At 70.1% G+C, this 112,825-nt stretch carries 101 protein-coding genes, 4 tRNA genes and 1 pseudogene (1 of these 106 cut by a window edge); 49 read left to right on the top strand and 57 right to left on the bottom strand.

Annotated elements, in window-relative coordinates:
• Positions 1–741: the start of a CTP synthase gene (locus tag SLW55_RS13175; protein ID WP_017912623.1), read on the bottom strand. 924 nt of this gene lie to the left of the window's left edge; only the first 741 of its 1,665 coding nucleotides appear in the window; it begins with the start codon at positions 739–741; its stop codon lies off the left edge, out of view.
• Positions 742–878: 137 nt separating this feature from the next.
• Complete coding sequence (locus SLW55_RS13170) at positions 879–1,133, bottom strand: hypothetical protein (protein ID WP_010343426.1); 255 nt, start codon at positions 1,131–1,133, stop codon at positions 879–881.
• A 165-nt stretch (positions 1,134–1,298) separates the two neighbouring features.
• On the opposite strand from SLW55_RS13170, the gene parE reads away from it, so the two are divergent.
• Positions 1,299–3,188: a DNA topoisomerase IV subunit B gene (gene parE / locus SLW55_RS13165; protein ID WP_017911072.1), complete on the top strand. Its 1,890-nt coding sequence runs from the start codon at positions 1,299–1,301 to the stop codon at positions 3,186–3,188.
• Between the two features lie 284 nt (positions 3,189–3,472).
• Here parE and SLW55_RS13160 read toward each other — a convergent pair whose 3' ends face one another.
• Positions 3,473–4,291: a CDP-diacylglycerol diphosphatase gene (locus tag SLW55_RS13160; protein ID WP_295911460.1), complete on the bottom strand. Its 819-nt coding sequence runs from the start codon at positions 4,289–4,291 to the stop codon at positions 3,473–3,475.
• A gap of 475 nt (positions 4,292–4,766) precedes the next feature.
• On the opposite strand from SLW55_RS13160, the gene SLW55_RS13155 reads away from it, so the two are divergent.
• Positions 4,767–6,218: a S10 family peptidase gene (locus SLW55_RS13155; RefSeq protein ID WP_267094161.1), complete on the top strand. Its 1,452-nt coding sequence runs from the start codon at positions 4,767–4,769 to the stop codon at positions 6,216–6,218.
• Positions 6,219–6,450: 232 nt separating this feature from the next.
• Here SLW55_RS13155 and SLW55_RS13150 read toward each other — a convergent pair whose 3' ends face one another.
• Entirely contained in the window at positions 6,451–7,572 is a 1,122-nt protein-coding gene (locus SLW55_RS13150) for an inorganic phosphate transporter (protein ID WP_267093980.1), read from the bottom strand.
• 85 nt (positions 7,573–7,657) lie between these two features.
• A complete protein-coding gene (locus tag SLW55_RS13145) occupies positions 7,658–8,284 on the bottom strand; it encodes a DUF47 family protein (protein ID WP_017911076.1) in 627 nt (208 codons plus the stop codon).
• Positions 8,285–8,542: 258 nt separating this feature from the next.
• On the opposite strand from SLW55_RS13145, the gene SLW55_RS13140 reads away from it, so the two are divergent.
• Together SLW55_RS13140 and SLW55_RS13135 are read left to right on the top strand one after the other, a co-directional pair.
• Complete coding sequence (locus tag SLW55_RS13140; protein WP_017915384.1) at positions 8,543–9,886, top strand: hemolysin family protein; 1,344 nt, start codon at positions 8,543–8,545, stop codon at positions 9,884–9,886.
• Entirely contained in the window at positions 9,870–10,532 is a 663-nt protein-coding gene (locus SLW55_RS13135; protein WP_152238038.1) for an exopolysaccharide biosynthesis protein, read from the top strand. The genes SLW55_RS13140 and SLW55_RS13135 overlap by 17 nt, the downstream gene beginning before the upstream one ends.
• Before the next feature lie 32 nt (positions 10,533–10,564).
• Here the strand turns inward: SLW55_RS13135 and SLW55_RS13130 are convergent, their stop codons facing one another.
• On the bottom strand, positions 10,565–10,753 hold the full coding sequence (locus SLW55_RS13130) for a hypothetical protein (RefSeq protein WP_148829894.1): 189 nt from the start codon (positions 10,751–10,753) through the stop codon (positions 10,565–10,567).
• Positions 10,754–10,954: 201 nt separating this feature from the next.
• The gene (locus tag SLW55_RS13125) at positions 10,955–11,953 is read right to left on the bottom strand and encodes an LLM class flavin-dependent oxidoreductase (protein WP_295943778.1); all 999 of its coding nucleotides are present in this window, start codon (positions 11,951–11,953) and stop codon (positions 10,955–10,957) included.
• 688 nt (positions 11,954–12,641) lie between these two features.
• Here SLW55_RS13125 and SLW55_RS13120 point away from each other — a divergent pair.
• Positions 12,642–13,448 carry a glucose 1-dehydrogenase gene (locus SLW55_RS13120; protein WP_152181119.1) on the top strand — a complete coding sequence of 269 codons (807 nt, stop codon included), beginning with the start codon at positions 12,642–12,644 and terminating at the stop codon, positions 13,446–13,448.
• A gap of 133 nt (positions 13,449–13,581) precedes the next feature.
• Here the strand turns inward: SLW55_RS13120 and SLW55_RS13115 are convergent, their stop codons facing one another.
• Positions 13,582–14,319, bottom strand: a complete 738-nt coding sequence (locus tag SLW55_RS13115) for a sulfurtransferase (RefSeq protein ID WP_152238034.1) — start codon at positions 14,317–14,319, stop codon at positions 13,582–13,584.
• A gap of 116 nt (positions 14,320–14,435) precedes the next feature.
• Positions 14,436–14,801, bottom strand: coding sequence for a DUF6164 family protein (locus SLW55_RS13110; RefSeq protein WP_150408955.1), 366 nt, complete (start codon positions 14,799–14,801; stop codon positions 14,436–14,438).
• 67 nt (positions 14,802–14,868) lie between these two features.
• Between SLW55_RS13110 and SLW55_RS13105 the strand changes: the two genes are divergently transcribed.
• The 3 genes from SLW55_RS13105 (at position 14,869) to SLW55_RS13095 (ending at position 18,183) form a co-directional block, all read left to right on the top strand.
• Entirely contained in the window at positions 14,869–15,312 is a 444-nt protein-coding gene (locus SLW55_RS13105; protein ID WP_152238032.1) for an FKBP-type peptidyl-prolyl cis-trans isomerase, read from the top strand.
• Positions 15,313–15,325: 13 nt separating this feature from the next.
• Entirely contained in the window at positions 15,326–16,585 is a 1,260-nt protein-coding gene (locus tag SLW55_RS13100) for a TIGR03862 family flavoprotein (RefSeq protein WP_320745249.1), read from the top strand.
• A gap of 140 nt (positions 16,586–16,725) precedes the next feature.
• The gene (locus SLW55_RS13095) at positions 16,726–18,183 is read left to right on the top strand and encodes a serine hydrolase domain-containing protein (RefSeq protein ID WP_267093973.1); all 1,458 of its coding nucleotides are present in this window, start codon (positions 16,726–16,728) and stop codon (positions 18,181–18,183) included.
• 31 nt (positions 18,184–18,214) lie between these two features.
• Here SLW55_RS13095 and SLW55_RS13090 read toward each other — a convergent pair whose 3' ends face one another.
• From SLW55_RS13090 to SLW55_RS13075, 4 genes and pseudogenes are all read right to left on the bottom strand, one after another.
• Entirely contained in the window at positions 18,215–20,401 is a 2,187-nt protein-coding gene (locus SLW55_RS13090; protein WP_320745248.1) for a diguanylate cyclase, read from the bottom strand.
• A 139-nt stretch (positions 20,402–20,540) separates the two neighbouring features.
• Positions 20,541–20,741 (bottom strand): annotated as a pseudogene (locus tag SLW55_RS13085) (GNAT family N-acetyltransferase); the annotation flags it as partial.
• Between the two features lie 21 nt (positions 20,742–20,762).
• Positions 20,763–22,385 carry an FMN-binding glutamate synthase family protein gene (locus SLW55_RS13080; RefSeq protein WP_267093971.1) on the bottom strand — a complete coding sequence of 541 codons (1,623 nt, stop codon included), beginning with the start codon at positions 22,383–22,385 and terminating at the stop codon, positions 20,763–20,765.
• Positions 22,386–22,535: 150 nt separating this feature from the next.
• Positions 22,536–23,825: a nucleotide sugar dehydrogenase gene (locus SLW55_RS13075; RefSeq protein WP_320745247.1), complete on the bottom strand. Its 1,290-nt coding sequence runs from the start codon at positions 23,823–23,825 to the stop codon at positions 22,536–22,538.
• Positions 23,826–24,189: 364 nt separating this feature from the next.
• On the opposite strand from SLW55_RS13075, the gene SLW55_RS13070 reads away from it, so the two are divergent.
• Both SLW55_RS13070 and SLW55_RS13065 read left to right on the top strand, forming a co-directional pair.
• Positions 24,190–24,513 (top strand): hypothetical protein, encoded by a 324-nt coding sequence (locus tag SLW55_RS13070; protein WP_017911090.1) that lies wholly within the window; start codon positions 24,190–24,192, stop codon positions 24,511–24,513.
• A gap of 15 nt (positions 24,514–24,528) precedes the next feature.
• Positions 24,529–24,705, top strand: coding sequence for a hypothetical protein (locus SLW55_RS13065; protein ID WP_267084269.1), 177 nt, complete (start codon positions 24,529–24,531; stop codon positions 24,703–24,705).
• A 76-nt stretch (positions 24,706–24,781) separates the two neighbouring features.
• Here the strand turns inward: SLW55_RS13065 and SLW55_RS13060 are convergent, their stop codons facing one another.
• On the bottom strand, positions 24,782–25,762 hold the full coding sequence (locus SLW55_RS13060; protein ID WP_017911092.1) for a LacI family DNA-binding transcriptional regulator: 981 nt from the start codon (positions 25,760–25,762) through the stop codon (positions 24,782–24,784).
• 161 nt (positions 25,763–25,923) lie between these two features.
• Between SLW55_RS13060 and ptsP the strand changes: the two genes are divergently transcribed.
• The 14 genes from ptsP to SLW55_RS12990 all read left to right on the top strand — a co-directional run bounded on the left by ptsP (position 25,924) and on the right by SLW55_RS12990 (position 42,385).
• Positions 25,924–28,434 carry a phosphoenolpyruvate--protein phosphotransferase gene (ptsP, locus tag SLW55_RS13055; RefSeq protein WP_320745246.1) on the top strand — a complete coding sequence of 837 codons (2,511 nt, stop codon included), beginning with the start codon at positions 25,924–25,926 and terminating at the stop codon, positions 28,432–28,434.
• The gene (gene pfkB / locus SLW55_RS13050; RefSeq protein ID WP_267099405.1) at positions 28,431–29,384 is read left to right on the top strand and encodes a 1-phosphofructokinase; all 954 of its coding nucleotides are present in this window, start codon (positions 28,431–28,433) and stop codon (positions 29,382–29,384) included. Before ptsP ends, pfkB begins: the two co-directional genes overlap by 4 nt.
• Positions 29,385–29,439: 55 nt before the next feature.
• The gene (locus SLW55_RS13045) at positions 29,440–31,164 is read left to right on the top strand and encodes a fructose-specific PTS transporter subunit EIIC (RefSeq protein ID WP_152238024.1); all 1,725 of its coding nucleotides are present in this window, start codon (positions 29,440–29,442) and stop codon (positions 31,162–31,164) included.
• Positions 31,165–31,256: 92 nt separating this feature from the next.
• A complete protein-coding gene (locus SLW55_RS13040; RefSeq protein WP_267103820.1) occupies positions 31,257–32,525 on the top strand; it encodes a carbohydrate porin in 1,269 nt (422 codons plus the stop codon).
• Positions 32,526–33,119: 594 nt separating this feature from the next.
• Positions 33,120–33,827 (top strand): response regulator transcription factor, encoded by a 708-nt coding sequence (locus tag SLW55_RS13035; protein ID WP_017908858.1) that lies wholly within the window; start codon positions 33,120–33,122, stop codon positions 33,825–33,827.
• A complete protein-coding gene (locus SLW55_RS13030) occupies positions 33,824–35,248 on the top strand; it encodes a sensor histidine kinase (RefSeq protein WP_320745245.1) in 1,425 nt (474 codons plus the stop codon). Before SLW55_RS13035 ends, SLW55_RS13030 begins: the two co-directional genes overlap by 4 nt.
• On the top strand, positions 35,245–36,675 hold the full coding sequence (locus SLW55_RS13025) for an efflux transporter outer membrane subunit (protein ID WP_320745244.1): 1,431 nt from the start codon (positions 35,245–35,247) through the stop codon (positions 36,673–36,675). The genes SLW55_RS13030 and SLW55_RS13025 overlap by 4 nt, the downstream gene beginning before the upstream one ends.
• Positions 36,675–37,808: an ABC transporter permease gene (locus SLW55_RS13020; protein WP_267099401.1), complete on the top strand. Its 1,134-nt coding sequence runs from the start codon at positions 36,675–36,677 to the stop codon at positions 37,806–37,808. The genes SLW55_RS13025 and SLW55_RS13020 overlap by 1 nt, the downstream gene beginning before the upstream one ends.
• Positions 37,805–38,569 (top strand): ABC transporter ATP-binding protein, encoded by a 765-nt coding sequence (locus tag SLW55_RS13015; protein ID WP_017910965.1) that lies wholly within the window; start codon positions 37,805–37,807, stop codon positions 38,567–38,569. Before SLW55_RS13020 ends, SLW55_RS13015 begins: the two co-directional genes overlap by 4 nt.
• Positions 38,566–39,465, top strand: a complete 900-nt coding sequence (locus SLW55_RS13010) for an HlyD family efflux transporter periplasmic adaptor subunit (protein ID WP_267084263.1) — start codon at positions 38,566–38,568, stop codon at positions 39,463–39,465. Before SLW55_RS13015 ends, SLW55_RS13010 begins: the two co-directional genes overlap by 4 nt.
• Positions 39,466–39,557: 92 nt before the next feature.
• Complete coding sequence (locus tag SLW55_RS13005) at positions 39,558–40,385, top strand: alpha/beta fold hydrolase (protein ID WP_267084262.1); 828 nt, start codon at positions 39,558–39,560, stop codon at positions 40,383–40,385.
• A complete protein-coding gene (locus SLW55_RS13000) occupies positions 40,385–40,747 on the top strand; it encodes an EamA family transporter (RefSeq protein WP_017914162.1) in 363 nt (120 codons plus the stop codon). Before SLW55_RS13005 ends, SLW55_RS13000 begins: the two co-directional genes overlap by 1 nt.
• Positions 40,744–41,142: an EamA family transporter gene (locus SLW55_RS12995; RefSeq protein WP_017914161.1), complete on the top strand. Its 399-nt coding sequence runs from the start codon at positions 40,744–40,746 to the stop codon at positions 41,140–41,142. The genes SLW55_RS13000 and SLW55_RS12995 overlap by 4 nt, the downstream gene beginning before the upstream one ends.
• The gene (locus tag SLW55_RS12990; protein ID WP_267084261.1) at positions 41,132–42,385 is read left to right on the top strand and encodes a DegT/DnrJ/EryC1/StrS family aminotransferase; all 1,254 of its coding nucleotides are present in this window, start codon (positions 41,132–41,134) and stop codon (positions 42,383–42,385) included. The genes SLW55_RS12995 and SLW55_RS12990 overlap by 11 nt, the downstream gene beginning before the upstream one ends.
• A gap of 146 nt (positions 42,386–42,531) precedes the next feature.
• On the opposite strand, the gene SLW55_RS12985 is transcribed toward SLW55_RS12990, so the two are convergent.
• Both SLW55_RS12985 and SLW55_RS12980 read right to left on the bottom strand, forming a co-directional pair.
• Positions 42,532–43,410, bottom strand: coding sequence for an arginase family protein (locus tag SLW55_RS12985; protein ID WP_267084260.1), 879 nt, complete (start codon positions 43,408–43,410; stop codon positions 42,532–42,534).
• Position 43,411: 1 nt separating this feature from the next.
• On the bottom strand, positions 43,412–44,479 hold the full coding sequence (locus tag SLW55_RS12980) for a GNAT family N-acetyltransferase (protein ID WP_320745243.1): 1,068 nt from the start codon (positions 44,477–44,479) through the stop codon (positions 43,412–43,414).
• Between the two features lie 112 nt (positions 44,480–44,591).
• Here SLW55_RS12980 and SLW55_RS12975 point away from each other — a divergent pair, with 112 nt between their 5' ends.
• Positions 44,592–44,867 carry an acyl carrier protein gene (locus SLW55_RS12975; RefSeq protein ID WP_010342598.1) on the top strand — a complete coding sequence of 92 codons (276 nt, stop codon included), beginning with the start codon at positions 44,592–44,594 and terminating at the stop codon, positions 44,865–44,867.
• Positions 44,868–44,873: 6 nt separating this feature from the next.
• Entirely contained in the window at positions 44,874–46,112 is a 1,239-nt protein-coding gene (locus tag SLW55_RS12970; RefSeq protein ID WP_152244288.1) for a beta-ketoacyl-[acyl-carrier-protein] synthase family protein, read from the top strand.
• A 65-nt stretch (positions 46,113–46,177) separates the two neighbouring features.
• Here the strand turns inward: SLW55_RS12970 and SLW55_RS12965 are convergent, their stop codons facing one another.
• Positions 46,178–47,533: an aminotransferase class III-fold pyridoxal phosphate-dependent enzyme gene (locus SLW55_RS12965; protein WP_198526533.1), complete on the bottom strand. Its 1,356-nt coding sequence runs from the start codon at positions 47,531–47,533 to the stop codon at positions 46,178–46,180.
• Between the two features lie 122 nt (positions 47,534–47,655).
• On the bottom strand, positions 47,656–48,348 hold the full coding sequence (locus SLW55_RS12960) for an MtnX-like HAD-IB family phosphatase (RefSeq protein ID WP_026143941.1): 693 nt from the start codon (positions 48,346–48,348) through the stop codon (positions 47,656–47,658).
• Between the two features lie 190 nt (positions 48,349–48,538).
• Between SLW55_RS12960 and SLW55_RS12955 the strand changes: the two genes are divergently transcribed.
• Positions 48,539–48,625, top strand: a tRNA-Leu gene (locus SLW55_RS12955).
• 310 nt (positions 48,626–48,935) lie between these two features.
• Positions 48,936–49,166, top strand: coding sequence for a hypothetical protein (locus SLW55_RS12950; RefSeq protein WP_153750825.1), 231 nt, complete (start codon positions 48,936–48,938; stop codon positions 49,164–49,166).
• A gap of 170 nt (positions 49,167–49,336) precedes the next feature.
• On the opposite strand, the gene hemN is transcribed toward SLW55_RS12950, so the two are convergent.
• Positions 49,337–50,743, bottom strand: coding sequence for an oxygen-independent coproporphyrinogen III oxidase (gene hemN / locus SLW55_RS12945; protein WP_320745242.1), 1,407 nt, complete (start codon positions 50,741–50,743; stop codon positions 49,337–49,339).
• A gap of 44 nt (positions 50,744–50,787) precedes the next feature.
• Complete coding sequence (locus SLW55_RS12940) at positions 50,788–51,318, bottom strand: group III truncated hemoglobin (protein ID WP_320745241.1); 531 nt, start codon at positions 51,316–51,318, stop codon at positions 50,788–50,790.
• 142 nt (positions 51,319–51,460) lie between these two features.
• Between SLW55_RS12940 and SLW55_RS12935 the strand changes: the two genes are divergently transcribed.
• From SLW55_RS12935 to SLW55_RS12925, 3 genes are all read left to right on the top strand, one after another.
• The gene (locus tag SLW55_RS12935) at positions 51,461–51,766 is read left to right on the top strand and encodes a hypothetical protein (protein WP_051067605.1); all 306 of its coding nucleotides are present in this window, start codon (positions 51,461–51,463) and stop codon (positions 51,764–51,766) included.
• Between the two features lie 101 nt (positions 51,767–51,867).
• Entirely contained in the window at positions 51,868–52,899 is a 1,032-nt protein-coding gene (locus SLW55_RS12930) for a 4Fe-4S dicluster domain-containing protein (RefSeq protein ID WP_320745240.1), read from the top strand.
• A gap of 135 nt (positions 52,900–53,034) precedes the next feature.
• Positions 53,035–53,110 (top strand) — tRNA-Gly (locus SLW55_RS12925).
• A gap of 153 nt (positions 53,111–53,263) precedes the next feature.
• On the opposite strand, the gene SLW55_RS12920 is transcribed toward SLW55_RS12925, so the two are convergent.
• Complete coding sequence (locus SLW55_RS12920; RefSeq protein WP_320745239.1) at positions 53,264–53,713, bottom strand: DUF4087 domain-containing protein; 450 nt, start codon at positions 53,711–53,713, stop codon at positions 53,264–53,266.
• Positions 53,714–53,773: 60 nt separating this feature from the next.
• On the opposite strand from SLW55_RS12920, the gene SLW55_RS12915 reads away from it, so the two are divergent.
• The 4 genes from SLW55_RS12915 to SLW55_RS12900 all read left to right on the top strand — a co-directional run bounded on the left by SLW55_RS12915 (position 53,774) and on the right by SLW55_RS12900 (position 59,234).
• The gene (locus SLW55_RS12915; RefSeq protein ID WP_320741145.1) at positions 53,774–53,917 is read left to right on the top strand and encodes a hypothetical protein; all 144 of its coding nucleotides are present in this window, start codon (positions 53,774–53,776) and stop codon (positions 53,915–53,917) included.
• 151 nt (positions 53,918–54,068) lie between these two features.
• A complete protein-coding gene (locus SLW55_RS12910; RefSeq protein ID WP_320745238.1) occupies positions 54,069–55,739 on the top strand; it encodes a hypothetical protein in 1,671 nt (556 codons plus the stop codon).
• Positions 55,740–55,837: 98 nt separating this feature from the next.
• Positions 55,838–57,034: a DUF3142 domain-containing protein gene (locus SLW55_RS12905; RefSeq protein WP_320745237.1), complete on the top strand. Its 1,197-nt coding sequence runs from the start codon at positions 55,838–55,840 to the stop codon at positions 57,032–57,034.
• On the top strand, positions 57,021–59,234 hold the full coding sequence (locus SLW55_RS12900) for a hypothetical protein (protein WP_320745236.1): 2,214 nt from the start codon (positions 57,021–57,023) through the stop codon (positions 59,232–59,234). Before SLW55_RS12905 ends, SLW55_RS12900 begins: the two co-directional genes overlap by 14 nt.
• A 321-nt stretch (positions 59,235–59,555) precedes the next feature.
• Here the strand turns inward: SLW55_RS12900 and SLW55_RS12895 are convergent, their stop codons facing one another.
• Entirely contained in the window at positions 59,556–59,864 is a 309-nt protein-coding gene (locus tag SLW55_RS12895) for a hypothetical protein (RefSeq protein ID WP_320745235.1), read from the bottom strand.
• 9 nt (positions 59,865–59,873) lie between these two features.
• A complete protein-coding gene (locus tag SLW55_RS12890) occupies positions 59,874–60,467 on the bottom strand; it encodes an STY0301 family protein (RefSeq protein ID WP_320745234.1) in 594 nt (197 codons plus the stop codon).
• 105 nt (positions 60,468–60,572) lie between these two features.
• Here SLW55_RS12890 and SLW55_RS12885 point away from each other — a divergent pair, with 105 nt between their 5' ends.
• Positions 60,573–60,872 carry a hypothetical protein gene (locus tag SLW55_RS12885; RefSeq protein ID WP_320745233.1) on the top strand — a complete coding sequence of 100 codons (300 nt, stop codon included), beginning with the start codon at positions 60,573–60,575 and terminating at the stop codon, positions 60,870–60,872.
• Between the two features lie 88 nt (positions 60,873–60,960).
• Here SLW55_RS12885 and SLW55_RS12880 read toward each other — a convergent pair.
• A tRNA-Cys gene (locus tag SLW55_RS12880) sits at positions 60,961–61,034 on the bottom strand.
• Positions 61,035–61,420: 386 nt separating this feature from the next.
• Between SLW55_RS12880 and SLW55_RS12875 the strand changes: the two genes are divergently transcribed.
• Positions 61,421–62,605 carry a hypothetical protein gene (locus tag SLW55_RS12875; RefSeq protein ID WP_320745232.1) on the top strand — a complete coding sequence of 395 codons (1,185 nt, stop codon included), beginning with the start codon at positions 61,421–61,423 and terminating at the stop codon, positions 62,603–62,605.
• A 482-nt stretch (positions 62,606–63,087) separates the two neighbouring features.
• Here SLW55_RS12875 and SLW55_RS12870 read toward each other — a convergent pair.
• From SLW55_RS12870 to kdsB, 6 genes are all read right to left on the bottom strand, one after another.
• Positions 63,088–63,163, bottom strand: a tRNA-Gly gene (locus SLW55_RS12870).
• A gap of 36 nt (positions 63,164–63,199) precedes the next feature.
• Positions 63,200–63,835 (bottom strand): CDP-diacylglycerol--glycerol-3-phosphate 3-phosphatidyltransferase, encoded by a 636-nt coding sequence (gene pgsA, locus SLW55_RS12865; protein WP_017912639.1) that lies wholly within the window; start codon positions 63,833–63,835, stop codon positions 63,200–63,202.
• Positions 63,836–63,844: 9 nt separating this feature from the next.
• The gene (gene uvrC / locus SLW55_RS12860) at positions 63,845–65,704 is read right to left on the bottom strand and encodes an excinuclease ABC subunit UvrC (RefSeq protein ID WP_295927981.1); all 1,860 of its coding nucleotides are present in this window, start codon (positions 65,702–65,704) and stop codon (positions 63,845–63,847) included.
• Entirely contained in the window at positions 65,701–67,122 is a 1,422-nt protein-coding gene (locus tag SLW55_RS12855; protein ID WP_152237407.1) for a redoxin domain-containing protein, read from the bottom strand. The genes uvrC and SLW55_RS12855 overlap by 4 nt, the downstream gene beginning before the upstream one ends.
• The gene (locus SLW55_RS12850) at positions 67,119–67,607 is read right to left on the bottom strand and encodes a low molecular weight protein-tyrosine-phosphatase (RefSeq protein WP_320745231.1); all 489 of its coding nucleotides are present in this window, start codon (positions 67,605–67,607) and stop codon (positions 67,119–67,121) included. Before SLW55_RS12850 ends, SLW55_RS12855 begins: the two co-directional genes overlap by 4 nt.
• A complete protein-coding gene (gene kdsB, locus SLW55_RS12845; protein ID WP_320745230.1) occupies positions 67,604–68,383 on the bottom strand; it encodes a 3-deoxy-manno-octulosonate cytidylyltransferase in 780 nt (259 codons plus the stop codon). Before kdsB ends, SLW55_RS12850 begins: the two co-directional genes overlap by 4 nt.
• Before the next feature lie 77 nt (positions 68,384–68,460).
• Between kdsB and SLW55_RS12840 the strand changes: the two genes are divergently transcribed.
• Positions 68,461–68,685: a hypothetical protein gene (locus tag SLW55_RS12840; protein WP_152237409.1), complete on the top strand. Its 225-nt coding sequence runs from the start codon at positions 68,461–68,463 to the stop codon at positions 68,683–68,685.
• Positions 68,686–68,877: 192 nt separating this feature from the next.
• Here SLW55_RS12840 and lpxK read toward each other — a convergent pair whose 3' ends face one another.
• Genes lpxK through SLW55_RS12815 form a run of 5 tightly spaced genes read right to left on the bottom strand, consistent with a single transcriptional unit; the run spans position 68,878 to position 75,228 of the window.
• Positions 68,878–69,912, bottom strand: coding sequence for a tetraacyldisaccharide 4'-kinase (gene lpxK, locus SLW55_RS12835; protein ID WP_148828428.1), 1,035 nt, complete (start codon positions 69,910–69,912; stop codon positions 68,878–68,880).
• Positions 69,909–71,681, bottom strand: coding sequence for a lipid A export permease/ATP-binding protein MsbA (gene msbA, locus SLW55_RS12830; protein WP_267084245.1), 1,773 nt, complete (start codon positions 71,679–71,681; stop codon positions 69,909–69,911). The genes lpxK and msbA overlap by 4 nt, the downstream gene beginning before the upstream one ends.
• A complete protein-coding gene (locus SLW55_RS12825; protein ID WP_010342642.1) occupies positions 71,678–72,115 on the bottom strand; it encodes a biopolymer transporter ExbD in 438 nt (145 codons plus the stop codon). The genes msbA and SLW55_RS12825 overlap by 4 nt, the downstream gene beginning before the upstream one ends.
• A gap of 4 nt (positions 72,116–72,119) precedes the next feature.
• Positions 72,120–72,782 carry a MotA/TolQ/ExbB proton channel family protein gene (locus SLW55_RS12820; protein ID WP_148828452.1) on the bottom strand — a complete coding sequence of 221 codons (663 nt, stop codon included), beginning with the start codon at positions 72,780–72,782 and terminating at the stop codon, positions 72,120–72,122.
• The gene (locus SLW55_RS12815; RefSeq protein ID WP_320745229.1) at positions 72,676–75,228 is read right to left on the bottom strand and encodes a DNA internalization-related competence protein ComEC/Rec2; all 2,553 of its coding nucleotides are present in this window, start codon (positions 75,226–75,228) and stop codon (positions 72,676–72,678) included. Before SLW55_RS12815 ends, SLW55_RS12820 begins: the two co-directional genes overlap by 107 nt.
• A gap of 258 nt (positions 75,229–75,486) precedes the next feature.
• Between SLW55_RS12815 and SLW55_RS12810 the strand changes: the two genes are divergently transcribed.
• Positions 75,487–76,551 carry an SDR family oxidoreductase gene (locus SLW55_RS12810; protein ID WP_320745228.1) on the top strand — a complete coding sequence of 355 codons (1,065 nt, stop codon included), beginning with the start codon at positions 75,487–75,489 and terminating at the stop codon, positions 76,549–76,551.
• A 402-nt stretch (positions 76,552–76,953) separates the two neighbouring features.
• Here the strand turns inward: SLW55_RS12810 and lolD are convergent, their stop codons facing one another.
• The 9 genes from lolD to SLW55_RS12765 form a co-directional block, all read right to left on the bottom strand.
• Entirely contained in the window at positions 76,954–77,661 is a 708-nt protein-coding gene (gene lolD / locus SLW55_RS12805) for a lipoprotein-releasing ABC transporter ATP-binding protein LolD (RefSeq protein WP_017909302.1), read from the bottom strand.
• A 37-nt stretch (positions 77,662–77,698) separates the two neighbouring features.
• A complete protein-coding gene (locus SLW55_RS12800) occupies positions 77,699–78,943 on the bottom strand; it encodes a lipoprotein-releasing ABC transporter permease subunit (protein WP_010342649.1) in 1,245 nt (414 codons plus the stop codon).
• Positions 78,944–78,966: 23 nt separating this feature from the next.
• On the bottom strand, positions 78,967–79,419 hold the full coding sequence (locus SLW55_RS12795) for a hypothetical protein (RefSeq protein ID WP_267099387.1): 453 nt from the start codon (positions 79,417–79,419) through the stop codon (positions 78,967–78,969).
• Entirely contained in the window at positions 79,370–79,618 is a 249-nt protein-coding gene (locus SLW55_RS12790) for a succinate dehydrogenase assembly factor 2 (RefSeq protein ID WP_017912578.1), read from the bottom strand. Before SLW55_RS12790 ends, SLW55_RS12795 begins: the two co-directional genes overlap by 50 nt.
• A 127-nt stretch (positions 79,619–79,745) precedes the next feature.
• Positions 79,746–80,528: a succinate dehydrogenase iron-sulfur subunit gene (locus tag SLW55_RS12785; protein WP_010342653.1), complete on the bottom strand. Its 783-nt coding sequence runs from the start codon at positions 80,526–80,528 to the stop codon at positions 79,746–79,748.
• 111 nt (positions 80,529–80,639) lie between these two features.
• Positions 80,640–82,430 (bottom strand): succinate dehydrogenase flavoprotein subunit, encoded by a 1,791-nt coding sequence (gene sdhA, locus SLW55_RS12780; RefSeq protein WP_017908441.1) that lies wholly within the window; start codon positions 82,428–82,430, stop codon positions 80,640–80,642.
• A gap of 29 nt (positions 82,431–82,459) precedes the next feature.
• A complete protein-coding gene (gene sdhD / locus SLW55_RS12775) occupies positions 82,460–82,846 on the bottom strand; it encodes a succinate dehydrogenase, hydrophobic membrane anchor protein (protein ID WP_017908440.1) in 387 nt (128 codons plus the stop codon).
• On the bottom strand, positions 82,843–83,235 hold the full coding sequence (gene sdhC / locus SLW55_RS12770) for a succinate dehydrogenase, cytochrome b556 subunit (RefSeq protein WP_026144277.1): 393 nt from the start codon (positions 83,233–83,235) through the stop codon (positions 82,843–82,845). Before sdhC ends, sdhD begins: the two co-directional genes overlap by 4 nt.
• A gap of 60 nt (positions 83,236–83,295) precedes the next feature.
• The gene (locus SLW55_RS12765) at positions 83,296–83,466 is read right to left on the bottom strand and encodes a DUF1674 domain-containing protein (protein WP_081481960.1); all 171 of its coding nucleotides are present in this window, start codon (positions 83,464–83,466) and stop codon (positions 83,296–83,298) included.
• A 39-nt stretch (positions 83,467–83,505) separates the two neighbouring features.
• Between SLW55_RS12765 and SLW55_RS12760 the strand changes: the two genes are divergently transcribed.
• Positions 83,506–84,378, top strand: a complete 873-nt coding sequence (locus SLW55_RS12760; RefSeq protein WP_320745227.1) for a folate-binding protein — start codon at positions 83,506–83,508, stop codon at positions 84,376–84,378.
• Between the two features lie 23 nt (positions 84,379–84,401).
• Here SLW55_RS12760 and ugpC read toward each other — a convergent pair whose 3' ends face one another.
• On the bottom strand, positions 84,402–85,520 hold the full coding sequence (gene ugpC / locus SLW55_RS12755) for a sn-glycerol-3-phosphate ABC transporter ATP-binding protein UgpC (RefSeq protein WP_267099386.1): 1,119 nt from the start codon (positions 85,518–85,520) through the stop codon (positions 84,402–84,404).
• 441 nt (positions 85,521–85,961) lie between these two features.
• Here ugpC and zwf point away from each other — a divergent pair, with 441 nt between their 5' ends.
• The 5 genes from zwf (at position 85,962) to SLW55_RS12730 (ending at position 91,930) form a co-directional block, all read left to right on the top strand.
• Entirely contained in the window at positions 85,962–87,398 is a 1,437-nt protein-coding gene (gene zwf, locus SLW55_RS12750) for a glucose-6-phosphate dehydrogenase (protein ID WP_193313979.1), read from the top strand.
• Positions 87,395–88,402, top strand: a complete 1,008-nt coding sequence (gene glk, locus SLW55_RS12745) for a glucokinase (RefSeq protein WP_017909678.1) — start codon at positions 87,395–87,397, stop codon at positions 88,400–88,402. Before zwf ends, glk begins: the two co-directional genes overlap by 4 nt.
• Positions 88,399–89,118, top strand: coding sequence for a 6-phosphogluconolactonase (gene pgl, locus SLW55_RS12740; RefSeq protein ID WP_295961733.1), 720 nt, complete (start codon positions 88,399–88,401; stop codon positions 89,116–89,118). Before glk ends, pgl begins: the two co-directional genes overlap by 4 nt.
• A 138-nt stretch (positions 89,119–89,256) precedes the next feature.
• A complete protein-coding gene (gene edd, locus SLW55_RS12735) occupies positions 89,257–91,173 on the top strand; it encodes a phosphogluconate dehydratase (RefSeq protein ID WP_017917732.1) in 1,917 nt (638 codons plus the stop codon).
• Positions 91,174–91,249: 76 nt separating this feature from the next.
• A complete protein-coding gene (locus SLW55_RS12730; RefSeq protein ID WP_267084236.1) occupies positions 91,250–91,930 on the top strand; it encodes a bifunctional 4-hydroxy-2-oxoglutarate aldolase/2-dehydro-3-deoxy-phosphogluconate aldolase in 681 nt (226 codons plus the stop codon).
• A gap of 116 nt (positions 91,931–92,046) precedes the next feature.
• Here SLW55_RS12730 and SLW55_RS12725 read toward each other — a convergent pair whose 3' ends face one another.
• The 9 genes from SLW55_RS12725 to SLW55_RS12685 all read right to left on the bottom strand — a co-directional run bounded on the left by SLW55_RS12725 (position 92,047) and on the right by SLW55_RS12685 (position 105,156).
• Complete coding sequence (locus SLW55_RS12725; protein ID WP_320745324.1) at positions 92,047–95,163, bottom strand: discoidin domain-containing protein; 3,117 nt, start codon at positions 95,161–95,163, stop codon at positions 92,047–92,049.
• Positions 95,164–95,514: 351 nt separating this feature from the next.
• Positions 95,515–96,351 (bottom strand): carbohydrate ABC transporter permease, encoded by an 837-nt coding sequence (locus tag SLW55_RS12720; protein ID WP_267103073.1) that lies wholly within the window; start codon positions 96,349–96,351, stop codon positions 95,515–95,517.
• Positions 96,348–97,229, bottom strand: a complete 882-nt coding sequence (locus SLW55_RS12715; protein WP_010342668.1) for a sugar ABC transporter permease — start codon at positions 97,227–97,229, stop codon at positions 96,348–96,350. The genes SLW55_RS12720 and SLW55_RS12715 overlap by 4 nt, the downstream gene beginning before the upstream one ends.
• The gene (locus SLW55_RS12710) at positions 97,226–98,488 is read right to left on the bottom strand and encodes a sugar ABC transporter substrate-binding protein (protein WP_267103077.1); all 1,263 of its coding nucleotides are present in this window, start codon (positions 98,486–98,488) and stop codon (positions 97,226–97,228) included. The genes SLW55_RS12715 and SLW55_RS12710 overlap by 4 nt, the downstream gene beginning before the upstream one ends.
• A 44-nt stretch (positions 98,489–98,532) precedes the next feature.
• The gene (locus SLW55_RS12705; protein WP_173003417.1) at positions 98,533–100,113 is read right to left on the bottom strand and encodes a glucoamylase family protein; all 1,581 of its coding nucleotides are present in this window, start codon (positions 100,111–100,113) and stop codon (positions 98,533–98,535) included.
• 136 nt (positions 100,114–100,249) lie between these two features.
• The gene (locus SLW55_RS12700) at positions 100,250–103,222 is read right to left on the bottom strand and encodes a TonB-dependent receptor (RefSeq protein ID WP_267123573.1); all 2,973 of its coding nucleotides are present in this window, start codon (positions 103,220–103,222) and stop codon (positions 100,250–100,252) included.
• Positions 103,223–103,327: 105 nt separating this feature from the next.
• Positions 103,328–104,341: a LacI family DNA-binding transcriptional regulator gene (locus SLW55_RS12695; RefSeq protein ID WP_267121018.1), complete on the bottom strand. Its 1,014-nt coding sequence runs from the start codon at positions 104,339–104,341 to the stop codon at positions 103,328–103,330.
• A gap of 234 nt (positions 104,342–104,575) precedes the next feature.
• Positions 104,576–104,860 (bottom strand): BolA family protein, encoded by a 285-nt coding sequence (locus SLW55_RS12690; RefSeq protein WP_010342674.1) that lies wholly within the window; start codon positions 104,858–104,860, stop codon positions 104,576–104,578.
• The gene (locus SLW55_RS12685) at positions 104,857–105,156 is read right to left on the bottom strand and encodes a YciI family protein (protein ID WP_017909689.1); all 300 of its coding nucleotides are present in this window, start codon (positions 105,154–105,156) and stop codon (positions 104,857–104,859) included. Before SLW55_RS12685 ends, SLW55_RS12690 begins: the two co-directional genes overlap by 4 nt.
• A 373-nt stretch (positions 105,157–105,529) precedes the next feature.
• Between SLW55_RS12685 and SLW55_RS12680 the strand changes: the two genes are divergently transcribed.
• Genes SLW55_RS12680 through SLW55_RS12670 form a run of 3 tightly spaced genes read left to right on the top strand, consistent with a single transcriptional unit; the run spans position 105,530 to position 109,002 of the window.
• Positions 105,530–106,471, top strand: coding sequence for a ScpA family protein (locus tag SLW55_RS12680; protein WP_150410986.1), 942 nt, complete (start codon positions 105,530–105,532; stop codon positions 106,469–106,471).
• A 22-nt stretch (positions 106,472–106,493) separates the two neighbouring features.
• Entirely contained in the window at positions 106,494–107,462 is a 969-nt protein-coding gene (gene scpB / locus SLW55_RS12675) for an SMC-Scp complex subunit ScpB (RefSeq protein WP_295968473.1), read from the top strand.
• On the top strand, positions 107,455–109,002 hold the full coding sequence (locus SLW55_RS12670; protein WP_267099383.1) for a pseudouridine synthase: 1,548 nt from the start codon (positions 107,455–107,457) through the stop codon (positions 109,000–109,002). Before scpB ends, SLW55_RS12670 begins: the two co-directional genes overlap by 8 nt.
• A 180-nt stretch (positions 109,003–109,182) precedes the next feature.
• Here SLW55_RS12670 and SLW55_RS12665 read toward each other — a convergent pair whose 3' ends face one another.
• Complete coding sequence (locus SLW55_RS12665) at positions 109,183–109,629, bottom strand: pesticin immunity protein (RefSeq protein ID WP_267093922.1); 447 nt, start codon at positions 109,627–109,629, stop codon at positions 109,183–109,185.
• Between the two features lie 263 nt (positions 109,630–109,892).
• Here SLW55_RS12665 and SLW55_RS12660 point away from each other — a divergent pair, with 263 nt between their 5' ends.
• Entirely contained in the window at positions 109,893–110,588 is a 696-nt protein-coding gene (locus tag SLW55_RS12660) for a hypothetical protein (protein ID WP_320745323.1), read from the top strand.
• 88 nt (positions 110,589–110,676) lie between these two features.
• Here the strand turns inward: SLW55_RS12660 and SLW55_RS12655 are convergent, their stop codons facing one another.
• Positions 110,677–111,510 (bottom strand): CDP-diacylglycerol diphosphatase, encoded by an 834-nt coding sequence (locus SLW55_RS12655; protein ID WP_320745226.1) that lies wholly within the window; start codon positions 111,508–111,510, stop codon positions 110,677–110,679.
• Between the two features lie 132 nt (positions 111,511–111,642).
• Positions 111,643–112,825 (bottom strand): YadA-like family protein (locus SLW55_RS12650; RefSeq protein WP_320745225.1); only part of this gene is annotated, 1,183 nt, incomplete at its 5' end.

The raw sequence follows: 112,825 nt of genomic DNA, 5'->3' as shown, positions 1-112,825 counted from the left end.
CGGCATGCCATAGAGCACGTCGATGTCGGCGGCGCTGATCACCGCGCGCTCGGAGACGTTGGTGAACAGCGCGATCTTGCGCCGCTCCGAATCCGGGATCGCCTGCTCCGAGCGGCACAGCAGCACGTCCGGCTGGATGCCGATCGAGCGCAGTTCCTTGACCGAATGCTGGGTCGGCTTGGTCTTCAGTTCGCCGGCCGCGGCGATGTACGGCACCAGGGTCAGGTGCATGAACATGGCCTTCTCGGCGCCGCGCTCGGTGCGCACCTGGCGGATCGCCTCCAGGAACGGCAGCGACTCGATGTCGCCGACGGTGCCGCCGATCTCGACCAGCGCCACGTCGTAGCCGGCGGTGGCTTCATCCACGCAGCGACGGATCTCGTCGGTGATGTGCGGAATCACCTGCACGGTGGCGCCGAGGTAGTCGCCGCGGCGCTCCTTGCGGATCACGTTCTCGTAGATGCGCCCGGTGGTGACCGAATTCTTGCGCGACAGGCGCGTGCGCACGAAGCGCTCGTAATGCCCCAGGTCCAGGTCGGTCTCGGCGCCGTCGTCGGTGACGTACACCTCGCCGTGCTGGAACGGGCTCATCGTGCCCGGGTCGACGTTGATGTAGGGGTCCAGCTTCATCATCGTGACCGACAGGCCACGTGCTTCGAGAATGGACGCAAGCGAAGCGGCCGCGATGCCCTTGCCAAGCGAGGACACTACGCCGCCGGTAACGAAGATCAGGGGGGTCATGGCTCAAAGGCCTCCCGGAAAGCCATAGTTTAACGGGTGAAGCGGATTTGCCCAAGCGCTTTTGCGCAACAGCCGCCCAACAAAAAAGCGACGCCCCGGGCGACCGGGGCGTCGTGTGCAGGAAACCGTGCGCAGACTCAGGGCTTGCGCGCTTCCTCTTCCTCTTCCTTCTTCGGCGCGGCCGCATCCTTGCCGGCCTTGTGCTCGGCGGCCGCGGCGGCGCGGCGCTTGGCCTTGGCATCGGCCTCGGCCTTTTCCTTGGCGACCTGCGCCTCATAGGCGGCGGCACCGGAGGCGGCCGGATCGGCGCTCTGCGCCTGGGCCATCGCGACCGGCACGGCCACCGCGGCGGCGACCAGGGCGGCCAGGGTCAACAGCTTGCGAACGTTCATGGCGGACTCCTTTGGGACGTGCGACGAAGATGTGGGCGACGTCGCGGTTTTTCCAGGGCCAGCGTAGCGTGGAGCCCCCGCACCCGCCCTGAACACCGGCGACGTGCAAAAAACCGCCGCAGACCGCACACTTCCGGATCTGCTTCGCGCCACCTGCTGAGACGCATGAATACCCGCTACAACGCCGCCGACATCGAAGTTCTCTCTGGCCTGGACCCGGTCAAGCGCCGGCCCGGCATGTACACCGACACCGCACGCCCCAACCACCTGGCCCAGGAAGTGATCGACAACGCCGTCGACGAGGCGCTGGCCGGCCACGCCCGGCACATCGAGGTGACGCTGTACAAGGACGGCAGTTGCGAGGTGTCCGACGACGGCCGCGGCATGCCGGTGGACATCCATCCGGAAGAGAAGATCTCCGGCGTCGAACTGATCCTCACCCGGCTGCATGCCGGCGGCAAGTTCAGCGACCGCAACTACACCTTCAGCGGCGGCCTGCACGGCGTCGGCGTCAGCGTGGTCAATGCGCTGTCCAATCGGGTGGAACTGTTCATCAAGCGCGAAGGCAACGAGTACCGCATGGCCTTCGCCGACGGCCACGCCGCCTCCAAGCTGGAGATCGTCGGCAGCGTCGGCAAGAAGAACACCGGCACGCGTCTGCGCTTCTGGCCGGATCCGAAGTACTTCGACACGCCGAAGTTCGCGGTGCGCGCGCTGCGCCACCTGCTGCGCGCCAAGGCGGTGCTGTGCCCCGGCCTGACCGTCAAGCTGCACGACGAGGCCACCGGCGAGCAGGACACCTGGTATTTCGAGGACGGCCTGCGCGACTACCTGCGCGGCGAACTGGCCGAGCGCGAGCTGCTGCCGGCCGAGCTGTTCGTCGGCAGCCTGAAGAAGGACCGCGAGATCGTCGACTGGGCGGTGGCCTGGGTGGTGGAAGGCGAGCTGGTGCAGGAAAGCTACGTCAACCTGATCCCCACCGCGCAGCACGGCACCCACGTCAACGGCCTGCGCAGCGGCCTCACCGACGCGCTGCGCGAGTTCTGCGATTTCCGCAACCTGCTGCCGCGCGGCGTGAAGCTGGCGCCGGAAGACGTGTGGGACCGCGTGGCGTTCGTGCTCTCGCTGAAGATGACCGACCCGCAGTTCAGCGGCCAGACCAAGGAACGCCTGTCCTCGCGCCAGGCCGCCGGCTTCATCGAAGGCGCCGCGCACGATGCCTTCAGCCTGTGGCTGAACCAGAACGTGGAGACCGGCACGCGCATCGCGCAGATCGCCATCGACCGCGCCAGCGCGCGGCTGAAGACCGAGAAGCAGATCGTGCGCAAGAAGGTCACCCAGGGTCCGGCGCTGCCGGGCAAGCTGGCCGACTGCATCAGCCAGGACCTCTCGCGCACCGAACTGTTCCTGGTCGAGGGCGACTCGGCGGGCGGCAGCGCCAAGCAGGCCCGCGACAAGGATTTCCAGGCGATCCTGCCGCTGCGCGGCAAGATCCTCAACACCTGGGAAGTGGCCTCCGGCAGCGTGCTGGCCTCGGAGGAAGTGCACAACCTGGCGATCGCGATCGGCTGCGATCCCGGCAAGGAGGAGATCGACGGCCTGCGCTACGGCAAGGTGGTGATCCTGGCCGACGCCGACTCCGACGGCCTGCACATCGCGACCCTGCTGACCGCGCTGTTCCTGCGCCACTTCCCCGCCCTGGTGCGCGCCGGCCACGTGTTCGTGGCGATGCCGCCGCTGTTCCGCGTGGACGTGGGCAAGCAGGTGTTCTACGCGCTGGACGAGGAAGAGAAGCGCTCGCTGCTGGACAAGATCGAACGCGAGAAGATCAAGGGCCAGGTCAGCGTCACCCGCTTCAAGGGCCTGGGCGAGATGAATCCGCAGCAGCTGCGCGAATCCACCATCCACCCGGACACCCGGCGCCTGGTGCAACTGACCGTGGACGACGGCGACCAGACCCGCTCGCTGATGGACATGCTGCTGGCCAAGAAGCGCGCCGGCGATCGCAAGCAGTGGCTGGAGACCAAGGGCGACCTGGCGTCGCTGGAGGTCTGAGGCCGGGTGCGCGCGCTGGCGCTTCCAGTCAGCGCGTGCGCGGTGGTGCAGATGCCGCTTCCCTGGCCGGCTCGGCGAGAGCCGTGTCGGGTTTGCACTAGCGGGTTGTGACTGCTCCCGAAAGCATCGTGCGGGAGCGACCTCAGTCGCGACGCGCGAAGCAGGCAGATGCCGGGGCATCATGCCGTCGGGACTGAAGTCCCTCCCACAACATCCCTGCCTGCGCGCCGCACGACCGGCGGATGCCGTCAGTTGCCTGCGCGACATTGACGCCGCCTGGGCCCTCAGCCACGCGCAGGCGCCGCCGGCACCACGCCGGTACAGTCGTGATCCTGCAGTTCCTCCGCACCGACCCCATCGCCGGGAAGCGCGGTGGCGGCCAGCACCACGAAGCCGGGACGGCCATCGAACTCCGCGCCGACCACCGCCAGGGTCTGGTGCACCATGCTCTGCTGCGGCGGCAGGCTGCGCGCCAGCAGCGTCAGCGGATTCGCATCCAGTTCTTCGCCCTCCACGCGCATCGCCCGATAGGCGTGACCGTGCAGCGGCTGCGGCAACGGCGCCCAGGTAGGGCCGATCGACGCCTGCATCGCCTGCAACTGGTCGCGCACCTGCGGCGCCAGGCAATCGATATGGACATGCAACTGGTCCTGCGAACGCGCCGAGGGCGGGTTGATTGTCAGGCTGGTCAGTTCGCGCGGCAGCGGCCGGTTCAACAGCCGCTCGACCCGGGTGCGCGCCTGCCAGGCCAGGCCCAGCCAGTTCGGCGCGCCGGCGGCACGCGCGCGCGGATCTTCGATCCCGCTCACCGGCACCGTCGGAATCAGCAGGTACTGGTAGTCGCCGCGCAGGTCCTTCATCAAGGCATAGCGTTGGCCTGGCTCGGCATGCACTTCGCTGCAAGGGGCCGGATCGGCGCCGGCGCGCGCCTGCGGCAGGCAGCGCGTGCTCAACAGCCGCCACAGGCGCTGGCGATCGTGGGCATGCGGATCGTGCGCCGCCGGCGACTCGGCCACGGACGGCGGCGCTGGCACGCTGGCGCAGCCGGCCAGCAACACCGCCAGGAACAGGCTTAGCGGCAGGCGAAAACGAAGGACGGGCATGCGCAACGGACCGGACACGGGACGGACCGGCGATTGTAGCCAGCGCCGATGAACCGGCATGACTAGGGCGTGTCACCCATCCCCGAGCATGCCGCGCCGCGATTGCGCGTGCCTGTGGCAAGGAAGAGCGAGGAAGTGGACGTCCGTCCACGCCCGAGCGATGACGCGGCCACGGGCGCGCGCAACCGCGGCCCTTCGGGTTGGGCCTGGCAGGCGCGCTGCCGGCGCCGCGCGGCTTGACCTGACGGCCAGTCAGGCGCTGCGCCACGCAACGCCGGCAACGCGCCTGCCAGACCCAACGCGGCATACTCGGGGATGGGTGACACGCCCTAGGCCGCGCCGCCACCGACCATGGCTTTGTGCACATCCGCCGCGCCGACGCCGCGGCCTAGCATGCCGGCTCCCTTCCTGCGAGCGACCGTCCGTGCCGACCTTCCCTTCCGTGCTGCTGGCCGTGCTGCTGGCGGCGATGCCGATGACCGCGGCGCTGGCCGCCGATGCCGATGCGGGCAATGCCGACAAGGGCGACAAGCCCGCCGCCGCCGAACCGGCGCCGCTGCCGGCCGACGCGCAGACCAGCCAATCCACCCAGCTCGACGGCCGCACCCTGCGCTACACGGTCAAGGTCGGCACGCTGCCGGTGAAGGACAAGCAGGGCAAGGTCGTCGCCGACGTGGTCTATACCGCCTACACCATGGACGGCAAGGACCGTCCGGTCACCTTCGCGCTCAACGGCGGCCCCGGCGCGGCCTCGGTGTACCTCAACCTGGGCGCGATCGGGCCGAAGGTGGTGGCGTTCGGCAGCGAGGGCGACAGCGCCTCGGCGCCGGCGCAGCTGCGCGACAACCCCGGCACCTGGCTGGACTTCACCGACCTGGTGTTCATCGACCCGGTCGGCACCGGCTTCAGCCGCTCGCGCGTGCCCGACGAGCAGGCCAAGAAGCAGTTCTACAACCCGCAGGCCGACATCGAATACCTCTCGCGCACCATCTACGACTGGCTGCTGAAGAACCAGCGCCTGCAGTCGCGCAAGTACCTGGTCGGCGAAAGCTACGGCGGCTTCCGCGGCCCGCGCATCACCCACTACCTGCAGACCAAGCTCGGCGTGGCGATGAACGGCGTTGTCCTGGTCTCGCCGTATCTGAACCCGACCCTGGACGACAACGGCGACGTCTCGCCGCTGCCGTGGATGCTGACCCTGCCGTCGATCGCCGCCGCACGCCTGGAACGCGAGGGCAAGCTGACCCCGGAAGCGATGCGCCAGGTGATCGACTACACCCGCGGCGACTACGTCACCGCGCTGCTGCGCGGCCGCTCCGACCCGGCCGGCACCACCCGAATGATCCAGCAGGTGACCGCGATGACCGGCCTGGACCCGGCCTTCGTGCGCCGCGCCGGCGGCCGCCTGGAGACCCAGGCCTACCTGCGCGAGGTGTTCCGCGACAAGGGCGAACTGGGCAGCCGCTACGACTCCAACGTCACCGCCTTCGACCCGTTCCCCAACGCCCCCGAGCAGCGCGCCAACGACCCGCTGCTGGACAGCATCATCGCCCCCACCACCACCGCGATGGTCGATTTCGTGACCCGCGTGGTCGGCTGGAAGGTCGACGCCCGCTACGAGGCGCTGAACTACGACGTGAACCGGCTGTGGGACTGGGACGACGAACTGCGCAAGGGTTCGGTGACGCAACTGCGCCAGTCGGTGGCGATCGACCCGAAGCTGCGCGTGCTGATCGTGCACGGCTGGAACGACCTGTCGTGCCCGTTCATGGGCTCGGTGCTGACCGTGGACCAGATGCCGGTGATGGGCAACGACCCGACCCGCGTGCAGGTCAAGAACTACCCCGGCGGCCACATGTTCTACAACCGCGCCGACAGCCAGCGCGCGTTGCGTCAGGACGTGATGGCGATGTATCGGGCGAATTGATGGGAATGGGGAATTGGGAATGGGGAATCGCAAAAGCGGTTCCCCATTAGTCGAGACAGTTCCTCGATCTGCGCGGTTCGGGGGTGTTTCGCGATAGACCTATGCAATTGCCTGCGGCACTCGTTGCAGCAGGAGGAACATGGGCGCATCAAGACGGCAACATCGTCACCAAGCGCGGGGCGTCCACGCTTTTACGATTCCCGTTTCCCTATTCCCGATTCCCGGCTCTTCCTCACACCCACCCAGCCAAGGCGAATCCGCGGAAAATCAGATACGCCACGCCGGCAGCGGCCGGGATCGTCAGGATCCAGGCCCAGACGATGCGTTCGATGACGCCGAAGCGCAGCGAGCGCGGATTCTTGGCGAAGCCCACTCCCATGATCGCGGTGGAGATGCTGTGGGTGGTGGACACCGGCATGCCGAAGTGCGCGGCCAGGGTCAGGATCGTGGCCGAGCTGGTCTCCGCGGCGAAGCCGTGGATCGGATGCAGCTTGACCATCTTGTGGCCCAGGGTCTTGATGATCTTCCAGCCGCCCGAGGCGGTGCCGGCAGCCATCACCACCGCGCAGGTCAGCACGATCCAGGTGGCGATGCCCTGCCCCTGGCTGGCGTCGGGATGCAGGAACGCCAGCCACGACGGCAGGTCGTCCAGGGCGCCGGTGCTCTGCGCGCCGATCAGGGTCATGGCGATGATGCCCATGGTCTTCTGCGCGTCGTTGTGGCCGTGCGCATAGCCCATGTACGCGGCCGAGGCGATCTGCGCCTTGCCGAAGAAGGCATTGACCCAGCGCGGCCGCGCCAGCCGCCCGAGCGGACCGCCCAGCCTGGCCAGGCCGGCGATCGCCGCCCACAGCAGCAGCATCACCGCGATGCCGAGCAGGAAGCCGGCGATCGGCGAGGTGACCATCGGCACGAACACCTTCCACAGCAGGCCCTTGTTCTTGGCCCAGTCGCCGAGGTTCTGCGACCAGATCAGCGCGCCCCAGTTGTTGTGCGCGGCGGCCAGGCCGGCGCCGCACAGGCCGCCGATCAACGCATGCGAGGACGAGGACGGCAGGCCCTTCCACCAGGTGATCAGGTTCCAGACGATGCCGCCGAGCAGCGCGCACAGCACCACCTGCGGGGTCACCGCGATCACGTCGGTGTTGAGCAGGCCGGAGGCGATGGTCATCGCCACGGCGGTGCCGGTCAGCGCGCCGACCAGGTTCATCGCCGCGGCCAGCATCACCGCCCAGCCGGGGCTGAGCACCTTGGTGGCGACCACCGTGGCGATCGAGTTGGCGGTGTCGTGGAAGCCGTTGATGAACTCGAACACCAGCGCCGCCAGGATCACGATCAGGACCAGGGTCAGCATCGGCACGCCTCCACGCACGCGGCGGCGGCGGCCGGCGCGCGCAGGGCGCCACGGCCGCGCAGGCAGCAACTCCGCAGCGCGTCCATCAGGAGTTCTTCAGCACGATCTGGTAGACCACCACGCCGGCCTCGCGGCAACGGTCGATGGCCTTCTCCAGGATTTCGAAGAACTCCTTGAGCAGGAACATCTGCAGGTTGTCCAGGCGCCCGGAATAGATGTCGCGGTACAGCTCCAGCATCAGCCGGTCGGCCTCGTTCTCCAGCGAGCGCAGCTTGTCGTTGAGCGCGCTCATCCGGTCCAGGTTCATGTGGCGCAGGTCGTGGACCATCTCCACGACCACCGCCGCGGCCTGCTCCAGCATCGCCGAGCGCGGCGCGAAATCGATGTGCTCCAGGTGCTGGATCGCCAGCGAATAGCGATCGGCGAACTTCTCCACCTGCTTGGGGATCTTGTACAGGGCCGAGCCCAGCGCCTCGATGTCCTCGCGCTCGATCGGGGTCATGAAGCTGTCCACCAGCGCCTGGCCGATCTTGTCGGACGCGGCGCGCTCGCGCAGGCGCGCCAGCTTGAAGCCGTCCAGCGCCGGCTGCCGGTCGGACTCGCGCATCATCGCGTGCAGGGCCTTGGTGCTGTCGTAGGCGGCCTGTGCCGCCTCGTCGAGCAGGGTGTAGAACTGCTTGCCGGAACCGAAGATGGTCTGCAACGAAAACATGCAACGCGCTTCCCGCCGTCGCGGGGAGGACGGCACTGGGGCGGAATTATGACTGTTTGCTGACACCTGCGGGTAGTCGCGGCCCCGGGCCGGCCCTGGCGACGTCGGCGCGGCGTGGACGCGGCTCCCGCCCGGGTTTGTTACCATCGCCGCCGCGCCCTTCGCGGGCGCACCCTATGGACGACCACCCCACACCCCCTCCCCCGCGCCGCAACGGCGCCCATGTCCCCGCTTTCCTTGGCGCCAAGGAGCGCGCGCATGCTTGAACTGTTGATCGTTGCAGCCCTCATCCTGCTCAACGGTTTCTTCGCGATGTCCGAGATGTCGCTGATGACCTCGCGCAAGAGCCGGCTGAAGCAGATGGCCCAGTCCAGCACGCGCGCGGCCAAGGCCCTGGCACTGGCCGAGAACCCCGAGCACTTCCTGTCCACCGTGCAGATCGGCATCACCGCCATCGGCATCCTGACCGGTACCTTCGGCGGCGAAGCCATGGGCGTGGCGATCGCGGCCAAGCTGCAGGCCCTGTTCCCGGCGCTGGCGGCCAACTTCACCCTGTTCGGCGATCCGCAGCCGTGGTCGGCGCTGATCGGCAAGACCCTGGCGATCGTGCTGATCACCTTCCTGACGCTGATCTTCGGCGAACTGGTGCCCAAGCGCCTGGCCCTGACCCGTTCGGAGGTCATCGCCGGCGTCGTCGCCATCCCCATGGGCTGGCTGGCCCGGATCGCCGCGCCGTTCGTCTGGGTGCTGTCGCGCTCGACCCGGCTGGTGCTGCGCCTGCTCGGCCTGGGCAAGGAGGAGTCGGCCTCGGTGACCGAAGAGGAAATCCGCATGCTGGTGGCCGAGAGCCACGAGGCCGGCGTGATCGACGCGCACGAGCGCGACATGATGAACCGGGTCATGCGCCTGGGCGACCGCACCGCCGACAGCCTGATGACCCCGCGCAACCGCATCGCCTGGCTCGATGCCAACGCCGAGCCGCAGCGCAACCTGCAGGTGATGCGCGAACACGAGTTCTCGCGCTACCCGGTGTACCGCGGCAGCGACCAGGACATCGCCGGCGTGCTGGAGGTGAAATCGCTGGTCACGCGCATGGACGGCGACGCCACCCAGTTGTTCCAGAGCCTGCGCGACACCTTGTTCGTGTCCGAGTCCACCCACGCGATGAAGCTGCTGGAGATCTTCCGCGAAGAGCAGCAATCGATGGCGCTGGTGGTGGACGAGTACGGCGAGATCCAGGGCCTGGTGACGATCAGCGACCTGATGGGCGCGGTGGTCGGGCGCCTGCAGTCGGCCGACAACGCCGACGAGGACGCGCTGGTGGTGACCCGCGCCGACGGCTCGCTGCTGATCGACGGTTCGCTGGCGATCGAGGACCTGCGCGAACTGCTGGGCGGCGCCGAGCTGCCCAGCGCCGAGGAAGGCGACTACAACACCCTGGCCGGCCTGTGCATCTACTACTTCGGGCGCATCCCGCACGCCGGCGAGTTCTTCGACTGGGCCGGCTGGCGCATCGAGATCGTCGACCTGGACGGCGCGCGCGTGGACAAGCTGCTGCTGCGCAGGCTGCAGGACGAGAACAGCGATGACATCACCGGGTGACGCACCCGGCGGTGCGCCGCACGAGGGCGACCACGGCTACAGCGCCGAGGGCATCCGCACCCTGCTCGACACCTTCGTCCTCGGCGACCCGGACGAACACCTGCGGCTGCGGCTGATCCTCGCCGACCTGCAGCAGAGCGCGTTCGGCGTGTTCCTCTTCGTGGCGATCCTGCCGGCGTTCCTGCCGGTGCCGGGCCTGGCCGGCGGCATCAGCGGGCCGCTGGTGACGCTGATCGGCCTGCAGATGCTGATCGGCCTGCGCAAGCCGTGGCTGCCGCGCTTCATCGGCGAGCGCGGGCCGCGCCGCCGCACCATGCAGCGCTTCGTCGGCCGCATCGCGCCGTGGCTGCGGCGCCTGGACCGACTGCTCAAGCCGCGCCTGCCGATGCTGGTCGATACCCTGCCGGCGCGCGCCTTCAGTGGGCTGCTGCTGATCGTGCTGGGGATCCTGCTGTCGCTGCCGATTCCGTTCACCAACTACGCCTTCGGCGCGATGCTGTTGCTGTTCGCGCTGGCGCTGCTGGAACGGGACGGCGGACTGATGCTGCTGTCGTGGCTGGGCAGCATCGCCGTGGCGCTGAGCCTGGGATTGGCCTCGGACCAGGTGGTCGACCTGGGCCGGGAGTGGATGCACAAGCTGCGCTGAGCGCACGCGGCAGTGGAGCACCCGCTGTCCGCTTACTTCACCAGGTACAGTTCCGTCTCGCTGGCGAACACGTTGCGCATGTGCGACGGCCGCACGGACGCACCCTTGGCGGGGCGTTCCGGCGTCTGGGCGCGCAGGCGCTCCAGGCATTTGCTCATCTGTTGCAAGGCCGCCTCCAGTCCACATTCGTGCACCGGCGCCATCGGATGCTGTGCGTTCATTGCCGATCCCCCTGTTCGCGTCAGTTGTACGGCCGTGTCCCGAGGCCGAACGCCACGCTGATGCGCGACGCGAAACGATGACATACCCGGGAAAATCAAGACATCGTGAAAGCGGTGCGCGGTGTGATGCCCATCAACGCAAATATGGCAATGAGCGCCCGCACGCGTCTGCGCGTGTAGACACCCGCGCAGATACGCGCATCACGCGGCCGCGGCGACCTGCGTCCAGGCCTCCGACGCCAGTTGGAACGAGCGCAAGCGCGCCGCGTGATCGTGGATGTTGGCGGTCAGCAGCAACTCGTCCGGGCGGTGCCGCGCGACGAAGTCGGACAGGCCCTGTGCGACCGCGTCGACATCGCCCAGCACCGTGCAGGCCAGTGCGCGTTCCACACCCAGCCTCTCGTGCGGCGCCCAGAACGCCTCGATGTCGTCGATCGGCGGCGGAATCAGCCCGGGACGGCCGCGGCGCAGGTTGACGAAGCTCTGCTGTTGGGTGGTGAACAGACGCCGCGCCTCGGCCGTGGACGCGGCGGCCACCACGTTCAGGGCCAGCACCGCGTATGGCGCCTGCAGGCGCGTGGAAGCGCGGAACTCGCGACGATACACCGCCAGCGCCTCGTCCATCGCATCCGGGGCGAAATGCGAGGCAAAGGCGAACGGCAGGCCCATCGCCGCGGCCAGGCGCGCGCTGAACAGGCTGGAGCCGAGCAGCCACACCGGCACCTCGATGCCGGCACCGGGCACGGCGCGCACCAGTTGTCCGTCGACTGCCGGCTCGAAATAGCGCAGCAGTTCGGCCACGTCGTGCGGGAACTGGTCCGCACTGTCGAAGTAACGGCGCAACGCGCGTGCCGTGGCCTGGTCGGTGCCGGGCGCGCGCCCCAGCCCCAGGTCGATGCGACCGGGATACAGCGAGGCCAGTGTGCCGAACTGCTCGGCCACCTGTAGCGGCGCATGGTTGGGCAGCATGATGCCGCCGGCGCCGACACGGATGCGCCTGGTGCCGCCGGCCACGTGCCCGATCAACACCGCGGTGGCGGCGCTGGCGATGCCGGGCATGTTGTGGTGCTCGGCCAGCCAGTAGCGGTGATAGCCCCAGCGTTCGGCGTGCTGGGCCAGGTCCAGCATGTTGGCGAAGGCGGCGCTGGTGTCGCTGCCTTCGCAGACCGGGGCGAGGTCGAGGATGGAGATCGGCATCATGGTGAGGCAGGTTCCTACAAGCGATGCCGACGAGATGGGGGCGCGCGGCGCCGCTTGCAGGGCGCGCAACCGGAACGCTGATTTGCGCTGGGTGTGGGTGTGGGTGTGGGTGTGGACAGGATGCTTGGCTGGCGGTCGTACCCTCACCCCAACCCCTCTCCCGGCGGGACAGGGGCTTTGGCTCTCCCTTCTCCCGCCGGGAGAAGGTGCCCCGCAGGGGCGGATGAGGGTACGGGCGAAGCCCCGCGTCATCAGATCCACGCAGACGCTGCGCGCCGTACCCTCACCCCAACCCCTCTCCCGGTGGGAGAGGGGCTTTTGGCTCTTCCTTCTCCCCTCGGGAGAAGGTGCCCCGCAGGGGCGGATGAGGGTACGGGCGAAGCCCTCGCATTGTCAGATCCAGGCGGGCGCTGCGCGCTCCGTACCCTCACCCCACCCCCTCTCCTGGTGGGAGAGGGGCTTTGGCTTCTCCCTTCTCCCGCCGGGAGAAGGTGCCCCGAAGGGGCGGATGAGGGTACGGGCGAAGCCTCGTGTCGCCAAATCCGCGCGAGCGCTGCGCGCCGTACCCTCACCCCAATCCCTCTCCCGAGGGGAGAGGGGCTTTGGCGAACTGCACTACGGCGCTACCACGCCGGTTGCACGGTGCGCCGGCTACGCTGGCGCCCCCTGCTTTCTCCTGGTCGCCGCCATGCCGCTGATTCCATCGCCCGCCCCCGTCCCAGCCCTGCCCTTACGCGACCGTGTGGTGCTGGTCACCGGCGGCGCCCAGGGCATCGGCCGCGGCGTGGTGCAGGCAGTGCTGGGCGCTGGCGGCAACGTCGTGTTCGGCGATCTCGATGCCGATGCCGGGCGTGCCTGCGTGGCCGAGCTGGACGTTGGCGAACGCCTGCTGTTCCGTCGCGTCGACGTGGCCGCCGAAGCGAGCGTGCGCCGCTTCGTCGATGCCGCGCTGACCCGGTTCGGCCGCATCGATGGACTGGTCAACAACGCCGGGATCGCCGATCCGCATACCGGCCCGCTGGCGCAATTGTCGCTGCGCGAATGGAACCGGCGGCTGGGGGCGAGCCTGGGCGGTGCATTCCTGTGCAGCAAACATGCCCTGCCGGCGTTGCGCGACAGCCGCGGCGGCGGCGCCATCGTCAACATCGCCTCCACCCGCGCGCAGCAGTCCGAACCGGACACCGAGGCCTACGCCGCGTCCAAGGGCGGACTGGTGGCCTTCACTCACGCGCTGGCGATCAGCGCCGGGCCGGCGGTGCGGGTCAACTGCATCAGCCCCGGCTGGATCGCCACCGACGCTTGGCGCAAGCCGAACGCCCGACGCACGCCCAAGCTGTCGCGACAGGACCATGCACAGCATCCGGTAGGTCGTGTCGGTACGCCACCGGACATCGGCGCGCTGGCGGTCTATCTGCTGTCGGCGCAGGCGGGCTTCATCACCGGCCAGGAGTTCGTGGTCGATGGCGGGATGACGCGCAAGATGCAGTACGCCTGAGGGCGTGGGGATTGGGGAGTCGGGATTGGGGATTCGTTAAAGCGGGTGTTGCCTTACCTGACGGGCCACGTGCATAGCTGGCAGCAACCCGCCTTTGCCAATCCCCAATTCCGAATCCCCAATCCCGCGGCAATCAGCCGCCCACCATCGGCTCCAACTGCGGATCCAGCGCCACGCGCTCGTCGAAGACGAAGCAGCGGCCGTCGTAGCCTTCGCCACCCACTTCCTCGAAGTAGCCGAGGATGCCGCCGTCCAGCTGCAGCACGTTGTCCATGCCGTCGGCGCGCATCCACAGCGCGGCCTTCTCGCAGCGGATGCCACCGGTACAGAAGCTGACCACGGTGGCGTCGGCCAGCGCCGCGCGATGCGGGGCCAGCGCTTCCGGCAGCTCGGTGAACTTGACGATCGGCAGGGTCAGCGCGCCGGCGAAGGTGCCGTAGGCCACTTCCTGCGCATTGCGCGTATCCAGCAGCACCACGCGCCGGCCGGCATCGTCGTGGCCCTGGCGCAACCAGCGTTGCAGCGTGGCCGGCGCCACCGCCGGCGCGCGCGCCGCCTCCAGCGGCGAGGCGGCGTCGCGGCGGAAGCTGATGATCTCCGGCTTGACCTTGACCTTCAGCCGCGCGAACGGCTGCTGCGCACTGGGGCTGGTCTTGATGCGCAGATCGGCGAAGCGCGGGTCGGCGCGCAGCTGCGCGTAGAAGCCGTCGATCGCCGCCGGCGTGCCGGCCAGGAACAGGTTGATGCCCTCGCCCGCCACCAGCACCGTGCCGCGCAGGTCGCCGTCCTGCGCCCAGGCGTGCAATTGCGCGGCGAGCGCGTCGGGGTCGGCGATGGCGACGAAGTGGTAGGCGGCGGTGTTGGCGATCATCGGCGCATTTTAGAGCCTGCGACGCACGACCGCTGCAGCAGCACGGTCCGCGCCTCCCGCGCACCGGCGCTTCGGCGAAGCGCGTCGAGGCATGCCCCCAAGCGCCAGCGTCGCCGCTAGCCGCGCAGCAACAGGAACGGCAGCAGCACCAGCGAGGCGACCAGCAGCATGCCCAGCAGCGTCGCCAGCACGAACAGCGGGCGCCGCCGCAGCAGGCTGGCGAAGGTCTCCGCGCTGCCGTCGCGCAGCGCCGCGGCACGCTCGGCGCGGGCGCGTTCGCCGCGCTGGGCCTGGTACTCGGCCAGCAGCGTCTTGGCCCGCGCCTGCTCGGCGTCCTCGCGCAACCAGATGCCACCGGCGGAGATGCCGAAGGTGCCGGCGCGGGTTTCGTAGTAGCCGATGCCGGCGGCGTCGAGCAGCGCGCAGACCTCGGCGCGTTCGTCGTCGGGCACGTGGCGCAGGTTGAGCAGCAGTTTGGCCATGCGCCGCATGATAGCCGCTGCGGCGATGCGCTACCCTTGCACGCCCTGCCCGCCGTGGACGTCCCGCATGCGCCGAATCCTGCTGCTGTTGAGCCTGTCGTTGCCGGCGTGGCTGCTGATTGGCTGCACCCCGCCGGGTCCGCCGCCCGGCGGCAGCATCGCCGCGTTCCAGGCCACCGACGAGCGCGTCGGCGACGGCGCCGAGGCCCGCCCCGGCAGCCGCGTTACCGTGCACTACACCGGCTGGCTGTACGACGAGCACGCCAAGGACAAGCGCGGCGAGAAGTTCGACGCCTCCGCCGACCACGGCCAGCCCTTCAGCTTCGTGCTCGGCGGCGGCCAGGTGATCCGCGGCTGGGACGAGGGCGTGGCCGGCATGCGCGTGGGCGGCAAACGCCTGTTGATGCTGCCGTCGGACTACGGCTACGGCGACAGCGGCGCCGGCGGGGTGATCCCGCCGGGCGCCTCGCTGGTGTTCGAGGTCGAACTGCTCGATGTCCAGCCGCGTTGAGTCGACTACGCCGATGCCCGCCAGCAAGCATGCCGCGCCGGTGCGCGGCCGTCTCGCCATCGTCGGCGGCGGCCCGGCGGGGCTGATCGCCGCCGAGACCGCGCGCGCCGCCGGCGCCGAGGTCGATGTGTACGAGGCCAAGGGCTCGGTGGGACGCAAGTTCCTGATCGCCGGCAAGGGCGGCCTCAACCTGACCCACTCCGATCCATTCGAGCGCTTCGTCGCGCGCTATCGCGAGCGCGCGACGGCGGTCGGCGAGTGGCTGGCCGACTTCGATGCCGACGCGCTGCGCGCCTGGGCGCAGGCGCAGGGCGTGGAGACCTATGTGGGCAGCTCCGGCCGGGTGTTCCCGCTGGATCGCAAGGCCGCACCGCTGCTGCGCGGCTGGGTGCGGCGGTTGAAGGACGCCGGCGTGCGCTTCCACGTGCAGCAGCGCTGGCTGGGCTGGGACGCGGACGGCGCGCTGCGTTTCGCCGGTGCCGACGGCGAGCAGCGCGTGCAGGCCGATGCCTGCGTGCTGGCGCTCGGTGGCGGCAGCTGGCCGCAACTCGGTTCCGACGGCGCCTGGCAGGACACGCTGCGCACGCGCGGTGTGGAGGTCGCGCCGCTGCAGCCGGCCAACTGCGGCTTCGACGTGGACTGGAGCGCCTATTTCCGCGAACGCCACGCGGGAGCCCCGCTGAAGCCGGTGGTCGCGCACTGGCACGATGCGCAGGGCCAGGCACAATCGCTGCAGGGCGAGTGCGTGGTTGGCGAGCACGGCATCGAAGGCAGCCTGATCTATGCGCTGGCCGCGGATCTGCGCGATTCCATCGCCGCACACGGCCCGGCCACGCTGTGGCTGGACCTGGCACCGGGCCGCGACCTGCCGCGGCTGCAGGCCGAACTGGGCAAGCCGCGCGGCGGCCGCAGCTTCGGCGAACACCTGCGCCGCCAGGCCGGCATCGACGGGGTCAAGGCGGCGCTGCTGTTCGAGATCCTCGGCAAGCAGGCCGGCCAGGATCCGGAGCTGGCCGCGGCCACGCTCAAGCGCCTGCCGCTGACCCTGCTGCGCCCGCGCCCACTGGCCGAGGCGATCAGCAGCGCCGGCGGCGTGCGCCTGGAAGCGCTGGATGCGCAGCTGATGCTGCGGGCGCTGCCCGGCACCTTCTGCGCCGGCGAAATGCTCGACTGGGAAGCGCCGACCGGCGGCTACCTGCTCACCGCGTGCTTCGCCAGCGGCGTGCGCGCCGGGCGCGGCGCGGTGGCTTGGCTGCAACGCGCCACGCGCTGAGCGGCGCCGGCACGCGACTGGCCGGAATGGCCAGTGACCTTCGGGCCTGTCGTCGTCGTGGCCGCACGACGTATTCCTGCACGGAAGTGGCGACCGCGGCTGTCTCGCGGTTCCAGCTCACTTCCCGCCTGGAGCGACGCATGCGTCCATCGATCCTGTTCTGCGCACTTGGCCTGGCCGGCAACGTCGTGGCCGCGAGCGCCGCGCCCAGCACCAGCCCGAAGATCCGGCAGGTCGAGCAAGGCCTGTTGCCGGCCGTGGTCACCCAGGACCAGGCAGGCGCGCAACTGTCGCTGCGTGGCCAGATGGACGCGCTGCACGTCCCGGGCGTGGCGATCGCGGTGATCCATCGCGGCCGCGTCGCCTGGGCCAAGGGCTATGGCGTCACCGCCACCGGTGGCGCTGTGGTCGACGCCAGGACCCTGTTCCAGGCCGGCTCGGTGAGCAAGCCGGTGGCGGCAATGGCGGCCTTGTCCCTGGTCCAGGACGGACGCGTGGCGCTGGACGCCCCGGTCAATGCGCGACTGACCTCGTGGACCCTGCCCGATTCCGCCGACAGCCACGACCATCCGGTGACCCTGCGCCAACTGCTGTCGCACACCGCCGGCACCAGCGTGCACGGTTTCGATGGCTACGCCCGCGGCGCCGCCGTCCCCACCCTGCAGCAGGTGCTCGACGGCCAGGCGCCCGCGAACTCGGCGCCGGTGCGGGTGGAGGCGCCGGTCGGGGTGCGCTACCGCTATTCGGGCGGCGGCTACACGGTGATGCAGCAGTTGCTGATCGACGTCGGCGGGCAGGACTTTCCAACGCTGCTGCAGCAGCGCGTGCTGGCGCCGCTGCACATGCGCGCCAGCAGTTTCCGCCAACCGCTGCCCGCACGCGATCTGGCGCACGCGGCGCAACCGCACGATTCCAATGGCGCGCTGGTGGCAGGCGGCCCGCACACCTACCCGGAACTGGCCGCGGCCGGCCTGTGGACCAACGCGCAGGACCTGGCGCGCTATGCGATTGAACTGTGCGCGGCGCAGGCCGGCCGCGGCCGCGTGCTGTCCGCCGCCAGCGCCCGCGCCATGATGACCCCGGTGCGGGACGGCTACGGCCTGGGCCTGAACATCGGCGGCGCCAGCGCGCGCAAGTACGTCTATCACGACGGTTCCAACGCCGGCTACAAGGCCACGCTGGTGGTGTATCCGCAAGGATGCGATGGCGCCGTGGTGCTGAGCAACGGCGACCAGGGCTACCAGTTGGGCCTGGAGATTGTGCGCGCCGTCGCCGCGGCCTATGCCTGGCCGGACTTCCAGCCGATCCGGCGTACCGCCATTGCCGTGGACATCGCCGCGCAACGGCGCTTCGTCGGCAGCTTCGCCATCCCCGAGTTGGGCACGTTCCGGATCCGCGAAGCGCAGGGGCGCCTGCTGGTGGAACTGCGCAAGGATCAGGCCTACCCACTGATTCCCGCGTCGGATCACGCGTTCTTCCTGAGCGCGCAGGACATCGTCATCCGCTTCGATACGCCCGGCGATGCCGACCAGGGCACGCTCGACGCCGATGGCGGTCACTATCCGTTCCGGCGCGTGGCCGCGGACACCGCACCGTAGCCAGCGCGGGCAGCGCGCCGGCGGACCGCGCTCAGAGGGTTGCGATCTGCACCCGCGCCTGCGGATCGCGCTTGGCCACGTACATGGCCTCGTCGGCGCGCTGGGTGAGCAGCACCGGATCGAAACCGGGCCCGGCCTGCACGGCGATGCCGATGCTCGGCTGCAACGGCAGGTGCCGACCACTGACCTCGCAGCCGTCCGCGCATGCCTCCATGATCCGCGCCGCGGCAGCCAGCACTTCGCGCCTGGCGTCGGCCAGGCCTTCCAGCAGCACCACGAACTCGTCGCCGCCCAACCGCGCGATGCTGTCCTGCCCGCGCAGGCAACGCTGCAGCAGCCGCGCGAAGTGCACCAGCAGCGCATCGCCGACGTGATGGCCGAAACGGTCGTTGACGCTCTTGAAGTCGTTCAGATCCAGGAACATCACCGCCACCTGGCCCTGGCTGCGGCGCTCGCTCATGCGTCGCCGCAGCGTCTGGTTCCAGGCCATCCGGTTCGGCAGCCCGGTCAATTCGTCGCGCAGCGCGCGCTCTTCCAGCAGCCGCGCCAACCGGGTCTGCCCGGTGATGTCGCTGATCATCAGGTGCAGTCCGATCCGCTGCGGCGCCAGGGCCACGTCCGGAATCAGGCTGAAATGCATGATCCGCAACGCATCGGTGGCATCGCACAACTCGGCGTCGAACTGCGCCGGCACGCCCTGCAGCGCCGCCGGCAGGTGGGGTTGCAGCAGGGCCAGTTGCTGCGGGTCCAGCACCTCGTGCAGGCGGCGGCCGATGATGCGCTCCGGCGCCAGCCCGAACCATGCCGCATACGGCCGGTTGACGAACTGGTAGCACAGGTCGTGGTCGAGGTAGGCGATCAGCGCTGGCGCGTTGTCGGCGATGGTGCGCAGCTGCGCTTCGCTGTCGCGCAGGCGGTGTTCGGCCAGATGCTGCTCGGTGATGTCCTGGATATGGGTGACGAAGTGCAGCGGACGCTGCTGTTCGTCGCGCACCAGCGATACCGAAAGGCGCGCACGCACGGTGTGGCCGTCGCGATGGCGATAACGCTTTTCGCTGCGGTAGTCGCTGCGGCGGCCGGCGATCAACGCAGCCACCTGTTCCATGTCCTCGGCCAGGTCCTCGGGATGGGTCAAATCCTGGAAGCGCAGTTCCAGCAGCTCCGCGCGGCTGTAGCCGAGCATCGCGCACAAGGCGTCGTTGACGTCCAGCCAGTGCCCTTCCAGCGACACCAGCGCCATGCCGTGCGCGGCCGCCGAGAACGCGCCGGAGAAACGCTGCCCGGCCAGCAGCGCCGCATGCGACGCCGCGCGTTCGACGCTGACGTCGCGCATCACGCACACCGCGCCCAGGCTGCGCCCATCGCCGCCCTCCAGCCGTTCCGCATTGCACAGCACGCTGCGTGGCGGTTGTCCCTTGGCGGCGATCACCATTTCCGCATCGCGCACCGATTCGCCGCGCCAGGCACGGACCAGCGGCACCTCGTCACTGGTCAGCAGCCGCTGGCCGCTGGCGTCGAACAGGTCGAAGTACTTCGCCCACTGTTCGGGCGGCAAGGCGCGCGGATCGGCGCCGTGCCACTGCCGCGCCACCTGGTTGAACTCGCCCAGCGTGCCGTCGGCCTGGCACGACACCACGCCGTCGGGCATGGTTTCCAGCAGCAGGCTCAGCGTCTTGGCCTGGTCGTGGGCGATGCGCGCATCGCGGCGCGCCTCCAGATGCGCGGTGACCTGCCTGGCCAGGCGCTGCAGACCTTCGCGCTGGCGTTCGTCCAACTGCCGCGGACGGATGTCGATCACGCACAGGGTGCCGTAGCTATAGCCCTGGTCGCCGATCAGCGGCATGCCAGCGTAGAAACGCAGGTGTGGCGCGCCGCACACCAGCGGGTTGCCGGCGAAACGCGGATCCAGCGTGGCGTCCGGCACCTCCAGCAACTGCGGCTCCAGCAAGGCATAGGTGCAGAACGCCATCTCGCGCGGATACCCGGTGGTGCCGGCAGGCAGGCCGCAACTGGCCTTGAGCCATTGCCGGCGCTCGTCGATCAGCGAAATCAGCGCGATCGGCACCTCGCACAACTGGCTGGTCAGCCAGATCAGGTCGTCGAACGCCGGTTCCGGTGCAGTGTCCAGCATCCCCAGCTCGGCCAGCGCGCGCAGGCGCTCGGCTTCGTCGACGGGCAGCGGCGCGGGAACGACGTCGGGGACCGAGGGCTGATTCATGCGCGGCACGCTGAGAAGGAAACGGCACGATAACGGGCGGCGGCAGCGATGGCGAGCATGCGTGACCGATGCGGCGATGCAAAAAAGCGAACGCCCTGCCCCGCCGCTGTCAGAACGCATCGGTTGTGGGATGCCTACCTCACGGCACCGCCGGCGCGGCGCGCTTCTCCATGAACACGCAATCGAGGACGATCCCGCAGGGATGCGGGTAGCTTCCCTCGCTTACCACGGCATAGCCCTGCGCAAGGTAGAACGCCACCGCATTCAGCGCCGCGGCGAGATGGATGCGCGGACACGGCGCCAGGCGCTGCTCCAGCGCCTGCAGCAGGCGCCGGCCGCAACCGCGCCGACGGCGCCTCGCTCATTGCGACTTGCTGTCGCGCAGGCGCCGGATCCTCTCCGGCGGCTGGAACGAATCGCTGCGCGCGTCGCCCCAGTAATCGTGGAAGACCGCATGGTCGGGCACGGTGCGCAGCAGTTCGCCCGGCTCCAGGTAGCGGTACAGCGAGGCCAGCGAGCGGATCTCCACCTGCGAGATGCGGCGCAGGATGTGCTCCGGCCCCAGTTGCGACGGATGCGTCAACCCGGCGGCGCTGAGCAGTTCGCGCAGGGCCTTGAGTGTGTTGGCGTGGTAGTGCGCGACCCGGGTGGCCTTGTCGGTGGGGTCCAGATGCTGCCAGCGGCGCCGGTCCTGGGTGGCGATGCCGGTCGGGCAGCGGTCGCTGTGGCAGCTCAGCGACTGGATGCAGCCCAGCGCGAACATGAAGCCGCGCCCGGCATTGCACCAGTCCGCGCCCAGCGCCAGGGTACGCGCGATGTCGAAGGCGCTGGTGATCTTGCCGGCGGCGCCGAGCTTGATGCGCTCGCGGATGTCCAGCCCGACCAGCGTGTTGTGCACCAGCAGCAGGGCCTCGTGCATCGGCACGCCGACGTGGTCGATGAACTCCGCCGGCGCCGCGCCGGTGCCGCCCTCGGCGCCGTCGACGACGATGAAATCCGGGTACAGGCCGCTTTCCTGCATCGCCTTGGCGATGGCGAACCACTCCCAAGGGTGGCCGATGGCCAGCTTGAAACCGGTGGGCTTGCCGCCGGACAGCTCGCGCAGCCGCGCCACGAACTGCAGCAGCTCCAGCGGCGTGGTGAACGCCGAATGCCGCGACGGCGACACGCAGTCCTGGCCCATGGCGACGCCGCGGGTGGCGGCGATCTCGGCACTGACCTTGGCCGCCGGCAGCACGCCGCCGTGGCCCGGCTTGGCGCCCTGCGAGAGCTTGATCTCGATCATCTTGACCTGCTCCAGCGTGGCGTTGGCGACGAAGCGCTGCGGGTCGAAGCGCCCCTCCTCGTCGCGGCAGCCGAAGTAGCCCGAGCCGATCTCCCACACCAGGTCGCCGCCGCACTCCCGGTGGTAGGGCGAGATCGAGCCCTCGCCGGTGTCGTGGTAGAAGCCGCCCTGGCGCGCGCCGGCGTTGAGCGCGCGGATGGCGTTGGCCGACAGCGCGCCGAAGCTCATCGCCGAGATGTTGAACACGCTGGCTGCGTACGGCTGCGCGCAGCCGGCGCCGATGGTGACGCGGAAGTCGTGGTCGGCGATCTCGCTGGTGGCCAGCGAATGGTTGATCCATTCGTAGTCCGGCGCGTAGGTGCTGCGCTGGGTGCCGAACGGCACCACGTCCATCACGTTCTTGGCGCGCTGGTAGACCAGGGCGCGCTGCTGCCGCGAGAACGGCGCCTCCTCGATGTCGCTCTGCAGGAAGTACTGGCGCATCTCCGGGCCGACCGATTCAAGGCCGTAGCGGAAATGCGCCAGGATCGGATAATTGCGGCGCAGGGTGCTGCGGGTCTGCAGCAGGTCCACGGTGCCCAGCACCGCCAGCACCGCGAAGGCGGCCACGCCCCAGCCCCACAGCGGCCAGATCGCGCACAGGGCGATGGACAGCGCCAGCAGCACGCAGCTGGCGATATAGGCTAGGTAGCGGTGCATTGCGGTCCTCGCAGGCGTCGTAAGCCGGCGAGTGTAGAGGGTGTCGCGGTCATGGCGTTGCAACCGCCGTCGCGGCCGCTTGGCGCAGGTACAGCCAGCGCATGCCAATGCGCCGGCGACGCCAGATGGTACGCGCGCCCGAGAACTGCGCTACAGGCGGTCGTCCACCGCCGCGCGCGGCCACACCGACTTGACGTCGTAGACCACCAGATCGGGCGTGCCGAGCGCGCGGATCTGCGCTGCGTCCAGGTCACGGTAGGCCGCATGCGCCACCGCCAGCACCACCGCGTCGTAGCGGCCGGGCACCGGTTCTGGCAGCAGCTCGACGCCGTGCGCCTGCGCCACCTGCGGATCGGCCCAGGGATCGCAGGCATCGACGCGGGCGCCGGCCGCGGCCAGCGCCTGCACCAGCTCCAGCGCGCGGCTATTGCGCAGGTCCGGGCAGTTCTCCTTGAAGGTGACGCCGAGCACCAGCACGGACGCATCGGCCATCGCCACGCCCTTGCCGGCCAGCAGCGCCTGCACCCGCGCGGCGACGTGCGCGCCGACCCGGTTGTTGACCTGGCGCGCGGTGTGGATCAGATCCGGGTGGTAGCCCACGCTCTCGGACTTGTGCAGCAGGTAGTACGGATCCACGCCGATGCAGTGGCCGCCGACCAGGCCGGGCCGGAACGGCAGGAAGTTCCACTTGGTGCCGGCCGCGTCCAGCACGTCCTGGGTATCGATGCCGAGGCGGTCAAAGATGAGGGCGAGTTCGTTGACCAGGGCGATGTTGACGTCGCGCTGGATGTTCTCGACCACCTTGGCCGCCTCGGCCACGCGGATCGACGGCGCGCGCCAGGTACCGGCGGCGATGATGCCGGCGTACAGCGCGTCCACCGCGTCGGCCGCAGCGGGGTTGGAGCCGGAGGTGATCTTGCGGATGTCGGCCAGGCGCCGCTGGCGGTCGCCGGGGTTGACCCGCTCCGGGCTGTAGCCGCAATGAAAGTCGACGTCGCAGCGCAATCCCGAGCCCTGCTCCAGCAACGGCACGCAGACTTCCTCGGTGGTGCCCGGGTAGACGGTGGACTCGTAGATCACCAGGTCGCCGCGCTTGAGCACGCCGGCCAGCAACTCGCTGGCCTGGCGCAGCGGCTGCAGGTCGGGCTGCTCGTGCGCGTCGATCGGGGTCGGCACGGTGACGATGTACACGTTGCGGTCGCGCAGCGCCGCCGCGTCGTCGCTGTAGCGCAGGTGCACGCCGGCGCGCAGTTCCTCGGCCTCCAGTTCCAGGGTCTGGTCGTGCCCGTCGCGCAGTTGCGCCACGCGCTGCGCATCGATGTCGTAGCCGAGCGTGTCGTGGCGGGCGCCGAACGCCACCGCCAGCGGCAGGCCCACATAACCGAGGCCGATGACGGCGATGCGCGGCGGCGCGGAGTCGAGCACGGGAGCAACGGGCATGCCAGTCCTTTGCGGGCACCAGCGGCGGCGGCCGTCGGCGCGTGAGGGGGAAACGGGGTGCCCGCGGACGCGGACCTCGTGCATGGTAAGCCGCTGCAGCGGCGCGGACCAGATTGCTCGGCGGAACGCCAGGGTCGCAGATGCGCGCCTCGCATTCACACGCCGCGTCGGCCTCCTTCACAACGCTGCGTGTGAAAGTCGGCGCCCGAGATCACGCTTTGTCGCCGCGCAGGTGCGCGTCTTGTCATGCACACCACATGAGCACCACCTCACCTTTACGCGCCGCGGCCTAGGGTGATGGAGCGGTGGCTGCCAGGGGGGCACCCTCCGCCTCCCTCTTTCCTCTCACTCAAGGAGAACTCGCGTGAGTCACGCTCCGAGCCTGCTCGTGGATGTCGAAGCCGAATTGGCGCATTGGAAGGCGCTGCACGCGGCGGGCAAACTGGGGTCGCAGTCGTTCAGCGAACATGCGCGCCTGATCAAGATGGCCTGCGATGTGTTCCTGCAGTTGCCGCGCGAATCCAACGACGTGCGATTGCAGCGCCTGCGTCAGCGCTACGACGCCGAACACCCCTGGCCGCGCATCGCCTGGAGCGATGCCGAAACCCTGGTCGTCGCCTGCTGGGCGCGCCTCGACGGCTCCGAGCAGCACGACCGCCATCCGGATCCGGCGCCCACCCCCGCCTGATCCAGGAGGTTCGTCATGTCCCCGCCCGCCAACCGCGACAACGCCCACGACTCCCAGCAACGCAGCCACACGCCGGACAAGATCCACAACGACGACGCGCAGTGGAAGGATCGCGACCAACCCGACAGCGACCCCGAGCGCGACCACGCCGATCCCGAACACGACTATCCGCGGCCGGACGGCAGCGAGTAAGGACGCCACGACTCCCGCTGCGGCACACCACGGTCGCCGCAGCGGCCCCCTGCCCAACCGCACCGAACGCCGACGGTCAGCGTAGGCTCGAGCCGCGCACGATGCAGCGGCCACTGAGCACCACCTTGCGGGTCGGCTGCGTCGGCGCATTCATCCGCTCCAGCAGCAACGACATCGCGGTGCGCCCCATCTCTTCCACCGGCTGTTCGATCACGGTGATCCCGGGCTCGACCAGGTCGGTCCAGCTTTCGTTGTCGAAGCCGGCCAGCGCCAGATCCTGCGGAATGCGCAGGCCGGCGCCGCGCGCGGCCTTCAGCGCGCCCATCAGCAGCAGGCTGTTGCTGGCCACCAGCGCGTCCGGTCGCGGCGTCTGCGCCAGCCAGGCCTGGACCTCGGCGATCGCCGCCTCCGCGCTCGGTGCCACCTCGCGATAGTCCGGCGTCAGGCCGTGCCCGCGCATCGCCTCCAGATAGCCGTCGCGACGCTCGGCGGCAGTGCTGCTGGTCTTGCCGAACAGGCCGCCGATGCGGCGCACGCCGCGGCCGACCAGGTGATCGACCAGCGCCGCCATCGCCGCGGCGTTATCCAGCACCACGCTGTCGTGCGTACCGCTCTTGCCGGCGCGGTCCAGCAGCACCACCGGATGATCGAAGCTCAACTTGCCCAGTTGGCTCTGGGTGGTGCGGGTGGGGGCGAAGATCAGCCCGCTGACCCGCTCTTCCTGCATCAGTTGCAGATACAGCGCCTCGCGCTGCGGATCCTCGTCGGTATTGCACAGGATCACGCGCATCCCGGCGCGGTAGGCCACGTCCTCGACTGCGCGAATGGCCGCGGTGAAGAACGGATTGCGGATGTCGGCGACGATCAGCCCCACCACCCCGGAGTGCTGCGAGCGGAGCCGCCGTGCCATCAGGTTGGGGCGGTAGCCGGTCTCGCGCACCGCCGCTTCCACCCGTGCGCGCACCTCCTCGCTGACCGGGCCGTGGCCCAGTGCCCGCGACACGGTCGAGGTCGAGACGCCGGCGACGCGCGCCACGTCGTGGATGCTGACGCTCACTGGCAACGTTCCCGCTTCTTTTCCATGTCGACCCCCTGTCGTGTGGCGCTACCGGATAGTAGCACCAAGCTTTTCCGAAAGAATTGTGCACTGCACATTGACGATAGACTGGGAACGTTCCCACACTGCGCCCACTTGCCGCCCACCCTCAAGGATTCCGCGTGTCCCAGACGCCCGCCTCTCCCCTGGTTTCCAGCGACCTGGTCCGGGTCGATGTCCAGGCCCGCGACAAGGCCGACGCAATCGCCCAGGCGGCGCAGTTGCTGGTCGCCGCCGGCTGCGTGCCGCCGGCCTACGAGGCCAGCATGCTGCGCCGCGAAGCGCTGGCCAACACCTTCCTGGGCCATGGCGTGGCGATCCCGCACTGCACCGGCGAGGACCGCCACCTGGTGCGCCGCGACGGCATCGCGGTGCTGCAGCTGCGCGACGGCGTGGAGTGGAACCCGGGCCAGACCACCCACCTGGTGGTCGCCATCGCCGCCCAGTCCGACACCCACATCACCGTGCTGCGGCGCCTGACCAGGCTGATCCAGGATCCGCCCAAGCTGGAGGCGCTGTTCGCCAGCGACGACCCGCAGGCGATCGTCGCCGCCCTGAGCGAGGATGCGGCCGCCCCCGCGCCCGCCGCCCCGGCCAGCGACCTGGCCGAGCGCTTCGACTGGACCGTGCGCTACCCCACCGGGCTGCACGCGCGTCCGGCCACGCGCTGGGTGGAAACCGCGCGCGGCTTCGCGGCCCGCATCCAGGTGCGCGCCGGCGACCAGGTCGGCGACGCCAAGAACCTGGTGTCGCTGCTGCAACTGGGCCTGCACGCCGGCGACACCGTGACCATTTCGGCCGAGGGCCAGGACGCCGCCGCGGCGCTGGCGCGGCTGCGCAGCGTGATCGACGCGCTGACCGCACAGGAGCAGGCCGATGCCGACGCCGCGGCGCAACGCCGCGCCGCGCCGGTCGCCGGCTGGACCCCGCCGCAGGCGCAGCCGGCCATCGTCGGCATCGGCGCCAGCCCCGGCCTGGCGATCGGCGTGGTGCACAAGCTGGCCGGCCACGACGTCGCCGTCGCGGACACGCCGGTGCCGCTGAGCGACGGCGGCGCCCTGCTGCACGACGCCCTGCAGCGCACCCGCACGCAACTGCAGGCCATCGAAGAGGACACCCGGCGCCGGCTCGGCGCCGGCGATGCGGCGATCTTCCGCGCCCAGGCCGAACTGCTCAACGACACCGACCTGATCACCCTGGCCTGCCAACTCATGGTCGAGGGCCACGGCGTCGCCTGGTCCTGGCAGCAGTCGGTGGAGCGCCTGGCCAACAAGCTTTCGGCGCTGGGCAATGCGGTGCTGGCCGGACGCGCCAGCGACCTGCGCGACGTCGGCCGCCGGGTGCTGGCGCACCTGGATCCGAGCCTGGCCGGCGGCAGCCTGGCGCAGTTGCCGGCCGCGCCGTGCATCCTGCTCGCCCACGACCTGTCGCCGTCGGACACCGCCAACCTCGACACCGCGCGCGTGCTCGGCCTGGCCACCGCCGTGGGCGGACCGACCTCGCACACCGCGATCCTTTCGCGCACCCTCGGCCTGCCGGCGCTGGTCGCCGGCGGCGCCGACCTGCTGGACCTGGAGGACGGCGCCACCGTCATCGTCGACGGCAGCAGCGGCCGCCTGTACCTGGCGCCGTCGGAGGCCGACCTGGCCTCGGCCCGCGCCTACATCGAGGAACAGCAGCAACTGCGCGCGCGCGAGGCCGAGCAGCGCAACCAGCCGGCGCAGACCGAAGACGGCCATCGCCTGGAGATCGGCGCCAACGTCAACCTGCCCGAGCAGGTCGCCGCGGCACTGGCGCAGGGCGCCGAGAGCGTGGGCCTGATGCGCACCGAATTCCTGTTCCTGGAGCGCGGCAGCACGCCCAGCGAGGACGAGCAGTACGCCACCTACACGGCGATGGCGCAGGCGCTGGACGGCCGCGCGCTGATCGTGCGCGCCCTGGACATCGGCGGCGACAAGCAGGTGGCGCACCTGAACCTGCCGCGCGAGGACAACCCGTTCCTGGGCGTGCGCGGCGCGCGCCTGCTGCTGCGCCGCGCCGACCTGCTGCAACCGCAGCTGCGCGCGCTGTACCGCGCCGCCAAGGACGGCGCGCGCCTGGCGATCATGTTCCCGATGATCACCTCGGCGGCGGAACTGCTGACGCTGCGCGCCGAATGCGAGCGCCTGCGCGCGGAACTGCAGGCGCCGGAGGTGCCGCTGGGCATCATGATCGAAGTGCCGGCCGCGGCGATCCAGGCCGATGCGCTGGCAAAACACGCGGACTTCTTCTCGATCGGCACCAACGACCTGACCCAGTACACCCTGGCCATCGACCGCCAGAACCCGGACCTGGCCGCCGAGGCCGACAGCCTGCACCCGGCGGTGCTGCGCCTGATCCGCACCACCGTCGAGGGCGCCGCGCGCCACGGCCGCTGGGTCGGCGTGTGCGGCGGCCTGGCCGGCGATGCGTTCGGCGCGGCCCTGCTGGCCGGCCTGGGCGTGCACGAGCTGTCGATGACGCCCAACGACATCCCCGCGGTGAAGGCGCGCCTGCGCGGCAGCCGTCTGGATGCGCTGCAGGCGCTGGCGCAGCGCGCGCTGGACTGCGAAAGCGCGGCCGAGGTGCGCGCGCTCGACGGAGCCGGCGCATGAGCGTCGATGCCGTCACCGTCACCCTGAATCCGGCGATCGACCTGACCGTGGCGATCGACCGGCTGCAACCGGGCCAGGTGCACCGTGCGCGCAGCGCCCACGCCATCGCCGGCGGCAAGGGCATCAACGTCGCCGCCTGCCTGGCCGATGCCGGCCTGCGCTGTGCCGCGCTCGGCGTGCTCGGCGCCGGCAATGCGCCGGTATTCGAAACCCTGTTCGCCGAACGTGGCATCGACGACCGTTGCCTGCGCGTGCCCGGCGACACCCGCAGCAATCTCAAGCTGGTCGCCGCCGACAGCGGCGCCACCACCGATATCAACCTGCCCGGCCTGGCCCTGGACCAGGCCCAACTCGATACCGTCGGCGCGCGCTTGGCCGAGCTGCTGCGTCCCGGCTTGCCGGTGGTGCTCAGCGGCAGCCTGCCGGCAGGCCTGGCCGAGGACACCTGGCGGCACCTGCAGGCGCAGGCCGCCGCCGCCGGCGCGCGGGTGCTGCTGGACACCAGCGGTGCGCCGCTGCACGCCGCCCTGGATGCGCCGCGCGCGCAACTGCCGTTCGCGATCAAGCCCAACCGCCACGAGCTGGAGGAATGGGCCGGCGCGCCGCTGGCCAGCACGGCCGAGCTGCTCGGCGCCGCGCGCGCGCTGCTGGCGCGCGGCATCGGCCTGGTCGTGGTGTCGCTGGGCAGCGATGGCGCGCTGTTCGTGCGCGGCGAGCAGGCGCTGCTGGCGCAGCCGCCGCAGCTGACCGGCGGCAGCAGCGTCGGCGCCGGCGATGCGATGGTCGCCGGCCTGGTCGCGGCCTTGCGTGCCGACGCCGACCTGGCCACCTGCGCGCGCCAGGCCACCGCCTTCGCCGTGGCCACCCTGGGCAGCGGCGTCGCCCGCCGCCTGCCGCGCGAGCGCCTGGCCGACCTGGCCGCCGCGGTCCGCGTGGAGACCCTGGCATGACTTCCGCCGCGTCGCTGCTGTGCGCCGCGTCCTCTTGCGCTCATCGGGAGCCCGCATGAATCCGATCCTCGTGGTGATCGCCGCCGGCGATCGCAGTACCGAAGCCGTCCTCGCCGCCGAAGCGCTGCGCCATGCCGCCACGCTGCGGGGTGCGACGCTGCAGGCCGAGGTGCGCACGCCGCAGGGCGTGATCGCCCCGCTGGACCTGGCCGCCGCTCCCACCGCCGCGCCGCTGCTGCTGGTCGGCGACGGCGACGTCGATGCCGCCCGCTTCGCCGGCCGCAGCGCGCAGCGCAGCAGCCTGGACGCGGTGCTGGCCGATGCCGGCGCGGTGCTGGCGCCGCTGCTGACCGCGGCCACCGCCACCGCCGGCGCGGCCGCTGTCGGCGGCACCGAGGGCGCCGGCAAGCGCATTGTCGCCATCACCTCCTGCCCCACCGGCATCGCCCACACCTTCATGGCCGCCGAGGGCCTGCAGCAGGCGGCCAAGGCGCTGGGCCACCAGATCCGGGTGGAAACCCAGGGCTCGGTCGGCGCGCAGGACGCGCTCAGCGCCGAGGAGATCGCCGCCGCCGACCTGGTGCTGATCGCCGCCGACCGCGAGGTCGACCTCGGCCGCTTCGGCGGCAAGCGCCTGTTCAAGAGCGGCACCAAGCCGGCGATCAACGACGGCCCGGCACTGATCCGCAAGGCCCTGGCCGAGGCCAGCGTGCACGCCGCCGGCACCGGCGGCAGCGCCCCGGCCAAGGCCCAGGGCGGCCGCTCCGCCGGCCCGTACAAGCACCTGATGACCGGCGTGTCGTTCATGCTGCCGTTCGTCACCGCCGGCGGCCTGCTGATCGCGCTGGCGTTCGCGCTCGGCGGCATCTACGCCTTCGACGACGCGCACAAGGGCACCCTGGCCTGGTCGCTGTTCCAGATCGGCGCCAAGGCCGGCTTCACCCTGATGGTGCCCGCCCTGGCCGGCTACATCGCCTACTCCATCGCCGACCGCCCCGGCATCGCCCCCGGCATGATCGGCGGCATGGTCGCGGCCAACCTCGGCGCCGGCTTCATCGGCGGCATCCTGGCCGGGTTCATCGCCGGCTACGGCGTGGCCGCGCTGAACCGGGCGATCAAGCTGCCGCGCACGCTCGAGGGCCTGAAGCCGGTGCTGATCCTGCCGGTGCTGGGCACCCTGCTGGTCGGCCTGGCCATGCTCTACGTGGTCGGCCAGCCGGTGGCCGAGCTGCTGGCCTGGCTCACCGAATGGCTGCGCGGCATGCAGGGCAGCAGCGCGGTGCTGCTGGGCCTGCTGCTGGGCGCGATGATGGCCTTCGACATGGGCGGGCCGGTCAACAAGGCCGCCTATGCCTTCTCCACCGGCCTGATCGCCAGCCAGGTGTACACGCCGATGGCCGCGGCGATGGTCGCCGGCATGACCCCGCCGCTGGGCATCGCCCTGGCCACCTGGGTGTTCCGCAGCCGCTTCACCCAGGACGAGCGCGGCAGCAGCGCCGCCACCGGCGTGCTCGGCCTGGCCTTCGTCACCGAAGGCGCGATCCCGTACGCCGCACGCGATCCGCTGCGCACCATCCCCGCGCTGATGCTCGGCTCGGCGCTGGCCGGCGCCATCTCGATGGCCGCCGGCGCCGAGCTGAAGGTGCCGCACGGCGGTGTGTTCGTGCTGCCGATCCCCAACGCGGTCAGCCACCTGGGCATGTACCTGGTGGCGCTGCTCGCCGGCACCGTGGTCACCGCGGTGGCGCTGCGGGTGCTGAAGAAGCCGGTTCTCGCCTGATCCCGTCCATGCGCCGGCGCGTCGCCACGCGATGCCCCTCCCCCCGTCGCCGCTGGCGGCGCGCCGGCCTTTCCCTGCTGAGGAGTTCCGCCATGTCCCGTCCCCTCGTCTCGTCCCTGCCCCTGGCCACCCTGGCGCTGGCGCTCGCCGCACCGCTGGCCCATGCCCAGGACGCCAGCGACGCCTTCAAGCTCAAGCTCGCCTACACCGGCGAAGGCGCGGTGTCGCTGGACGGCGGCAAGCATGAGGGCAGCGCCTACGCCGGGCAGCTGATGTTCGGCACCGACGTTGACCTGCAACGGCTGATGGGCTGGAACGGCGCCACGCTGAAGGTCTACGGCATCAATCGCCATGGCACCAACCTGGCCAACGGCAATATCGGCAACAGCACCTCGGTGCAGGAAATCTACGGCGGCCAGGGCACGCGCCTGGCCAACTTCACCATCGACCAGAAGCTGTTCAACGACCGCCTGGAACTGGAGGCCGGCCGCAGCGTGGCCAACATCCACTTCCTGGGCTCGGAGCTGTGCGGCTACTTCCAGGGCAACTCGGCCTGCGGCAACCCGACCTTCGTGTTCCGCACCAGCAACTTCACCTACTGGCCGGTGTCCAGCTGGGCCGCGCATGCCAAAGCCTGGGTGACCCCGAACGTCTACGTCCACGTCGGCGCCTACGAGGTCAACCCGATCCAGGCCGAACGCGGCCAGCACGGCCTCAACTGGAGCACCAACGACCGCACCGGCGTGATCGTGCCCTATGCGATCGGCTACAGCACCCAGGCCAGCGGCGCGCGCCTGCCGGCGATGTACGAGCTGGGCGGCTGGCAGGACAACTCCGACTACCGCGACCCGCTCAACGACCGCAACGGCAATCCGGCGCGGCTGAGCGGACTGGACTATGCCACCCGCAACGGCCGCTCCGGCGCGTTCTTCCGCTTCGAACAGCAGGTCACCCGCCCCGATCCGGACAGCAATCGCGGGCTGGTGCTGTTCGGCTCGGTGCTCAAGGGCACCTCCGGGCAGTTGATCGAAGACCATTTCCTGGAGTTGGGCCTGGTCCAGCGCGGCACCTTCGCCAGCCGCCCGCAGGACAACATCGCCTTCGTCGTCACCCAGCAGCACTACAGCGACGACGCCCTGGAAGACCTGCGCCTGGCCCGCGCCGCGGCCGGCGGCAGCGGCACCCCGCACCGGTCCCAGACCATGATGGAGCTGAGCTACGGCATCCAGGTGACCCCGCAACTGCGCATCGCCCCGAACCTGCACTACATCGTGCACCCGGACCAGTTCAACGAGCCGGCCCGTACCCGCGACCTGCCCAATGCCTTGGTGGCCGGGTTGCGGCTGGACTGGGCGCTCTGAGGGGCCGGGATTCGGGAGTCGGGATTGGGGATTCGCAAAGGCGGGCGGACTGCGGCCTGAAAGTTTGCGTGCAGACGCGGCGCGCGGTCTGACGCTGACAGCATCAGTGCAGACCGACCCATCCGCGCAGATGCCGACATGATTCACTCTCGATAGCGGCACGTTGAACGCACGAGGCCCCGGCATGCCGGGGCCTCGTGCGTTTTCTTCCCTTCGATTCCGATCGCAGTGGCGCTGCGCCGATCCGTCGGCGCCTGCGGGAGCGAAACGTGGCCGGCGAATCGAGATCCGTTCGATTCCGTGCGAGCCGTCTCCCTGGCGCGGGAGCGGTGACGTTGCCGACCCGTTCATGATGCCGCGGACCCGGGGGCGTGAGGATCGGCGGATGCCGCGGCCGGCTATAGGGTTTTTCCTACCCGGCGGGGTCAGGACCGGCGAGCGCGCAGCGATGTCATGGATGATAATGGTCATCACCGCATCGCAGAATCTGGATACACACTCCATCGAAGCTACATCGACGTATGTGAACGTAGTGACTTCGCCGCCGCCGATTACGACGGTTTTCCCACATCCCCGTTGCAAGCATTTCGCATCATGCGCATCCTGGTCGCCGAAGACGATACGTCCATTGCCGTTGCATTGCGCGACTCGCTCGCCGAGTGCGGCCACGTAGTGGACCATGTCGGCGACGGTGCCGCCGCCGAGCGCGCGCTCGGTAGCGAAAGCTATCAACTGCTGGTGCTGGACCTGGGCCTGCCGCGCCGCGACGGGCTACAGGTGCTGCAGCGCCTGCGCGCGCGCCGCGACGAGATCCCGGTGCTGGTGGTGACGGCGCGCGATGCCGTGGAAGACCGCATCCACGCGCTCGACCAGGGCGCCGACGACTACCTGATCAAGCCCTTCGAACTGTCCGAGTTCCTCGCCCGCACCCGCGCGCTCCTGCGTCGCAGCAGCAGCGGCGGCGTGCCGGAACTGGTGCTGGGGCAGCTGCGCATCAACCTGGCCGGGCGCCGGGTGTGGCTGCAGGACCAGCCGCTGGACCTGACCGCGCGCGAGTTCGCGCTGCTGGAGACCCTGCTGCTGCGCAGCGGTCGCGTGGTCAGCCGCAGCCAGCTGACCGAAGCGCTGTGCGACTGGCAGCACGAAATCACCGACAACGGCCTGGACATCTCCATGCACCGCCTGCGGCGCAAGCTGCACGGCGCCGGCGTCGGCATCCGGACCATCCGCGGCCTGGGCTATCTGCTGGAGGAGTCGCGCGCCGCCTCACCGGCCGCCGACCACGCACAGATGCCGCAGTGAGCGCGACCGCGGCCGCGCATTCGCCGGCATACCGCCATCCCAGCCTGCGCCAGCGTCTGCTGGCGTTCCTGCTGATTCCGACCGTGCTGCTGATGCTGGTGGTGTCGGCGCTGTTCTACCTGCTGATGCTCAAGTACACCAATCACGTCCACGACATGGACCTGAAGGAGGACACGCAGGGCCTGGCGAATGCGGTCAACGACCCCGGCGAGCGCATGCCGCTGACCCTGCAGGCGCGGCAACTGCTGGAGTACAGCAGCGACGGCCGGGTGTTCTTCAAGCTCGACAGCCGCCGCCATGGGGTGATCAGCGGCAGCACCCAGCCGATTCCGGCGCATCCGGATCCGGCCGAAGTCGGCCGGGTGATGCTGTACGACGACCGCATGGACAGCGGCGTGCCGGTGCGTGTGGCCAGCCTGTTGCTGCCCTCGGCGCTGGAGCCGGGCGACTGGCTCACCGTGTCGGTGGCCGAGACCCTGGACGACCGTCACCGCCGCGCCCGCGAGATCCTGGTATTGATGCTGCCGACCGAACTGCTGCTCACCTGCTCGCTGCTGGTACTGGTCTGGCATGGCGTGCGGGTCGGCCTGCGCATGCTGGAGCCGGCGGTGCGGCGGCTCGACGACAGCCAGCGCGACCTCAGCCCGGTGTCCGGTCCCGACATCCCGGTGGAGATCGTGCCGCTGACCCAGGCCATCGACGGCCTGCTCGGCCGCCTCAAGCACATGATGGCGCTGCAGGAACGCTTCCTCGCCGACGCCGCGCACCAACTGCGCACGCCGCTGGCCGGGCTGAGCATGCACGTGCAGCGCGCCCAGGCCAGCCAGCGCCCGGAAGACACCGCGCAGGCGCTGCAGCACATCCGCCAGCTGACCGACCGCGCCACCCGCACCTCCACCCAGCTGCTGGCGCTGACCCGCACCCAGGCCCCGCGCGAGAGCATCCGCCCGCTGCTGCCGCTGGATCTGGCGCAATGGCTGCCGCAGGCGCTGGCCGAGCGCATCCCCGACGCCCTGCACGCCGGCGTGGACCTGGGCTACGACGGCGGCGACGACGACGCGGCTGCGGCCTGGGTCGCCGCCGATGCCTATGCGCTGCGCGAACTGCTCGACAACCTGCTGGACAACGCGTTCCGCCACGCCGCCGGCCGTGTGGTCACGGTCAGCCTGCGGCGCGATCCGCTGTCCGTGCGCCTGGCCGTGGACGACGCCGGCAGCGGCATCGACGAGGCCCTGCTGCCGCGCCTGGGCGAGCGCTTCTTCCGCGCCCCGGACGCGCCCGAAGGCGGCACCGGCCTGGGCCTGGCGATCGTCGCCAACATCGCCGCCCGCCACCACGCCACGCTGCGCTACCGGCGCTCGGCGCTGGGGGGCCTGCGTGCGGAGCTGGACCTGCCGGCCGGCGCGGAGCCGCAGGCATGAGCCGGAGCCGGATCCGCCCGGCCAGCGTGCTGACGCTGGCCGCCGCGCTGGCCCTGGCCGGCTGCGCCAGCACGCCGTTGCCGGACCTGCCGCAACAGTCGCTGCCCGCGCGATGGAGCAGCCCGACGCCGCAGGCCGCGGTCCCGCGCCCACCCGGCACGGCCTGGTGGCAGGACTTCCACGACCCGCAGCTCGACGCGCTGGTCGCGCAGGCGCTGCGCGACGACCTCAACGTCGGCCAGGCACTGGCCAAGCTGCGCGCGGCGCGGCGCCTGGATACCGTGACCGGCGCATCGCAACGCCCGCAGCTGCGTGCGCGCACCCTCGACCCGATCGACCCCGACGCCAGCGCCTCGTTCCTGGTGGTCGGGCTCGACTCGGAATGGGAGTTGCCGCTGTTCGGCCGCGGCGAGGCGACCCGGCGCATGGCCCGCGGCGATCTGGACAATGCCCAGGCCGACCTGGCGCAGGTACGCGCGGCGACCATCGCCGAGGTGACCCGCAACTGGATCGACCTGCGCCACGCGCAGCAGGCGGAGCGGCTGCAGCAGGATGTCGTCGCCGCCCGCCAGCGCCAGGCGACCCTGCAGGCGACGCTGGTCGACCTGCATCTGGCCACGCCGGCTTCCGCGGCGCAGGCGCAGGCTGCCGCACTGCAGGCGCAAACCGCCCTGGACGAGCCGCGCGATGCCGCCGCCGCAGCCGCGCGGCGCCTGGCGGTGCTGCTGGGCCGCGACACGCCCGACCCGGCATGGAGCACGGCCGCGGCCAGCGCCGCGCCGACGGCGTTGCAGATCGCCGCGGTCGACAGCGTCCCGGCCGACCTGCTGCGCCGGCGCCCGGACATCGCCACGCGCGAAGCCGAGGTGCTGAGCGCGGCCGGCGCGCTGGATCTGGCCCGCGCCGATCAGTACGGCAGCATCGGCCTGGGCGGTTCGATCCGCTGGTCGACCACCCTGCTGAGCCATCGCCGCACCGCCACCCACGGCATCGCCTCGTTCGGCCCGGTGATCGACATTCCGCTGTTCGACTGGGGCATCCGCCATGCCAAGGCCAAGGCGCGCGGCGACCTGCTGGAAGCGGCCACCCTGGCCTACCGGCAGACCGTGCTGGAGGCAGTCAACGAGGTCGAGGACGCGCTGACCGCACTGGAACAGCAGCGGCGCAACGTCGAGACCCAGCAGCAGGTGCTGCAGGCACAGCAGCAGGCCAGCGAGGTCGCGCAGCAGCGCCGGCGGCTGGGCCTGGGCAGCGACCTGGACGTGGCCACGCAACAGGCCGCGCGCGACCAGGCCGCCCTGGAACTGCTGGAAGCGCAGCGCCAGCGCGACCTGGCCTACGTCGCCCTGCACACCGCACTGGGCAGCGCCACTGCGCCGATCCCCGGCACCGGCGCCGTCAGCAACCACGAAGGCGCGCAGCCCTGATGGTCGCGCTGGCCCGCCAGACCCTGCGCTACGAGTGGCGCCGCTTCCTGCCGGTGGTGGTGTCGGTGGGCTTCGCCAGCCTGTTGCTGCTGCTGCAGACCGCACTGGTGCTGGGCATCTTCGGCAGCGCCAGCGTCTATGTGTCCGGCTCCGATGCCGACCTGTGGCTGGGCTATCCCGGCACGCAGAGCGTGGACCAGGGCCGCGCCATCGATCCGGACGCGGCCGCGCCGCTGTACCTGGACCCGCGGGTGGCGCAGGTCGAGCCGTTCATCTGGTTCGACGGCGACTGGCGCGGCCCCGGCGACACCGGCGCGGTGTCGGTCTACATCTCCGGCATCGACACCCGCGACGGCGGGCTGATGTTCTCCCGTCTGCTCAGCCCCGCCCTGCGCGCGGCGCTGCGCGAACCGGACACCGTGGTGGTGGACCGCGCGGAACTGGACAAGCTCGGCGTCGGCGTCGGCAGCAGCGCGCGCATCAATGGTCATCGCGTGCGGGTGATCGGAGTCGGCCGCGGCCTGCGCGCGCTGGGCGGGGTCAACGTGGTGGCCTCGCTGGACACCGCGCGCGCGCTCAACAGCGACACCGCGCATCCGGACTGGCCGACCTACATGGTGGCCAGGCTGCGCCCCGGCGCCGACCCGCAGGCGGTGGCGCAGGCGATCGACAGCGCGGTCACGCGACCGCGCGTGGAAGCCTGGAGCGCCGACGATTTCGCCCGGCGCAGCATCCTGTTCTGGATGTTCGACACCGGCGCCGGCTCCGGCGTGCTGTTCCTCGGCGGCATCGTGCTGCTGGTCGGCGTGGCCATCACCAGTCAGACCCTGCTCGGCACCGTGCTCGGCGCCGCGCGCGAGTACGCCACGCTCAACGCGCTGGGCGTGAGCATGCGCAACCTGCGCTGGGTGGTGCTGGAACAGGCCGCCTGGGTCGGTGCGCTGGGCCTGATCGGCGCCAGCGCGCTGGGCGCGGCGCTGGTCGCGCTGGCCCGCGCGCACGACGTGCCGGTGGCGTTCAACGCCAGCGGCTGGGGCCTGTGCGTGTGTGCGGTGATGCTGCTGACCGTGGTCTCGGCCCTCGCCGCGCTGCGCGGGCTGCGCCGCGCCGATCCGGCGTTGCTGCTGAGATGAGCCGCATCGTCGCCCCCGCCGCGCTGCATCCGGCCGCCGCCACCCTCAGCGGCAGCGGACTGTGCAAGAGCTTCGTCTCCGGCAGCCTGCGCACGCCGGTGCTGCGCGACGTGGAACTGCAGGTGTGGCCGGGCGAGCTGACCCTGATCTCCGGCCCGTCGGGCTGCGGCAAGAGCACCCTGCTGTCGATCCTCAGCGGCCTGCAGCGCGCCGACGCCGGCCGGGTGCTGGCGCTGGGCGAGGAACTGGGCGCGCTCGGCGCCACCGCGCTGGAGCAGTTCCGCCTGCGCCACACCGGCTTCATCTTCCAGGGCTTCAACCTGTTCCCGGCGCTGTGCGCGCTGGACCAGGTGCGGCTGCCGCTGCAGTACATGGGCCTGGCCCCGGCCGAAGTGCGCAGCCGTGCAGAGGAAGCGCTGGCCGAGGTCGGCATCGCCCACCGCCAGCACCTGCGCCCGGCCGAACTGTCCGGCGGCGAGAAGCAGCGCGTGGCGATCGCCCGCGCGCTGGCCAAGCACCCGGCGCTGCTGTTCGCCGACGAACCCACCAGCGCGCTGGACGCCGGCAACGGCCAGATCGTGATCGACCTGCTGCACCGCATTGCGCGCCGCCACAACACCATGGTGCTGTGCGTGAGCCACGACCCGCGCCTGATCCGCCATGCCGACCGCGTGCTGTCGATGGAGGACGGCCGCATCCTCGACGACCGCCGCGTCAACGCGCCGCCCTCGCCCCTGCCCTCACGGAATCCCGCACCATGAAAGCGTTCGCCGCCGCGCCCCTGCTGAGCCTGCTGCTGGCCGCATGCGCGCCCTCGGACCGCACGCCGGCCCCGGCGCCGGCCGCCCCCCCTGCCTACCTGGCGGTGGCGCGCGGCCGCATCGATGTGGAAGGCGGCGTGCTCAAGCTCGGCCTGCCGGTCGCCGCGACCCTGCGCGAGGTACCGGTACACGAGGGCGACGCGGTGCAGAAAGGCGCCGTGCTGGTCGCCGGCGACGACCGCGCCGCCGCGGTCGAGCTGGACATCGCCCGTACCCGCGCGCAGGCCGCTGCGACCCACCTGAAACAACTGCAGCAGCGCCTGCAAAGCGCCCAGCAGAAGCAGCGGCGGCTGGCCGAGGCCGCGCGCCTGGGCGCCGGCGACGGGCAGACCGCAGACGATGCCAGCGACGCGGTACAGAGCCTGGCCGACGCGCTGGACACCGCACGCAGCGACGCGGCGCTGGCCGACGCGCAGGTGCGCGCGGCCGAACTGCAGCGCGCGCAGTACCGGCTGCAGGCGCCGGTCGCCGGCCGCGTCCTGCAGCTGTCGGCCGCGGTCGGCGCGCGCAGCGAGGCCAACGCGCCGCTGCTGACCCTGCTGCCGGACGCGCCGCGCCTGGTCCGCGCCGAATTGAACGAAAGCTATGCCGGCAGCGTCACCCCGGGCATGGCCGCCGAGGTCATCAGCGACGACGGACGCCAGACCGTGCTCGGCCAGGCGGTGGTGCGTTGGCTGGCGCCGGCCTACGGCCCGACCCAGTTGCACGACGACGCCACGCCCGCCGGCAACGACCGCAGCGTGGCCTGCGTGCTGGCCTTCACCCAGCCCTCGACCCTGCGCCTGGGCCAGCGCGTGCTGGTGCGCTTCCGCAACCAGGCCGCGGCCAAGCATTGAGCTTGCACGCCGCCGCAGCGGCGAAAGGCTGCTGAAACGCGCAGCGGCGACCCTGCACGGATTGCCGAGACTGCGCAGCCGCGCCCATTCACATGATCCAATCTGCCGAGTTCCACTTCGAAGGCGGCCGCAATGGCGTGCTGCTGATCCATGGCCTGACCGGCACGCCCAGCGAAATGCGCCTGCTCGGCAAGAGCCTGAACCGCGAAGGCTTCAGCGTCCATGGCGTGCAGCTGGCCGGCCACTGCGGCGACGAGGACGACCTGCTCGCCACCAACTGGCGCGACTGGTACGCCAGCGTCGAGGCGGCGGCCGCGCGCATGCGCCCACAGGTCGACCGGCTGTTCGTGGCCGGGCTGTCGATGGGCGCGGTACTGGCGCTGCGCCTGGCGCAGGAGCGTCCGCAATGGGTGGACGGGGTCGGCGTGCTCGGCGCCACCTTCCGCTACGACGGCTGGAACATCCCCAAGCGCGCGCGGCTGGCGTTCCTGCTGCCGTGGTTCAAGCGCCTGGGCATCGGCAAGCGCCGCATGTTCCTGGAAGAGCCGCCGTACGGCCTGCGCGACGAGCGCATCCGCGCCCAAATCAGCAGCGCGATGCTCGGCGGCGACAGCAGCGCCGCCGGCCTGCCCGGCAACCCCTGGCACGCCCTGGCCGAGATGTACCTGCTCGCGCGCGAGGTGCGCCGCGACCTGCCCAAGGTCGTCGCGCCATGCCTGGTCGCGCACGCGACCGAGGACGACATCGCCGACCTGCGCAATGCGCGGCTGGTGATCGCCAACGTGTCCGGGCCGACGGAGCTGCTGCTGCTGCACGACAGCTATCACATGATCACCCTGGACCGCGAACGCCGCGTGCTCGGCGCGCGCCTGGCGCAATTCTTCGCCGCCCTGTGCGCGCCGCAGCAGGCCGCCGCCTGATGGCGATGACCGGCTCGGTAGTGGGCATCTGGCTGGCGACGGTGGCGCTCGACACCGCCGGCCAATTGGCCTTCAAGTACGTGGCCAGCCACCCGCAGGGCACCGGCATGGCGCGCTGGCAGCGCATGGCGCGGCAGCCGCAGCTGTGGTTCGGCGTGGCCTGCTACGTGCTCGAATTCCTCGCCTGGACCGCGTTCCTGTCGCTGGTGCCGCTGGGCCGCGGCGTGCTGCTGGGCTCGATCAACATCGTGGCGATCATGCTGGCCGGGCGCTGGCTGTTCGGCGAACGCCTGGGGCGCATGCAGGTGGCCGGCATCTGCCTGGTCAGCGCCGGCGTGGCCGTGGTGGGGCTGGGCTCATGAGCCGGCCGCCGCTGCATCGCTATGCGGTGGGCTTCGCCCTGCTGCTGAGCTTCGACACCCTGGCGCAGATCGGCTTCAAGCTGGCCGGCACGCACGCGTTCCCGCCGCAGGCCGAACTGGCCTGGGTGCTGCGCCTGCTCGGCAGCCCATGGCTGTACGCGGCGCTGCTCGGCTACATCGGCGCCTTCTTCACCTGGATGAAGCTGCTCGAGCACGCGCCGATCGGCCCGGCGTTCGCCGCCTCGCACCTGGAAGTGGTCAGCGTGATGCTGCTGTCGGCCTGGTGGTTCAACGAACACATCGGCCTGTTGCAGGCGCTGGGCGCGGCGCTGATCGTCGGCGGCATCGTCTGCCTGGCGATCGGCGAGCGCGCGGATCCCGCCGATGCGCACTGAAATCCCACCGACCGCCGGCCTGCCGCTGCAGTGGGGCGACCTGTGGCCAGGCCGGCCGCGCGAACGCCTGGCCAGCGCGCTCGGCCTGCCGCAGGCCCTGCTGACCTGCTCGGGCACCGCCGCGCTGATCGTGGCCCTGCGCACCCTGACCGCGGCCAACCGGCGCCGGCAGGTGCTGGTGTCGGCCTATACCTGCCCGCTGGTGGCGCTGGCGGTGGCGCACTGCGGCCTGCAACTGGTGCTGTGCGATCTGCTGCCCGGCTCGCTGGAACTGGACCCGGTGCAGCTGGCGCAGCGCTGCGGCAGCGACACCCTGGCCATCATCGCCACCCATCTGGGCGGGCGTCTGATCGACCTGGCACCGCTGCGCCGCGCCGCCGAAGGCTGCGGCGCGCTGCTGATCGAGGACGCGGCGCAGGCGCTGGGCGGCGTGCACCCCGACGGCCGCCCGGCCGGCCTCGGCGGCGACATCGGCTTCTGCAGCCTGGCCGCCGGCAAGGGACTCACGCTGTACGAAGGCGGGCTGCTGATGTCGCGGCATGCGCCGCTGCAGCGCAGTCTGGCCGACACCGCCGCGCGCCTGGGCCAGCGCGACTGGCGCTGGGAACTGCGGCGCAGCCTGGAACTGCTCGGCTACGCCGCGCTGTACCGGCCGCAGCCGCTGCGCTGGGCGTACGGCGCACCGGTGCGCCGCGCGCTGCGCCGCGGCGACCGCATCGGCGCGGCCGGCGACCGCTTCGGCACGGCCATCGCCCAGCACGCGGTCGGCGCCTGGCGCGAAGGCGTGGGCGTGCGCGCCAGCGCCCGCTGGCCGGCATTTCTTGCGCAGATCCGCGAACAGGGCCGGCGCCGCAGCGCACGCCTGGCCGGCATCCCCGGCCTGAGCGTGATCGCCGATACCCCCGGCGCCCAGGGCAGCTGGCCGATCCTGATGGTGCTGCTGCCCGATGCGGCCGCACGCGAATCGGTGCTGGGTGCGCTGTGGCCCCGCGGACTCGGCGTGGCGGTGCCGTTCGTGCATGCCCTGCCCGAGTACGACTACCTGGACGGCATCGTCGAACGCGCGCCGATGCCCAACGCCAGCGACTTCGCCGCGCGCTGCCTGAGCATCAGCAACAGCCCGTGGCTGGACGAGGCGCGCTTCGAGACCATCGTGGCCACGCTGCAGGCGGCCTGCGCCGGCGCGGTCGGGCCGGCGCCGCTGGATGTCGACCTGGTGCACGCCGCTGCGCCGAGCGCTTGATCGGGCGACGTGCGACTTCGCCAGCGTCGCGATGACAACGCGCCGGTCGTAACGACGACAAAGTCCTGCAGGCGCGGCTTCATCCGCGAGAAGCGATACCGGTCATGTCCTCGCGGCGGAAGCCGCGCCCACAGAAACAGGCCGCGCTAGCCGACACTGGCCGCATCCAGCGCCGCGAGCAGCCGCAGGTTCAACGCGTGCTGCTGCGCCTGCCACGCCGACAGGTCCGCCGGCGACGGCTCGGGTTGCGCATCCAGCGCCGCCAGCTTGCGCTTCCACCATTGCGGGTAATGGGCCAGCGAGACTTCGCCGGTGATGTCGCTGCCGCACACCTGTCCGCGCAACGCCTCGATCGCCTGCAGCAACTGCGGCACGCGCAGTTGGCCCTGGTCCCAGTTGGTGCGCACGTCCTGCGGATCCAGCACGTCCTTGTCCAGCGACAGATAGGTCGGCATCGGCGTGCGCTTCAGGTGCTCGACGAAGGCGTCGCTCAGCGCGCTCACGCTGTCGAAGCCGCGCACCGCCTGGCCCAGGCCCAGCCGCCGCGCCCAACCCACGTCCACGCCGCTGCACCAGTAGCGCAGCTTGCCGCGGTACAGCGGCAGCAGATGGTTTTCCCAGGCATGGCCCGGGCCGACGTCGCCGGAGGTGATGCCGGCCACCTCGACCTGCGCTACCTGCGGCAGCGCAGCGATGCGGCGCACCCACGAGCCGCAGTGCACGCCGAACGGGAAGCGCATGTTGTCCGGATGGTTGTCGAACACCACCACCCGCAACGGCGCCTGCGCGCGCTGCGCCAGGCGCACGATCAACGGCAGGCTCAGGTGATGGAAATCGCCGCTGCCCAGCAGCACGGTGCCGTACTGCGCCGGCAGCGCCTGCTCCAGCACCGCGCCGAAGCGGCGCAGCCGCGCCATCGAGCAGGCGAAGCGCAGACCATCGCACCAGTCGCGCAGCGGCAGGCGCACGGCATCGGGTACGACGCCCAGCGAATCATCGAGATCGAGCAGGACCGGGGTGCGCATCTCAGTCCTCCTCGGCGGTATCGGCGGCCGGCCCGACGTCGTCGGATTCGAACAGCGGCCGCAGCCGCCGCAGCACGGCGCGCAGCAACGGATTGCGCAGGTACACCGCATGCCAGGTGTAGGTGAAGCTGGCGCCGAGCTGGGCCTTCACCTCCGGATCGGTCCAGCCGGCGACATAGGCGGTCAGGCCGTGGCGGCAGGCGTAGTCGAGGTTCTCGATCCAGCTCAGCGCGTACAGGTTGTGGTCGCGCGCATCCGGGTAGTGCAGACCGATGTACTTGTCGATCAGCCGACCCTCGTGCACGTAGCACAGATTCCAGCCGATGATGCGGCCCTGGTGCCGGTACACGAACACCTGCCCGCCCGAGTCGGCGTCGGTCAGCAGCGCGTCGAAGAACGGTTCGGTCAGCAGGTCGAAATGGATCTCGCTCTGCGCGTACACCTCCTGGTACAGCGCATAGCAGTGAGCGCGCAACGCCGGGGCGGCGAAGGCCGGGCCGGTCGGCAGCACCTCGATCTCCAGATCGGCGCGCGAGCGCAGCTTGCGGCGGATGTTGCGCCGGCGCCCGCGTGAGAGCCGCGCCAGGTACTCGTCAGTGGAGGCGAAGTCGATCGGCACCCAGGCCAGCGCCTGCCCGCGCAGCAGCACGTAGCCGTTGCGCTCGCAGGCGTCCAGGAACGCCTGCGCCCAGGCGTTGTCGGCCTCATCCAGCAGCGGCGAGCGCTGCGGCACGTCCTTGACGATCATCAGCGCGCGGCGCCGGCCCAGTTGCGTACGCCACTGCCGCGGCAGTTGCGCCGGATCGGCCGCGCGCGGCAGCCAGGCGTATTCGCTGACGGTGCTGCCGACGAAGCTGGTGCGCGGCCGCAGCAGGCGCTGCCACAGCCGCTGTAGCGGCAGCCGCGCCACCTTCGCGCGCAGCGCGGGTTCGGCGGTGGTGAGTAGGTCGAAATCGGCCTCGAAGGCCGGCACCCCGTGCTCCAGGGGCTGGATCAGGAAACCGGCTGGCGGGTGCTGCAGGAACTGCCGCTGCAAGGCCTGCGGCTCGAGTTGGTTGACGAAAGGCATCTGCAAGATTGATCGTCTAGCGTGGAGAATGGATGCTGCGGCCCAGGCCGCAGCGTGCGATCCACCGGCGGCGGGCGCCGCACGGTGGCCCTTCATTTCGCGGAGCACTGCCATGACCCCGTCCATCGAGTCGCAAATCCACAGCATCGTCGCCAAGCATGGCGAGATCGACCCGGCGCGCCTGACCCCCGATGCCAAGCTGCAGGACCTGGGCGTGGATTCGCTCGAGGCCATCGAAATCCTGTTCGACATCGAAGAACACTTCGACATCACCTTCCCGCAGCGCGACCCGAACCTGGACGACGGTTCGCTCGGCAAGCTGGTGCAGGCGGTCGAGGACGCGCTGGCGGCCAAGGCGGCGGCCGGCGCGGCGCAACCGGCGCACTGACGCGCCATGGGCGCCTCCCCGCACGCGCGGCGCGTCGTGGTCACCGGCATGGGCGCGGTCAGCGCGCTCGGCCTGGGCGCCGAGGCGCTGTGGAGCGCGATGCGCGAGGGCCGCAGCGGCATCGCCGCCCTGCCCTCGCCCGATCCGCTCAGCACGTTGAAGATGCGCGTGGCCGCGACCCTGCAAGGGTTCGCTCCGGATGCCACGCAGACCGGCGGCATTGCCCCCGGCCAGCTCGACCGCATGACCCAGATGGCGCTGGTCGCCGCCCGCGAGGCGATCGCCCAGGCCGGGCTGCCGCACGGCGATGCCGCGCTCGGCGCGCGCTGCGCGGTGGTGGTCGGCACCGGCGTCGGCGCCGAACTCAGCCGCGACGAACAATCGCGCCGGCTGTACCGCGACCAGGCCGAACGCCTGCATCCGCTGACCATCGTGCGCAGCATGGCCAACGCGCCGGCCAGCCAGATCAGCATCGCCTTCGGCCTGCGCGGCCCGGCCTTCGCCGTGTCCAGCGCCTGCGCCTCGGCCAATCACGCCTTCGCCCAGGCCGCGCTGATGGTCCGCCATGGCCTGGCCGACGTGGCCATCGCCGGCGGCAGCGAAGCCTGCCTGAGCCTGGCGCTGATCCGCGCCTGGGAAGCGATGCGGGTGGTCAGCGACGACACCTGCCGGCCGTTCTGCGCGCAGCGCAGCGGCCTGGTGCTGGGCGAAGGCGCCGGCATGTTCGTGCTGGAAAGCGCCGAGCACGCGGCCGCCCGCGGCGCGCTGCCGCTGGCGGAACTGGCGGGGTTCGGCATGAGTTCCGATGCCGGCGACATCGTCGCACCCAGCGTCGACGGCGCCGCCACGGCGATGCGCCTGGCGCTGCAGGACGCCGGCCTGGCGCCGGAGCAGATCGATTACGTCAACGCCCACGGTACCGGCACGCAGGCCAACGACCGCTGCGAAACCCAGGCGCTGCGTCAGGTGTTCGGTGCGCACGCCGAGGCGCTGGCGGTCAGCTCCACCAAGGCGGTGCACGGCCACGCGCTCGGTGCGGCCGGCGCGCTGGAACTGGTGGCGGCGATCGGCGCGCTGCGCGAGCAGGTGGTGCCGCCCACGGCCAACTTCCTCGATGCCGATCCCGAATGCGATCTGGACTACGTGCCCAACCAGGCGCGCGCCCGCAACGTGCAAGCGGTGCTGAGCAATTCCTTCGCCTTCGGCGGACTCAATGCGGTGATCGCGCTGCGCGCGGCGGGCTGAAGCGCCCGCCGCCGCAAACAACGGCGGGAGGCAACGCGAACCGCGCGCGTCGTCTCCCGCCCGGCTCATGCGACCTGCTTGGCGCGGGTCAGCAACTGGTCCAGCAAGGACAGGCCCAGGTCGATCTCTTCGTGGCTGATGTGCAGCGACGGCGCCAGCGTGATCACGTTCTTGTAGTAACCGCCCACGTCCAGGATCAGGCCGATGCGCTTGCCGTTGTGGCGCAACTCGCCTTCCAGGCCCATGTCGACCATGGTGTCGAGCAGCTTGCGGTTCGGCGTGAAGCCGTCCGCCTGGCAGATTTCCGCACGCAGGGCCAGGCCCAGGCCGTCGACGTCGCCGATTTCCGGGTGACGCTTCTGCAGGTCGCGCAGGCCGTCCAGGAAGTGCGCGCCCTTGGCCATCACCATCGACTCGTAGTCGGTCTCGGCCAGCATGCGCATGGTTTCCAGGCCGACCGCGGTGCCCAGCGGGTTGGAGGCGAAGGTGGAGTGGGTCGAACCCGGCGGGAACACGGTCGGGTTGATCAGCTCCTCGCGCGCCCAGATGCCGGCCAGCGGGTTCAGGCCGTTGGTCAGCGCCTTGCCGAACACCAGCACGTCCGGGGTCACGCCGAAATGCTCGATCGCCCACAGCTTGCCGGTGCGGAAGAAGCCCATCTGGATTTCGTCCACCACCATCAGGATGCCGTACTTGTCCAGCACCCGCTTCAGGCCGGTGAAGAAGTTCGGCGGCGGGATCACGTAGCCGCCGGTGCCCTGGATCGGCTCGACGTAGAACGCCGCGTACTCGCATTGCCCGGCCTTGGGATCCCACACGCCGTTGTACTCGGTCTCGAACAGGCGCTCGAACTTGGCCACGCACTGCTCGCCGTACTCTTCCTTGGACATGCCCTTGGGGCCGCGGAAGTGGTACGGGAATTCGATGAACTGGGCGCGGTCGAAATGACCGAAGCGGCGGCGGTAGCGGTACGACGAGGTGATCGCCGAGGCGCCGAGGGTACGGCCGTGGTAGCCGCCTTCGAAGGCGAACACCAGGCTCTTGCCGGCGCTGGCGTTGCGCACCAGCTTCAGCGAGTCTTCCACCGACTGCGCGCCGCCGACGTTGAAGTGCACGCGGCCCTTGCGGCCCCACTTGCGCTCGGCATCGACCGCGATGGTCTTGGCCAGCTCGATCTTGGTCGGGTGCAGGTACTGGCTGGCGACCTGCGGCAGGGTCTCGATCTGGCGGGTCAGCGCCTGGTTCAGGCGCGGATTGGCGTAGCCGAAGTTGACCGCCGAGTACCACATCTGCAGGTCCAGGTACGGCACCTCTTCGGTGTCGTACAGGTAGCTGCCGTCGCAGCGGCCGAAGATGCGCGGCGGCTCGCTGTAGTGCACGGTGTCGCCGTAGGAGCAGTACTGGGACTCGTCGGCCAGCATCTGCGCATCGCTCAGCGCGCGCTGGTGGTCGGCACCGGTGCGCAGCAGCGCCTCCGGATCGGGCGCGGCATCGCCATGCAGCGGTGCGAGCGAGGAAAGCGAAACATTCCGGTTCATCGGGATCAGGCTCGTTGGGTGACGGGAAGCGGGAAGGACACGGTGGTGGTCGCCGGCACCGCCAGGTCGGGCAGCAGGGCGATGGCGTCGTCGAAACCGGTGATCGCGCAATGGGCGATCCCGTTGGCGCGGCAATGGCGCAGCAGACCGTCCTTGGCAAACACCAGGTCGGCCTTGCCGGCCAGGCAGAAATCGGAACGGCCGTCGCCGATCAGCAAGGTCGCGCGCTCTGGCGGCTGCTGCGCCATGACCGCGCACTTGCAGGTGCCGCTGGGGCAGTCCGGGCGCGCATGCGGCGAGGCCATGCGCCATTCGCCCGCGTCGGTACGCAGCAGGCGGTTGGCGATGATCGGCAGGTGGTGCAGGCCGTGGCGGGCCAGGATCCGCGCGATGCCGTAGTCCAGGCCGTCGCTGACGATGCTCAGCGGGATGCCCAGGCGTTCGGCCAGCGCCACGAAGCGCACGAAGGCCGGGTCGATCCGCACCGCATCCAGCACCCGGTGCAGCGCATCGACGTCGCCGTCGAGCAGCGCGACCTGCTTGCTCATGCACTCGCGGGCGCCGATCCGACCGGCGACCCAGTCGTCCTCCAGTTCCTGCCAACCGGGGCGTCCGAGGTGCTCGAGCAGGCTGTCGGTCACGTCCTGCAGGGACACGGTACCGTCAAAATCGCAAAGGATGTTCCATTGGGCGCGCAAGGTGGCTCTCCGGCTGATGGGGGCAGAGCCTAGGCACGCTGTCTTTCGCACTCCTTTCGGCGAGGTGAAAGAAAGCGGAGCGTTCACATTGGGCGTGGTAGGTCGGGCGCCACCGCACCTCCTCGCAAGGAGCCTAGATCGGTCGCACAGTTCCCAATTCGACCGCGATCGGGCAACCTACTCCTACCAGGCCCGGATGGCGAAACTGGTAGACGCATCGGACTTAAAATCCGCCGGGGGCGACCCCATGCCGGTTCGATTCCGGCTCCGGGCACCACGTATTGGCAGGCGGAACCGACAGGCCACATCACGCACGGCACCCCCAGCTCTACCGCCTCGGCACGCCAATCATCCCGATCACCACAGATGCGCCGCATGCACGGTGGTGTCTGACGCCCGGGCTGTTCGCTGGCCGAGCGCAGCGTTTGCCCCACAGCCAGTCGGCGGAAAGCGCCGGGAAAGCGCATCCATTGTGGGATGACCCGCAAACTGTCCGAACGCAAGCGACAGGCACTGCATCGCCCCCGGACGACATCGTGCTAGAAACATTGCCACACCAGCCGCTCCGGCTGCTTGGGGAGAAGCGAGTGAACGAGACCTACGAGAGAGAAAAGCGCGCGCGTACGTTCGCCCAATACATCAGGGACACGTGGAGTGGCCCGCTTTCCCGCGACGAAAAGAAACAGCTGGGCGAGGAAATCCGGGACGAAGTGGATGGAGCACCGGATCGCGACAGCCTGGAGTCCATCATCATCGGCGCGCTCAGAGAGAAGGATATCGATCCCGACGAACTGGGCATCCGCTGGTCATTGGATTGAGATCGAACCCGGCGCCCGCACGGGCGCCGGGCAGTTGGAGTGCCAGACACAAGATCTCCAGGACCTCCCGCGGAATGGCCTTGGATATCGCGCCCCCGCCACCGAAAAGTCCCCGGCACCGCCGCCACGGCGGTACCGGGGATGCCAACGGCAAGCGTGATTCGTGGCGCTCAGATCGCGCGCGAGTAGCGCGCCGGCTGGTCGGGCTGGCGCAGGTAGCGGTCGAAGCACATGGCGATCAGGCGCAGCAGCGGACGGCCGCGGGCGGTGGCCTGGACCACGCCGTCGCGGTAGTCGGCCAGACCGTCCGCGCACAGCGGCGCCAGTGCGCGCAGTTCCTCGCGGAAGTAGCTGGCGAAGTCGATACCGTGGCGCTGCGCCACCGCTGCCGCGTCCACCCGCCCCTGGCACATCAGCTGCTGGATCAGCTCGGCGCGCAAGGCGTCGTCGGCACTGAGCTGCAGGCCGCGCAGCACCGGGCTGTCGCCGGCGTCCACGGCCGCTTCCCAGGCAGGCAGGTCGCGCTGGTTCTGGCTGTAGCTGGCGCCGATGCGGCTGATCGCGCTGACCCCCAGGCCCAGCAGGTCGGTGTCGGCGTGGGTGGTGTAGCCCATGAAGTTGCGGTGCAGGCTGCCCTGCCGCTGCGCGCGCGCCAGGTCTTCCTGCGGCAGCGCGAAGTGGTCCATGCCGATGTACTGGTAGCCCGCTGCAGAGAGCCTGCTGACCGCGAGGCCGAGCAGGGCCAGCTTCTGCTCGGCATCGGGCAGATCGACGTCTGCGATGCGCCGCTGCGCCTTGAACAGATGCGGCATGTGCGCGTAGCCGTAGACCGCCAGGCGGTCCGGGCGCGCCGCGATCACCGTCTCCAGGGTCTGTTCGAACCCGGCCAGGGTCTGCCGCGGCAGGCCGTAGATCAGGTCGACGTTGACCGAGCGCATGCCGTGCACGCGGCAGGCGCGCAGGATGTCCAGGGTCTCGTGCACGCCCTGGCGCCGGTTGATCGCCTGCTGCACCAGCGGGTCGAAATCCTGGATGCCCAGGCTGGCGCGATTGAAGCCCAGTTCGGCCAATGCGGCGATGTCCTGCGGCGTCACCGTGCGTGGGTCCAGTTCGATGGACATCTCGCGGTCCGGCGCCTGGCTGAAGCGGAACAGCCCGCGCAGGCCCTGCACCAGTTCGCCCAGCAACTCGGGAGCGAGGAAGTTGGGGGTACCCCCGCCCAGGTGCAGTTGCACCACCTCGCGCTCGCCCTCGAAACACGCGGCCATCATCGCCGCCTCGCGCAGCAGCCGCTGCACATAGGTGCGGCCGCGCTGCGGGTCGCGGGTGATCACCCGATGGCAGCCGCAATAGAAGCAGGGATTGCGGCAGAACGGCACGTGCACGTACAGCGACAGCGGCCGCCGCGGATCGCTGGCCTGGACCGCGGCGAACAATTGCGCCGGGCCGAAGCCGGTCTGGAAATGCGGCGCGGTCGGGTACGAGGTGTAGCGCGGGCCGGGACGGTCGTAGCGGCGCAGCAGGTCGGCGTCGAAGGTCCAGGCGGCGGAGGGATCGGGCGCGGTCAGGATGTCCATGCCACGAGCATGCGCGGCGCCCGGCACGGCCGCCTTGACCTGGATCAATCCGCGCACGCAGCCGGCGGCAGCTGCGATGCCGGCTCGAACGGGCGCCAGCTCATCTGGTGACGGCGCCAGAACGTCTCGGCGATGCGCTGGGCGATGTCGTCGGCCAGCAGCCGCATCGGCGTGTTGGGCAGCTCGGCGGTGGTGGCGCGGAACAGGCCCAGCCAGCGCTGGAACAACAGTGCGCTGAGTTCGCGCATGGCCATGTGCCGCGGCATCGGCGCGCCGCGGAAGCGGCGGGTGCCGCGCAGCATCGCCGACCAGAAATCGCACAGCTGCTGCTGGTGCGCGTCCCAGTCCTCGATGTGCGCGGCGAACACCGCCGACAGATCGGCGTCGGCGCGCACGCGGCGGTAGAACGTCTCCACCAGCGCCTGCACCTCGGCCTCGCTGCACAGGTCCGGCCCCGGCAAGGGCATGCCCTCGATCTGGTCCTGCATGGTCCGCTCCACGTCGCTCGACGCCGACAGTCTCCACGCCGCCACCGCGGCGGCCTTGATCAGGATCAATGTCGGCACAGCCGGCACTGCCTAGTCTGCCGCTGCGGCATGCGCCGACGCCGGTGTCGACGGGGGATCGGCGGCCAGGCGGCTGGCAGGCGCGGCGACGTGTGTGGCGCTGCCCCCTTGGCGCATGCCGCATCCTCCTTTCGCGATGGAATCCACCGTCATGGCCTCTCCCGACGATCCGCTGCTCGACCCGCTCGATCCCGGTACGCCACGCCCGCTGGTGCAGCGGCTGGGGGTGATCCTGTGGCCGAGCTTCCTGGTGGCCGGCGCGATGAGCGTGCTGTTCTTCGCCCTGGTCGATCCGCTGGCGCTGCGCGACATCACCTTCCCCGGCCGCCAGCTGAGCCGCGAGCTGGGCTATACGGTGGGTTTCTTCATGTTCTGGCTGGCGACGCTGGCCTCGAGCCTGCTGACCGGCTTCTTGTTGCGTCCGGCGCCGCACGGCGACGCCGCGCCGCTGTCCTGAGCCGGCTGCCGATGCCTCGCCCGATCCACTTGCATGTCGTCACCTCGCCCGCAGCCACGGCGGGACCGGCGCCGCCACATCGGTACACGCAGTTCCGACGCGTGGTGCTGTGGCTGCTGTTCGCCGCCTTCTATCTGCTGCCGTGGCTGCGCTGGCAGGGCCGGCAGGCGCTGCTGCTGGACCTGCCGGCGCGGCGCTTCGACGTGTTCGGCTGGACCCTGTGGCCGCATGACGTCGGCTGGCTGCTGCTGGCGCTGGGCGCCGCCGCGGCCTCGCTGGCGGTGCTCACCACCCTGGCCGGGCGCCTGTGGTGCGGCTTCGCCTGTCCGCAGACGGTGTGGAGCCATGCCTTCGCCTGGATCGAACGGCGCTTCGCCGACTGGCCGGCCGCGGCACGGCACCTGCTGTGGGCGACCGTGGCGCTGTGGACCGGGGTCAGCTTCGTCGGCTACTTCGTGCCGATCGCCGACCTGGTCGCGCGCCTGCATCCGTTCGCCTGGAGCGGCGGGGAGACGTTCTGGGCGCTGTTCTATGCGCTGGCCACCTGGGGCAACGCCGGCTTCCTGCGCAGCCAGGTCTGCCGCTACCTGTGCCCCTACGCGCGCCTGCAGCCGCTGCTGTGCGACCGCGACACGCCGCTGGTCGGCTACGACGCGATGCGCGGCGAACCGCGCGGCGCCCGCGCCTGCGGCACTGGCAGCATCGCCCAGCGCGGGCGGCGCCTGCTCGACCCCGTCACCGCCCGCGACTACGCCGTGCGCGCCAGCATCGCCCAGCTCGCCGGCCAGGGCGGCAGCCGCGGCGAGGCCCTGGCCGCGTATGCCGGCACCCTGCCCAAGTTCAGCGTCGAACAACTCGGCGACTGCGTGGCCTGCGACGCCTGCGTGCAGGCGTGCCCCGCCGGCATCGATCCGCGCAATGGTGCGCATTACGCCTGCACCGCCTGCGGCGCGTGCGTCGAGGCCTGCGACCGCAGCATGGATCGCCACGGTTTCGCCCGCGGCCTGTTGCGTCTGGCCGGTGCCAATGCCATCGATCGCCAGCCGCGGCACTGGTGGCGCCGGCCGCGGCTGCTGGGCGGCGCCGCCACGCTGCTGGCGGCGTTACTGGTGTGGTGGTGGCTGGCGGCGTGATCCGGGCCGAGTCGACCGTGGCAACTCATTGGGCGCGGCGGAACCGCTGCCGCCCCCTGGGGCAGCGACGGACATTTTTTTGCAACGAAGGGCTAGCGCACCTGATGGCAGGCGTGTAGAATGCGCGGCTCCCAAGCGGGAATAGCTCAGTTGGTAGAGCGCAACCTTGCCAAGGTTGAGGTCGCGAGTTCGAGTCTCGTTTCCCGCTCCAAATAGCGTCACTTGCTTTCTACGATGCAAGTGAACCACTGAAAAAAGGAGCCCAGGCTCCTTTTTTCGTTTTCGCGGTCTGCGGACTCGACAGCGACGCTGCCCGAATCAGCGCCGATCCGCCAATCCGCCAATCCGCCGCGCAGCGAACCTCTTACTTCAGCGGATTCTCCGGCTCCCTGCCCCGCAGTGCCTTGTCCTGCCGGCAGGTCTTCAAGGGCTGGGCCGTCGCCGACTCGATCGCGGTCACCTCGCGGGTGTCGTCGCGCGCATACACCTTCAGGCAGGCGCAGCCGTAGCCGGCGCTGCCCGTCCCGGTCGCCACCCAGCGCGCCTGGGAGAACGTCGGCCATGTGCCCTCGGCCTGGTGCCCGCCCTGCTGGCCGACCGTCCACTCGCCGTCCTTGTCCACGAGCGTGGCGTTGCCTGGCGAGGGATTATCGAACCAGCCGCAACGCGTGACGGCACCGGCAGGCGGCGTGGCATCGGCGACAGCGCACAGGCCGGTCATGGCAACCAGGGCCGCACCGAACACGCTGGCGAAACGCAAAACAGGTCGCGATGGATTCATGACATCAGGATCGAGGGACGAGACCGGCATCATCGCAAATCGGCGCCCGCCGGCGCTGCCGGGAGGCCCTGCAGGCGGCAAGGCGCAGCGCCGATGCCGTCTCTCCTGTTCGATGCGATGCCGCCGCGCGATCGCAGCGCCGTCGTGTGTCCGTTCTACGACCTGTCCTGGTTCGATACCGTCGGCCGCCAGCGGTTCGCGCAGTACAACCGGCGCTTCTGGGCAGCGGCGCCGTAGCGGCGACGCAGCGTCGCCGGCGCCTGGCGCACCGCGGTCGCGGTAGGGAAAACCGCAGCTTGCTCGTCTATCTACCGCAACGTCGCCCTGCGGGAGACGCTGCCGCGCGCTGCTGCCGGGTCCCGCACCGTCTTTCCAGAGCATCCGCTGCATGCAGACCCTGATCCAACGCGGCATGGCCGCCCTTCGCCAGAACGACGTCGACGGCCTGTACAGACTTTGGTCCGGCACGACCGTGCTCAACCATCTGCAGGAGGCCGACCTCGATGTGCTGATGCAGCGCTGCGACGCCCGGATCCAGGCCGCGCCGGGCGACCCGGCGCCATGGCGGCTGAAGTGCCTGATCTACCTCGACCGCAGCGCGCACTTCACCAGCGACCGCCGGCAGGCGCTGCGCACCGTCGCCGAGTGGGCCGGACGCGCGATCGGCCTGGCCCCGCACGACGCCGAGGCGCACCGCCTGCTCGGCAGCGCGCACTACTGGCTGGACGAACCCGCATCGGCGATCAGCGCCTACCGCAACGCCCACGCGCTGCAGCCGCAGGTGGACCTGCAGGTCCGCCTGTTCGAGATGGAATCGCTGCCTGCCGGGCAGTCGCCGCAGCTGCTGCAGCTGGACTTCCGCGACGGCAACGCCTGCCACTACTACAGCGCCGGCGTCTCCATCGGCAAATGGAAACACGCCGGGATGGAGCCGGCCGATGCCGGCTACGTCGACGCGGTGCAGTTCGCCCTCTACGAGCACGGCACCACGCTGTTCCGGCAAGCCCTGGAACTGGGCGAGGCCGCCACCTGCAATACCGACACCCATACCTTCGCGATGTGCTGCAACAACCTCGGCCTGCTGTACCTGGACCGGGGCCTGTACGCGCAGGCGCAGGCCATCCTCGAAGAAGGGCTGCGCCACAGCCAGTTCCAGTTCCTGTACCAGAACCTGCGCGAGGCCTATCGCCAGCAGGGCATGCGCGCCGAGGCCGCGGATCTGGCGCTGACCCTGATGATGGACTACGAACTGGACACGCCGCTGTTCCTGGATTGCGCGCAGGCGGCATGCAGCCATCTCAACCGCGTCGGCCGCCATGCCGACGTGCTGGAAATCGCCGACGCGGCGCAGGAAGAGTTCGAGGCACTGCCCGACCAGGCCCAGGCCGATCCGGAACTGCTGCGGATGTATGCGCTGGTGCAGGCGCACCACCGTCTCACCGCGGCGCGGGCGCTGGGCCGGCTGCAGCCAGAGCATGTGGATACCGCCCTGTCGCAGGCGGCAGCGGAGGCGAATCCGCACGACCTGGACACGCTGTTCGTGCACGCCAGCGCACTGGGCGAGGCGCGCGACTACCCGGCCGCGGTCGATGCCTACGCCTCTCTGATCGCCGAGGCCACGCAGCAGCAGGACCTGCAGGCGCTCAGGCGCGCGCGGCACGGACGCGGCTACCTGCTGCTGTACCATCTGCCCGACGCCAAGGCCGCACTGCAGGACTTCCTCGCCGTGCAGCGCGACGGCACGGACGACTTCTACACGCACTACTACCAGGCCAACTGCCATTACGTGCTCAAGGACTACCGCAGCGCACTGCCGGCCTGCGACGCGGCACGCGCCCTGCTCAACGACGCCGTGGTGCAGGCGGACCCCGGCTCGGCGGCGCAGCTGTACATGATGGAAGCCAATTGCCATATGAACCTCGGTGCCTATCCCGCGTCGGTCGCCGCCTTCAAGCGCTCGCTGGCGCTGCACGAACGTGCGGACGTGCGCGAGAGCTACGAGCTGGCCCGGCAACTGGCCGCCAAGCCGAAGAAGCGGCTGTTTGGGCTGTTCTCGTGATCGCCAGCGCATGAGCCACGCTTCGCACACTGCTCGCGCGAAGGTGCAGTGGCAACGCTGCGGCCGCGTGTGGCCGCGCGTGTCCTGACCCGGCCGTCGTGTCGCTGCGCTGCGCGCTGCTCGGGCTGAGTCTGCTGCTTGGTGGCTGTGCGGCATCGGCCCCGACGCCGCTGCAACACCAGGTCTACGTCTGGCAGCGGCAATGGAGTGGCGCGCACGCGGTGGCGCTGGCACAGACCCGCGCGGACTTCTCGACGTTGCGCGTACTCGCGCTGCAGGCGCATCCGCGCGCCGGCTGGGGTCCCGCCGCGGTGGATCTGCGGCAGCTCGCCGCCGATGGCCGCCCGGTGATCGCGGTGGTGCGGCTGGACGGGCAACTGCCGCAACTGGACGCGACGCGCATCGACGCCGAGGTGCTGCACGTGGTGCGCACTTGGCGCACCGCCGGCGTGGCGCTGCGCGGCGTGGAGATCGACCACGACTGCGCCACCGCGCGGCTGCCCGCCTATGCGGCGCTGCTGCGGCAACTGCGCGGCGCGCTGCCGGCGGACCTGGCGCTGAGCATCACCGCCCTGCCCGCCTGGCTGGACAGTCCGGCACTGACCCCAATGCTGCGCACGGTCGACAGCTCGGTGCTGCAGGTGCATGCAGTGAACGCACCCGCAGCAGGCCTGTTCGATCCGGTGCAGGCGCGACGCTGGGCCGACCGTTACGCCCAGCGCAGCGCCACGCCGTTCTGGCTGGCCTTGCCGGCCTACGGCGTGGCCCTGGTCGACGGCACCGACGCCGACACCGCACCGCTGATCGAAAGCGAGGTGCCGCTGGCGGCGAGCGGCGCACGCCACGAACTGCGCGTGTCGCCGCAGCAGCTCGCCGCCTTCGTCGATGCGCTGCGCGCCCGTCGCCCGCCGCACCTGGCCGGCATCGTCTGGTTCCGCCTGCCGCTGCCGGGCGACCGCCGCGCCTGGCCGCTGGCGACGCTGCAGGCGGTGGTGCACGGACGTCCGCTGCAGGCGGCCGTGCAGGTGCAGGCCAGCGGCACCGGCCCGGTCTACGACCTGACGCTCGCGAACGATGGCACGACCGCGGCCACGCCGCCGCAGCGCGTGGTTCTGCGCGGCAGCGCCTGCGAAGCCGGCGACGCACTCGGCGATTACCGGCTGCAATGGCCGGCACCGTCGCCCCGCTTCGAACGCACTCGCGCATCCCAACCCCTGGCCGCCGGAGAACGCCGTGCGCTCGGCTGGGTCCGCTGCCGCCGCCTGCACACAGGTGCCATCGATGTCCTGCCGTGATCCCCGACCCGCGGCCACGCCTGCCGCCGCGCTGATGCTGCTCCTGCTGCCGCTGGGCGGCGCCCGCGCCTGCGGCCCGGAGTTCCCGTACCGCCTGCTCGACGATCGTGCCGGCGCGCTCGCGCAATTGCCCGAAGGCAGCTTCGCTCGCGAAGTGCAGCGCCTGGGCGCACCGATCGACGGCCTCGGCCGCGCCGGCACGGCGACCCTGCCGCGCTACTGGGACGCCAGCGCGCAGTTCCCGCAGCAGCGCGACGACGTCGAACGCAGGCAAGTGGGCACCGCGCGGTTCGCCCGGATCGAACAACTGCGCGCGCTGGACGACGCGCAGCAGGCCGAGCGCGACGGCGCCGACCTGCCACCGGAACTGCGCCTGTACACCGCCGGCGCGGTGGCGTTCGCGCAGGGCCGCTATCCGTCGGCCGCGGACTACTTTCGCCAGGTGCTGGCCCTGCCCGAGGCACAGCGCCGGGCGCGCAGCACGTGGGCCGCCTATTCGCTGGGACGCAGCCTGGCGCTGGCCGCCGACGGCGCGCTGGCCGGCGATGCCGTGGCGCAGCGGCAGTCGTACCGGCAGCAGGCGCGGCAGGCCTTCCAGCAGACCCGCGCGTTGCGCCTGGCCGGATTCGACGATCCGCTGGAGCTGGGCATCGCCAGCCTCGGCGAGGAGGCGCGTCTGCTGCTCGCCGGCGGCGACTGGAACGGCGCGATCGGCCTGTACGCGGTGCAGGCGGCACAGGGCTCGGACACTGGCCTGAGTTCGCTCAAGCAGGTGGCCGCCGATCTCGCCCGCCGCAGCGATGCCGAACTGGCGCCGCTGCTGCGACAGCAGGCGGTGCGGCGGCTGTTGATCGCCCGGCTGCTCAGCGACAGCCACGCCTTCGATGCCGACTCCGGCAGCGTGCTGACCTCGACGCGCTTCCTGAGCCTGTTGCAGGACGCCGCGGGCGATCCGATGGAAGACGCCGACCGCCTGGCCGCGCTGGCCTATCGCCAGGGCGATTACCCCGGCACCGCGCGCCTGCTCGCGCATGCCGGCGACAGCGGCCTGGCGTGGTGGCTGCGCGCCAAGATGGCACTGCGCGACGGCGACGCCGCGCGTGCCGCACAGGCCTACGCGCAGGCATCCCGGCGCTTTCCGCCGAACGAGGACTGGGGCACGCGCCGCAATGGCGACTGGAGCAACGAGACGCTCAAACCGCAGTGCCGCATCGAGGGCGAAGCGGCGATCCTGGCACTGCAACGCGGCAGCTACGTGGAGGCGTTCGCACAGCTGTACCGCAGCGGCGACCTCTACTGGGAAGACGCCGCCGCGGTCGCCGAGCGCGTCCTCACCGTGCCGGAACTGCAGGACTACGTGGATCGCCACGTGCCCGCCACGCCGCCGTCCACCGCGAACGCGGCGCCGGCGTATTGGGAACGGACGCCGGCCCTGAAACTGCGCGAACTGCTGGCACGCCGGCTGATGCGCGACGGCCGTTACGACGCGGCGCTGCCCTACTTCGCCCAGCCAGAATTGCGCGAGGCGGCGCGCCGCTATCGCGATGCGCGGCAGCAAGGCGCATCGGCCTGGACCGGCATCGGCCGCGCCGAGGGCAATTACCGGGCCGCCCTGATCGCGCGCCGCCAGGGCATGGAACTGCTGGGCTACGAACTGGGGCCGGACAACCGGGTCTACGCAGGCAACTATGCCGAAGCCACGGCGCATGCGCAGCTGCGCCCCGGCGGCCTGATCGCCGCCGCCGAAGCGCAGCGCTGGAACGCCACCGCCGCGCAGCCTTACCACCGCTACCACTACCGCTGGATCGCCGCCGCCCTGGCCGATCGCGCCGCCGACGACCTGCCCGCACGCAGCCAGGCCTACGCCGCCGTGCTGTGCCAGGCGACCGACTGGCTGATCACCCTCGACCCCGCACAGGCCCGTCGGTCCTACCAGCGCTATGTCGCGCACGGCGCGCTCAATCCGGTGCCCGGCAAGGCCTATGTGTTCGGCGTGGGCGCCTGCGAGACGCCGGATTTCGAGGGCGCGCGGCGGCGCCTGTGGATCGAGCGCAGCCAGGCCGTACGCCAGTTCGTGCACAGGCAACGGCTCGCCCTGGGCGCGGCCGGCCTGGCGCTGCTGGCCGCGGCAGGCTGGCTGGTGCGCCGGCGCATGCAGCGCAAGGCACGGACAGTCGCAGCGCAAACGCCGCAGGACTGAGCCTGCGGCCGCGATCCGCGCACGAGCGCACTGCTTGCCATCACCGGCGAAACCGTCAGGCCTGCACTGCGCCGCCCCGACCAATCCCCAATCCTGAAGGTAGGGATCGCTGCCCCCGCTCCTCTCTTCAACAGGACTTTCCTGTTTACCGCTGGAATCGCGTCGACGCACGCGGCGCCGGCCGCTCTGTCGTCCTGGACGACCGTTCTCCCGATGCAGCACCACACCACGCGCGACAAGAACGTCACCGCTCGCGGCATGCGCCGCGTGGCGTTCACGTGCCTGCGTCAGTCGCGCAGACATGCGGCCTGGAGACTGTGCTCAGTTCCAGCAGTACCAGGCCAGGCAGGCGATCGCCAGCGCAACCATGCAGCACAGGCGCACGCTGCGGCGGCGGCTCAGCAGCGCGTGCACGCCCTGCAACAGCACCAGCACCGCCAGCACGCACACGCCGACCAGCCGCCCGTTGCCGCTGTCCTGGAAATTGGCGGAGGACAACTGCGGATCGGCACCTTCCCCCCATGCGTAAGGGCTACCGGACACGGCGTACAGCAGCAGCATGCCCAACGCATAACCGCTCCAGGACAGCACCTGCGCGGCGATCGCCACGGCCTTGCGCGCAGCTGCCATCGCGCGGCCTCACTCGCAGACGAACAGGGTACCGGCGGCCGGATCGGCACTGCTCGGACGCAGCGGCTTCGCTTCGCAGCGCGCGACGTCGCCGACACGCCGCGAGACCTGCACCCTGCCGTCAGGCCCGTATCCACACACCAGATAGAGGCCATGCGGATCGGGCGCATCGAAGCGCCAGATCGACACACCCGCATCGCCGGGGCGGCGCGCGTCCTCGTTGCTCGGCACCAGTGCAGCCATCTCGCGCGGCGGCCCGGAATAGACGCCGCTGGAGAACAGCCGCAGCGGCGGCGCGGCGGCGAGATCGACGCGGACATCGGCTGGCACGTCGGGACTCTGCAGCTGTGCCTCGGCGATGCGCAGGCGCCCGGGGCACTGCAGCGTCTCCCTGGCCGCGGCGGGCGCAGCGGACACGGCGATGAGCAGCGGCAGCGCGCAGCGCGCCGTGGCGGACATTCCCTTCGACACCATCACACGCTCCCTGTCGGCTGCAGGATCGAGACCGGCAAAGACCTCGGCCTTCGCCTCGCACGCCCGGCGGCACAGCCGACCACTGCTGCAGGCCACATCGCCAGGCCGCGCATACGGTGCCTCCGACATCGCCAAAGGTCAACGCGACGACACGACGCGCAACCGGCGTCATTGCGTGCGTTGGCGCCATTCCCTGCATTCCCCCGCCCCATCCACCCGCAGAAGAGAACACCGATGCAAAGCACGACCCACGACTACAGCCAGTACAGCCCGAAATGGCAGTTCCGCTTCAACTTCTACGACACCCACGGCGAACCCAAGTCGGCGACCTTCAAGGAAGCGATGAAAGCGCTGCCATTCAAGGAGAAGCTGCGTCTCAACACTGCGACGCCCACGACGACTGCTACTACGGCGAGCAGCGACGCGTCATGGCCACGGCCACATATCGCTGGTGAGGCGGCGTGTGCGCGATGGCGAGAGGCGTCATCGCGCACGCGCTTCGCGCAGGTCGTTCCCCACGCCATCGCGCAATGACGGCATATTCTCCGCGATTGCGGAAAGGTGCACGCACTGCACAACGCAAAAGGGCCGCAGAAAGCGGCCCTTTTGCATTACATCGAAATGGAGGCCTGGGTCGGAATTGAACCGGCGTACGCGGATTTGCAGTCCGCTGCATAACCACTCTGCCACCAGGCCGGTGGACTGACGTCTCGCCGCAACGCCTGTGGCGTCCGACAAAAACAAAGCCCCGCTGCCGGGGCCCTTGCGGCGGGAACCGGACGATGCCTTGCGGCTCTCGTCCAACGCATTGATTCAAAAGATGTTTTTGAATCAGCCCGGCGCACAACGGACTGCATTGTGTACCAAGCTCCCCGGCTTGGCAACCCTGGGTTGCGCGCGCGCAGGCGTTGCCGGGATCCGGATGCACGCCTCGCGTGTGCAGATGGCGCCGCGTCGCGACTGGAATGCCGACCACAGCGCCACGCCAGCGGCGGTAGACAAGCGCCGCATCGCGCGGATCCGCGCACGATGGGCATGCCGCCGCGCTCTAGCATGGCGCCACACCCAAACGAGACATCGCCATGAACCGATGGACACGCTGGAGCGGGACCGCGCTGTGCCTGGCCGCGAGCGCCACCGCCGCCGCGCAGACCTGCGCGCTGCAGACGCAAACGGTCGACCTGCCGCTGGCCTCCAGGGCCATGCCCAAGTTCGCCTACCAAGTGCGGGTGCAACTCGGCAGCGATGCCGACGGCCGCAGCAAGGGCAGTCAGGTGCTGGAGGTGGATACCGGCTCCACCGGCGTGGTGGTGCCGCTGAGCGACGCGTTGCGCAGCGCCTGGGACGCGTCCAGCACGCCGGGTCACATCTTCTACTCGAGCGACAGCAAGTATCACCCCGGCAAGTACGTGGACGTGCCGATGCAACTCGGTGTCTCGCCCGACGGCAAACGCGCCGCCGCGCGGGTGGACCGCATCACCGTGCTGGCCGCGCAGTGCACCTGCGATGTCGCCAGCGTGGCCCAACAACCCAAGCCGCTGGCACAGGTGCCCGCCACCTGCGCCGGTTACGACGGCAGCCCTGCGCTGAGCAGCAGCACGCAGGTGCTGCGCAACTGCAGCACCATCTCGCCGACCTTCGGCATGATGGGCGTGGGTTACGACCGCGGCGTCGACGCCGCGCGCAATCCGTTCCTCAACCTGGCGCAGATGCGCGCGCAGGGCATGAGCCCCGGCTACATCGTCAGTGCCAAGGGCATCACCCTGGGCGTCAGCCAGGCGGCGCTGAAGGGATTCGCACTGGTACCGCTGCAGCGCGGCGCCGCCACCGCCGATGCGCCGGGCGACTGGCAGGCGCCCAGTGCCTGCGCCAGCTTTCCCGGCAGCGGCAGCGACTACCGCGTCTGCGGCAAGCTGCTGCCCGATACCGGCGTGTCCTACATGATGCTCAACCCGGTGGTGCCGCCGGCCACGCCCGCGAGCCTGCAACAGACCGTGGAGATGTCAGGCCATCCCACGCGCGTGGTGCCGGATGCCACCCAACTGCGGCTCGACGTCGTCGACGCGAAGGGGCAATCGGTGTTCGGTTACAACTTTGCGGTCGGCGACGGCAAGGCGGCGACCCCGGACAGCGTGCAGTGGCGCGGGCCGCTGAAGACGCCGCCGGCCCACATCAACAGCGGCCGCCATTTGCTTGCCGCCGGCGACTACGCCTACGACGCGGCCTGCGGGCATGCCGGCTTCCGTGCGGCCACTCCAAGGCCCTGAGGCGGCACAAGAACGCAGGGGCGCATCTATCTCGTCACGGTCGTGTCTGTATGACGCGCTCGCCGCTGGCGCGCGCCGCGGGCAGCGCACGGCGGCGAGTACATGCCGATGCAGCGCCCGCTGCATCCTCAACGCGGCCACGGTGCCTGCGTGTTGATCCAGCCGAGATTGCGCATGGCGAACGGCGCGTCACATTCAACGTGGAGCAGTCGACAACCTGCATGCGCACCGCACCCCAATGCGGGCGTGGCAGGCCAAGGCAGCGAGCTGGATCGCTTCCGGCAACGGCGGGTGGCACGGCCATCCGGCAACGCGATGCGATGCGATGGCCAACTGACGCAGTGCAGTTCGCCATCGCGTTGCTGGCGACCGCATGAAGCGAAACGGCCCTGCGCGACGGCTCGACGCGCACGCACGCATCTGCCAGTGCAGCGCATCCGCCCAAAACGAAAACAGGACCCGAAGGTCCTGTTTTCATGATCTGGAGCGGGAAACGAGACTCGAACTCGCGACCTCAACCTTGGCAAGGTTGCGCTCTACCAACTGAGCTATTCCCGCTTGAGGCCGCGAATTCTACCGGGACCACGCAGCCTGTCAACCGTTGCCTTCGATTTTTTTCGCGTTCTTTTCCGCCATCGCCGCGCGCTCGTCGTCGCGCAGGCTCGGCCAGGCCGCATGCAGGTACTGGATGCCCGACAACAGGGTCAGGATCGAGGCGATCGCCAGGGTCCAGTCGCCGACGTGGAAGATGAACAAGCCCATCCACACGCTCTCCGGCGGCGAGCCGTCGGGCATCACCGAGTACAGCAGGCACAGCAGCGCCACCATCTGCGCGGTAGTCTTGATCTTGCCGATCATCGCCACCCGCACCTTGGCGCGCTGACCGATCTCGGCCATCCACTCGCGCAGCGCCGACACCGCGATCTCGCGGCCGACGATCACCGCCGCCCAGAACGCCATCCACGGCGTCGGATGGCCCTGCACGATCAGGAACAGCGCCACCGCCACCATCAGCTTGTCGGCCACCGGATCCAGGAACGCACCGAACGCGGAGTACTGGTGGTAGCGCCGCGCCACCCAGCCGTCCAGCCAGTCGGTGAACGCGGCCAGGCCGAAGATCGCCGCCGAGGCGAAGTTGGTCCAGGTGTACGGCAGATAGAACACCAGCACCAGCACGGGGATCATCACGATCCGCAGCAGCGTGAGCCAGGTGGGGATGGTCAACTTCATTGCGCTGCTCTACTCGCCTGCCGGATCGGGCACCGGCAGTCCGTGCAGGTTAGCGTAGATTCGTGCGGCCAGTGCGTCATTGATGCCTTCCACCCGCGCGATCTCGGCCTCGCCGGCGGCCTTGAGCCCGGCCAGCCCGCCGAAATGCTTGAGCAGGCTGGCGCGGCGGCGCGGGCCGATGCCGGGGATATCCTCCAGCTTGCTGGTCATGCGCGCCTTCTGGCGGCGCCCGCGGTGGCCGGTGATGGCGAAGCGGTGCGCCTCGTCGCGCACCTGCTGGATGAACTGCAGCGCCGGCGACGCGGCACCCGGGCGCAGTTCGCGCCCGTCCGGCATCACCAGGGTCTCGTGGCCGGCGCGGCGCTCGGCGCCCTTGGCCACGCCGATCAACAACACCCCGTCCACGCCCAGGTCGGCCAGCGCACCGGTGGCCTGCGCCAGCTGTCCGGCGCCGCCGTCGATCAGCAACACGTCCGGCAGCACCGCATCGCCCTTGCCCTCGCCTTCGGCGGCGCGGCGGAAGCGGCGCTCGATCGCCTGGCGCATCGCCGCGTAGTCGTCGCCCGGCTCGATGCCGCTAATGTTGTAGCGCCGGTACTGGCTGCGCACCGGGCCGCTGGCGTCGAACACCACGCACGAGGCCACCGTGGCCTCGCCCATGGTGTGGCTGATGTCGAAGCACTCCACCCGCTTAACCGGCTCGGCCAGGCCGAGCATCTCGCGCAGCGCCTCGCTGCGCGCGTGCTGGGCGTTGCGGCTGGTCAGTTCGGTGACCAGGGTGGCCTGGGCGTTGCGGCTGGCCAGCTCCAGGTAGCCGGCGCGCTCGCCGCGCACGTTCCACTTCAGTTGCACCTTGCGTTCGGCGGCCGAACTCAGCGCCGCCTCGATCAGCTCGGCGTCGGGAATCTCGCGGTCCAGCAGCACCTCGCGCGGCGGCGCGTGCTCGACGTAGTACTGCGACACGAACGCACCCAGCACCTCGGCGGCACTGTCCTCGCCGTTGGTCTTGGGGAAGAACGCGCGGGTGCCGAGATTGCGCCCGTCGCGGAACGCCAGCAGCAGCACGCAGGCGTTGGCGCCCTGGGTGGCGCAGGCCAGCACGTCGAGGTCGGCGGCGCGGCCGTCCACGTATTGCCGGCTCTGCATGCTGCGCAGCGAGCCCAGCAGATCGCGCAGGCGCGCGGCGCGTTCGAACTCCAGACGTTCGCTGGCGGCCTGCATCGCCTGCACCAATTCCTCACCGAGCTGATCGCTGCGCCCTTCCAGGAACAGCGTGGAGCGGCGCACCGCCTCGGCGTACTCGTCGGCCGCCACCAACGCCACGCACGGCGCGCTGCAACGGCCGATCTGGTACTGCAGGCACGGCCGCGAACGGTTGCGGAACACGCTGTCCTCGCAGCTGCGCAGCTTGAACAGCTTGTGCATCAGGTTCAGCGTCTCGCGCACCGCAGTGACGCCGGGATACGGCCCGAAATAGCGCCCGGGCACCGCGCGCGGGCCACGGTGCAGGGTGATCCGCGGCCACTCCTCGCGGGTCAGCAACACGTAGGGATAACTCTTGTCGTCGCGCAGCGACACGTTGTAGCGCGGCGACAGCGACTTGATCAGTTGGTTTTCCAGCAGCAGCGCCTCGCCCTCGCTGCGGGTGACGGTGACGTCCATGCGCGCCACCTGCGCCAGCATGGCCATGGTCCGCGCGTTCTTCGGCGAGCCGCTGAAGTAGCTGGACACGCGCTTGCGCAGCGCGCCGGCCTTGCCGACGTAGAGCAAGGTGTCGTCGGCGGCGTACATGCGGTAGACGCCGGGCGCGGTACTGAGGTTGGCGGCAAAGGCCTTGCCGTCGAACGCGGGCAATGCGGGGGTACTCATTCGCCGATCGCGAGGTCGCGCAGTTCGCCGCTGGCGATGTCGTAGCGCAGCACCGCATGCGCATCGGTCTCGGCGATCCACACCGTGCCGGCGCTGACCGCCAACCCGCCCGGGCCATGCAGGCGCCGCGGCAAGGCCGCGGTGGACAGTTCGCCGCCGCCCAGACGCAGGCTGCGCAGACTACCGTTGCCGCTGTCGGCGATCCACAGCAGCGGCGCGTCCGGGCTCAGCGCGATCGCCTGCGGGAACTGCAGGCGGGCACGGCTGCGCGGCCCGTCCTCGTTGCCGAAATCCCACGGCCCCTGGCCGCCGAGCAGGGTCTGCACCAGGTCGCCGCGCAACTGCATCGAGCGCACCGCCGAGCCCAGCGCATCGCACACGTACAGCACCTGCTGCACCGCGGCCAGGCTGCACGGCTGCGCGAACGCGGCCAGGTGGCCGCTGCCGTCGCGCAGCTCCAGCGCGCCGGCACCGGCGCGCCAGCGCAGGCTGCGGCTGCCCAGGTCGTAGCTCCAGATGCGGTTGTCGCCGGCCATCGCCAGGTGCACCTGGTTGTCGGCGATCACCACGTCCTGCGGATGGTTCAGCGGCGCCAGCAGCGGTTGCTCCACCGGGCCTTCGACCGGCTCGCCGGCGCGACCGTTGCCGCACAGCGTGTCGACCTGGCCGGTGAGCAGGTTGATCCGGCGCAGCGCATGGTTGCCGGTATCGGCCACGTACAGCACGCCGCGCTCCAGGGCCAGTCCGCGCGGGCGGTGGAACGCCGCCTCGCCGATCGCGCCGTCGATGAAATCCGCGGTGCCGATGCCGAACTGGCGCAGCACGCGGCCGCTGGTGCTGCATTCGAGGATGCGGTGATGGCCGCTGTCGGCGACGTACAGGCGATCCTCGGCCACCGCCAGGCCGGTCGGGAAGCGCAGCGGCAGGCGCGGCTCCGGCTGGGTCTCGCGCGCGTCGCGCAGGTCCTCGTCCAGCGGCAGCGGCTGCCCGGCGCAGAGCGCGTGCAGCGCCTTGTCCAGTTCCGCGCCACCGATGCCGACCAGGCGCTCGCGCTCCACGCCGCCGGCGTCGATCAGCACCAGGGTCGGCCAGGCCTGGACGCCGAAGCGCTGCCAGGCGGCCCAATCGGCATCGAGCAGGACCGGCGCGGACACGCCCTGGCTGCGCAGCAGCTTCAGCGCCCGCTGCGGCTCGCGCTCGCTGTCGAAGCGCGGCACCTGCACCACGATCACCTGCAGACGTCCGGGATTGCGCGCCTGCCACTGGCCGAGTTCGGCCAGGCGCTGCGCGCACCAGACCGAGGCGGCGTTGACGAAGGCCAGCACCAGCGCCCGGCCCTGCAGATCGCGCAGGCGAATGGGCTCGGCGTTGAGCCAGGCGCCGGACGCGGGAAGTTCCAGGGCGGCGATGGAATTCATCGGCCGATTATGCCGGAGCCGAGGTCGACGGACAGTCGCGCCACGCTGCCGGCGGCGGCTTCGTCTACCAGTTGCCAGACCTGCTCGAACTGGGCGCTGCCGCCGGTGTACGGATCCGGGATCTCGCGATGGCCTTGCACCCCGGCCCACGGCAGCCACAGCGCCACGCGCTCGTGCGCCGCCACCGGGGCGCGCTGGCGCACGTCACGCAGGTTGGCCGCATCGGCGCACAGGATCCAGTCGAACTCGGCAAAGTCGCGGTCGCGCAGTTGCCGGGCGCGCAGGCCGGCGATGTCCACGTCATGGGCGGCGGCGCAGGCGACCGCGCGCCGATCCGGCGGCTCGCCGCGGTGCCAGTCGCCGGTGCCGGCCGAGTCGACCTCCACCACACTCGCCAGCGGCGAGCGCTGCAGGTGGTGGCGCAGCGCGCCCTCGGCCATCGGCGAACGGCAGATGTTGCCCAGGCACACCAGCAGCAGCTTCATGCCTGCCCCTGCAGGTAGGCCTCGGCGCGCGCCAGGTCCTCGGGCGTGTCCACGCCGGGCGGGAACGGCGCCGGCGACAACGCCACCGCGATGCGGAACCCGGCTTCCAGCACCCGCAACTGCTCCAGCGACTCGATCCGCTCCAGCGTGCCCGGCGGCATCGCCGCGAACCGGCGCAGGAAGCCGGCGCGATAGGCGTAGATGCCGATATGCCGCAGCCACGGGCCGGGCAGCGGCAACTGCGTCTGCGAGGCGGCGAAGGCGTCGCGGTGCCAGGGGATCGGCGCGCGGCTGAAGTACAGCGCATCGCCGGCGGCGCTGCGCACCAGCTTGACCACGTTGGGATCGAACAGGTGCTCGGCCGCGTCCACCGGCGTGCCCAGGGTCGCCATCTCGGCGCCGCTGTCGGCCAGGGTCCGGGCCACCGCGACGATGCCGGCCACCGGTGCGAACGGCTCGTCGCCCTGCAGATTGACCACCAGGGTCACATCGTCCCAACCGGCGATGTCGGCGCACTCGGCCAGGCGGTCGGTGCCGGAGGCGTGGTCGGCAGAGGTATTGGCCACATGCACGCCGTCCAGGTCGGCCACCGCGGCGGCGATGCGGGCATCGTCGGCGGCCACCCACACCTGGGTGGCACCGGCGGCGAGCGCACGCCGCGCCACGTGGCGGACCAGCGGCTCGGCGCCGAGCGCACGCAAGGGCTTGCCCGGCAGCCGCGAGGCGGCGTAGCGGGCCGGGATGGCGACGACGAACGGCGGCACGGCGGCGCTCATGCGCGGGTGGCGCCGGCAGCGGCGCGCGTGCGCCGGGGATATCGCGAGAAGACCGTCATCGAAAGCTCTCCGCATGGTTGGCCGAAACGGCCTGGTGGGCGCCGGGCAGCGGCCCGGTGGCCGCCGCACGCCGCAACGGCACTGAGGGTCATTGTATCGACCACGCCGGGATCGCCGGTGTGCAGGTGGTGGCGCCGGCCGGCGACCGCACGCGCGCCTTGCCCAGCGGCGCGGAAAGCGTCGGCTCGCTGCGGCTTGCGCTCACGTCGCGCGCGCGGCACGCGCGCCGTATTGGCGCCTAGGAGGCGCGCGGAGGTGGCGCGCCACGCGCAGCGATGACACGGCGTCGTGCGCGCAGCACCAGTGCCCTTAGGACTGAAGATGGCGGACGCACCGCTGAGGCCGCGGCTTGGATTCGACCATTGCCCAGGCTACGCCACGCGCCGGTGGCGCTCCTGCAGGCCAACCGCGGGCGCACGTGATGGGGGAACGCCCTAGTCGCCGGTCCCGCCCGCGCGGCCGCGCAGCTTGTCCAGCCGGTCCAGCAGGCCGATCCAGAACGCCGCCGGCAGCTCGGCGACCAGCGGCACGCTGAAGCACCAGTCGTTGACGAAGGCGGCGCACTTGACCGCGTCCTTCTCGGTCATCAGCACCGGCAGTTCGCTGCCGAAGGCCAGATCCGCGGCGCGGTACTGGTGATGGTCGGGAAACGCATGCGGCACCACGCCGATGCCCTGCGCGCGCAGCATGTCGAAGAAGCGCTGCGGATGGGCGATGCCGGCCACGGCATGCACGCGCTGGCCGGCGAAACTGCGCAGCGGCCGCGCACGGCCGCCGCGCAGCGGTTGCGCGCTGTCGATGCGCAGGCGCATCGCCCATTCGCCGAAGCCGACTTCGAGCGCGCCGCTGTCGCTGGCCTGGCCCAGATTGATGACCCGGAAATCGCATTCGTTGCCGCGCGCCACCGGCTCGCGCAGCGGCCCGGCCGGCAGCAGGCGGCCGTTGCCGTAGCGGCGCTGGCCGTCCACCACCTCGATCTCAATGTCGCGCTGAAGGCGGTAATGCTGCAGGCCGTCGTCGCAGACCACGATGTCGCAGCCGGCCTGCAGCAGCGCGCGCGCCGCGGCCACGCGGTCGCGGTCCACCCGCACCGGCACGCCGGTCTTGCGCGCGATCAGCACCGGCTCGTCGCCGCCCTGCTCGGCCGAGGTGCCCGGCTCGATCCAGCGCGGCTCCTGCGGCTGGCTGCGGCCGTAGCCGCGGCTGGCCACGCCCGGGCTCCAGCCGGCGTCGCGCAAGCGCTGCACCAGGGCGATGGTCAGCGGGGTCTTGCCGGTGCCGCCGGCGGTGAGGTTGCCCACCACCACCACCGGCGCGGCGATGCTGTGGCGCTTGCGCCAGCCGCGCCGGTACAGCGCGCGGCGCAACGCGATCGCCGCCGCGTACAGCGGGGTCAGCACGCGCGCGTGCAGCGGCGGCGAACCCGTGCCGTACCAATAGGCGGGGGTGTGCGGCCCGCGCTCGCTCATCCGAACTGCCTTTCGCGGAACTGCATGCTGTGCAGGTGCGCATACACCCCGCCCAGCGCCAGCAGCTCGTGGTGGGTGCCGCGCTCGACGATGCGGCCGTGGTCCATCACCAGCACCTGGTCGGCGTGCTCGATGGTCGACAGGCGGTGGGCGATGACCAGCGTGGTGCGGTCGGGCATCAGCCGGTGCAAGGCGTCCTGCACCAGCCGCTCGGATTCGTTGTCCAGGGCGGCGGTGGCTTCGTCGAGGATCAGGATCGGCGCGTCCTTGAGCATGGCGCGGGCGATCGCCAGGCGCTGGCGCTGACCGCCGGACAGGCGCCCGCCCTTGGCCCCGACCTGCGCCTGCACGCCCTCGGGCAGGTGCTCGACGAACTCCATCGCGTTGGCATCGGCGATCGCCTGCTGCAATTGCGCAGGGCCGGCCTCGCGCATCTCGCCGTAGGCGACGTTCTCGGCGATGCTGCCGTCGAACAGCATCACCTGCTGGCCGACCAGGGCGATCTGTCGGCGCAGATCTTCCAGCCGATAGTCCTGCAGCGGGTGGCCATCGAGCAGGATCTGCCCGGATTGCGGGTCGTAGAAGCGCGGGATCAGCTTGACCAGGCTCGACTTGCCGCTGCCGGAGCGGCCGACGATGGCGGTGACGGTGCCGGGCTCGGCGACGAAGCTGACTTCGGCCAGCGCCGGCCGCGCCTGCCCCGGATAGGCGGCGGTGACCTCACGGAACTCGATCCGGCCCTGCGCGCGCTCGATGTGGCGGGTGCCGCTGTCCTGTTCCTCCGGCGCATCCAGCACCACGAACAGCCGCTGCGCCGAGGCGACGCCCCGCTGCAGCATGTTCTGCACGTTGGTGAGGTTCTTCAGCGCCGGGATGATCGCCATCATCGCGGTCATCAGCGAGACGAACTCGCCGGCGGTCAGGCGCCCGGCCAGCGCCTCGTGGCCGGCGATCAGCAGCAGCGCGGCCAGGCCGATCGCGCCCAGCAACTGCACCGCGGCCGAGGAGATGCCGCGGGTGGATTCGACCTTCATCGCCAGATGCAGGTTGGTGTCGGCCAGGTGCTGGTAGCGCTCCATCTCGCTGGCGCGCGCGCCGTAGACCTTGACCTCCTGGTTGCCGGACAGGGCCTGCTCGGCGGACTGCATCAGCTCGGCGTTGCTCTCCTGGATGCGATGACTGACCCGCCGGTAGCGCTTGGCCACGCGGTCCATCACCCAGGCCAGCGGCGGCGCCACCAGCAGGATGGTCACGGTCACCGTCCAGCTGTACCACAACATCACCGCCAGCGCGCCGACGATCTGCAGGGTCTGCTGCACCATCACCTTCATCGCGTCGACCGCGGCCTGCGCCACCTGCTCGCTGTCCGAACCCAGCCGCACCAGCATCGACGCCACCGGCTCGGCATCGAAGCGGCTACCCGGCAGGCGCAGGTACTTGTCCAGCACGTTGACCCGGAAATCGCGGGAAATGCTCCGCGCCGCGCGCCCCATCGACATGTCGGTGACGTAGCCGGCGATACCGCGCAGCACGAACAGGCCGACGATCTGCAACGGCAGCCACATCGCCACCTCGCGGTTGCGGGCGATGAAGGTCTCGTCGGTGATCGGCTTCATCAGCGCCAGGAAGCCCGAGCCGGCCAGCGCTTCCAGCAGCGCGCCGGCGGCGGCGATCAGCAGCAGACCGCGGTAGCCGCCGGCATAGGACAACAGGCGGCGATAGGTCCGCCAGGGGGAATCCTGGACGGGCACGTCGGTGGGTACATTCACTTGGAGCTTCCGTCCCTGTTGACTTCGGGGGCAGTGGCGATGGCGATGCGGCGGAACCCGAGCTGGCCCAGCGCGTCCTGCGCGGTGACCACCGCCTGGTACGGCGTGCGCGCGTCGGCGCGCAGCAGCACCGGCTGCTCGCGGTCGTCGCCGGCGACCTGGGCGATGCTGCGCTTGACCGACTCCACGTCGGTGCGCAGCACTTCCTGGTCGTTGATGAAGTAATGCCCGTCGGCGTTGATCAGCACGCTCAGCGCGCGCGCCGGCGGCGGCGCGTTGCGGTCGCTGGCGTTGGGCAACTGCAATTGCAGCGTCGAACGCGCATCGAAGGTGGTGGTCACGACGAAGAAGATGATCAGCACCAGGATGACGTCGATCAACGGCACCAGGTCGATGTGCGGCTCGTCCTGGCCACGGTCGTCGCGGATCCGCACCGGCTCAGCCCTTGGCCGACGCGGCGTTCGACGCGGCGCCACGTGCCGCCGGCGCCACGGCACGGCCGTGGCCGTCGAGCGCATCGGTCAGCGCGGTGGCTTCCTGCTCCATCTCGATAACGTAGCCGGCGATGCGGCCCTTGAAATGGCGATGGAAGATCAGCGCCGGCACCGCGATGATCATGCCGGTGGCGGTGCACACCAGCGCCTTGCCGATGCCGCCGGCGAGCTGGTTCACGTCGCCCAGGCCATGGTCGAGGATGCCGAGGAACATCTGGATCATGCCGACCACGGTGCCGAGCAGGCCGAGCAGCGGCCCGGCCGAGGCGATGGTGCCCAACGCGTTCAGGTAACGCTCCATGCGGTGCACGACGTGCCGGCCGGTGTCCTCGATGCGCTCGCGCACGATCTCGCGCGGACGGTTGCGCACATCCAGGCCGGCCGCGAGCAGCGCGCCCAGCGGCGAATTGCGCCGCAGCGATTCGATATGGGTGGGGTCGAGCTTGCCGCGCGTGGCCCAGTTGCGCACTTCCTGGCCCAGTCCCGGCGGCAACACCTCGCTACGGCGCAGGCTCCAGAACCGCTCCAGGACGATCGCCAGCGCGACCACGCCCAACAGCAGCAATGGCACCATCGGCCAGCCACCGGCCTTGACCAGTTCCCACACGTCGCAACCCTCCGGCACGCTCGGCCGTTCGTTCACTGGCCGATAGGATAGCAGCCGCCCGCGCCCGCTCCGCCGCATCCCACAGCCGCGCCCGCCAGGGCCGCCGCTCACGCAATTGCAGGCCCGTGCGCCCCAGCCACACGCGCAGCGCACCGCCCTGCGGCGTGCCGGCGACCTCGGCGCCGGCCGCCTGCCAGCGCGCCACCACGCCCGGATGCGGATGACCGAAGCGGTTGCCGTAGGCCGCCGACACCAGCACCAGCCGCGCGCCGGTGGCGGCGACGAAGGCCGGCTGCGAGGAATGCGCGCTGCCATGGTGCGGCGCCACCACGACGTCGGCGCGCAGCGCCTGCGGCGCCTCGCGCAGCAGCGTGCGCTCGACCACGTCGCCGATATCGCCGGCCAGCAGCAACGCGCCATGCGCGGTCTCCACGCGCAGCACGCAACTGGACTCGTTGCGCAAATAGGGAAAGTGCGGCGCCGGGTGCAGGAACCGGAACCGCACGCCATCCCATTCCCAGGCATCGCCGGCCACGCAGGCCCGGTCCACCGGCAACGGCGCACCAGCCGGGGCCTGGACCAGGCCGATCGGCAGCGCCGCGCGCACCGCGCCCACGCCGCCGGCGTGGTCGTTGTCGCCATGACTGATCACCGCGCGATCCAGCCGCGCCACGCCGAGCGCATGCAGCGCTGGCACCACCACCCGCTCGCCGGCGTCGTAGCCGTCCTCCACCGCCGGCCCGGTGTCGTACAGCAGTTGATGGTGGGCGGTGCGGACCAGCAACGACAGCCCCTGCCCCACGTCGAACATCACCAGATCGACCTCGCCCGGTCGCGGTCGCTCCAGCGGCGGCCACAGCAAGGGCAACCACAGCATCGCCGCCAGCGGTTTGCCCGGCACCGCGCGCGGCAGCAGCAGCCAGAACGCGCCCAGCAGGGCCAGCGGCAGCGCCCAGTCGCGCGCCTCCGGCAGCCAGCGCAGGGCGAAGCGGCTCTCGCCCAAGGCGACGAACAACGGCCAGGTCAGGTCGAAGCAGGCCGCGGCCAGGCGCCACAGCCAGGCGCCGGCACCGGCGTGCAAGGCCTCCAGCGCGGTGCCGAGCAAGGCCAGCGGGACCACCACCAGGCTCCACCAGGGGATCGCCAGCAGGTTGGCCAGCGGCCCGACCACGGAGGCCTGCCCGAACAGCATCGTGCTCACCGGCAGCAGGCCGACCGTGGCCACGCCTTGCGCGGTCAGGAAGCTGCGCAGCGTCTCGCGCCAGCCACGACCGGCATCGGGCATGCACCAAGCCAGCCAGGCGACGCCGAGGAAGCTCAGCCAGAAGCCGGCCGAGAGCACCGCCAGCGGGTCGCAGAGCAGCATGGCAATCGCCGCCAGCGCCAATGCGTCGACCACCCGCACCGGTCGCCGCCACAACCGTGCCGCCACCACCACCGCGATCATCAGCGCGGTGCGCACGGTCGGCAGGGCCATGCCCGACACCAGGGTGTAGCCGCCGGCGCCGAGCAGCGCCAGCGCCGCCGCGGCCTGGCGGCGCGGCCAGTAGCGGCCCAGTTGCGGCCACAGCCGCCACAGGCCGCCGCCGAGCAGTGCGAAGGCGCCGGCGACCAGGCCGACATGGAAGCCGGAAATGGCGATGAGATGGGTCAGGCCGGCGGCACGCAGGATGCGCCAGTCGCGATCGTCCAGGCGCCGCGTGTCGCCCAGCGCCAGTGCCTGCACGTAGCGCGCCGAGGCCTGCGGCACGGCCGCAGCGATGCGTGCGGACATATCCGCACGCCAGGCGTCGATTCCCTGCCCCGGCACCAGTTGCGTGGCCGCACGCGGCGCCACCACATAGCCGCTGGCACTGATCCGCTGTGCCAGCGCGTAGGCCTCGGCGTCGAAGCCGCCGGGATTGCTCAAGCCGCGCGGTGCACGCAGGCGCACCTGCAATTGCCAGCGCGCGCCGGCGCTCAGGGCGCTACGCGGCCCGGCCTGGTGCGTGCCGAAGTCGTCGTACCACGCCAATTGCAGCAGGCGCCCGCGCAACGGCGCCGGCTGCGCCGCGTCGCTGTCCACCCGGAACAGGAAGCGGGTGCGGCGGGTCTCCGCCTGCGGCAGTTCCACCACCTGGCCGCGGACGTCGACCACGCGTTTTTCCCAGTCGGCCGGCAACTGCCGCGCCAGCACCATGCCGGCGATCAGCGCCAGCCAGCCGGCGCCGATCGCGAACGCGCCCAGCCAGCGCCAGCGCGGCGCCGCCACGTACAGCGACGCCCCGGCGAGCAGGATCGCCACGGCCAGCGGCCAGGGCAGCAGGCGCGGCAGCCACAGCGCGGCCAGCACGCCGGCGGCGAGGCTGGCCGCGACCGCAGCGCCGAACGGCGCCGGTGCCGGCCAGCGGGCAGCGCGAGTCGCGACGGGGCCCTGGCACGGCACGGCGTCTGCCGACGGTTGCATGTGCTTGCCCTCCTTGGCATCGATGGATCGGAAGCAGCGAGACGAAGCGGCGCGACGTGCGCATCGCGCGACACTGTCTTTATCGCGATGCCAGCGTCGCATCCCGCCTGGACGCGAGCCATCGGTCCATGCCGCGACACCGCGTCAGAATTCGCCTAACGCGCGAGCGCGCGCCGCGTCACAGTCCCGACGCAGTTCTCCGCAGCTTCATTGCCCCGCGCCTAAGGTGCGATACCCCACGTCGTAAGGAGTTCGCGCATGCGCAAGGGCATCGCATTGATCGTCGGAGTCACTGGCATCTCCGGCTACAACCTCGCCAACGTGCTGGTCGCCGAGGGCTGGACCGTCTATGGGCTGGCACGCCGTCCGGTGCCGCAGGAAGGCGTGATTCCGGTGGCGGTCGATCTGCTCGACCGCGACGCCACCATCGCGGCGCTGCGCGGGCTGCCGATCACCCACGTGTTCTTCTGCACCTGGACGCGGCGCGACACCGAGAAGGAGAACGTCGCCGCCAACGGCGCGATGTTGCAGCACCTGTGCGAGGGCCTGGACGGCGCGACACTGCAGCACATGGCGCTGGTCACCGGCACCAAGCATTACCTGGGCTCGTTCGAGCACTACGGCAGCGGCAAGGCGGAGACGCCGTTCCGCGAGAGCGAACCGCGGCAGCCGGGCGAGAATTTCTACTACACGCTGGAAGACCTGCTGTTCGACGCCGCCGCGCGCCATGGCTTCGGCTGGAGCGTGCACCGCTCGCACACCATGATCGGCCAGGCCAACGGCAGCAATGCGATGAACATGGGCGTGACCCTGGCGGTGTACGCGACGCTGTGCAAGCACACCGGGCAGCCCTTCGTGTTCCCCGGTTCGCGCGCGCAGTGGGACAGCCTCACCGACCTCACCGACGCCGGCCTGCTCGGCCGCCAACTGGCCTGGGCCGCGACCAATCCGGCCGCACGCAACCAGGCCTTCAACACGGTCAACGGCGACGTGTTCCGCTGGCGCTGGATGTGGGGCGAGATCGCCGCGTTCTTCGGCCTGGACCCTGCCCCTTATCCGGAGGCGCCGATGCCGCTGCAAGCGCGCCTGCAGGACGCCGCGCCGGCCCTGTGGCGCGAAATCGCCGAGCAGCATGGGCTGGTGCAGGCGGATGTGAACCAACTGGCGTCGTGGTGGCATACCGATGCCGATCTGGGCCGCGAGATCGAGTGCGTCAACGACATGACCAAGAGCCGCGATCTCGGCTTCCTCGGCTACTACGACAGCCGCGCCTCGTTCCTGGAGCTGTTCACGCGACTGCGTGCGCAGCGGGTGATTCCCTGAGGGACGAGGTCTGGTCAGGCGCTGTCGGCAACCGGGGCCGACGACATGGTCGGCTGCGTTCGTCGCAATGAAGTCGCTCCCACATGCGGTTGCACTTGCAGGAGCGGCTAAGCCGCGACAGGAGCTATCGGTAACGTTCGTGTCGCGGCTGACGCCGCTCCTACCGCACGGCGATGCGCCGGCGTACCTGTGGGAAGGCTCTCCCTTTGGGAGGGACTTCATTCCCGACGCGGCCTGCGTCAGTCGCAGGACAGCGCTGTCGTCGGGATCGAAGGACGGCCACGGGAAGCATGGCTGCCACGCCTTTCCCACTGAAAGAGGCTTGAGCCCCTCGCGATCGTCAGGCCGCGATCATGCTCGACCACCTGCAGTTCGGAGCCGCCGTGCGGCAGCCTCCCCCATTCAGACGTCTGCGGGCGCCAATTCGCGCAGCTTGCCCTGGTGCAGTTCCAGCACCCGGTCCAGCTTGCGCGCCAGGCTGCGGTCGTGGGTGACCAGGGCCAGGCTGGTGCCCTGCGCGCGGTTGAGTTCGAGCATCAGCGCGAACACGTTGGCCGCGGTCTTGTCGTCGAGGTTGCCGGTCGGCTCGTCGCCGAGCACGCAGGCCGGGCGATTGACCAGCGCACGCGCCACCGCGGCGCGCTGGCGCTCGCCGCCGGACAGTTCGCCCGGCTTGTGCTCCAGGCGATGGCCCAGGCCCACCGATTCCAGCAGCGCCCGCGCGCGCGCATCGGCGTCCTGGATCGGCGCGCCGCCCAGCAGCACCGGCATCATCACGTTCTCCAGCGCGGTGAACTCGGGCAGCAGGTGATGGAACTGGTAGACGAAGCCCAGCGAGCGGTTGCGCAACTGCCCGCGCGCCGCGTCGGTCAGCGCCGACATGCGCTGGCCGGCCACGTAGACCTCGCCGGAGGTCGGCACGTCGAGGCCGCCGAGCAGGTGCAGCAAGGTGCTCTTGCCGGCACCGGAGGCGCCGACGATGGCCACGGTCTCGCCCGCCGCCACGCTCAGCTCCAGGCCGTCGAACACCGGCGTGCGCATCTTGCCTTCGGCGTAGGTCTTGGCCAGGCCTTCGGCGCGGATCGCCGCGTCTGCTTGTCGCTTCTGCATTCCCGATTCCCGATTCCCCATTCCCGATTCCCGGCTCTCATTCATAGCGCAGCGCCTCCGCCGGCTGCGTGCGCGCCGCACGCCAGGCCGGGTACAGCGTGGCCAGGAAGCTCATCAGCAAGGCGACGATGGTGATCACCATGACGTCGTGCGGCTGCATGTCGGTGGGCAGGCCGGTGATGTAGTAGACGTCCTCGGGCAGCAGCTTGATGTTGAACACCGCCTCGATGCCGGCCAGGATCCGCTCCAGGTTGAGCGTCAGCACGATGCCGCCGATCACGCCGGCGACGGTGCCGATCACGCCGATCAGCGTGCCCTGCACCATGAACACCTGCATCACCCCGCCCGGGCTCAGTCCCAGTGTGCGCAGGATGGCGATGTCGGCCTGCTTGTCGGTCACCAGCATCACCTGCGAGGACACCAGGTTGAACGCACCCATCGCGATGATCAGCGACAGCAGGATACCCATCACCGTCTTTTCCATCTTCAGCGACTGGTAGAGGTTGGCGTTCTCGCGGGTCCAGTCGCTGACCATGTACGGGCCGTGCAGGTTCAGCGCCAGGTCGCGCGCCACGTTCCAGGCCTGGTCCATGTCGTACAGCTTCAGGCGCACGCCGGTGACGCCGTCGCCCATGCGCAGCACCCGCTGCAAGTCGGGCATGCTGGTCACCGCCAGGCCGCGGTCGATCTCGTTGTAGCCGGCCTCGAAAATGCCGCTGACGGTGAAGCGCTTGTAGCGCGGCACCATGCCCATCGGGCTGGCCTGCGGCTCGCCCAGCATCACCACCACCTTGTCGCCGACGCCCACGCCCAGCCACAGCGCCAGTTCCTGGCCGAGCAGGATGTTGTAGGACCCCGGGGTCAGGCTGTCGACCGAGCCCTGCTTCATCTTCTGCGCCAGCACCGAGACCTTGGCCTCTTCCTTGGGCAGGATGCCGCGGACGATCGCCGGCTGGTTGCGCTGGCCGGTGAGCAGCGCCTCTTCCTCGACGTAGGGCGCGGCGCCGGCGACGCGCTTGTCGCGCATGGCCACGTCCACCGCGTGCTGCCAGTCCTCCATCGGCGCGCCCTGCGCACTGACCGTGGCATGCGCGGCCATCTGCAGCAGGCGGTCGCGGATCTCCTTCTGGAAGCCGCTCATCACCGCCAGGGTGGTGATCAGCACGGTCACGCCCAGGGCGATGCCGAGGATCGAGGCCATGGAGATGAAGGAGATGAAATTGTTGCGGCGCTTGGCGCGCAGATAGCGCAGGCCGATGGCCACGGGTAAGGGTTTGAACATGCGCAGCCACCATCCAGGGAGCGCTATGGTGCCATTTGCGGCGGCGCAGACGAAGCGGCATGGGCGGCAGCGGCCAGACGCAGTTCACGTCGTGCCGCCGCCGGCAGCGTGTCGGGCCACCACGCCAGGCGCTGGGTGCGCCCCTGCGCATCGCGCCAGCGCACGAACGCCAGCGGTCCGCGCCAGTCGACCTGCAGCGCGCTCACCGCCACGCCATCGATGCTGGGCGTACCGGCACCGGCGGGAACCAACAGCATGCGCGGCGCCCGCCTGGCCTCACGGCGCAGCAGCCACCCCGCGTACAGCAGCGCCAGCACGGCCGCCGGCCAGGCCAGGCGTGGCGGCAGGTCGGAACCGAGCAGCGACAGCGGCGCCAGCGCGCCGAGCAGGGTCAGCGCGGCCAGCAGCCAGCGCGAGGGGCGCCAGTCAAGCCGGCATGGCGCGGATGGAAGCGATGAGATCGGCGGCGCGTGCATCGGGACAGGCCTCGTAGCCCATGAACCAGCGCCACAACTTATCGTCCTCGCAATCGAGCAGGTATAGGAAAACCCCGCGCTCGTCCTCGGAAGCCTCCCCCCAGCGCCGGTCCAGGTAGCGGCCGAACAGCTGGTCCAGTTCGCGCATGCCGCGCCGGCAGCGCCAGCGCAGCTTCTTCAGTTCGGTGCTCTCGTCCATCGCATGCGCCCTTGCCTGGAGGCGGCGCCGCACGGCAGCCGCCGAAAACGAACGCGGCACCGAACCCGAAAGCCGGTGCCGCGCGGTCGGCGGGCAGGCCCGCCGCTTGGAACGTGCGCCGCTGCGATCAGGCGCGGCGCGCCATCATCAGCTTCTTGATCTCGGCGATCGCCAGCGCCGGGTTCAGCCCCTTCGGGCAGGTCCGCGCGCAGTTCATGATGGTGTGGCAGCGGTACAGCTTGAACGGATCTTCCAGATCGTCCAGGCGCGCACCGGTGTCCTCGTCGCGCGAGTCGATGATCCAGCGGTAGGCCTGCAGCAGGATCGCCGGGCCCAGGTAACGCTCGCCGTTCCACCAGTAGCTCGGGCAGCTGGTCGAGCAGCACGCGCACAGGATGCACTCGTACAGGCCGTCGAGCTTCTTGCGGTCCTCCGGCGACTGCAGCCGCTCGCGGTCCGGCGGCGGCGGGGTCTGGGTACGGATCCACGGCTTGATCGAGGCGTACTGCGCGTAGAAGTGGGTCAGGTCCGGCACCAGATCCTTGACCACGCTCATGTGCGGCAGCGGGTAGATCGGCACTTCCTTCTTGCCGCAGTCGGCGATCGCCTTGGTGCAGGCCAGCGTGTTGGTGCCGTCGATGTTCATCGCGCACGATCCGCAGATGCCCTCGCGGCACGAGCGGCGGAAGGTCAGGGTCGGGTCGATCTCGTTCTTGATCTTGATCAGCGCGTCCAGCACCATCGGGCCGCACGCATCCAGATCCACCTCGTAGGTGTCGGTCCGCGGGTTGCTGTCGTCGTCCGGATTCCACCGGTAGACCTTGAAGGTCCGCACGTTCTTCGCGCCCTTGGCGGGAAAGTGCTTGCCCTTGCCGATCTTGGAATTCTTGGGGAGGGTGAACTCTGCCATGGCTTTAAAATCCGGGAATGGGGATTGGGGAATGGGGAATGGGAAGCGGGAGCGAAGAGCGCATGCGCTGTTCTCGATTCCCGATTCCCTACTCCCGTTTCCCGGCTGTGGTCAGTAAACGCGCGGCTTCGGCGGCACCACGTCCACGTCCTTGCTGAGCGTGTACATGTGCACCGGGCGGTAGTCGAAGCTGCACTGGCCCTTGTCGTCGACGGTGACCAGCGTGTGCTTCTGCCAGTTGACGTCGTCGCGGTCGGGGAAATCCTCGTGGGCGTGCGCGCCGCGGCTTTCCTTGCGCTGTTCGGCCGAGTTGATCGTCGCCACCGCGTTGAGCAGCAGGTTGTTCAGCTCGTAGGTCTCGATCAGGTCGGAATTCCAGACCAGCGAGCGGTCGGACACCTTGACGTCCTCGAAGCTGGCGAAGATGTCGGCCATCTTGTCCACGCCTTCCTTCAGCGTCTTGCTGGTGCGGAACACCGCCGCGTCGGACTGCATGGTGCGCTGCATCTTGTCGCGGATCACCGAGGTCGGGGTGCTGCCGTTGGCGTTGCGCAGCTTGTCCAGCAGGCCCAGCGCCTTGTCGCAGGCGTCGCCCGGCAGGCCCTTGTGCGGGGCGCCGGTCTTGATCGTCTCGGCGCAGCGGTTGGCCACCGCGCGGCCGAACACCACCAGGTCGAGCAGCGAGTTGGAACCCAGGCGGTTGGCGCCGTGCACCGACACGCAGGCGGCCTCGCCGATGGCGTACAGGCCCGGCACTACCGCATCGGGGTTGTCGCCGTCCTTGCGCACCACTTCGCCGTGGTAGTTGGTCGGGATGCCGCCCATGTTGTAGTGCACGGTCGGGATCACCGGGATCGGCTGCTTGTGCACGTCGACACCGGCGAAGATGCGCGCGCTCTCGGCGATGCCGGGCAGCTTCTCGTCGATCACGCCCGGGCCGAGGTGGGTCAGGTCGAGCAGGATGTGGTCCTTGTGCTCGCCGACGCCGCGGCCTTCGCGGATCTCGATGGTCATCGAACGCGACACCACGTCGCGCGAGGCCAGATCCTTGTAGTGCGGCGCGTAGCGCTCCATGAAGCGCTCGCCGCTGCTGTTGCGCAGGATGCCGCCTTCGCCGCGCACGCCTTCGGTGATCAGGCAGCCGGCACCGTAGATGCCGGTCGGGTGGAACTGCACGAACTCCATGTCCTGCATCGGCAGGCCGGCGCGCATCACCAGGCCGCCGCCGTCGCCGGTGCAGGTGTGCGCCGAGGTGGCACTGAAGTAGGCGCGGCCGTAGCCGCCGGTGGCCAGCACCACGCCGTGGGCGCGGAACAGGTGCAGCGAGCCTTCGGCCATGTCCAGGGCGAGCACGCCGCGGCAGGCGCCTTCCTCGTCGAAGATCAGGTCGAGCGCGAAGTACTCGATCATGAAGCGCGCGTTGTGCGCCAGCGATTGCTGGTACAGCGTGTGCAGCATGGCGTGGCCGGTGCGGTCGGCGGCGGCGCAGGTGCGCTGCGCGGACGGGCCTTCGCCGTACTTGGTGGTCATGCCGCCGAACGGACGCTGGTAGATCTTGCCGTCCTCGGTGCGGCTGAACGGCACGCCGTAGTGCTCCAGCTCGATGATCGCCGGGATCGCCTCGCGGCACATGTATTCGATCGCGTCCTGGTCGCCCAGCCAGTCCGAGCCCTTGATGGTGTCGTAGAAGTGATAGCGCCAGTCGTCCTCGCCCATGTTGCCGAGCGCGGCGGAGATGCCGCCCTGCGCGGCCACGGTGTGCGAACGGGTCGGGAAGACCTTGGTCAGGCAGACGGTCTGCAGGCCCTTCTGGGCCAGGCCGAAGGTGGCGCGCAGGCCGGCGCCGCCGGCGCCGACCACGACCATGTCGTACTTGTGTTCGGTGATCTTGTAAGCGGACATCGAATCTGAGTTCCTGTTCCGGGCGCCGATCAGGCGCTGCCCAGCGCGATGCGGGCGACCGCGAATACACCGACGATCGCGCCGAGCACGGCGACGAACTTCACCGTGGTCTGCAGCGCCAGGGCCAGCAGCGAGTTGTGTACGTAATCTTCGAGAATGACCTGCAGGCCGATCTGCGCGTGCCAGAACATCGCGATCAGGAAGCCGACCAGCAGCACCGCGTTCCACGGCTTGGCCACCGCTTCGGTGGCGGTGACGTAGTCGGCGCCGAGCAGGCTCAGCACGAACACCAGGAACCACACGGTCAGGCCGACCAACGCGGTGGCGGTCAGCCGCTGCAACACGAAATGCTCGGTGCCGGACTTGGCCGCGCCCAGGCCGCGGACGTTCTTCAGGGGGGTGCGATAGCGGCTCATGCGGCGGCTCCGTGGAGGACGTAGGCCCAGATCAGCGCCACGATCACCAGGCTGCCGACCACCGACATCCAGCTGCTGCGCACGAACGCGGGAATGCTGTAGCCATGGCCGAAGTCCTGCACGATGTGGCGCAGGCCGTTGCACAGGTGGTAGGCGAAGGCCCAGCTCCAGGCGAACAGGAATACCTGGCCGTACCAGGCGCCGGCCATGCCGCGGAAGCAGTTCCAGGACGCCGGGCCGAGCATCAGCACCAGCAGCGCGGCGGCGATGATCAGGGCACCGACCGACAGCACGATGCCGGTGGCACGGTGCAGGATGGAGGTGACCATCTGGATCTGCCAGCGATAGACCTGCAGATGCGGGGAAAGGGGACGTTCGCGCGTAGCCATTCGCTGGGCTCGTTGTCTCGGCTGGGCGGCGTGCTTAAGGCCGCGTTGGCTCAAAGCTGCTCAAAAATCGATGCAGCGTCCGTTTTTCTCCCAGTCGCCGTAGCGCGTCGGCTCGAGGCCGCCGCGCCCGCCGATCTCCCGCGGCGCAGGCTCGGTCTGCGGAGGGGTGTCCTCGGCGGGCCGCTGCGTTTCGGGATCGGACTCGGGTGTGGGGGTTGGTTGGCCTATCATGCGGGTCTCACAACTCGTCAATTTTAGTCCTCCCCTCTCGTGCCTGACAACCTGAATCTGGAATCCGGCGGTTTTTCCGCCTTGCCACACCTGCAATACGTCGCATTGCGCGGTCCGGATGCAGCGGCCTTCGCCCATGCGCAATTCGCCAACGACGTGCAGGCGCTGGCACCCGGGCAATGGCAATGGAACGCCTGGCTCACCGCCAAGGGCCGGGTGATCGCGGTGTTTGCGCTCCTTCGCCAGGCCGACGACGCCTTGCTGATGCTGCTGGCCGACGGTGGCGCCGAGGAACTGGCAACGGCACTGGGCCGCTTCGTGTTCCGGCGCAAACTGCGCGTGTCGGTCGAGGACACGCTTGTTGCTTTCGGTCGCCTGAGCCTACCCGAGCAGGCCCGCGGCGCGACGTCAGCGCACGATGAGGCTGGCGTGATCGAACTGGACATGGGCGGCGACGGCCTGCCGCGCACCCTGCGCCTGGTGCCGGCGCCGGCCGCGGATGCGCCGGCCGCCGACCCGGCGCTGGCCGAGGCCTGGCGCGCGGCCGACCTGCGCCTGGGCCTGGCCCGGCTTGCGCCGAGCCAGCGCGAACAATGGACCCCGCAGCAGTTGGGTCTGGACCGGCTGCACGCCTTCAGCGTCAAGAAGGGCTGCTACCCCGGCCAGGAAATCGTCGCCCGCACCCACTTCCTGGGCAAGGCCAAGCGCGCGGTGCAGTTGCTGGAAGTGGATGCGCCCGTCGCGATCGACGCACCGGTGCTGCGCGACGGCCAACCGTTCGGCAGCGTGGTCAGCGTCGCCGGCACCCTGGCATTGGCGGTGCTGCCGCTCGAGGAGGCGCCACCGGCGGGACTGGACATCGACGGCCACCCCGCACGGTGGCAGCCACTGATCGACGGCCTGGCGCGCTGAACTCGCCGGCGCCTTCGCTGTTGCTATTGCGATTCCCGATTCCCGACTCCCGACTCCCGCGCCTCCAGACGCCCCCCACTCTCGGCATCGAAGAAGTGCAGCGCATCGCCGCGCACCGCCACCCGCAGGCGCTCGCCCAGGCCCGGCAGCGCGCGCGGCGCCACCCGCATCACCAGCGGCTGCGCGCCGTGGCTGAGATTGACGAAGATCTCGTTGCCGACCGGCTCGATCACCTCGATGGTGGCCTCGAAGCCGCCCTGTGCGTCGTCGCTGGGCTGCAGGTGCTCCGGCCGCACGCCGATCGCCAGTTCCCGGCCCAACCACTGCGGCGCGACCTGCGCGCCCGGCAGCGGCACCCGCCCGCCGTCCTGCAACTGCAGCTGCAGGCCGCCCTCCTCCACCAACCGCCCGCGCAGCACGTTCATCGCCGGGCTGCCGAGGAAACCGGCCACGAACAGGTTGGCCGGGCGGTCGTACAGCGCCATCGGCGTGTCGATCTGCTGGATCACACCGTCCTTGAGCACGACGATGCGCTGGCCCAGGGTCATCGCCTCGACCTGGTCGTGGGTGACGTAGATCATGGTGGTGCCGAGCTTGCGGTGCAGTTGCGCGATCTCGGTGCGCACCGAATGGCGCAGCTTGGCGTCCAGGTTGGACAGCGGCTCGTCGAGCAGGAACACCGCCGGCTCGCGCACCAGCGCGCGGCCCAGCGCCACGCGCTGGCGCTGGCCGCCGGACATGGCGCGCGGCAGCTTGTCCAGCATCGGGGTCAGGCCCAGGGTGTCGGCGGCCGCGGCCACGCGCTGACGGATGACCTCCTTGCTCTCGCCGCGCAGCTTGAGCCCGAACGCCAGGTTCTCGGCCACGGTCATGTGCGGGTACAGCGCATAGCTCTGGAACACCATGGCGATGTCGCGGTCCTTCGGCGCCACCTCGTTGACCACGCGCTCGCCGATGCGCAGTTCGCCGCCGCTGATCTCTTCCAGGCCGGCGATCATGCGCAGCAGCGTGGACTTGCCGCAGCCCGAGGGCCCGACCAGCACCATCAGTTCGCCGTCGGCCACTTCGAAGCTGGCCCCGTGCACGGCGACCTGGCCGTTGTCGTAGACCTTGCGGATGTTGTCCAGTTGTACTTTCGCCATGTATCCGGTTTCCGGCAGTGAGGAACGGGCTGCCGCCGGTCCCTCCCGAGGGCAGTGCATACGAATTCGGGTCGCATCATGCCCGCGCGCAGGCAACAATGGATCGCGATGCGGTATTCTGCCATGTAACCGTTTTCACGGGGCAACATCGAGCCTGGGAGGGCATGCAATGCGATCCGCCAGCCGCCGCTCCGGCGCGCCGCCGTCATCCTGCCGGATAACAACCGACCTGCAGCATGAGGCATTGGAGAGGTATGCTCAGAGGTCTGGCAGTCGTATTCATCTCCTGGATCGTGCGTTCCCGCCTGGCGGCCCTCCCGCGTCACGCCCTCGCCCGAACCGGACGGATACAGGCCGTCGCCGCCGTTCGCTTTCCCACGCCACGTCACTCCTAGCCCCCAGGTGATCGACACCATGTCACCCGAAACCGAAACCCGGTCGATGCACGATACCTTCCTGTTGTTCGGCGCCACCGGCGATCTGGCCCAGCGCTATCTGTTCCCCTCGCTGCTGCGCATGCTCGACGACGGCTTCCTGCCGGAAGACTTCCGCATCCGCGCACTGGCGCTGTCGCCGCACGACACCGCCAAGTTCCACGAGATCCTCAAGCCGCGCCTGCAGGCGGCGATGCCGCAGATCGGCGAATCGATCGTGCAGGCGCTGCTGGCGCGCATCGACTACCGCTCGGTGGACCTGCGCGATGCCGAATCGGTGGCCGCCGCGGTGCGCGACCTGACCGCACGCCGCTGCGTGAGCTACCTGGCGATCCCGCCGGGCCTGTACATCAGCACCTGCCAGGGCCTGGCCTTGGGCGGGGCGCTGGCCGCGCCGCACCGGCTGATGCTGGAGAAGCCGATCGGCCACGATTCGGACAGCGCCCGCGAGATCGTGCAGGCGATCGGCGCGCTGATCGACGAGGACCGCGTGTTCCGCCTGGACCACTACCTGGGCAAGGCCGCGGTGCAGAACCTGATCGCGCTGCGTTTCGGCAACACCCTGCTGGAAGCGGTGTGGAACCGCAACTACATCGAGTCGGTGGACATCCTGGTCGCCGAGAGCGAGGGCGTGGACGGCCGCGACGCCTACTACGCGCGCTCCGGCGCGCTGCGCGACATGGTGCAGAGCCATATCCTGCAGTTGCTGTGCCTGGTGGCGATGGAGCCGCCGGCGTCGCTGGAAGCCGACCGCATCCGCGACGAGAAGGTCAAGGTGCTGCGCGCGCTGCGTCCGCTGAGCGCAGAGCATGCCGCCCGCGACAGCGTGCGCGGGCGCTACACCGCCGGCACCATCAACGGCCAGCCGGCGCAGGCCTACCAACCGCCGGAAGGCAGCGACGTGGAGACCTTCGCCGCGGTCACCGCCTACATCGACAACTGGCGCTGGGCCGGGGTGCCGTTCCGCCTGTGCACCGGCAAGCGCCTGGCCGAGCGCTCCACCCGCGTGGTGGTCACGCTCAAGCCGGTCACCCACTGGCTGTTCGAGCGCCCGGCCGCGCAGCAGGTGGCGCCGAACCGGCTGACCTTCCAGCTGCAGCCGCAGGAGAACATCGAACTGGGGCTGATGAGCAGCCTGGCCGGCCCGGAATGGGGCGCGCTGGAACTGCAGCCGCTGGAACTGGAACTGTCGGTACCCACCGGCCTGCATCGGCGCATCGCCTACGAGCGGCTGATGCTCGATGCGCTCAACGGCAACCATGCGCTGTTCGTGCGCGACGACGAAGTCCGCGCCGCCTGGGCCTGGATCGACAGCGTCAGCGCCGCCTGGGCGCAGGCGCACCTGCCGCTGCTGCCCTACCCGGCCGGCAGCTGGGGGCCGGAGGAAGCGAAGGCCTACGTGTCCTGCGACCAGTCCGGCGCCGCGCCGAAGGTCGCGCAATGAGCGCGCCGCAGCGCCCGGTGCTGGTCGCCGACATCGGCGGCACCAATGCCCGTTTCGCCCTCGCCGATCTCGACGCTTCGGTGCCGCTGCTCGACGACAGCACCCAGACCTACTCGGTGGTGGAATTCCCGTCGCTGGGCGACGCCGCCCGCCACTACCTGGAACAGACCGGGGTGGACGCGCGCAGCGGCACCTTCGCGGTCGCCGGCCGCGTCGATGGCGACGAGGCGCGCATCACCAACCATCCGTGGGTGATCTCGCGGGCGCGCACCCGCGCCATGCTCGGCTTCGACGAACTGCACCTGATCAACGACTTCGCCGCGCAGGCGATGGCGATCAGCCTGCTGCGGCCGCAGGACGTGGTCCAGGTCGGCGGCGCCAGTTGGACGCCGTCGCCGGTCGAGGTGCCGCGCAACTACGGGGTGATCGGCCCCGGCACCGGCCTGGGCGTGGGCGGCCTGCTGATGCGCGGCGGGCGCTGCTTCCCGCTGGAGACCGAGGGCGGCCACGTCAGCTTCCCGCCGGGTACGCCGGAGGAGATCCGCATCCTGGAACTGCTCTCGCAGCAGTTCGGCCGCGTCTCCAACGAGCGCCTGATCTGCGGCCCCGGCCTAGTCAACATCCACCGCGCGCTCAGCGAGATCGCCGGCGACGATCCGGGCCCGCTGCAGCCGGAGGACATCACCGCGCGCGCCGCGCAGGGCGACTACCGGGCGATGCGCACGGTGGACGTGTTCTGCGCCGTGTTCGGCGCCATCGCCGGCGATCTGGTGCTGATGCAGGGCGCCTGGGACGGCGTGTTCCTGACCGGCGGGCTGGTGCCGAAGATGCTCGACGCGATCCAGCATTCCGGATTCCGCCAGCGCTTCGAGCACAAGGGCCGGTTTTCGTCGATCATGGCGCGGGTGCCGTCGCTGGCGGTGATCCACCCCCGTCCCGGCCTGCTCGGCGCCGCCGCCTACGCGGTGGACGCCGCGCGGCAATCCCCAGGAGCCATCGCATGAGCCCCACGCTGTCCGACCGCATCACGCTGATCCGCTACGACGATCCGGACGAATGGATCGACGCGGCGGCGGCCGAGATCGGCACCGCGCTGCGCGAGGAGATCCAGCGCCGCGGCGGCGCGCGCCTGCTGCTGTCCGGCGGCACCACCCCGGCGCCGGTGTACCAGGCGCTGGCCGAGTTGCCGCTGGACTGGTCGAAACTGGAGGTCGGCCTGGTCGACGAGCGCTGGCTGTCGCCGCAGGACAGCGACAGCAACGCCTACCTGGTCCGGCACAGTCTGCTGGACCGCGCCGAAGAGGCGCGCTTCGAACCGCTGGTGCGGGTCGGCAAGCCGCTGCAGGACTGCGTGCACGCGGCCAACCTGCACGCGCAGCACGCCCCGGCCCCGTGCATGGCGGTGCTGGGCATGGGCGGCGACGGCCACACCGCCTCGCTGTTCCCGGGCGCCACCGACCTGAACAAGGCCCTGGCCAATCCACTGCCCTACGCCGCGCTCGACGCCACCGGCTGCCCCGGCGCCAACACCTGGCCGCTGCGCATCACCCTGACCCCGGCCGGCCTGGCGCCGATCGGCCAGCGCATGCTGCTGTTGCGCGGCAAGCAGAAGCTGGAGGTACTGGAGCGCGCGCTGGCCGGCACCGATCCGCACGAGTACCCGATCCGCGTCGCCTTCGATACGCCGGGTGCGCGCCTGCGCGTGCATTGGTGCGAGTGAGGCCGGGATTGGGGATTGGGGATTGGGGATTCGCAACGGCTGCGCGCTGACGCTTTTCCGCTCTTCCGATTCCCGCTTCCCGCTCTTCCGATTCCCGATTCCCGTTTCCCGACTCCCCCTTCATAGCCACTTCCGCCAATGAGCCTGCATCCGACCCTCCACGCGATCACCGAACGCATCCGCCAGCGCAGTGCGCCGTCGCGGCGCGCCTACCTGGCCGGCATCGACGCCGCGCTGCGCGACGGTCCGTTCCGTAGCCGCCTGAGCTGCGGCAACCTCGCCCACGGCTTCGCCGCCTGCGGCCCCACCGACAAGAGCCGGCTGGAAGGCGGGATCACCCCCAACCTCGGCATCATCACCGCGTACAACGACATGCTCTCGGCGCACCAGCCGTTCGAGCACTACCCGGAGATCATCCGCAGCACCGCGCGCGCGCTCGGCGCCACCGCGCAGGTCGCCGGCGGCGTGCCGGCGATGTGCGACGGCGTGACCCAGGGCCGGCCGGGCATGGAGCTGTCGCTGTTCTCGCGCGACGTGATCGCCCAGGCCACCGCGATCGGCCTCAGCCACGACATGTTCGACACCAGCCTGTACCTGGGCGTGTGCGACAAGATCGTGCCGGGCCTGCTGATCGGCGCGCTGGCCTTCGGCCACCTGCCGGCAGTGTTCGTGCCGGCCGGGCCGATGACCCCGGGCATCCCCAACAAGCAGAAGGCCGAGGTGCGCGAGCGCTACGCCGCCGGCCAGGCCACCCGCGAGGAGCTGCTGGCCGCCGAATCGGCGTCCTACCACGCCCCCGGCACCTGCACGTTCTACGGCACCGCCAACTCCAACCAGGTGCTGCTGGAAGCGATGGGCGTGCAGTTGCCCGGCGCCTCCTTCGTCAATCCCGGCACCCCGCTGCGCGAGGCGCTGACCCAGCAGGCGACCGAGCGCGCGCTGCGCATCACCGCCCTGGGCAACGACTTCCGCCCGCTGGGCCGCTTGATCGACGAGCGCGCCATCGTCAACGCGGTGGTCGCGCTGATGGCCACCGGCGGTTCCACCAACCACACCATCCACTGGCTGGCGGTGGCGCGCGCGGCCGGCATCGTGCTGACCTGGGACGACCTGGACGCGCTGTCGCAGCTGGTGCCGCTGCTGGCGCGGGTGTATCCGAACGGCGAGGCCGACGTGAACCACTTCGCCGCCGCCGGCGGCATCGGCTTCGTGTTCCGCGAGCTGATGGACGCCGGGCTGATGCACGACGACCTGGCCACCATCGTGCCGGGCGGCATGCGCGCCTACGGCGACGAGCCCTGCGTGCAGGACGGCAAGCTGGCCTACGTGCCGAGCCCGGCCAAGAGCGCCGACGAGGCCGTGGTACGCCCGGCGTCCAACCCGTTCGAGGCGCAGGGCGGCCTGCGGCTGCTGCGCGGCAACCTCGGCCGCTCGCTGATCAAGCTGTCGGCGGTGAAGCCGCAGTTCCGCACCATCGAAGCGCCGGCCGTGGTGATCGACGCGCCGCAGGCGCTGAACAAGCTGCACGCCGCCGGCGCGCTGCCGCACGACTTCGTGGTGGTGCTGCGCTACCAGGGCCCGCAGGCCAACGGCATGCCGGAACTGCATTCGCTGGCGCCGCTGCTGGGCCTGCTGCAGAACCAGGGCCGGCGCGTGGCGCTGGTCACCGACGGGCGCCTGTCCGGCGCCTCCGGCAAGTTCCCCGCGGCCATCCACGTGACCCCGGAAGCGGCGCGCGGCGGCCCCCTGGCGCGGGTGCGCGAAGGCGACATCGTGCGCCTGGACGGCGAGGCCGGCACCCTGGAAGTGCTTGTGGACGCCGCCGAGTGGGCCGCACGCCCGCTGGCGCCGAACACCGCGCCGGCCGCGCACGACCTGGGTCGCAACCTGTTCGGGCTCAACCGCCGCATGGTCGGTCCGGCCGACCAGGGTGCGCTGTCGATCTCCTGCGGCCCGCCGGCCGCCGACGGCGACCTGTGGAACTACGACGCCGAGTACGACCTGGGCCGCGATGCCGAGGCCGCCGCCGCGCCGCACGAAGCCAAGGACGCCTGACCGGCGCCGCCGTTCGCCCTACCCCGCCCTGGCCGTGCGCGGCCAGGGCCTCGCCCCCATCGCAACCGAGACGCCCATGACCATCGCCGAACACCAGACCAAGGCCGAACAGCTGCTGCGCGCGGCCGGCATCCTGCCCGTCGTCACCGTCCACACCCTGGAAGAAGCGCGCCGCGTGTCGGCCGCGCTGCTCGAAGGCGGCCTGCCGGCGATCGAACTGACCCTGCGCACGCCAGTGGCGATGGAAGCGCTGGCGATGCTCAAGCGCGAACTGCCGGACATCGTGATCGGCGCCGGCACCGTGCTCAACGCCACCCAGCTGCAGCAGTCGATCGACGCCGGCGCCGACTTCATCGTCACCCCGGGCACCACCCCGACCCTGGCCGACGCCCTGGCGCAGGCGCCGCTGCCGGTGGTGCCGGGCGCGGCCACCCCGAGCGAACTGCTGGCGCTGATGGAGCGCGGCTTCCGCGTGTGCAAGCTGTTCCCCGCCTCCGCCGTCGGCGGCCTGGCGATGCTCAAGGGCCTGGCCGGCCCCCTGGCCGAGCTCAAGCTGTGCCCCACCGGCGGCATCGGCGAGAGCACCGCCGCCGAATACCTGGCCCAGCCGAACGTGGTCTGCATCGGCGGCTCGTGGATGGTGCCCAAGGACTGGCTGGCCGACGGCGCCTGGGACAAGGTGCGCGAGAGCTCGGCGAAGGCGGCCGCGATCGTGCGTGAAGCCGGGAATCGGGATTCGGGAATCGGGAATCGGTAAAAACCCGAACCTCGGCTCTCACAGCTCAGGACTCCAGAAGCAAAAAAAGCGCCGGCATGCCGGCGCTTTTTCTTTTGCTGTTGCGATTCCCGATTCCCCACTCCCGATTCCCGGCCTCACCGCACCTCGATCTGCACATCCGCCGGCAACGCGTGGATGCGCAGTTCACCGTGCTCCCACTGCGCCGCTTCGCCGTTGACCAGGGTGCGGCCCGGTTCGCCTGGGTAGGGCCACGGCAGCACCAGGCCGCCGCTGGGCATGCGCAGGCCCTCGGGGATGTTCAGCAGCAGGCGGTTCTTCTGCCGGCGCAGCTGGTAGCTCAGCGGGCCCTGCGGGGTGCGCAACTGCTCGATCGCCACGCCCTTGCCGTCGAACCAGTCGGCGGGGATGCCGGCGGCCAGCACCAGGCTGTCGTCGACGTCGCGGGCGTAGGCGAACATGTCCAGCACCGAGCGCACGAAGTCCGAGGCCACCCAGGCATGCGGCAGGTCGCCGAGGAAGAACGGCTTGCGCGGCGTGCGCGAGACCACTTCGGCCCACTGGTTCCATGGCTGCGGCGTGCGGTCCTTGAAGAAGAACTGCGTCGCCTCCCACGCGCGCTCGCGCCAGCCCAGGCGCACGAACGCCGACACGTTACGCCACTCGTACGGCGTGTAGTCCTTCCACTCGCGGGTGCCGTCGCGGCGGCCGACGAATTCGCTCCAGTAACGCTCGAAGGTGTTGTCGAGCAGCGCCTGCGGCAGCCGGCCCTGCTCGCCGCCCGGGGCCAGCGCGATGGTGCTCGAGGTCGGATCGAAATCGCCCAGTTCCGCCGAGCCCGGCAGGAAGTCGATGTGGTGCTGCTGGGTGGCCGCGTCCAGCGAGGCATACAGGTCCTGGCGGAACTGGTCGCGCGAGGCGGCGAAGTGCGCGGCATCGTCGATGCGGCCGAGTTCGGCGGCGATGCTCACCGCGTCCTTGTAGCCGCGCAGCGCCCAGAAGTTGTCCCAGTACGAGTGCATCGGCTTGGCCGAATAGCCCTCGTGGCTGATCGACACAGGCATCATCCCGTAGAAGGCGGCGTTGCGCGCGCGGTTCTCGTCGGTGCGCTCGCTCAGCCGCAGCTGTTCCATGTAGGTGTACGCGCCGAGCACGTGCGGCCACATCTGTTCCAGGAAGGCGCGGTCGCCGCTGTAGCGGTAGTAGTCGGCGACGCTGTAGATCAGTTCGCCGTGGCTGTCGTTCTCCGGCACCGGATCGCTGCCGCGGTCGTCCACGCAGCACGGCACCATGCCGTTGGCGAACTGGTACGGCGCATACCACTCCACGTACTCGCGCACCACGTCGGCGCGGCCCAGCCGCAGCAGGCCTTCGGAGATCATCGCGCCGTCGCGGATCCAGCTGCGCGAGTACGAACGCGTGCCCGGCTGCAGACGCGGCCCGATCCGCGAGATCAGCATGTGCGCCAGCGCGGTGCGCAGCGTGTCGGTCACCGCCTTGCCCTGCGCCGGCACGTGCAATTGCACGCGGTCCAGCTTCTCGTGCCACTGCGCGGCGACCTGCTGCTGCGCGCGCGCCGCGTCGAAGCCTGCCGGCACGCCGGCGTTGCCGGTCTGCGGGATCACCAGCGCCACCTCGCGCACCTCGCCCGGGGCCAGGCGCCCGCGGTACAGCAACGCGCCGGAGGCCAGTCCGTCCGGATCCTGCGCCTGCTGCGGCAGGCCGCTGGCGTCGGTACTCAGCCGTTCGACGTCCATGCCGGCGTCGAACGCGCTGGCGTAGGCGGCATCTGGCTTCTGCACCGCGAACACCCGCGGCTGGCCGTTGACCTGCACCTGCGTGCCGGCGAAGGCCAGCGAGCGGATCGGGCTGACCCCGCCGACCGTGTTGAGGAACTGGCTGGGCGGATTGACCTGGAACGGACGCACCGCCAGTGCCAGGGTGTAGTCGTGCGGCTGCTTGCCCGGGTTGCTGAGCCGGTAGCGCGCCACCAGTTGCGCCTGCTCCGGCTCGCCCTGCACGAAGGCGGTCACGCGCAGCGCGGCGTTGTCGTGGGTCCAGTCCACGCTGGGAATCGGCAGGTAGTCGTCCTGCAGGCTCTGCGCGGTCTTGACGTCGGCCCAGCTCAGGCGCTTGCCGTCCAGCAGCAGGAACGGCTCGATGCTGAAGCCGCCCTTGCCCACCTCGATCGCGCCATCCTCGCCGACCAGGCCCTGCTCGCGGCCGCCATCCAGGCCGACGATGGTCCAGTACGGCTGTTCGCCGCTGAAGCCGCGCGGGAACCAGCCACGGGTCGATTGCGCCGCCACCGACTTGATGAAGTCGTTCTGGGTGGCGGCGAAGGCCAGCGGCTGCAGCGTGATGTCGGCGATGCCGTAACGGAAGCTGGGGCCGTCCTGCAAGTCGAAGCGCACGTAGCGCGCCTCGGTTTCCGGCAGCGCCAGCCAATCGGTGCCGCCGTTGCCGGCGGTCACGCTGCGCAACTCGCGCCAGCTGCGCCCGTCGGCCGAGCCCTGCACGGTGTAGCGCGAGGCATAGACGCCCGGCGCCCACTGCACCTTGGCGCCGCCGAACTCGCGCACCTTGCCCAGGTCCAGCATCACCGTCTGGGTCTTGGCGTTGCCGCTGTACCAGACGGTGTCGGGCTTGCCGTCGGCGATGCGCTGCTCCAGCGCCGGCGCGGTATCGGTGTTGACCTTGACCGTCAGCGGCGAGGTGTCCTGCGGCGGCAACGGGGTCAGGGTCAGCTGATCGAAGCATACCGTGCCGGCGCCGCCGACCTGGTTGTAGATGGTGAATTCGATCTGTGCGCTGCGGGTCAGCTCCTTCTCCGGGCTCGGTCCCCAGGCCTTGTCGATCTGCCGCTTCTTGTAGGTGACCGTGCTCCACTGCGTGGGGAAGTCGTAGCGCGGCCGGTTGACCCACCACACGTTGTCGCCGCTGGCGTCGACCAGCTTGAACTGGAGGTCGTTGCTCGGCGACTCGCCGCGCAGCTGGAACGAAAACTGGTAGTTGTCCGGATACTCGATCGGCACGCTGCGGCGGATCCCGGCATAGCCGGACACGCCGTTGAAGTCGTAGTCCAGGCACAGCGCCTTGGCGCGGCCGCCGCTGGGCGCCTGCACCAGCCGGGTCGAGGCGGTGACCTGGTTGGAGACGACGATCTGCCACTTGTCCAGATCGTTGAAGCTGTCCAGCGTCACCGTGGAGGTCGGCGGCGCGGCGACCGCCTGGGCGGCCGCCAGCCCCAACATCGCCAGCATCGCGCGTGCGCACGTCATCGCCATCCCGTCCCTCATCGCCTTCCCCGTCGCTGTCGTTTCGTTGCGTGTCTGCTTGTATGTGTCTGTGCATCCCAGTGGGCATCGCACCCATCGGCGCCCCTCGGCATCGCCTTGCATGTTGTCGCGGCTGAAGCCGCTCCTACACGTCAGGCCCGGCCATCCATGCCCGGGCGTTCGGCGCAACGCGCGCCAGTGGCGCTCGATGTTCCGCATCGATGCTGCCGTCCATGGCGCAACCATCCCACACCAGAACGTCCGGCCCGGCCATCCGTGGCCGGGCGTTCGCGAACGCGCGAGCCAATGGCTCGCAAGCGCGTTCGCTCACCCCTTCACGCTGCCGAGCAGCAGGCCCTGGATGTAGTAGCGCTGCAGCGCCAGGAACAGCGCCAGCACCGGGACCACCGTGACCACCGCGCCGGCCATCATCATCTCCACGTCCATGATGTGCTCGCGCGACAGCGCCGCCAGCGCCACCGGCAAGGTGTAGTGCTCCTGGTCGGTCAGCACGATCAGCGGCCACATGAAGTCGTTCCACGCGGCCATGAAGGTGAAGATGGTCAGCGTCACCAGCACCGGCTTGAGCATCGGCAGCACGATCTGGAAGAAGATCCGCAGCTCGCCGGCACCGTCGATGCGCGCGGCCTCCAGCAGCTCGTCCGGGATCGAACGCGCGTACTGGCGCACCAGGAAGATGCCGAACACCGTCGCCAGCGCCGGCACGACCACGCCGCCGAAGTTGTTGACCAGGTGCAGCTGCTTCATCAGCAGGAACAGCGGCAGCATCGCCACCTGCGCCGGAATCACCAGCGCCGCCAGCAGGATCTGGAAGATCCGCTCCTTGCCGACGAAGTGCAGCTTGGCGAAGGCATAGCCGGCCATGGTGTTGATCAGCAGCGAACCGAAGGTGATCGCACACGACACCAGCAGGCTGTTGGCGAAGTTGCGGGCCATGCCGGTGCGCGAGAACAGCTCGCCGTAGTTGGCCACGGTGGCGCCGGTGGGCAGCATCGGCGGCGGGAAGCGGCTGGCCTGCCCCGCCGGCATGAACGACACCGACACCATCCACAACAGCGGCGCCAGGCTGATCACGGCGAGCAGCAGCAGCCCGCCGTTGACCAGCAGCGTGTTCCAGCGCGAGGCGCCGATCTCCCGGCTCATACCAGGTCCCTCTTGCGGCCGAAGCGCAGCATCACCGTCGTCACTCCCAGGATGATCAGGAACAGCAGGAACGCCACCGCCGACGCGCGGCCGAGGTTCCACCACTTGAAGCCTTCCTCGAACATGTAATACAGCACGCTGACCGTGCTCTGCAGGGGATCGCCGCGGGTCATCACGTAGGGTTCGGCGAACAGCTGGAAGTAGCCGGACACGGTAATCACCCCGACCACCAGCAGCACCGGCCCCAGCATCGGCAGGGTGATGTGCAGGAACTGCCGCCACTTCGAGGCGCCGTCGATGCGCGCGGCCTCGTACAGGTCCTGCGGGATCGCCTGCAGGCCGGCGAGGAAGATCACCATGTTGTAGCCGAAGTTCTTCCACACCGCGAACAGCATGATGGTCGGCATCGCCCAGTGCGGGTCGCCGAGCCAGTCGATCGGGCCGATGCCCAGATGCGCCAGGCCGTAGTTGACCAGGCCGTAGCTGGTGTGGAACAGGTAGCGCCAGATCACCGCCACCGCCACCAGCGTGGTCACCACCGGCGCGAACAGCGCGGTGCGGAACAGCGCCTTGAAGCGCGCCACCGGCGCGTTCAGCAGCAGCGCCGCGCCCAGCGAGGCGCCGATGGACAGCGGCACGCCGACGATCACGAAGTACGTGGTGTTCCACAGCGACTTCCAGAACATCGGCGTCTGCAGCAACTCGATGTAGTTGCCGAAGCCGACGAAGCGCAGGTTGTGGCGGTCGGCCAGCGAATACAGGTCGAAGTCGGTGACGCTCAGCGCCAGCGCCGACAGCACCGGCAGGCCGAAGAACACGCCGATCACGATCAGCGCCGGGCCGGCGAACAGCCAGCCGATCAGGGAACCGCGCTTCATGGCGCCGCTCCCGCGGCCGGCGCCGCCGTGCCTTCGCGGTGCTGCTGGTGGATCCAGCGGCGTTTCTCCAGGATCTCGTCGACCCGCTTGTCCAGTTCCCGCATCGCCTTCTCCTGCGGCTCGCCGCCGCGCACCACGCGCTCGGTGGCCAGCCGCATCTCCTGCACGATGCGCTCCCACTCCAGCACCTTCGGTGCCGGCTTGACCCGTTCCAGCTGATCGCGGAACGCATGCGCCAGCGGATCCTCGGCCAGCGACGGATACGCCCAGGTGCTGCGCCGCGGCGGCATGTCGCCGATCAGCGCGTGGAAGCGCGCCTGGATCTGCGGCCGCGACAGGAACTCGATCAGCTTCCAGGCCGCGTCCTTGTGCTCGGACTTGCGGAAGATCACCAGGCTGGTGCCGCCGGCGATGCCGGCGCCGGGGCCGTCCGGGCCCGGCAGCGGCATGGTGCCCCACTGGTCCTTGAGCGCAGCCGGCTGCACCTTGCGGAACTCGCGGATGTTCCACGGGCCGGAGATGTAGAACGCGTAGAAACCGTTGAAGAATTCGTCCCAGACGTTGGAGATCTGCGTCTCCGACATCTTCGGCGCCCAGCCCTGGTCGAACATGTTGGCGTAGAACGCCAGCGCCTTGCGGAAGCCGGGGCTTTCGAAGTTGCCGTAGTTGTTGTGGTCGCGCAGCAGCGGATCGGGCAGTTGCAGGCCCAGCGACAGTTGCTGCTCGAACTCGTTGAGCGGCATCAGGATGGCGTAGCGCTTCGGCCCGACATGCTTCTTCACCGCCGCCATCGCCTGCTCCCACTCGGCCCAGGTCTGCGGCAGCTTGGTCACCCCGGCGTCGCGCAGCATGTCCTTGCGATAGAACAGCAGGCGCGTGTCCACGTACCAGGGGATGCCGTAGAGCTGGCCATCGATGACGCTGGTGTCCCAGATGCCGGGGAAGTAGTCCTTCGGGTCGACCACCTTGGAGCGCTCGACATAGGGCTGCAGCGGCTGCAGCGTGCCCAGTTCGGCGAATTCCGGGATCCAGGTGTTGCCCAGCTGGCACACGTCCGGCAGGCCGTCGGCGGCGAAGGCGGTCAGCAGCTTCTCGTGCGCGGCGGTCCACGGGATGTTCTGGATGTCCACGTGGATGCCGGGATTCTCCTTCTCGAACTCCGGGATCAGCTCGGCCACCACCTCGGCCTCGCGGCCCATCGCCCAGAACCGCACCACCTCGCCCTGCGGCGCGCGCGCGCACCCGCACACGGCCACCATCAGCAAGCCCAGCGACACCCAACGACCGATCATGCGTGCTGCGCTCATTCGGGCTTCTGCGGCTGGCGCTGGTCGGGGTTCTGTTGCGCCTGCGCGGCGGCGGCGCGCGATTCGGCGATGCCGATCGCCCGCGCCGCGGCGGCCTGCTCGTCCTTCTTCGGCACCGGCTGCGCCTCGCCCTCCGGAGTCAGCCAGCCGCCGCTGAAGCCGGCGCGCTCCAGTCCGGTGCGGATGTACTTGTTCTTCTTCATCACGTTCCAGACGAACTCGTTGCGGTAATTGGCGATCATGGTCAGGATCGGGCCCTGGTCGATGCCGATGTAGTCGCTGGAGACCCAGCCGCGTCCGGGCACGACGCGCCCGGTCTTGAGCGGGATATCGTAGTTGAAGCTGGGGTTGAACGAATCCAGGAAGCCGTAGCTGGAGTAGATGAAGTCGCCGTAGCGCTTGTGCATCTCCTCGGTGGCCGGAATCACCACTTCCGGCGCGAACACCAGCGAGGCCACCGCCGCGGTCGGCGCGATGGTGCCGTCGTCGAAGTTCTCGCGTAGGCCGGCGCCGCGCGAGGAATAGTGGCGGAACTGGCGTTGTTCGCCGCGATACTCCTGCTCGGTGTTCTGCGGCCCGTCGCTGGCGGTCAGGCCCCACACGTTCTCGCCGTAGTCCTTCCACTTCATCGGATTGGCGATGGCGTACTCACGCTGCGCCAGCACCGCGCGGCGGCTGTTGAGGAAGTAGTCGATGCCGCGCTCGCGCATGTACTGGTCCTGGATGTCGCGGAAGTCGATCCAGACATGGCTGTACTGGTGCGCGAACATCGGCCCGAACGACAGGTATTCCTGGCCGTAGTACACGCCCCAGTCGTTGTTGTAGGTGCGGGTCCACACCGTCCACGCATCCGGGCTCACCGCATGGGTGGGCGATCCCAAGGCCAGCACGTACAGCATCATCGCTTCGTTGTAGCCCATCCAGTCGTGGCTGATGAAGCCGCTTTCGGGGAACCAGCCCATCGAGATCAGCGGATCGCGCTGCTGCAGCCAGGTCCAGTCCACGCGCCGGTACAGCGTGTCGGCGATCTCGCGGATCTCCTTCTCGCGCGGGTCGTCGCCGTCGTAGTACGACTGCGCGAACAGCACGCCCATCATCAGCAGCGCGGTATCCACGCTCGACAGCTCCACCCAGCTGTCGTAACGGTGGCCGTTCTGCATGTCCAGAAAGTGGTAATAGAAGCCCTTGTAGCCGGCCTTGCCGGTGCGCTGCGGGCCGACCGGCGCATCGCGGAAGAACTTCAGCGTGGTCAGGGTGCGATCCACCGCCTGGGTCCGGCTGATCCAGCCGTTCTCGATGCCGATGGGATACGCCGTCAGCGAGAACCCCACCGACGCGATGCTGGCGAACGGACGCGACGGGAAGCGGTCGGGGGTCAGGCCATTGGTGTCGTTGGTGGTGTCCCAGAAGAACTGGAAAGTGCGCCGCTCGATGTCGCTGAACAGCTGCGGCAGCTCGGGCTTCAGCGGTTTGGGCGGCAGTTCCGCCTCGACCAGGATCACCTGCACCGGCTTCTTCTCCACCGCCTTCGGCTCCTCGACCTTCTTACACGCCGTCAGCAGCACCCCTGCTGCCATCACCATCAACGAAAACCTGATGAACCTGCGCTGCTTCTTCATCGTGCCCCCCGTGAAATCGTTTACATGCACGCAAAAAATACCCCACTTCCGCATCGCCGCGGCCCCCGGTGCACGGGAGCCGCGGCGACCTTGTTTACCAGTTCAAGCCGAACGACAGCTTGAACGTCCGCATCGGCGAGGCGAGCACGCCGTTCGGCGTACCGAACGCCGTATTCAGATCGGCGTACGTTCCGGTTGCGGTGTTGTAGTCCGCGTAGTTGGTCCAGTTGAACAGATTGATGACATCGGCGCGCACGTTGAACTTGATGCCCGACCCGGTATCCCATTCCTTGTTCGCCGCCAGGCTGAATTCCTTGTAGCCCAGCGTGGCGTCCGGCTTGTACTGAATGATATAGCACTGGTCGTTGCCCGCCAGGCAGTTGGTGCCGTAGCGCGGGGTCTGGCTGGCCAGCGACAGCTTGGCCGACAGGGTGACGTCGTACGGCAGATCGTAGATGCCGGTGACCACCAGGCGGTTCTTCGGGATGCCGCCGGCCTCACGCCAGCCGTAGCCGGCCATCGACGGCTGGTCCAGCGCATAGTGCTCGCCGTACTGGCGGTTTTCCTTCGCGTCGGAGAAGGTGTAGGCCACGGTCAGGCCCCAGCCGGACTCCTTGTCGTAGGGCTTGTCCAGCTTCAGCGCCAGCTGGTTGTTGCGCGTCTTCAGGCCGTTGGTGCCGAGCACGATCGCGCTGTAGCCATTGGGCGAGTCGGTGGGCACGCCGGAGGTGGTGCCGGGCAGGAAGAACGAACCGTCGGCACGGCGGTTGCCGCGCAGGAACACGAAGCCGTCCTCGCTGACGATGTGGCTCAGGGTCACGTCCGTGTACCAGTCGTTGCCCCAGAAATGCAGCATGTTGCGCATGCCCAGGCTGAACTGGTCGGAGTACGGCACTTTGATGTTGTTGTCGATCAGGTACACCTCGCGGCCGCCGCCGGTGCCGGCGGTGGTGGAGGCGGCCAGCCCGTTCAGGCCGGCCTGGGTCGCATAGCTCGGGTCCCATGCCACGCACGGCTGGCCGAGGCACGGCGTGTTGGCGCTGCTGAAGTAGTAGCTGTAGGAGCGGAAGTTGTTGTTGAGCTGCTCCAGCGCCAGGTAGTCGAACAGGTTGCGGTCGTACGCACGGCCGGCACCGCCGTAGATCACGTGCGCCTGGTCGCCGAACAGGTCGTAGGAGAAGCCCAGGCGCGGCTGCCAGGCATCCTTGAACGCCTTGCGGTTGTTGCCGGTGCTGATGTAGTTGGCGATGTCGTAGTTGGCGTTGTCCAGATTGCGCCAGTTCAACAGCGCGCTGGCGACGTCGGCCGGGGTGACGAAGTCGAGGAACGACGGGGTCTTCTCGTAGTCGTAGCGCACGCCCAGGTTCAGGGTCAGGTGCTCGTTGACCTCCCAGTCGTCCTGCAGGTAGATGCCGTACTGCTTGTTCTGCGACTGCACCGAACCGCCGTCGCCGGTGTCGCCGAAGCGCACCCGGTACGGGGTGCCGACATCGCTGAGGATGTTGTAGTAGTACTGCGGATTGGCCGGATTGATCTGGGTCGAATCGAGCTGGATGTCCTTGTACTTCAGCCCCATCTTGATGGTGTGGCTGCCGTGCCAGTCGAGGCTGTTGAGGGTCAGGTCGTCCTGCAGGGTCCAGCCCTTCTGGCCCTTGTTCTGGAAGCTGCTGCCGGCGCCGGCGCTGAGGATGGTGGTCTCGTTGCCGGCCTGCGGCACATAGGACAGCACGTAGCCGCTGCCGTCGGTGAGCGGGGTCTGGGTCCAGAACGCGCTCTCGTAGCTCAGGTTCAGATCGTTGAGGAAGGCCTCGCCGCTGTACTGCCAGCGCAGGTTGGCGCGCTTTTCCTTCTGCCCGTTGCTGCTGCCGTGCTGGTAGGTGGTGGTGTTGCCGATGTCCGACAGCTCGTCTTCCTTGCGGTACTTGCCGGTCAGCTCGAACAGGTTGTTGTCGCCCAGGGTCCAGTCGATCTTGCCGAAGTACAGGTCTTCCTTGAACGGCGTGCTGTAGGTGGCGACCAGCGGCTGCAGCTGCGCCGGCAGCTGGTCGACGCGGTCGGCGTAGATGCCGCCCGGAATCACCGTGTTAGGCGTGGTGTATTCCTTGGCCTCGTAGGCCACGAAGAAGTGCGCGCGGTCCTTGAGGATCGGGCCGCTGAAGGTGGCGCCGTACTGGGTCTCGGAGAAGTCGTCGCGCTGGCCGGCCTTGCGCTCCAGCGGGCTTTCGGCACGCCAGTCGTCGTTGGTCGTATCCCAGAAGAAGCTGCCGTGGAAATCGTTGGTGCCGGACTTGGTCGAGGCGACGATCGCCGCACTGCTGACCTGGTCGAACTCGGCCTTGTAGTTGGAGGTGATGACCTTGTACTCGCCGATCGCCGACTGCGGGAACGGGTTGCCGCGGCTGGAATCCTGGCCGCTGACGCCGCCGGTCAGCACGTAGTTCTTCTGGCTGATGCCGTCGATGTAGACGTTGGTGCCGTTGGCCGAGGTCGCGCCGGAGCGCACCGTGGTGTTGCCCTTGGCGTCGCGCTGGAACTGCACGCTCGGCACGCTGTCGGCCAGCTCAAGGAAGTTGCGCGTGGCCTGCGGCAGCTTCTCGATCTGCGCGTTGGAAATGTAGGTGGCGTTCTCCGAGGTACGGGTTTCCACCAGCACCGGCGGCGCCTGTACCTGCACCGCGTCGAGCGTGGTCGCGCCCTGCCCGTTGGCGGTGGCCGCTTCGCCGCCCACGCCCAGATCCAGGGTGGCGGTCTGTCCGACCTGCACGGTGACGTTCTGCGAGGTGGTCTTGCCGTCGGCGGTGACGTCGATGCGGTAGGAACCCGGCGGCAGACCGCCGACCGAATAGGTGCCGTTGCTGGTCTGCACGCTGCGGCTCAGACCGGTGGCCAGGTTGGTGGCGGTGACCTGCGCGGACGCGGCCGGCGCCGAATCGACCTTGACCTGGCCGCGGATGGTGGCACCGGTGCTTTGCGCAAATGCCGGCGCGGCGCCCAGCAGCAGACAACTGGCGAGGGCGCAGCTCAACAGCTTGCGCGTGGGCCGGGCGGAGTGCGGGGTGTGTTGCATGTGGGGTTTTCCCTCCAGGAAGACGTGATGCTCGTTATGGGTGGTGCGTGGTGCTTCGATGGAACGAAGTGGAACAACCGATGCGGCGCAGAAAAGTGCGTCGCATCAGGAACGGGCCGTGCTGGAATCGCGCACGACCAACGTAGGAACCAGGGTCTGCCGCTGCCGGTCGTACGCGTCGGGCCGATCGATCAATTGCAGGAGGCGGTGCATCGCCTGCTCACCAAGCCCGGCGATGCTGACGCGCATGGTGGTGAGGGATGGGTGAACGAAACGCGCCAGCGGAATGTCGTCGAAGCCGGCCAACGCGATGTCGTTGGGCACGCGCACGCCGCTCTGGGTGAAGGCGTAGAGGCAGCCGAGCGCGGTCATGTCGTTGGCGGCGAACACCGCATCGGGCAGCGTGCCGGCCTGCAGCATCGCCTGTCCGGCGCGATAGCCGGAGGCTTCGTCGAAATCGCCCGGGAACTCCTGGCCATGCGCTTCGCCGGAATGGCGTGCCACGGCGTCGCGGAAGCCGCGCAGGCGTTCGCGCGCGTCGAAGTTCAGTTCCGGACCGCCGATGAAGGCGATGCGGCGATGCCCCATCGCCAATAGGTGCTCGGTCATCGCCACCGCGCCGGCGTGGTCGTCGATGCTCAGCACCGGATATTCGGTGCCCGGCAGGTGGGTGTTGATCAACACCGTCGGCAACGCCTGCGGCAGGTTGTCGGTGAGAAAGCCCGGGCGCTCGGCATACGGCGACAGCACCAGCAGGCCGTCGACGCGGCCGCGCATCGCCCGCAGCGCCCGCCCCTGCTCTTCCGGGTCGCCGTGGTAGCTGGACACCAGCAGGTGCTGGCGGCGCGCGCGGGCGGCACCGTCGATGCCGCGGATCAGTTCGGAGAAGAATTCGCCGTACAGGTCGGGCAGCACCACGCCCAGGGTCTGGGTACGGCGGCTGCTGAGGCTGCGCGCCGCCGCATGCGGGCTGTAGCGCAGGCGCTCGGCCACTTCCAGCACCAGGGTCCGCACCGGCGCCGCCACGTTCTCGTGGCCGTTGAGCGCACGCGACACGGTGGCCACGGAGACCCGGGCCTCGCGTGCGACGTCTTTGATGGTAACCGCGCTCTTCGCCATCGTGCCGCCCTCCGCGGCAGAGACCTTGAGAAACTGGCGCGGACTGTAATCGTTTTCAGCGCGAGGCAGAAGCCCTTTGTTATTTTTACAATAAACACCTTATTTTTCAATCACTTGAATAATGAGAAACCGGTCGGAATCGTGCCGCAATGCAGCATAATCCAGGTGCAGATTCCGCTTTTTCCCGGGGTGCACACCCCTGTTTGGACCGATAGCAGCCGTCGCCAGCGGGTGTCAGCCGCCCGTGCCCGGCACCTCGGCGCGGATCGACAGCGCATGGATATCGGTCTGCATCATCTCGCCCAGCGCCGCGTAGACGGCGCGGTGGCGGGCCAGTGGCCCCATGCCGGCAAAGGCCGCACTGACCACGCGGACATTGAAATGCCCGCGGCCGTCGCGCGCGCCGGCATGGCCGGCATGGCGATGGCTATCGTCCTCCACCTCCAGCGCCTGCGGCGCGAACGCCGCTTCCAGCGCGGCGCGGATCCGCGCCACCCGCTCGGCGCCGACCTGGCTCATGGCAGCACCTTGCGGAACGGCCGCACCTCGACCCGGGCGTAGACGCCGGCATCGACATACGGATCGGCCTCGGCCCAGGCCCGCGCCTCGGCCAGCGAGTCGAACGCGGCCACCACCAGGCTGCCGCTGAAGCCGGCCGGACCCGGATCCTCGGCGTCGATCGCCGGGCACGGCCCGGCCAACAACAGTCGCCCGGCTTCCTGCAATGCGGTCAGCCGCTGCAGATGCGCCGGCCGCGCCGCCGCCCGCCGCGGCAGCGCATCGGCCACGTCGTACCCCTCGATCACGTACCACATCGCGTCTCCGCCCTCGTTGCCTATCCAAAGACCTGTCATTGTAGAACCTGCCCCGGCACGGCGGCGCTGGACACCGACCCCGCCGGCGCATTACCCTTGGTCGTATTGCACGCGGCCGGATGCAGCGGCCCGTCGGTGATCGGCGACCCCAAGCCCCTTCCGACGACCGATTCGCTGCCTGACACCGCCCGCGCAGACGTCCTCCTCTGCAGTTCCCGCCGCCACGACACGCGTGGCGTGCGTCGTGTGTCTTGTTGAAGTACCGAGCGCGTTGCGGGGACGACGCGCCATTGAACCGCAGCACTGCCGGCAAGGAGCCGCGCCGGGTCGCGCCTGCCCGGCCCTTCGCTACCGCAACACCGATGTCCAACCGATGACTTCCGAACTCGCGCTCGACGCGAACCCGCCAACCCAGACGACCCCGCCACAGCAGCAGGAAATGCCGCTGGCGGTCGTGCATGGGCAGCCGGTCCTGCAGATCCCGCAGGATCTGTACATCCCGCCGGATGCGCTGGAAGTGATCCTGGACGCGTTCGAAGGCCCGCTGGACCTGCTGCTGTACCTGATCCGCCGGCAGAACCTGGACATCCTGGACATCCCCGTCGCCGAGATCACCCGGCAGTACGTGGACTACATCAACGTGATGCAGGAGCTGCGCTTCGAACTGGCGGCCGAATACCTGGTGATGGCCGCGATCCTGGCCGAGATCAAGTCGCGGATGCTGCTGCCGCGGCCGCCGGCCGAGGACGGCGAGGAAGTGGACCCGCGCGCCGAACTGGTCCGCCGCTTGCAGGAGTACGAGCGCTTCAAGCAGGCGGCCGAGGACATCGACGCGCTGCCGCGGCAGGACCGCGACACCACCCCGGTGCACGCCCATGTGCCGGACCGTGCCGCGGTCAAGCTGCCGCCGCCGGTGGAGTTGAAGGAAATGCTGCTGGCGCTGTACGACGTGCTCAAGCGCGCCGAGCTGTTCAGCGGCCACGCGATCAAGCGCGAGGCGCTGAGCGTGCGCCAGCGCATGGGCGACGTGCTGGGCCGTCTGGACGACGGCAAGTTCCACCGTTTCGAATCGCTGTTCAGTGCCGAGGAAGGCAAGCTGGGCGTGCTGGTGACCTTCCTGGCGCTGCTGGAACTGGCCAAGGAGCAGTTGCTGGACATCGTCCAGGAGCCGCTGGCGCACGTCCCCGCCGAGGCCGCCGAGCGGCCGCCGATGCCGCCGATCTACGTCAAGTCGCTGGCACTGGGCAACACCAACGCGCCGCTGCAGTTCAACAGCGAGTTCGACGACAGCGACGCCGCCGACGCCACCACCTGAGCCACCGAGAACCCGCCCCCGCATGGATCAAGCGCTGATCAACCGCATCGTCGAGGCCGCCCTGCTCGCCGCCAACCAGCCGTTGCCGCTGGCGCAGTTGCACGGCCTGTTCCCGGAGGAGGAACCCGCGCCGCCAGGCAGCATCGAGCGCGCGCTGGAACTGCTGCGTGAGGCCTGCGAGGGCCGCGGTGTGGAACTGGTCGAAGTCGCCTCCGGGTTCCGCTACCAGGTGCGCAGCGACGTGCACGCCTGGGTGGCGCGGCTGTGGACCGAGCGCAAGACCCGCTACACCCGCGCCACGCTGGAGACCCTGGCGCTGATCGCCTACCGGCAGCCGATCACCCGCGGCGAGATCGAGCAGGTGCGTGGCGTGGCGGTCAGCAGCAACATCATCCAGGCGCTGGAAGAGCGCGAGTGGATCCGCGTGGTCGGGCACCGCGACGTGCCGGGCAAGCCGGCGCTGTTCGGCACCACCAAGACCTTCCTGGATTATTTCGGGCTCAAGCGCCTGGACGAACTGCCGCCGCTGTCCGAACTCAAGGACATCGGCGAACTGGAGCCGCAGTTGCCGCTGGACCGCGACGCGCTGCCGGTCGGCGACATGGCCCAGGCCGACGCCGCGCCGGGCGACGCGGCCGATCAGGGCAACCAGGGCGACACCACGGCGCAGGCCGCAGCCGCCGGCGAACCCGCCGAGCCTGCCGCGACGGCGCAGGCAGACGCGGCCGATGCCGACGACGCCGCCGACGCAGAAGCACGCGACACCGCAGCACCGCACACCCCCGCGACCGACGACGCCCACGCGCCGGCGGCCACGGATTCCACGACCGCCCCGACGGGCGAACCCGAAGCCGCGCCGGGAGAGCGCGCGGCGGATGCGAACGAAGCCGAAGACAACGCCGTCGCGACGACGACCGTGGCTGTTGACGATGCCGATTCCGAACCACAGGCCGACGCGCAACGCGCCGGCCGGAGCCAAGTAAATGAGTGACACCTCCCGCAAGCTGTCGTTGAACAAGCTCTCGCTCAAGCGCGACGCCGCTGCCGCCGAGCAGCCGAAACTGGAAGAACGCCTGCACAAGGTCCTGGCCCAGGCCGGACTGGGCTCGCGCCGGGCGCTGGAACAGCGCATCGCCGACGGCCTGGTCAAGGTCAACGGCGAGGTCGCGCAGACCGGCATGTCGATCCGCAGCGGCGACAAGATCGAGCTGGACGGCCGCAGCTTCGTCGCCAGCGCGCTGACCGAGCCCTCGCGCGTGCTGATCTACAACAAGCCCGAAGGCGAAGTGACCACGCGCGAAGATCCCGAAGGCCGCCCGACCATCTTCGAGGCGCTGCCGGCGCTGAAGGGCGCGCGCTGGATCGCGATCGGCCGCCTGGACATCAACACCACCGGCCTGCTGCTGCTCACCACCGACGGCGAGCTGGCCAACGCGATGATGCACCCCTCCTACGAGATCGAGCGCGAGTACGTGGTGCGCGTGCGCGCCCCGGAAGGCGAAGAGACCGTGCCCGACAGCATGATCGAGCGGCTCTCGCGCGGCGTGCTGCTGGAGGACGGCGGCGCCAAGTTCGACGAGATCGAACGCATCGGCGGCACCGACTCGCACGACTGGTTCCGGGTGGTGGTCAAGGAAGGCCGCAACCGTGAAGTGCGGCGCCTGTGGGAATCGCAGGGCTGCCAGGTCAGCCGGCTCAAGCGCACCCGCTACGGCAAGATCGCACTGCCGCGCGAACTGCTGCGCGGGCACTCGATGGAACTGGCGCAGGACAAGGTCGAGGCGCTGCGCGCCGAGCTGAAGCTGGAGGAAGGCACCCCGTCGGCGCTGACCCTGCAGCCGGTGATCGGCCAGCGCAAGGCGGCCAAGGCCACCGTGCAGGTCGGCCGCGGCGGCAACGCCTACGTCAACGGCCACAACACTGCCGACGAGGGCCGCGAGCTGCGCCGCTTCGACACCTTCCGCGAGGACCGCGGCCGCGGCCGCGGCGGCAAGAAGCCGCACGGCGGCCTGACCGTGAGCGGCGAAATGGCCGCCAAGCAATCGCAGAAGCCGTTCAAGCAGCGCACGCCGAAGGGCCCCAAGCCGCTGCCGGACGGCAACCCCGCCGCGTTCCGCACCTGGTACGTGCCCGATGGCGTCAGCACCGGCCCGACCGGCCACCGCAATGCCGGTCCCGGCGGTCGTGGCCAGGGTCAAGGTCAAGGGCGTCCCTACGCCAAGCCGCGTCCGGCTGGTGCCGGCGCTGGTGCGGGCGCCGGCCAGGGCCGCGGTCCGGGCCAAGGCCAGCAGCGCAAGGCGCACCCCTACGGGCATCCGGGCAACGCGCCGAGCTTCCCGTCCGACCACGCCACTCCCGGCTTCAACCCCTACGGCGCCGCGCCGCGCGCAGCGCGCCCGGCCGGCGGCCAGAAGCGCGGCCCGGGTCCGGGCGGACGCCCCGGCGGCGGCAACCGCCCGGCCGGCGGGCGTCCTCCGGGTGGCGGCGGCCGTCCCGGCGGCGGCGGCAACCGCGGTCCGCGCGGCGGCTGAGGACGACGCCGGCGCCGTGCGCGCCGGCCCGCTCCGCACCCGACAGGGCGCCTGCGCAAGCGGCGCCCTGTTTTTTTATGGGGACGCTATCGATCACGGGGACGGCGCGCGCCGTCAGGCCGCGGCAGCCCCCTCACCCAGGTGATGCGACGGCCCGCATCGCGGCCGCCCCGCGTGCACTCACGCGCCGGCAGGCGCGTTCTTGCAGTCCGCAAACCCCGCCGGGACCTGCCTGGCGGTCCACTTGCCCTGAGACGCTGTCGAAACGAGCAGCGCCGAGGTTGCGTCGTAGCTGGGGGCCTGTGTCGCGCCGAGCCTGGCCAATCCCGTGTCATGGAAGCACAGACGCACGGACGTGGCATCGGCCGACAGCACCTCGAAGCGCATCATCCAGCCCTTGTCGGCCTCGAGCAGGCGCGCGCCATGGGCGGTTTTGGTGACATCCACGAAACCATAGTCCGCGAACGTCGTCTTCCCCGGCAGGCGGCGGGGGCCGACCGAGTTGGGGAACGATGTGAGATCAAGCTGCTGGACGACCGCGTCGACGACGCCTGCCTGCTGCGATACGGCCGGAGACGACACGCCGAGGCCAAGCGCGAGAAGGCCAACAAGCATTCCGGAGGTCATGCGGACGATCTCGCGCGCGAAGGGAGGCGTGGATGATAAGCACCGGGGACGCCGGCGCCCAATGGAGATTGCCGCATGCGGTGGCCGCCGACCAGGCGGCACCCGACCGCGTCTCGCAGGCTCGAACGACAGGGACGTGGCGACATCAGCCCACCCGCCATCGCGCCGTTCGCCCTGCGCGGACGAAGCCGATATCCTGGCGCATCTGGCGGCCGCCGCGGGTGGCCGCCCTCACCGACCAGGAATTCCCGATGACACGGAAGATGAAGATCGCCCTGCCGCTGCTGATCGCCGGCGTACTGAGCCTCGGCGCCTGCCAGAAGGCGCAGCAGAAGGCCCAGGAAGAGATCGCCGCGGCGCAGAACCCCTACCCGGCCAGTTCGCCGCTGCACGCGCCGTTCGATCGCATGCTGCGCAAGCTGGCCAACGACCCGCGCTACGTGGCGCTGCTCAAGCAGAGCGGCCCGCAGGCGCAGCAGGCCGGCTTCCAACTGGCGCAGAACGGCATCGCGCGACTGGACCACGCCACGCTGGAACAGCGCCTGCAGATCCTGTCGCAGGTCAGCGACAAGGTCGACGTACTGCAGTGCGCCGTGCTGGCGCGCGGCGGCAACCCCAACGATGCGCAGGCGCTGAGCGCGGCGATGCTGTCGGGCCTGGAAAAGCTGCCGCAGGCGCAGATCGACCGCTGGTTCGACGTCTCGCTGAAGGCCACCGACGCGGAGTTGAACAAGACCCCGGCGCAGCCGGTGAGCCAGGAGCAGATCCAGGCGGCGATGGGCACCCTGGTCAAGTCGCTGCCCGCCGACCAGCAGCAGCGCCTGATGCGGGTGCTGCCGGAGATCGCCAAGGCCAGCGACGAGGACGCCTGCTGGACGGCGCGGACCCTGTACCGCCAGGCCCTGGCGACGCCCGAGCCGGTACGCGGCCAGTTGGCCTGGGTGTTCGCGCAGCAGTGATGGGCTTGCTGCACGGCGCAGCGGCCGCGCTGGCCGCTGCCTGTGCGGCAACACGTACATGCCGCGCAACCGAACGGCGACCGCGCTGCTATCTCTCGCCTGCCAGCTCCACACGAGCATGACCGCCTGGCCGCATCACGTTCGAGTACCAGGATGCGGGAAAACTGCGCGTACCTGCGGTCGCGCAATCGTCGTCCTGCAGCACGCGCGCCGCTCCCAGGTTCGCGCCCCGGCCCAGCAAGGTGCGCGGCAGCGCCAGCAACACGAACCGGCCGTCCTGCAGCACGGTCAGGGCCAGCCCGTAGCGTTCCAGGTTGCCGCTGGCACCGGGCAACTCCTCGGCCACGCGCAGGAACGGGCTGCGCATTGCCAGTTCCGCCTCGCTCAGCGTCCGCAGGTAGTAGCGACGGCCCTTTAGCCAATATCCGTTCCAGTGTGCATCCCAATACGGGCCTGCCACCGCCAACTGCTCACGGATGTCCGCGCGCAGACAGGCGATGTGCAGGTGCAACTGGTTCTGCGAAGGCAGCGTCTGCGCATCCACCACGACGGCCACCGCAGTATCCGGAACCGGCGCACCCAGCAAATCCGACAGCACGCCACGGGCCCGCCATGCCAGCCAGAAGTAGTTCGGCGTGTCCTGGCGCTGCAACGCGAGCTTGGCGGCTCCGATGATGCGGCGGGTCGGCACCAGCCAGGCATGCGCTCGGCCGCGCTCGTCCTGCAGGAGAGCATAGCCCTGCGCAGGGTCCAGGGTCCGGCACGGCGCCGGCACCCCGGAGCCCCGCGCACTGACCTCGCAGCGCCGGTGGACGAGATGCCACAAGGCATTGGCATGATGGCGATATATCGCCAGTGCGGTCCCTAGCCACATCAAAGCGAGCGCCACGATGCCGAAGGCGCGATATCCGGATCTGCTCATCTACGACTTCTCTTCCACAGCCGCGTACGCAGCCGACAAAAAGAAACGCGTCCTCGGACGCGCTTGTGACCAGGAAAATGAAAGGAAGCGCCGGCCGACACAGAGGCGTCCGGCCGGCGCCAGCGGTGCTTGTTACCAGACCACACCCGCGCCGACGGCCACGCCGGCATCGCCGCGCGTGGTGGCGCTGGCGTTGACCTTGAACAGGTAGCGGCCGCTTCCGCTGATCGTGGAAACGCCGAACGCGATCGCCTGTTCGCCACGGAACGAGCTCAACGAGACGCCCGCCGCGCTCTGGTCCGGTTGATACGCCTGGGGCAGGCTGGCCATCGCCATCGCCGCGGCCACGCCGGCGCTGGCGCGCCGATCCACCTGATCCACGCGGGAGTCGGTGTAGGCGCGCGACCAGTCCTCTACGCTGTCCAAGCCATCCTGCAACTGTCCCAGGTTGACCGCATCGGTGCGTTCGGTGCCGGCGGCGACGTTGGTGATCTGGCGCTGATTGCTCGCCGAACCGACCGAGACGGTGTCGGCACGGTCGGCGACCGAGCCCTGCCCCATGGCAACACTGTTGGACTCCGTGGCAGTGGCGCCTTTGCCTACGGCAACGCTACCCGCACCTGATGCGACCGCATCCGCCCCCACCGCCGTCGCGTTCGTGCCACTGGCCGTGGTGTTGCTGCCCATCGCCGTGGTGCTGGCGCTCTTGGCCGACGCAGTAGGCCCAACCGCGACCGAGGTGCCGTCATTGCCCACGACGACCAACCCATCGTTCGTCGCCGATGAGGCGCTCGAACCGTTGCTGCCATTGCTGCCATCGCTGGCAGGGCTGACGCTGCCGCTGCCGCTTTTGCTGGGATTTCCGGAGATGCCGCCAATGGACTGCTCGAGCGTGGTCAGCGAACTCTGTAGCGTGGAGAGCGAATTGGAGTTGTCCTGCACCTTCTGATTCGTGGCATACAGCTGCGAACCGTTCACCGCATCGGTGCTGCTGGCGCTCAGACGGCCTGCGGCCACATTCTGAATCTGCCGCTCCGCCCCCACCGCGCCGACACTGAACGCACCGACCGGCGCGCTGCCGGCGAAGTTGTAGCTGGAGCCACCGAGCGTTGTGGAACTCACCGCCGTGGTCTCCACGGTACGAGTACCCGAGCCGATCGCCACGTCCTTCGCATTGCTGGCGACCGCATCGGGGCCGATCGCGACGCTGTCGGTGCCGGTCGCGACGCTATCGCTGCCCGTCGAATTGACCCGCAGGTACTTCACACCGTCGCCGCCCTGGATACCCTTGACTGCACCGTCGAGCTTGCTTAGC

Origin of the sequence: Xanthomonas sp. LF06-19 (genome assembly GCF_034105425.1) — a bacterium.
GTDB lineage: Bacteria > Pseudomonadota > Gammaproteobacteria > Xanthomonadales > Xanthomonadaceae > Xanthomonas_A > Xanthomonas_A sontii.
This window is presented reverse-complemented; position numbering and strand designations above follow the sequence as displayed.

Bases quoted from the DNA above. Each gene is read 5' to 3' on its own strand.
- SLW55_RS13170 (WP_010343426.1), bottom strand. From the start codon at position 1,133: ATGAACGTTCGCAAGCTGTTGACCCTGGCCGCCCTGGTCGCCGCCGCG.
- parE (WP_017911072.1), top strand. From the start codon at position 1,299: ATGAATACCCGCTACAACGCCGCCGACATCGAAGTTCTCTCTGGCCTG.
- SLW55_RS13160 (WP_295911460.1), bottom strand. From the start codon at position 4,291: ATGCCCGTCCTTCGTTTTCGCCTGCCGCTAAGCCTGTTCCTGGCGGTG.
- SLW55_RS13155 (WP_267094161.1), top strand. From the start codon at position 4,767: ATGACCGCGGCGCTGGCCGCCGATGCCGATGCGGGCAATGCCGACAAG.
- SLW55_RS13150 (WP_267093980.1), bottom strand. From the start codon at position 7,572: ATGCTGACCCTGGTCCTGATCGTGATCCTGGCGGCGCTGGTGTTCGAG.
- SLW55_RS13145 (WP_017911076.1), bottom strand. From the start codon at position 8,284: ATGTTTTCGTTGCAGACCATCTTCGGTTCCGGCAAGCAGTTCTACACC.
- SLW55_RS13140 (WP_017915384.1), top strand. From the start codon at position 8,543: ATGCTTGAACTGTTGATCGTTGCAGCCCTCATCCTGCTCAACGGTTTC.
- SLW55_RS13135 (WP_152238038.1), top strand. From the start codon at position 9,870: ATGACATCACCGGGTGACGCACCCGGCGGTGCGCCGCACGAGGGCGAC.
- SLW55_RS13130 (WP_148829894.1), bottom strand. From the start codon at position 10,753: ATGAACGCACAGCATCCGATGGCGCCGGTGCACGAATGTGGACTGGAG.
- SLW55_RS13125 (WP_295943778.1), bottom strand. From the start codon at position 11,953: ATGATGCCGATCTCCATCCTCGACCTCGCCCCGGTCTGCGAAGGCAGC.
- SLW55_RS13120 (WP_152181119.1), top strand. From the start codon at position 12,642: ATGCCGCTGATTCCATCGCCCGCCCCCGTCCCAGCCCTGCCCTTACGC.
- SLW55_RS13115 (WP_152238034.1), bottom strand. From the start codon at position 14,319: ATGATCGCCAACACCGCCGCCTACCACTTCGTCGCCATCGCCGACCCC.
- SLW55_RS13110 (WP_150408955.1), bottom strand. From the start codon at position 14,801: ATGGCCAAACTGCTGCTCAACCTGCGCCACGTGCCCGACGACGAACGC.
- SLW55_RS13105 (WP_152238032.1), top strand. From the start codon at position 14,869: ATGCGCCGAATCCTGCTGCTGTTGAGCCTGTCGTTGCCGGCGTGGCTG.
- SLW55_RS13100 (WP_320745249.1), top strand. From the start codon at position 15,326: ATGCCCGCCAGCAAGCATGCCGCGCCGGTGCGCGGCCGTCTCGCCATC.
- SLW55_RS13095 (WP_267093973.1), top strand. From the start codon at position 16,726: ATGCGTCCATCGATCCTGTTCTGCGCACTTGGCCTGGCCGGCAACGTC.
- SLW55_RS13090 (WP_320745248.1), bottom strand. From the start codon at position 20,401: ATGAATCAGCCCTCGGTCCCCGACGTCGTTCCCGCGCCGCTGCCCGTC.
- SLW55_RS13080 (WP_267093971.1), bottom strand. From the start codon at position 22,385: ATGCACCGCTACCTAGCCTATATCGCCAGCTGCGTGCTGCTGGCGCTG.
- SLW55_RS13075 (WP_320745247.1), bottom strand. From the start codon at position 23,825: ATGCCCGTTGCTCCCGTGCTCGACTCCGCGCCGCCGCGCATCGCCGTC.
- SLW55_RS13065 (WP_267084269.1), top strand. From the start codon at position 24,529: ATGTCCCCGCCCGCCAACCGCGACAACGCCCACGACTCCCAGCAACGC.
- pfkB (WP_267099405.1), top strand. From the start codon at position 28,431: ATGAGCGTCGATGCCGTCACCGTCACCCTGAATCCGGCGATCGACCTG.
- SLW55_RS13045 (WP_152238024.1), top strand. From the start codon at position 29,440: ATGAATCCGATCCTCGTGGTGATCGCCGCCGGCGATCGCAGTACCGAA.
- SLW55_RS13040 (WP_267103820.1), top strand. From the start codon at position 31,257: ATGTCCCGTCCCCTCGTCTCGTCCCTGCCCCTGGCCACCCTGGCGCTG.
- SLW55_RS13035 (WP_017908858.1), top strand. From the start codon at position 33,120: ATGCGCATCCTGGTCGCCGAAGACGATACGTCCATTGCCGTTGCATTG.
- SLW55_RS13025 (WP_320745244.1), top strand. From the start codon at position 35,245: ATGAGCCGGAGCCGGATCCGCCCGGCCAGCGTGCTGACGCTGGCCGCC.
- SLW55_RS13020 (WP_267099401.1), top strand. From the start codon at position 36,675: ATGGTCGCGCTGGCCCGCCAGACCCTGCGCTACGAGTGGCGCCGCTTC.
- SLW55_RS13015 (WP_017910965.1), top strand. From the start codon at position 37,805: ATGAGCCGCATCGTCGCCCCCGCCGCGCTGCATCCGGCCGCCGCCACC.
- SLW55_RS13010 (WP_267084263.1), top strand. From the start codon at position 38,566: ATGAAAGCGTTCGCCGCCGCGCCCCTGCTGAGCCTGCTGCTGGCCGCA.
- SLW55_RS13005 (WP_267084262.1), top strand. From the start codon at position 39,558: ATGATCCAATCTGCCGAGTTCCACTTCGAAGGCGGCCGCAATGGCGTG.
- SLW55_RS13000 (WP_017914162.1), top strand. From the start codon at position 40,385: ATGGCGATGACCGGCTCGGTAGTGGGCATCTGGCTGGCGACGGTGGCG.
- SLW55_RS12995 (WP_017914161.1), top strand. From the start codon at position 40,744: ATGAGCCGGCCGCCGCTGCATCGCTATGCGGTGGGCTTCGCCCTGCTG.
- SLW55_RS12990 (WP_267084261.1), top strand. From the start codon at position 41,132: ATGCGCACTGAAATCCCACCGACCGCCGGCCTGCCGCTGCAGTGGGGC.
- SLW55_RS12985 (WP_267084260.1), bottom strand. From the start codon at position 43,410: ATGCGCACCCCGGTCCTGCTCGATCTCGATGATTCGCTGGGCGTCGTA.
- SLW55_RS12980 (WP_320745243.1), bottom strand. From the start codon at position 44,479: ATGCCTTTCGTCAACCAACTCGAGCCGCAGGCCTTGCAGCGGCAGTTC.
- SLW55_RS12975 (WP_010342598.1), top strand. From the start codon at position 44,592: ATGACCCCGTCCATCGAGTCGCAAATCCACAGCATCGTCGCCAAGCAT.
- SLW55_RS12970 (WP_152244288.1), top strand. From the start codon at position 44,874: ATGGGCGCCTCCCCGCACGCGCGGCGCGTCGTGGTCACCGGCATGGGC.
- SLW55_RS12965 (WP_198526533.1), bottom strand. From the start codon at position 47,533: ATGCTGGCCGACGAGTCCCAGTACTGCTCCTACGGCGACACCGTGCAC.
- hemN (WP_320745242.1), bottom strand. From the start codon at position 50,743: ATGGACATCCTGACCGCGCCCGATCCCTCCGCCGCCTGGACCTTCGAC.
- SLW55_RS12935 (WP_051067605.1), top strand. From the start codon at position 51,461: ATGGCCTCTCCCGACGATCCGCTGCTCGACCCGCTCGATCCCGGTACG.
- SLW55_RS12920 (WP_320745239.1), bottom strand. From the start codon at position 53,713: ATGATGCCGGTCTCGTCCCTCGATCCTGATGTCATGAATCCATCGCGA.
- SLW55_RS12915 (WP_320741145.1), top strand. From the start codon at position 53,774: ATGCCGTCTCTCCTGTTCGATGCGATGCCGCCGCGCGATCGCAGCGCC.
- SLW55_RS12910 (WP_320745238.1), top strand. From the start codon at position 54,069: ATGCAGACCCTGATCCAACGCGGCATGGCCGCCCTTCGCCAGAACGAC.
- SLW55_RS12900 (WP_320745236.1), top strand. From the start codon at position 57,021: ATGTCCTGCCGTGATCCCCGACCCGCGGCCACGCCTGCCGCCGCGCTG.
- SLW55_RS12895 (WP_320745235.1), bottom strand. From the start codon at position 59,864: ATGGCAGCTGCGCGCAAGGCCGTGGCGATCGCCGCGCAGGTGCTGTCC.
- SLW55_RS12890 (WP_320745234.1), bottom strand. From the start codon at position 60,467: ATGTCGGAGGCACCGTATGCGCGGCCTGGCGATGTGGCCTGCAGCAGT.
- SLW55_RS12885 (WP_320745233.1), top strand. From the start codon at position 60,573: ATGCAAAGCACGACCCACGACTACAGCCAGTACAGCCCGAAATGGCAG.
- SLW55_RS12875 (WP_320745232.1), top strand. From the start codon at position 61,421: ATGAACCGATGGACACGCTGGAGCGGGACCGCGCTGTGCCTGGCCGCG.
- pgsA (WP_017912639.1), bottom strand. From the start codon at position 63,835: ATGAAGTTGACCATCCCCACCTGGCTCACGCTGCTGCGGATCGTGATG.
- uvrC (WP_295927981.1), bottom strand. From the start codon at position 65,704: ATGAGTACCCCCGCATTGCCCGCGTTCGACGGCAAGGCCTTTGCCGCC.
- SLW55_RS12855 (WP_152237407.1), bottom strand. From the start codon at position 67,122: ATGAATTCCATCGCCGCCCTGGAACTTCCCGCGTCCGGCGCCTGGCTC.
- SLW55_RS12850 (WP_320745231.1), bottom strand. From the start codon at position 67,607: ATGAAGCTGCTGCTGGTGTGCCTGGGCAACATCTGCCGTTCGCCGATG.
- kdsB (WP_320745230.1), bottom strand. From the start codon at position 68,383: ATGAGCGCCGCCGTGCCGCCGTTCGTCGTCGCCATCCCGGCCCGCTAC.
- lpxK (WP_148828428.1), bottom strand. From the start codon at position 69,912: ATGAGCGAGCGCGGGCCGCACACCCCCGCCTATTGGTACGGCACGGGT.
- SLW55_RS12815 (WP_320745229.1), bottom strand. From the start codon at position 75,228: ATGCAACCGTCGGCAGACGCCGTGCCGTGCCAGGGCCCCGTCGCGACT.
- SLW55_RS12810 (WP_320745228.1), top strand. From the start codon at position 75,487: ATGCGCAAGGGCATCGCATTGATCGTCGGAGTCACTGGCATCTCCGGC.
- lolD (WP_017909302.1), bottom strand. From the start codon at position 77,661: ATGCAGAAGCGACAAGCAGACGCGGCGATCCGCGCCGAAGGCCTGGCC.
- SLW55_RS12800 (WP_010342649.1), bottom strand. From the start codon at position 78,943: ATGTTCAAACCCTTACCCGTGGCCATCGGCCTGCGCTATCTGCGCGCC.
- SLW55_RS12795 (WP_267099387.1), bottom strand. From the start codon at position 79,419: ATGCACGCGCCGCCGATCTCATCGCTTCCATCCGCGCCATGCCGGCTT.
- SLW55_RS12790 (WP_017912578.1), bottom strand. From the start codon at position 79,618: ATGGACGAGAGCACCGAACTGAAGAAGCTGCGCTGGCGCTGCCGGCGC.
- SLW55_RS12785 (WP_010342653.1), bottom strand. From the start codon at position 80,528: ATGGCAGAGTTCACCCTCCCCAAGAATTCCAAGATCGGCAAGGGCAAG.
- sdhA (WP_017908441.1), bottom strand. From the start codon at position 82,430: ATGTCCGCTTACAAGATCACCGAACACAAGTACGACATGGTCGTGGTC.
- sdhD (WP_017908440.1), bottom strand. From the start codon at position 82,846: ATGAGCCGCTATCGCACCCCCCTGAAGAACGTCCGCGGCCTGGGCGCG.
- sdhC (WP_026144277.1), bottom strand. From the start codon at position 83,235: ATGGCTACGCGCGAACGTCCCCTTTCCCCGCATCTGCAGGTCTATCGC.
- SLW55_RS12765 (WP_081481960.1), bottom strand. From the start codon at position 83,466: ATGATAGGCCAACCAACCCCCACACCCGAGTCCGATCCCGAAACGCAG.
- ugpC (WP_267099386.1), bottom strand. From the start codon at position 85,520: ATGGCGAAAGTACAACTGGACAACATCCGCAAGGTCTACGACAACGGC.
- zwf (WP_193313979.1), top strand. From the start codon at position 85,962: ATGCACGATACCTTCCTGTTGTTCGGCGCCACCGGCGATCTGGCCCAG.
- glk (WP_017909678.1), top strand. From the start codon at position 87,395: ATGAGCGCGCCGCAGCGCCCGGTGCTGGTCGCCGACATCGGCGGCACC.
- pgl (WP_295961733.1), top strand. From the start codon at position 88,399: ATGAGCCCCACGCTGTCCGACCGCATCACGCTGATCCGCTACGACGAT.
- edd (WP_017917732.1), top strand. From the start codon at position 89,257: ATGAGCCTGCATCCGACCCTCCACGCGATCACCGAACGCATCCGCCAG.
- SLW55_RS12730 (WP_267084236.1), top strand. From the start codon at position 91,250: ATGACCATCGCCGAACACCAGACCAAGGCCGAACAGCTGCTGCGCGCG.
- SLW55_RS12725 (WP_320745324.1), bottom strand. From the start codon at position 95,163: ATGTTGGGGCTGGCGGCCGCCCAGGCGGTCGCCGCGCCGCCGACCTCC.
- SLW55_RS12720 (WP_267103073.1), bottom strand. From the start codon at position 96,351: ATGAGCCGGGAGATCGGCGCCTCGCGCTGGAACACGCTGCTGGTCAAC.
- SLW55_RS12715 (WP_010342668.1), bottom strand. From the start codon at position 97,229: ATGAAGCGCGGTTCCCTGATCGGCTGGCTGTTCGCCGGCCCGGCGCTG.
- SLW55_RS12710 (WP_267103077.1), bottom strand. From the start codon at position 98,488: ATGGTGGCCGTGTGCGGGTGCGCGCGCGCGCCGCAGGGCGAGGTGGTG.
- SLW55_RS12705 (WP_173003417.1), bottom strand. From the start codon at position 100,113: ATGGCAGCAGGGGTGCTGCTGACGGCGTGTAAGAAGGTCGAGGAGCCG.
- SLW55_RS12700 (WP_267123573.1), bottom strand. From the start codon at position 103,222: ATGCAACACACCCCGCACTCCGCCCGGCCCACGCGCAAGCTGTTGAGC.
- SLW55_RS12695 (WP_267121018.1), bottom strand. From the start codon at position 104,341: ATGGCGAAGAGCGCGGTTACCATCAAAGACGTCGCACGCGAGGCCCGG.
- SLW55_RS12690 (WP_010342674.1), bottom strand. From the start codon at position 104,860: ATGAGCCAGGTCGGCGCCGAGCGGGTGGCGCGGATCCGCGCCGCGCTG.
- SLW55_RS12685 (WP_017909689.1), bottom strand. From the start codon at position 105,156: ATGTGGTACGTGATCGAGGGGTACGACGTGGCCGATGCGCTGCCGCGG.
- SLW55_RS12680 (WP_150410986.1), top strand. From the start codon at position 105,530: ATGACTTCCGAACTCGCGCTCGACGCGAACCCGCCAACCCAGACGACC.
- scpB (WP_295968473.1), top strand. From the start codon at position 106,494: ATGGATCAAGCGCTGATCAACCGCATCGTCGAGGCCGCCCTGCTCGCC.
- SLW55_RS12670 (WP_267099383.1), top strand. From the start codon at position 107,455: ATGAGTGACACCTCCCGCAAGCTGTCGTTGAACAAGCTCTCGCTCAAG.
- SLW55_RS12665 (WP_267093922.1), bottom strand. From the start codon at position 109,629: ATGACCTCCGGAATGCTTGTTGGCCTTCTCGCGCTTGGCCTCGGCGTG.
- SLW55_RS12660 (WP_320745323.1), top strand. From the start codon at position 109,893: ATGAAGATCGCCCTGCCGCTGCTGATCGCCGGCGTACTGAGCCTCGGC.
- SLW55_RS12655 (WP_320745226.1), bottom strand. From the start codon at position 111,510: ATGAGCAGATCCGGATATCGCGCCTTCGGCATCGTGGCGCTCGCTTTG.